General features: G+C 58.9%; 94 protein-coding genes, 3 tRNA genes and 2 riboswitches. Of the genes, 54 read left to right on the top strand and 43 right to left on the bottom strand.

Translation table 11 applies throughout. The features are described from left to right. Positions 1–131: 131 nt before the first annotated feature. Both VNV36_RS05645 and VNV36_RS05640 read left to right on the top strand, forming a co-directional pair. A complete protein-coding gene (locus VNV36_RS05645) occupies positions 132–4,151 on the top strand; it encodes an NEL-type E3 ubiquitin ligase domain-containing protein (RefSeq protein ID WP_325716899.1) in 4,020 nt (1,339 codons plus the stop codon). A gap of 242 nt (positions 4,152–4,393) precedes the next feature. Then, entirely contained in the window at positions 4,394–6,700 is a 2,307-nt protein-coding gene (locus tag VNV36_RS05640; protein ID WP_325716898.1) for a fatty acid cis/trans isomerase, read from the top strand. An 83-nt stretch (positions 6,701–6,783) separates the two neighbouring features. On the opposite strand, the gene VNV36_RS05635 is transcribed toward VNV36_RS05640, so the two are convergent. Continuing rightward, positions 6,784–11,184, bottom strand: a complete 4,401-nt coding sequence (locus tag VNV36_RS05635) for an SET domain-containing protein (protein WP_325716897.1) — start codon at positions 11,182–11,184, stop codon at positions 6,784–6,786. A 333-nt stretch (positions 11,185–11,517) separates the two neighbouring features. On the opposite strand from VNV36_RS05635, the gene nfuA reads away from it, so the two are divergent. Further along, positions 11,518–12,102 (top strand): Fe-S biogenesis protein NfuA, encoded by a 585-nt coding sequence (nfuA, locus tag VNV36_RS05630; RefSeq protein ID WP_003225494.1) that lies wholly within the window; start codon positions 11,518–11,520, stop codon positions 12,100–12,102. Positions 12,103–12,244: 142 nt separating this feature from the next. Here the strand turns inward: nfuA and cobM are convergent, their stop codons facing one another. From cobM to VNV36_RS05610, 4 genes are all read right to left on the bottom strand, one after another. Then, a complete protein-coding gene (gene cobM / locus VNV36_RS05625; protein ID WP_325716896.1) occupies positions 12,245–12,991 on the bottom strand; it encodes a precorrin-4 C(11)-methyltransferase in 747 nt (248 codons plus the stop codon). A 78-nt stretch (positions 12,992–13,069) separates the two neighbouring features. After that, positions 13,070–13,483: a cobalamin biosynthesis protein gene (locus VNV36_RS05620; RefSeq protein WP_325716895.1), complete on the bottom strand. Its 414-nt coding sequence runs from the start codon at positions 13,481–13,483 to the stop codon at positions 13,070–13,072. Beyond that, the gene (locus tag VNV36_RS05615) at positions 13,480–14,181 is read right to left on the bottom strand and encodes a CbtA family protein (RefSeq protein ID WP_325716894.1); all 702 of its coding nucleotides are present in this window, start codon (positions 14,179–14,181) and stop codon (positions 13,480–13,482) included. The genes VNV36_RS05620 and VNV36_RS05615 overlap by 4 nt, the downstream gene beginning before the upstream one ends. Positions 14,182–14,192: 11 nt before the next feature. Next, entirely contained in the window at positions 14,193–14,390 is a 198-nt protein-coding gene (locus VNV36_RS05610; RefSeq protein ID WP_325716893.1) for a CbtB domain-containing protein, read from the bottom strand. A 125-nt stretch (positions 14,391–14,515) separates the two neighbouring features. Next, positions 14,516–14,735, bottom strand: a riboswitch (cobalamin riboswitch). An 886-nt stretch (positions 14,736–15,621) separates the two neighbouring features. After that, a riboswitch (cobalamin riboswitch) is annotated at positions 15,622–15,832 on the top strand. Positions 15,833–15,931: 99 nt separating this feature from the next. Between VNV36_RS05610 and cobW the strand changes: the two genes are divergently transcribed. The 5 genes from cobW to VNV36_RS05585 all read left to right on the top strand — a co-directional run bounded on the left by cobW (position 15,932) and on the right by VNV36_RS05585 (position 24,495). After that, positions 15,932–17,002, top strand: coding sequence for a cobalamin biosynthesis protein CobW (gene cobW / locus VNV36_RS05605; RefSeq protein ID WP_325716892.1), 1,071 nt, complete (start codon positions 15,932–15,934; stop codon positions 17,000–17,002). Between the two features lie 3 nt (positions 17,003–17,005). Next, complete coding sequence (cobN, locus tag VNV36_RS05600) at positions 17,006–20,854, top strand: cobaltochelatase subunit CobN (protein ID WP_325716891.1); 3,849 nt, start codon at positions 17,006–17,008, stop codon at positions 20,852–20,854. 48 nt (positions 20,855–20,902) lie between these two features. Next, entirely contained in the window at positions 20,903–21,913 is a 1,011-nt protein-coding gene (locus VNV36_RS05595; RefSeq protein ID WP_325716890.1) for a magnesium chelatase ATPase subunit I, read from the top strand. Then, complete coding sequence (locus VNV36_RS05590; protein WP_325716889.1) at positions 21,829–22,578, top strand: vWA domain-containing protein; 750 nt, start codon at positions 21,829–21,831, stop codon at positions 22,576–22,578. The genes VNV36_RS05595 and VNV36_RS05590 overlap by 85 nt, the downstream gene beginning before the upstream one ends. Before the next feature lie 357 nt (positions 22,579–22,935). Continuing rightward, positions 22,936–24,495 (top strand): TerC family protein, encoded by a 1,560-nt coding sequence (locus VNV36_RS05585; protein WP_325716888.1) that lies wholly within the window; start codon positions 22,936–22,938, stop codon positions 24,493–24,495. Positions 24,496–24,610: 115 nt separating this feature from the next. On the opposite strand, the gene VNV36_RS05580 is transcribed toward VNV36_RS05585, so the two are convergent. Then, positions 24,611–25,063, bottom strand: a complete 453-nt coding sequence (locus VNV36_RS05580; protein WP_325716887.1) for a thioredoxin family protein — start codon at positions 25,061–25,063, stop codon at positions 24,611–24,613. Between the two features lie 337 nt (positions 25,064–25,400). On the opposite strand from VNV36_RS05580, the gene VNV36_RS05575 reads away from it, so the two are divergent. The 8 genes from VNV36_RS05575 (at position 25,401) to kdgK (ending at position 32,051) form a co-directional block, all read left to right on the top strand. Beyond that, positions 25,401–26,249 carry a transporter substrate-binding protein gene (locus tag VNV36_RS05575; RefSeq protein ID WP_325716886.1) on the top strand — a complete coding sequence of 283 codons (849 nt, stop codon included), beginning with the start codon at positions 25,401–25,403 and terminating at the stop codon, positions 26,247–26,249. 51 nt (positions 26,250–26,300) lie between these two features. Further along, positions 26,301–26,963 carry an amino acid ABC transporter permease gene (locus VNV36_RS05570; protein WP_325716885.1) on the top strand — a complete coding sequence of 221 codons (663 nt, stop codon included), beginning with the start codon at positions 26,301–26,303 and terminating at the stop codon, positions 26,961–26,963. Positions 26,964–26,972: 9 nt separating this feature from the next. Further along, the gene (locus tag VNV36_RS05565) at positions 26,973–27,635 is read left to right on the top strand and encodes an amino acid ABC transporter permease (RefSeq protein ID WP_325716884.1); all 663 of its coding nucleotides are present in this window, start codon (positions 26,973–26,975) and stop codon (positions 27,633–27,635) included. Then, positions 27,632–28,423 (top strand): amino acid ABC transporter ATP-binding protein, encoded by a 792-nt coding sequence (locus VNV36_RS05560; RefSeq protein WP_325716883.1) that lies wholly within the window; start codon positions 27,632–27,634, stop codon positions 28,421–28,423. The genes VNV36_RS05565 and VNV36_RS05560 overlap by 4 nt, the downstream gene beginning before the upstream one ends. A gap of 31 nt (positions 28,424–28,454) precedes the next feature. Further along, the gene (locus VNV36_RS05555; RefSeq protein WP_325716882.1) at positions 28,455–28,844 is read left to right on the top strand and encodes a RidA family protein; all 390 of its coding nucleotides are present in this window, start codon (positions 28,455–28,457) and stop codon (positions 28,842–28,844) included. A 129-nt stretch (positions 28,845–28,973) separates the two neighbouring features. Next, positions 28,974–29,738 (top strand): IclR family transcriptional regulator, encoded by a 765-nt coding sequence (locus tag VNV36_RS05550; protein WP_325716901.1) that lies wholly within the window; start codon positions 28,974–28,976, stop codon positions 29,736–29,738. 41 nt (positions 29,739–29,779) lie between these two features. Continuing rightward, positions 29,780–30,994 carry an amino acid deaminase gene (locus tag VNV36_RS05545; protein ID WP_325716881.1) on the top strand — a complete coding sequence of 405 codons (1,215 nt, stop codon included), beginning with the start codon at positions 29,780–29,782 and terminating at the stop codon, positions 30,992–30,994. 133 nt (positions 30,995–31,127) lie between these two features. Next, complete coding sequence (kdgK, locus tag VNV36_RS05540) at positions 31,128–32,051, top strand: 2-dehydro-3-deoxygluconokinase (RefSeq protein ID WP_325716880.1); 924 nt, start codon at positions 31,128–31,130, stop codon at positions 32,049–32,051. A gap of 116 nt (positions 32,052–32,167) precedes the next feature. Here the strand turns inward: kdgK and VNV36_RS05535 are convergent, their stop codons facing one another. Together VNV36_RS05535 and VNV36_RS05530 are read right to left on the bottom strand one after the other, a co-directional pair. Continuing rightward, positions 32,168–32,443, bottom strand: a complete 276-nt coding sequence (locus VNV36_RS05535) for a peptidylprolyl isomerase (RefSeq protein ID WP_007912322.1) — start codon at positions 32,441–32,443, stop codon at positions 32,168–32,170. Positions 32,444–32,495: 52 nt separating this feature from the next. Beyond that, positions 32,496–35,033, bottom strand: a complete 2,538-nt coding sequence (locus VNV36_RS05530) for a PAS domain-containing hybrid sensor histidine kinase/response regulator (protein WP_325716879.1) — start codon at positions 35,031–35,033, stop codon at positions 32,496–32,498. Between the two features lie 110 nt (positions 35,034–35,143). Here VNV36_RS05530 and VNV36_RS05525 point away from each other — a divergent pair, with 110 nt between their 5' ends. Beyond that, positions 35,144–36,250, top strand: a complete 1,107-nt coding sequence (locus VNV36_RS05525) for a PilT/PilU family type 4a pilus ATPase (protein WP_325716878.1) — start codon at positions 35,144–35,146, stop codon at positions 36,248–36,250. A 6-nt stretch (positions 36,251–36,256) separates the two neighbouring features. Here VNV36_RS05525 and VNV36_RS05520 read toward each other — a convergent pair whose 3' ends face one another. From VNV36_RS05520 to VNV36_RS05475, 10 genes are all read right to left on the bottom strand, one after another. Continuing rightward, positions 36,257–38,212 carry an acetoacetate--CoA ligase gene (locus VNV36_RS05520; RefSeq protein ID WP_325716877.1) on the bottom strand — a complete coding sequence of 652 codons (1,956 nt, stop codon included), beginning with the start codon at positions 38,210–38,212 and terminating at the stop codon, positions 36,257–36,259. A gap of 137 nt (positions 38,213–38,349) precedes the next feature. Continuing rightward, positions 38,350–39,123 carry a 3-hydroxybutyrate dehydrogenase gene (gene hbdH, locus VNV36_RS05515; RefSeq protein ID WP_325716876.1) on the bottom strand — a complete coding sequence of 258 codons (774 nt, stop codon included), beginning with the start codon at positions 39,121–39,123 and terminating at the stop codon, positions 38,350–38,352. Positions 39,124–39,130: 7 nt separating this feature from the next. Continuing rightward, positions 39,131–40,522 (bottom strand): GntP family permease, encoded by a 1,392-nt coding sequence (locus tag VNV36_RS05510; RefSeq protein WP_325716875.1) that lies wholly within the window; start codon positions 40,520–40,522, stop codon positions 39,131–39,133. A 282-nt stretch (positions 40,523–40,804) separates the two neighbouring features. Continuing rightward, the gene (locus VNV36_RS05505) at positions 40,805–42,211 is read right to left on the bottom strand and encodes a sigma-54 interaction domain-containing protein (RefSeq protein WP_325716874.1); all 1,407 of its coding nucleotides are present in this window, start codon (positions 42,209–42,211) and stop codon (positions 40,805–40,807) included. Positions 42,212–42,338: 127 nt separating this feature from the next. Then, positions 42,339–43,913: an ABC transporter ATP-binding protein gene (locus VNV36_RS05500; RefSeq protein ID WP_325716873.1), complete on the bottom strand. Its 1,575-nt coding sequence runs from the start codon at positions 43,911–43,913 to the stop codon at positions 42,339–42,341. 9 nt (positions 43,914–43,922) lie between these two features. Further along, entirely contained in the window at positions 43,923–44,945 is a 1,023-nt protein-coding gene (locus tag VNV36_RS05495) for an ABC transporter permease (protein WP_325716872.1), read from the bottom strand. Next, complete coding sequence (locus VNV36_RS05490) at positions 44,945–46,006, bottom strand: microcin C ABC transporter permease YejB (protein WP_325716871.1); 1,062 nt, start codon at positions 46,004–46,006, stop codon at positions 44,945–44,947. The genes VNV36_RS05495 and VNV36_RS05490 overlap by 1 nt, the downstream gene beginning before the upstream one ends. After that, positions 46,006–47,874, bottom strand: coding sequence for an extracellular solute-binding protein (locus VNV36_RS05485; protein ID WP_325716870.1), 1,869 nt, complete (start codon positions 47,872–47,874; stop codon positions 46,006–46,008). The genes VNV36_RS05490 and VNV36_RS05485 overlap by 1 nt, the downstream gene beginning before the upstream one ends. Positions 47,875–48,004: 130 nt before the next feature. Further along, positions 48,005–48,286: a peptidylprolyl isomerase gene (locus VNV36_RS05480; protein WP_310659059.1), complete on the bottom strand. Its 282-nt coding sequence runs from the start codon at positions 48,284–48,286 to the stop codon at positions 48,005–48,007. Positions 48,287–48,381: 95 nt separating this feature from the next. Beyond that, complete coding sequence (locus VNV36_RS05475) at positions 48,382–49,251, bottom strand: esterase/lipase family protein (protein WP_325716900.1); 870 nt, start codon at positions 49,249–49,251, stop codon at positions 48,382–48,384. Positions 49,252–49,585: 334 nt separating this feature from the next. On the opposite strand from VNV36_RS05475, the gene VNV36_RS05470 reads away from it, so the two are divergent. After that, on the top strand, positions 49,586–50,665 hold the full coding sequence (locus VNV36_RS05470) for a hypothetical protein (RefSeq protein ID WP_325716869.1): 1,080 nt from the start codon (positions 49,586–49,588) through the stop codon (positions 50,663–50,665). A 53-nt stretch (positions 50,666–50,718) separates the two neighbouring features. Here VNV36_RS05470 and VNV36_RS05465 read toward each other — a convergent pair whose 3' ends face one another. Next, entirely contained in the window at positions 50,719–51,792 is a 1,074-nt protein-coding gene (locus VNV36_RS05465) for a 3-deoxy-7-phosphoheptulonate synthase (protein WP_325716868.1), read from the bottom strand. 610 nt (positions 51,793–52,402) lie between these two features. Here VNV36_RS05465 and VNV36_RS05460 point away from each other — a divergent pair. The 6 genes from VNV36_RS05460 to VNV36_RS05435 all read left to right on the top strand — a co-directional run bounded on the left by VNV36_RS05460 (position 52,403) and on the right by VNV36_RS05435 (position 56,289). Further along, entirely contained in the window at positions 52,403–52,846 is a 444-nt protein-coding gene (locus VNV36_RS05460) for a GNAT family N-acetyltransferase (protein WP_325716867.1), read from the top strand. 126 nt (positions 52,847–52,972) lie between these two features. Then, entirely contained in the window at positions 52,973–53,614 is a 642-nt protein-coding gene (gene gacA, locus VNV36_RS05455; RefSeq protein WP_024012761.1) for a response regulator transcription factor GacA, read from the top strand. A 2-nt stretch (positions 53,615–53,616) separates the two neighbouring features. Beyond that, positions 53,617–55,440 (top strand): excinuclease ABC subunit UvrC, encoded by a 1,824-nt coding sequence (uvrC, locus tag VNV36_RS05450; protein ID WP_325716866.1) that lies wholly within the window; start codon positions 53,617–53,619, stop codon positions 55,438–55,440. A gap of 32 nt (positions 55,441–55,472) precedes the next feature. Continuing rightward, positions 55,473–56,033, top strand: a complete 561-nt coding sequence (gene pgsA / locus VNV36_RS05445; protein WP_325716865.1) for a CDP-diacylglycerol--glycerol-3-phosphate 3-phosphatidyltransferase — start codon at positions 55,473–55,475, stop codon at positions 56,031–56,033. Positions 56,034–56,093: 60 nt separating this feature from the next. Further along, positions 56,094–56,169: transfer RNA gene (locus tag VNV36_RS05440), tRNA-Gly, on the top strand. 46 nt (positions 56,170–56,215) lie between these two features. Continuing rightward, positions 56,216–56,289 (top strand) — tRNA-Cys (locus VNV36_RS05435). A 77-nt stretch (positions 56,290–56,366) separates the two neighbouring features. On the opposite strand, the gene VNV36_RS05430 is transcribed toward VNV36_RS05435, so the two are convergent. Beyond that, a complete protein-coding gene (locus tag VNV36_RS05430; protein ID WP_414705496.1) occupies positions 56,367–56,900 on the bottom strand; it encodes a GAF domain-containing protein in 534 nt (177 codons plus the stop codon). Positions 56,901–57,248: 348 nt separating this feature from the next. On the opposite strand from VNV36_RS05430, the gene VNV36_RS05425 reads away from it, so the two are divergent. Beyond that, a tRNA-Leu gene (locus VNV36_RS05425) sits at positions 57,249–57,335 on the top strand. An 83-nt stretch (positions 57,336–57,418) separates the two neighbouring features. Here VNV36_RS05425 and VNV36_RS05420 read toward each other — a convergent pair. The 22 genes from VNV36_RS05420 to VNV36_RS05315 all read right to left on the bottom strand — a co-directional run bounded on the left by VNV36_RS05420 (position 57,419) and on the right by VNV36_RS05315 (position 71,271). Then, positions 57,419–58,450, bottom strand: a complete 1,032-nt coding sequence (locus VNV36_RS05420; protein ID WP_325716863.1) for a tyrosine-type recombinase/integrase — start codon at positions 58,448–58,450, stop codon at positions 57,419–57,421. After that, positions 58,451–58,666, bottom strand: coding sequence for a DUF4224 domain-containing protein (locus VNV36_RS05415; RefSeq protein ID WP_325716862.1), 216 nt, complete (start codon positions 58,664–58,666; stop codon positions 58,451–58,453). 797 nt (positions 58,667–59,463) lie between these two features. Beyond that, positions 59,464–59,874, bottom strand: coding sequence for a phage protein NinX family protein (locus VNV36_RS05410; RefSeq protein ID WP_325716861.1), 411 nt, complete (start codon positions 59,872–59,874; stop codon positions 59,464–59,466). Between the two features lie 124 nt (positions 59,875–59,998). After that, entirely contained in the window at positions 59,999–60,721 is a 723-nt protein-coding gene (locus VNV36_RS05405; RefSeq protein WP_325716860.1) for a hypothetical protein, read from the bottom strand. Next, positions 60,718–60,867 carry a hypothetical protein gene (locus VNV36_RS05400; protein ID WP_325716859.1) on the bottom strand — a complete coding sequence of 50 codons (150 nt, stop codon included), beginning with the start codon at positions 60,865–60,867 and terminating at the stop codon, positions 60,718–60,720. The genes VNV36_RS05405 and VNV36_RS05400 overlap by 4 nt, the downstream gene beginning before the upstream one ends. Continuing rightward, positions 60,864–61,133 carry a hypothetical protein gene (locus VNV36_RS05395; protein WP_325716858.1) on the bottom strand — a complete coding sequence of 90 codons (270 nt, stop codon included), beginning with the start codon at positions 61,131–61,133 and terminating at the stop codon, positions 60,864–60,866. Before VNV36_RS05395 ends, VNV36_RS05400 begins: the two co-directional genes overlap by 4 nt. Positions 61,134–61,239: 106 nt before the next feature. Then, on the bottom strand, positions 61,240–61,476 hold the full coding sequence (locus VNV36_RS05390; RefSeq protein WP_325716857.1) for a hypothetical protein: 237 nt from the start codon (positions 61,474–61,476) through the stop codon (positions 61,240–61,242). Next, positions 61,466–62,179, bottom strand: a complete 714-nt coding sequence (locus VNV36_RS05385; protein ID WP_325716856.1) for an HNH endonuclease signature motif containing protein — start codon at positions 62,177–62,179, stop codon at positions 61,466–61,468. Before VNV36_RS05385 ends, VNV36_RS05390 begins: the two co-directional genes overlap by 11 nt. Positions 62,180–62,181: 2 nt before the next feature. Then, positions 62,182–62,787 (bottom strand): 3'-5' exonuclease, encoded by a 606-nt coding sequence (locus VNV36_RS05380; protein ID WP_325716855.1) that lies wholly within the window; start codon positions 62,785–62,787, stop codon positions 62,182–62,184. 62 nt (positions 62,788–62,849) lie between these two features. Further along, positions 62,850–64,604 (bottom strand): AAA family ATPase, encoded by a 1,755-nt coding sequence (locus VNV36_RS05375; RefSeq protein WP_325716854.1) that lies wholly within the window; start codon positions 64,602–64,604, stop codon positions 62,850–62,852. A 6-nt stretch (positions 64,605–64,610) separates the two neighbouring features. Continuing rightward, the gene (locus VNV36_RS05370; RefSeq protein WP_325716853.1) at positions 64,611–65,360 is read right to left on the bottom strand and encodes a cell division protein FtsK; all 750 of its coding nucleotides are present in this window, start codon (positions 65,358–65,360) and stop codon (positions 64,611–64,613) included. Positions 65,361–65,371: 11 nt separating this feature from the next. Then, positions 65,372–65,572, bottom strand: coding sequence for a hypothetical protein (locus VNV36_RS05365; RefSeq protein WP_325716852.1), 201 nt, complete (start codon positions 65,570–65,572; stop codon positions 65,372–65,374). A 5-nt stretch (positions 65,573–65,577) separates the two neighbouring features. Then, the gene (locus VNV36_RS05360; RefSeq protein WP_325716851.1) at positions 65,578–66,531 is read right to left on the bottom strand and encodes a recombinase family protein; all 954 of its coding nucleotides are present in this window, start codon (positions 66,529–66,531) and stop codon (positions 65,578–65,580) included. After that, positions 66,528–66,734, bottom strand: a complete 207-nt coding sequence (locus VNV36_RS05355; RefSeq protein WP_325716850.1) for a hypothetical protein — start codon at positions 66,732–66,734, stop codon at positions 66,528–66,530. The genes VNV36_RS05360 and VNV36_RS05355 overlap by 4 nt, the downstream gene beginning before the upstream one ends. A gap of 18 nt (positions 66,735–66,752) precedes the next feature. Further along, the gene (locus VNV36_RS05350) at positions 66,753–67,556 is read right to left on the bottom strand and encodes a PD-(D/E)XK nuclease family protein (protein ID WP_325716849.1); all 804 of its coding nucleotides are present in this window, start codon (positions 67,554–67,556) and stop codon (positions 66,753–66,755) included. Next, positions 67,553–68,071 carry a zinc-finger-containing protein gene (locus VNV36_RS05345; RefSeq protein WP_325716848.1) on the bottom strand — a complete coding sequence of 173 codons (519 nt, stop codon included), beginning with the start codon at positions 68,069–68,071 and terminating at the stop codon, positions 67,553–67,555. The genes VNV36_RS05350 and VNV36_RS05345 overlap by 4 nt, the downstream gene beginning before the upstream one ends. 88 nt (positions 68,072–68,159) lie before the next feature. After that, complete coding sequence (locus tag VNV36_RS05340; RefSeq protein WP_325716847.1) at positions 68,160–68,315, bottom strand: hypothetical protein; 156 nt, start codon at positions 68,313–68,315, stop codon at positions 68,160–68,162. Next, positions 68,312–68,551, bottom strand: coding sequence for a hypothetical protein (locus VNV36_RS05335; RefSeq protein WP_325716846.1), 240 nt, complete (start codon positions 68,549–68,551; stop codon positions 68,312–68,314). Before VNV36_RS05335 ends, VNV36_RS05340 begins: the two co-directional genes overlap by 4 nt. 405 nt (positions 68,552–68,956) lie before the next feature. Continuing rightward, positions 68,957–69,142 (bottom strand): carbon storage regulator CsrA, encoded by a 186-nt coding sequence (gene csrA, locus VNV36_RS05330; RefSeq protein ID WP_325716845.1) that lies wholly within the window; start codon positions 69,140–69,142, stop codon positions 68,957–68,959. 386 nt (positions 69,143–69,528) lie between these two features. Then, a complete protein-coding gene (locus VNV36_RS05325) occupies positions 69,529–69,807 on the bottom strand; it encodes a hypothetical protein (protein ID WP_325716844.1) in 279 nt (92 codons plus the stop codon). A 64-nt stretch (positions 69,808–69,871) separates the two neighbouring features. Further along, the gene (locus VNV36_RS05320; RefSeq protein ID WP_325716843.1) at positions 69,872–70,243 is read right to left on the bottom strand and encodes a hypothetical protein; all 372 of its coding nucleotides are present in this window, start codon (positions 70,241–70,243) and stop codon (positions 69,872–69,874) included. 272 nt (positions 70,244–70,515) lie between these two features. Next, the gene (locus tag VNV36_RS05315) at positions 70,516–71,271 is read right to left on the bottom strand and encodes a S24 family peptidase (RefSeq protein ID WP_325716842.1); all 756 of its coding nucleotides are present in this window, start codon (positions 71,269–71,271) and stop codon (positions 70,516–70,518) included. Between the two features lie 363 nt (positions 71,272–71,634). On the opposite strand from VNV36_RS05315, the gene VNV36_RS05310 reads away from it, so the two are divergent. Both VNV36_RS05310 and VNV36_RS05305 read left to right on the top strand, forming a co-directional pair. Continuing rightward, positions 71,635–72,201, top strand: coding sequence for a toxin YdaT family protein (locus VNV36_RS05310; protein WP_325716841.1), 567 nt, complete (start codon positions 71,635–71,637; stop codon positions 72,199–72,201). After that, complete coding sequence (locus VNV36_RS05305) at positions 72,198–72,620, top strand: hypothetical protein (RefSeq protein WP_325716840.1); 423 nt, start codon at positions 72,198–72,200, stop codon at positions 72,618–72,620. Before VNV36_RS05310 ends, VNV36_RS05305 begins: the two co-directional genes overlap by 4 nt. Before the next feature lie 219 nt (positions 72,621–72,839). Here the strand turns inward: VNV36_RS05305 and VNV36_RS05300 are convergent, their stop codons facing one another. Next, positions 72,840–73,142 carry a hypothetical protein gene (locus VNV36_RS05300; protein WP_325716839.1) on the bottom strand — a complete coding sequence of 101 codons (303 nt, stop codon included), beginning with the start codon at positions 73,140–73,142 and terminating at the stop codon, positions 72,840–72,842. 22 nt (positions 73,143–73,164) lie between these two features. Here VNV36_RS05300 and VNV36_RS05295 point away from each other — a divergent pair, with 22 nt between their 5' ends. From VNV36_RS05295 to VNV36_RS05165, 27 genes are all read left to right on the top strand, one after another. Further along, the gene (locus VNV36_RS05295) at positions 73,165–74,109 is read left to right on the top strand and encodes a DnaT-like ssDNA-binding domain-containing protein (RefSeq protein ID WP_325716838.1); all 945 of its coding nucleotides are present in this window, start codon (positions 73,165–73,167) and stop codon (positions 74,107–74,109) included. Next, positions 74,102–74,677, top strand: coding sequence for a hypothetical protein (locus VNV36_RS05290; RefSeq protein ID WP_325716837.1), 576 nt, complete (start codon positions 74,102–74,104; stop codon positions 74,675–74,677). The genes VNV36_RS05295 and VNV36_RS05290 overlap by 8 nt, the downstream gene beginning before the upstream one ends. Then, positions 74,670–75,113 carry a RusA family crossover junction endodeoxyribonuclease gene (locus tag VNV36_RS05285; protein ID WP_325716836.1) on the top strand — a complete coding sequence of 148 codons (444 nt, stop codon included), beginning with the start codon at positions 74,670–74,672 and terminating at the stop codon, positions 75,111–75,113. The genes VNV36_RS05290 and VNV36_RS05285 overlap by 8 nt, the downstream gene beginning before the upstream one ends. Positions 75,114–75,381: 268 nt before the next feature. Next, on the top strand, positions 75,382–75,843 hold the full coding sequence (locus VNV36_RS05280) for a terminase small subunit (protein WP_325716835.1): 462 nt from the start codon (positions 75,382–75,384) through the stop codon (positions 75,841–75,843). Continuing rightward, a complete protein-coding gene (gene terL, locus VNV36_RS05275; RefSeq protein ID WP_325716834.1) occupies positions 75,840–77,297 on the top strand; it encodes a phage terminase large subunit in 1,458 nt (485 codons plus the stop codon). The genes VNV36_RS05280 and terL overlap by 4 nt, the downstream gene beginning before the upstream one ends. A 78-nt stretch (positions 77,298–77,375) precedes the next feature. Continuing rightward, on the top strand, positions 77,376–78,908 hold the full coding sequence (locus VNV36_RS05270) for an anti-CBASS protein Acb1 family protein (RefSeq protein ID WP_325716833.1): 1,533 nt from the start codon (positions 77,376–77,378) through the stop codon (positions 78,906–78,908). Next, a complete protein-coding gene (locus VNV36_RS05265) occupies positions 78,883–79,701 on the top strand; it encodes a phage head morphogenesis protein (RefSeq protein ID WP_325716832.1) in 819 nt (272 codons plus the stop codon). Before VNV36_RS05270 ends, VNV36_RS05265 begins: the two co-directional genes overlap by 26 nt. Positions 79,702–79,779: 78 nt before the next feature. Further along, positions 79,780–81,000 (top strand): DUF2213 domain-containing protein, encoded by a 1,221-nt coding sequence (locus VNV36_RS05260; protein ID WP_325716831.1) that lies wholly within the window; start codon positions 79,780–79,782, stop codon positions 80,998–81,000. A gap of 10 nt (positions 81,001–81,010) precedes the next feature. Continuing rightward, positions 81,011–81,481 carry a structural cement protein Gp24 gene (locus tag VNV36_RS05255; RefSeq protein ID WP_325716830.1) on the top strand — a complete coding sequence of 157 codons (471 nt, stop codon included), beginning with the start codon at positions 81,011–81,013 and terminating at the stop codon, positions 81,479–81,481. 10 nt (positions 81,482–81,491) lie between these two features. After that, on the top strand, positions 81,492–82,499 hold the full coding sequence (locus tag VNV36_RS05250) for a major capsid family protein (RefSeq protein WP_325716829.1): 1,008 nt from the start codon (positions 81,492–81,494) through the stop codon (positions 82,497–82,499). A gap of 3 nt (positions 82,500–82,502) precedes the next feature. Next, on the top strand, positions 82,503–82,856 hold the full coding sequence (locus VNV36_RS05245) for a hypothetical protein (protein WP_325716828.1): 354 nt from the start codon (positions 82,503–82,505) through the stop codon (positions 82,854–82,856). Then, positions 82,853–83,230, top strand: a complete 378-nt coding sequence (locus tag VNV36_RS05240; protein WP_325716827.1) for a DUF4054 domain-containing protein — start codon at positions 82,853–82,855, stop codon at positions 83,228–83,230. Before VNV36_RS05245 ends, VNV36_RS05240 begins: the two co-directional genes overlap by 4 nt. Then, positions 83,227–83,676: a hypothetical protein gene (locus tag VNV36_RS05235; RefSeq protein WP_325716826.1), complete on the top strand. Its 450-nt coding sequence runs from the start codon at positions 83,227–83,229 to the stop codon at positions 83,674–83,676. The genes VNV36_RS05240 and VNV36_RS05235 overlap by 4 nt, the downstream gene beginning before the upstream one ends. Next, the gene (locus VNV36_RS05230; protein ID WP_325716825.1) at positions 83,663–84,058 is read left to right on the top strand and encodes a hypothetical protein; all 396 of its coding nucleotides are present in this window, start codon (positions 83,663–83,665) and stop codon (positions 84,056–84,058) included. The genes VNV36_RS05235 and VNV36_RS05230 overlap by 14 nt, the downstream gene beginning before the upstream one ends. Further along, complete coding sequence (locus tag VNV36_RS05225; RefSeq protein WP_325716824.1) at positions 84,055–84,555, top strand: phage neck terminator protein; 501 nt, start codon at positions 84,055–84,057, stop codon at positions 84,553–84,555. The genes VNV36_RS05230 and VNV36_RS05225 overlap by 4 nt, the downstream gene beginning before the upstream one ends. Further along, positions 84,552–86,174: a DUF3383 domain-containing protein gene (locus VNV36_RS05220; RefSeq protein ID WP_325716823.1), complete on the top strand. Its 1,623-nt coding sequence runs from the start codon at positions 84,552–84,554 to the stop codon at positions 86,172–86,174. The genes VNV36_RS05225 and VNV36_RS05220 overlap by 4 nt, the downstream gene beginning before the upstream one ends. Before the next feature lie 12 nt (positions 86,175–86,186). Continuing rightward, on the top strand, positions 86,187–86,630 hold the full coding sequence (locus tag VNV36_RS05215; protein WP_325716822.1) for a phage tail fiber protein: 444 nt from the start codon (positions 86,187–86,189) through the stop codon (positions 86,628–86,630). A gap of 2 nt (positions 86,631–86,632) precedes the next feature. Then, complete coding sequence (locus VNV36_RS05210) at positions 86,633–87,088, top strand: hypothetical protein (protein WP_325716821.1); 456 nt, start codon at positions 86,633–86,635, stop codon at positions 87,086–87,088. A gap of 139 nt (positions 87,089–87,227) precedes the next feature. Then, entirely contained in the window at positions 87,228–88,805 is a 1,578-nt protein-coding gene (locus VNV36_RS05205; protein WP_325716820.1) for a phage tail tape measure protein, read from the top strand. Then, positions 88,802–89,329 (top strand): phage baseplate protein, encoded by a 528-nt coding sequence (locus VNV36_RS05200; RefSeq protein WP_325716819.1) that lies wholly within the window; start codon positions 88,802–88,804, stop codon positions 89,327–89,329. The genes VNV36_RS05205 and VNV36_RS05200 overlap by 4 nt, the downstream gene beginning before the upstream one ends. After that, positions 89,326–89,625 (top strand): phage baseplate plug family protein, encoded by a 300-nt coding sequence (locus tag VNV36_RS05195; RefSeq protein ID WP_325716818.1) that lies wholly within the window; start codon positions 89,326–89,328, stop codon positions 89,623–89,625. Before VNV36_RS05200 ends, VNV36_RS05195 begins: the two co-directional genes overlap by 4 nt. After that, positions 89,622–90,524, top strand: coding sequence for a baseplate hub protein (locus VNV36_RS05190; RefSeq protein ID WP_325716817.1), 903 nt, complete (start codon positions 89,622–89,624; stop codon positions 90,522–90,524). The genes VNV36_RS05195 and VNV36_RS05190 overlap by 4 nt, the downstream gene beginning before the upstream one ends. Next, positions 90,521–91,147, top strand: a complete 627-nt coding sequence (locus tag VNV36_RS05185; protein ID WP_325716816.1) for a hypothetical protein — start codon at positions 90,521–90,523, stop codon at positions 91,145–91,147. The genes VNV36_RS05190 and VNV36_RS05185 overlap by 4 nt, the downstream gene beginning before the upstream one ends. Further along, positions 91,144–91,488 (top strand): contractile injection system sheath initiator, encoded by a 345-nt coding sequence (locus tag VNV36_RS05180; RefSeq protein WP_325716815.1) that lies wholly within the window; start codon positions 91,144–91,146, stop codon positions 91,486–91,488. Before VNV36_RS05185 ends, VNV36_RS05180 begins: the two co-directional genes overlap by 4 nt. Continuing rightward, positions 91,475–92,641 carry a baseplate J/gp47 family protein gene (locus tag VNV36_RS05175; RefSeq protein ID WP_325716814.1) on the top strand — a complete coding sequence of 389 codons (1,167 nt, stop codon included), beginning with the start codon at positions 91,475–91,477 and terminating at the stop codon, positions 92,639–92,641. The genes VNV36_RS05180 and VNV36_RS05175 overlap by 14 nt, the downstream gene beginning before the upstream one ends. Next, on the top strand, positions 92,638–93,204 hold the full coding sequence (locus VNV36_RS05170; protein ID WP_325716813.1) for a baseplate wedge 1 family protein: 567 nt from the start codon (positions 92,638–92,640) through the stop codon (positions 93,202–93,204). The genes VNV36_RS05175 and VNV36_RS05170 overlap by 4 nt, the downstream gene beginning before the upstream one ends. 12 nt (positions 93,205–93,216) lie before the next feature. Beyond that, a partial coding sequence (locus VNV36_RS05165) for a tail fiber protein (protein WP_325716812.1) occupies positions 93,217–94,398 on the top strand: 1,182 nt, incomplete at its 3' end.

The following is a 94,398-nucleotide window of genomic DNA, read 5'->3' as shown; positions in this document are numbered from 1 at the left end:
TGGAACCGTCAGCCAAATGGTTCAAGCCGCCTGTGCGAATCAACGAGAGGATGGTCGGTTACTCCGCCAGTGGCAGAGGCCGGGGGCCCAACCCCAACCTGACCGCACGCTTGCTCGATGTCTACCCGAGCATGACCGAAGAGCAGGCTAACGGGTTTATTCTCAAGCAGTGGCGGGAAGGCAAGAGTGACAGACAGATCCTCGAGTTCATCGAGGCCCGTCGGCAAGAATGGCAGCAACTCGAAGCGACACTGACCCAATGGCACGGCCCATCGACAGCGGCGCCCTGGGAGCAGACCGGGACCGATCACAAGATGCGCACCATACTTGCGCTCAAAGCCTGCTGGCACAGTGCACCGCTGGCCGCTGAAATGCCGGCCCTCGGCAAGCTCTACATTGTCACCTACGACCCCTTGCCTGCGCTGGCCATGGACTTTTCCCATGTGCGTGAGCTGTCGATTGGCGGCAATGGCATGACCGACGCCAATGCCGACGCTTTCCTGTCGGGCTTTGCCAACGTCGAAACGCTCTCGCTGGGCGCGCGAGGCACTTTCCTCAATGGCTACACGATGCACGAGCAGGTACTGACCACCCTGCCTTCGGCTGTGAGCCGGATGGCGTCGCTGAAAAGCCTGACGTTCAGAACGGTCGTCCCGAGGCTGGCCAGCGATTTTGCCACCCGGTTGCGGGGGTTGACCTCTGTCGAATCACTCCATCTCGATCTGCCCGGGCACACCGCCAGCGGGCCAAACGTCGATCTGACGCCGCTCAGGCAACTGAAAAGCCTCAGGATCGATGCGCTGGGCCTGTCGCAGTGGCCCCCTTCGGTGCAGGAGCTGCCTGCGCTGGAGCGTCTGGATCTCTCGCATACTTCTGTCGCCGCCATTCCCCAGGCGCTCTATACCGGACATGAAAAATTATGGGCAGGGTTGTCGATGGACTGGTCGAAGTTTTCCCTTGAGGACTTCAAGCCTGCCTATGAGTACGTTAAAAACTATATCGGGCCTTGGGGGCACCTGATTGAGATGAATACGATGGTGCGTCGTTACTGCGCGGGCGAACTGCAGTTTCTGGCCGGGGAGATGGGGCTGCACAGCCCGCTGCTGGAGCGCATAACGACGCTGTGGGAGACCTCCGATACCCGGCTCAAGGCCGTGGAGGCGTTACGGCTCGAGCACCATGGGATCTTCCGCCAGTTTTATCAACCGGTGACGTCGATTGGCTTGAGAACCGCTACGCCACTGCCGCGCTGGCTACAGCAACCCAACGTCAGGGTGCTGCGTGCGCTTGAAAAAAACTGGCGCGCCGCCGTGCACGAGCGGTATCGCCTGAGCACCGATATACAGCCTTTGCCAGAGGGGGGCTGGAATCCCCGACCTGACCAGGATGCCAGCGTTTTCGAACTGCTCCACTCCGTCACGGCTCACGGTGACAAATATGTCAGCGAGTTGCCGACATTGCCTGCCGGAACGTTTTCCCATGTGCGAAGCGTGGATCTCTCTCTGCTGAAAGTGCCGGTCGAGCAAGTCCGCGGTTTTCTGCAGGCGTTTACCGGCACGCGGGAGCTGGCAATCGTAGACTCCGGCCTGACTGAGGTGCCGATTGCACCGGGCGACCTCGAACAGTTGACAGATCTGAACCTGAATCACAATGAAATCGAGAGCACACCCACGGTTCAGCGCCAGCTCAATGGCTTGAAAAAGCTTGAACGCCTTTCCATGGCGCGCAATAAGCTGACCGCTCTCGACGTCTCTTCGATGACCGGGTTACAGACACTGGATCTGTATGCAAACCAACTGACCGCCTGGCCGACAGGTGTCGAAAATCTGCCTGAGCTGAAGGAACTCGACCTTCGCAGAAACAATATCGATTCGCTGCCCGATGCCGTGCTGGCGAACGACGCTCTGCTGCTCAAGACCCGTCTGGCAGGCAACCGGTTCTCACCGGCAGGCGAGACAGCCCTGAAGGTGGCGCGCCAACGTATCGAAGCGGCCAGGGGGTTGCCTGAGGGTGCGTTGGAACTGTACGACACTGAATCTTCAGCGCAATACATGGATTTACTTGTCTCATCGCATAAGACGGCGCTTTCTCGCATTGACGAACTTCTGCTGCCAATACGCCGCCGCGCCTCGACGGTCGAGGAGGCTGCGGATCTGCCTGGCCGGGTACAGGAAATCAATCCGCTGCTATCCAGTGAGCAAGCAGGAGAATGTGTAGCACGATTGCGCAAAGACGGGCTGAGCGATGCGCAGATCGACGCGCGCATCAGCGAATGGCAGGCCAGCGACGAGTTGCTGACACGCCAGTTGAACGGCTGGGTATTCAGATTCAGGGAGGAGGTCGAGGCCAGGTTTGCGCAAAGCAGAAGTGTCGCCGCGAGGAAAATCCGTGATTGCTGGCTCGACGGGCTGACGGCCCACACCGACGACGCCGGGCAGACGCTGGATTTCACCGGGTTGCAAACCGTTGACTTACCGGTATTGCCTGAAGTGTTTCCCCGCGTGCGCACGCTGAAACTGACAGGTGCAGGTGTTTCGCAACAACACTTCAACGAGTTCTGCACAGCGTTCCCTGAGTTGACCACGCTGGTGCTCAACGGCAGCAGGATGAACGAGCTGCCGGAAGTGGTCAGCCGTCTGAACCGGCTCGAGCGACTCGAGTTCAGCGGCAGCAGTCTCTCATCGGCGCAAACCGTGTATGAGCGAGCAGGCATGGATCGTCTGCGCTGGCTCGATCTCAGTCACGGCTCGCTGACAGAGTTCAATGCCGCTGGCTTCAGCCGTCTGGAAACCTTGAATCTGGCCGGTAATGGTCTGGATTTCTGGCCTGGAGGCGTGCTTGATCTGGCGCATTTGCAAACCCTGGATGTGTCGGACAATGACATCAGGTTTTTCCCGGACAGGCTGCTGGACGGAACCCATGAAAGGCTGGTGGCGGGCACGGACTTGTCGGGTAACGAACTGGCCCTCAACTCACTGGAACAGCTCAGGGACCACAGCACGGCGAACGCAGGCCGTGACGTGATGGGCTACTCGCAGGCGGATCTGCAGCGTGAAATCGACGAACTCGAAAGCGAAAGCGACTCCGACCCGGATTCCGATTCGAATTCCGGTTCCGACAGCGATGACAGTGATGACCCGGATGGCGATGGCGGCGCAGCGCGCGTTGATCAGCATGCAGGTGTCGAGGCGCCAGAGGTGATTGACGATCCATCGAAAGACACCAGTGCGCTGGCGATGGAAACCTGGCTCGAGCATGCTGCGCCGGATGAGCGTGCGACCCGGCAGGCGCTGTGGCAGCAACTGGCCGAAGAGGCCAACCATGAGCCGTTCTTTCATTTGCTGGCAACACTGCCCGCTACCCTCGAATTCAAGGTGTCGGGAGCCGATCTGACCAATCGGGTGTGGCAAGTCATCCAGGCCGCCAGCGAAAATACCGAGCTACGCGAGGTGCTGTTTCTCAATGCCCAGACCCACGGAACCTGCCCCGATGGGCGGATTTTATCGTTCAGCGAACTGGAAACGCGGGTGTATGTGTATAACGCGCTGCGCGACATCCCGCGAAACCGCCTGGAGCAGCGCGGCAGAGCCTTGCTCGATCTGACCCGGCGCCTGTTTCGTCTGGAGCGGGTCGACCGCCTGGCGGAAGCCGCGGCGAAAAACAAGGACCGTGCCGAGGTTCGCCTGGAATACCGGATCGGCATGATTGACGACTGGCCGGACGGCCTGAAGCTGCCTGCGCAACCGAAACATATGCTGTACGGCTCGAAGATTCGTGGGCAGCGGTTGATTAACGCGCGTAACTCGGTGCTCGCCGATGAAGCATCGGATCTGTTTCTGGAGGACCTGATTGCCCGCGACTACTGGGTTCGCTACCTGGAGGATCGCTACAGCGAGGTGTTCGACGAGCTTCAGCTCAATGCCACGAAGCGACAGGAAGAGGTCGAGGATATGCGTCCTGACGGAGATGACGCTGTGGCGCTCAAGCTCTATGTCGATGCGATGAGCGCCCTGGAGGTCGAACTGGCGGAAGCCCGCATCGAGAAACTCAAGGCCCTGACTCGTGAAGAGCTTGAGAAGCTTGCGCCGCCGGGTGAAGGTGAGCCGCAACCAGGCCCGTCAAAACCCGGACCTTCGTCGCACCGCAATTGAGTGAGTGAGCGGACCTGAGAGCAGCGCGCTCTCAGGTCTGTGGCCGGGCTCAGCTGCCGTCACCCGGATTCGGCGTCAGCCAGCGCTCGGCCTCGCTGCACGCTTGAGATTGAAGGGCGGACGCTGCGCGCAAACCTGTGCGCTTTTAGAGCGCACAGGACTTGCGCATGAATATCGCTCATGTTGGTACAGGCGTCATAACGGTAGAATTGCAGCCTTTTTTCACATTCGGGACCCGCAGCATGCCGTATCGCGTCATCAGTCTTTTGTTGCTGGTCCTGAGCGGGGGCGCTGCGGCGCAAGATCCTGCAATCTCGTCTTCCATTTCTCCCTTCATTTCCTACAGCCGCGACATTCAGCCGATCTTCACCGAGAAGTGCGTGGCTTGCCATGCGTGTTACGACTCCGCCTGCCAGCTGAATCTGGGCAGCGGCGAAGGCGCCGCCCGTGGTGCGAGCAAGATGCCGGTGTATGACGGCGAACGCACCCGGGCCGCGCCGACCACGCGGCTGTTCTACGATGCCTTCGGCAAACGCGCCTGGCAGCAGAAAGATTTCTACTCGGTGCTCGACGCCCAGGGCAGTCAGGCCGCGCTGATGGCGCGCATGCTCGAGCTTGGCCACAAGACACCGCTGACGCCGAACGCGAAACTGCCGCAAGACATCGTGCTGGGGCTCAATCGCAACAATCTGTGCGCGATGCCCGGCGAGTTCGACGCGTATGCCGGTGCTCACCCGAAAGAGGGCATGCCGCTGGCCGTCACCGGGCTGACCGATCAGCAGTATCAGACCTTGCAGCGCTGGCTGGCGTCCGGCGCGCCGATTGACGAGCAGGGCCTGGCGCCGAGTGCCAAAGAGACGATGCAGATCGTGCAGTGGGAAAACCTGCTCAATGCCCCCGGTGCGCGGCAAAGCCTGGTCGGGCGCTGGTTGTTCGAACACTGGTATCTGGCGCACATCTATTTCAAGGATGGCGAACCGGGGCATTACTTCCAGTGGGTACGTTCGCGTACGCCGACGGGGCAGCCGATCGATCTGATCGCCACCCGCCGTCCGAATGACGACCCGGGCACGCAGGTGTATTACCGCCTGTGGCCGGTGCAAGGGGTGATCGTGCACAAGACGCACATTACCTACCCGCTGAGCGCGGCAAAAATGGCCCGGGTCAAAAGCCTGTTCTACAACGGCAACTGGCAGGTCAACGCATTGCCGGGTTACGGACCGCAGAGCCGGGCCAATCCGTTTGCCACCTTCGAGGCGATTCCGGCGCAGGCGCGCTATCAGTTCATGCTCGATAACGCCGAATACTTCGTCCGCACCTTTATTCGCGGGCCGGTGTGCCGTGGGCAGATTGCGACCGACGTGATTCGCGACAACTTCTGGGCGCTGTTCCAGGCGCCCGAGCATGACCTCTATATTACCGACCCTAACTATCGCGGCCAGGCCACGCCGTTACTGGCGATGCCGGGGCAGAACGACGATGTCGGCAGCGTGCTGAGCCTGTGGCGCAACTACCGCGACAAGCGCAACGAATACGAAGCGCTGCGTCGCGACAGCTACGCCGACCTGCCGGCGCCGGGCTGGTCGACCCTGTGGGCCGGCAACGACAACGCGTTGCTGAGCATTTTCCGCCACTTTGACAGCGCTGCGGTGACCAAGGGCCTGATCGGCGAAGTGCCGCAAACGATGTGGCTGTTCGACTATCCGTTGCTCGAACGCACCTATTACCAGCTCGCGGTCAATTTCGATGTGTTCGGCAACGTCTCCCATCAGGCACAGACCCGCTTGTATTTCGACCTGATCCGCAACGGCGCCGAACAGAACTTCCTGCGCCTGATGCCCGCCGACTCCCGCGAGGGTTACCTCAACGATTGGTATCAGAACAGCGGCCAATTCAAAATGTGGCTCGACTATGAGGCCATAGACGACGACAAACCGACCGCGCTGAAACTCGACGAACAAGACCCGAAACGCGATTTCGCCCGGCAATTGCTGACGCGTTATGGTGATCTGAACGCGCGGCCGGACCCGATCAATCGCTGCGACGGCGCCTATTGCTCGCGTCCGAATATCGATCCGGCGCTGCAGAATGCCGAGCAGGCCTTGAGTCGCCTGGCATCGCGGCCGGCAGCAGGGCTGAGGGTGATCGATCAAATGCCCGAAGCGACCCTGCTGCGCGTCGAAACCGCCAGTGGCCAGCGCGAGGTCTACAGCCTGCTGCGCAACCGCGCGCACAGCAACGTGGCGTTCTTGCTCGGTGAATCGCTGCGCTATCAGCCGGGGCTCGACACTTTGACGATATATCCGGGTGTACTCACCAGTTACCCGAATTTCATGTTCAACGTTCCTGCCCAACAGGTTCCGGCGTTCGTCGATGCCATGGAGCAGGCCAGGGACGCCAACCGGTTCGAGAAGATCGTCGATCGCTGGGGGATTCGCCGCAGCCATCCGCAGTTCTGGCGCTATTTCCATGACTTGAGCCAGTACATCCATGAAACCGAACCGGTGGAAGAGGGTGTGCTGGACATGAATCGGTACGAGAATCTTTGACCGCTGTCCCGGAAGGCGTGGCGTGAGTTGGTTCAGCGGGTGTCAGTGGTGGTGTGGAACGGGTCCGACACCACCCTGACTGATCAAACGGGCATGTATTTCCAGTAATCGCCCCCGTAATCGAGAAACAGCTCGGTACCTTTCGGGATCTTCTCCCAAGCGACCAAAAACACCATGTATTTGCCGACACAGATCGAGCCCACGTTCTCGATACCGAGGTTGGGCTTACCGGGTACGTTGACGGCATTGATCATGCTCAACAGGTTACTGTTGCCATGGCCGCTGAGCGTGGCGTTTTTCGTGGCGGTTGCATACAGAAAGGTGCCGACTTTTTCACTGGATTTATCGAGTATTTCCGCCTGCAGGGATTTCTTCGTGCGGTGCAGCTTTCCTGTGTAGGGCCCCAGCACTTCATAAGGTTCGATATCGACTTTGGCGAACACCGACAACCCCCGTGCCGGGCCGTCGGTCGGCTTTCTGAGCTCGAAGAGTCGAGTCAACCTGTCGTGATGTCGGCCTTCTTCAGCGATCCATTCGTGGATGTCCTCGGTGACTCTGCGCGTCATCTCCTTGAGTCGGGCGCCCTGAAAATCCGAGAAGATCCGGTTGGTTTCGGTGATCGTGATTTTGTCGATATCACCTTCCAGCTTGCGCGTCAGACTGATCCTGACATCCGTCGGGTCCTGCAGAATCGGAGCGTTGTTATTGATGTTATGCCCGAGTGCAGGTGTCAAAGCCGTGGGCGCAGCATTGTCTGCAACGGCATCATCCAGTCGAGCACGTTTGGAACTGCCCGCCGTGGGCTGCGATGCTGGACTTGTACCGCTGGGCCCGGCTGGCTCTGGCAGCTGTCCGGGACCGGACTTTCTCGCTGTACCCACGGGAAGTGATTTGCGCGCCAGCATGACCTCTGAATCGGGCGCGGCGAGCAACCGCAGGCATTCCGGGACAGCGCTTCGCAATTCACCCTTGTCGTTGACAAAGGTTGACCAGAGCACAGGGTCGAGATTGTTGTCATCAACGAACGTGTTCATGGTGCTCGCAGACCCGGTTGCGGTGTAACGCGACCGCCATTGTTCGAGATGCTCGGCTGTCAAAGGACTGAAAGCCTGGTTGTTGGCATACCTCTCCAATACTTTGCCCGGCGCTCTGAGGGTGCCATCGGTGTTGACGTGGGCGATGAAATCCGCTGGATCGAGGTTGTGCTCTGCCGCGAAGCCTTCGCGGGTCAACCTGTTGCGGTCGTCTTGCGACATCCTGCGCCAGTCCTGCAGATTTTCGTTGTTAATGGCTGTGCGTGCGGTGTCGGCCCGATCCAGCATTTGTTGACCAAGCGGCTTGAGCTGTCCTTGTGTGTGGACAAATTGTCGGAATGCCGCTGGATCCAGAGCGTGTTTTTTTGCAAACGCTTTGATGGATATATCCAGCATGAGCTCGCTGAATTGCGACCATTGCGTCAAATGCAGAGGCGTTACCACATTCGGGTCATGGGGAGCGCCGCCCTTCATCCTGATTTCATTGGTGTACCAGTGACCGGGTTTTACCGATGACAAGTTGATCGACAGGTCACGGTTGGTTTTCGGGTCGACCAGCACCACCGAGAAACTGTTTTCACCCGTCTCGGCTGTTTCCCTGATAAATCCGTACGAGTTCTCGCGTATCTGGTAGACCGAAACAGTGCCGCGCTCATCGATATTGCAGATGAACTTCTGGTTATAGTCCGGACGGAAGAATATTCCGCGCGAGTCTGCTTTCAGTCCTTGAATCCAGTGTGGCTCCACCGCGTATTGACGTATGAGCGGGCTGCTGTTGCTGATCACGGTAACGGGTTCCCGGTAACGCGGGCCGAACGCCTGGTTGGAGGCAGCATCGATCAGGCGAAAGTCAGGCGCGTCAACGCTGCCTACGTTTCGCATGGGAATGTTGGGTATGCCCTCGACCGTGCACAACCGGTCATTGGCCTGGCGTGGCACCCAGTCTGCCGGGTCGACCGCCAGCAGGTGACGGGCCGCCACGGTTCCGTCGCGCAAATGTGCAACCCCCATCCGAACCTGTCGCGAAGCCGCGTTGCCAAGCTTGAGCAGAGCAAAGCGGCCGAGGCGCAGGACTGATATCACCGCGTCGAGCGGATTAAGCTCGTGCAGCGTCGAGATCGCCAGGGTTCGTGTCAGGCTGGCCAGTTTTGGCAAAGCGAGACGCAGTCCGGCCTTGCCGGCGTTCGACACCAGACGCGTGCAGCCGGCAATGTATTTTCCAAAGGGCAGGCCGAAGGACACTACGTCTGTAAAAAGGCCCAGACCACCGGATTCGATGCGGCGGGGATCACCTGATGCCAGGTCTTCGATAGAGCCCCAGAACGGGACGAACATTTTTCCCCAGAACGAGATGTCCTCAATAAAGTCTCGACCTGTGTCGATACTTCGCGTGGCTTTGCGGGTCTGTTCGAGCAAGGCTGACTCGTCTTTGAAAAACAGCTCCCTGGCAATCATCGCAGCCAGCTTCTCGGCGCGCGCAGAGGTCAGGTTATTGGCAGCGAAGGACAGGGTTCGCGCCGCTACCCCCGGGGAGCGTTGTTCAATCGGGACCGCCTCAAACCTGTCTCCGACCTGTTCCACGATCAGAGTGGCCTGCTGGTTTGCGCGGGGTTTCGAGCCATCGCGATAAGCATCCCAGTCGAACGCCAGTTCCGTGCCTTTTCTGAAAGCGGCGCGGGTACTGCGACTGCTGCTGCCGATTTTCTCGACCCTGACCTCGCCATCCACCGGCAGCGACTTGATATCTTTGCGCCAGCGCACGACACCCGCGCGGGGGAAAACTTCAATATATCGGGCATCGGCTGGATAAGCCGGATTGACCATTCGCAGAATAAAACCCGCGCGTGCGCGAACCGCGTCGGTGTCGGTTTTGGTCTCTTGTCCGACCTGCGTGTCGTTCAATGGCTGGCGCAAGGAATAAACAGTTACCTCGTCCCGCTCAAGATCGCCGCCGCATGCCGGCAGGAATTGCGCCAGCAGCGCTTTGATCAAGGTCTTGTAGGCGGCCCGTGGCGTGCTCAGCCAGGCATGAAACGCCTCGTCGAACATCGAGTCGGATTCGTATCGAAAGCGACTGGGCGGGATAAGCGCCAGATTTGCCGTCGCAGTGGCCACCTCTTGCTCATGTTGTTCCAGCGTGCTCAGTGCCAGTTGCATTTCGCCGGTCGAATACCCGGTGTGACGTGTAGCGAACAATCCCATTGCTGCTGCCCACTCCAGTGCCGCGCGGACTTTGGCGGCAACGACCAGTCGCTGTTGCTCGGCATCGTCTGCGTATGCCTGATAATGCTCCGCCGGCAGATTGAGCAACTGTTCAAATGTCTTGTGCCGGGATGAGCCGGGCGCGATGGATTCGGCGAGGATGAACCCGCTCTTGAAATTGACCCAGGCGCTGGAAGTGCCGTAGGGAAGGTCGTCGGGAATATCCTGAACCCACGCCTCACAGGCAACGTTGCTTTTCATGATGGCGACGGCCAGCAATGCGCCAGACCGGTTTACGGAAAGTGATCTTTGAAAGTGTCGGATCAACGAGTCGCGTATGGAGCAATAGCGGCTGCCAGGCTCGATGAGAATCTGCAATTCGTTTTGATAATCGGCGTGGGGACCCGGTTTTATACTGAGCCAGAGCGCTCGCCACAGTAATTTGCTTAATACGCCAGGCGGGAAACTCTGGTTATCTTGTGTGCCGTACCAATTGAGTGCTACAGCAAAACGTCGCGCCAGTTGCTGGTTCTGCACAGATTGCAAAATGGTTTCCAGTAATGCGATCGGTACGTTGCCGGCAAACGATTCGAACTTGGCGTTGAATGTTGCAGGTACCACATTGGCCAGCAGAGACCGGGACGTTTCAGCCTCGATCTGGCGGATAACTTGCTGGATCGTTTCGTCACCCCGGCCGCCGAGCAGATGCTCAAGGTCACTGACGTGCCCGTCGTGGCCGAGCAGCCACAAAGCGCGTTGATCAACCAGATTGTCCAGCAGGCGCTGCCAGTCAGCGTGGCTGGCCGGACGCGAGGGGACAAGCGTGTAGTAGGCGAGGACCAGGTCCAGCCGCACAGAGCCGTCACTTTTGACGCCGTTGCCGACCTTGCGGTAGATATCCAGCAGGACATCGGCATCCATGTACCAATAGGTGGGAATATTTCTTAACGTCACCGAGTGCCCGGCAATGTTGAAAACTTCCGCAGGGGAGGGTATCGGGGCTTTGGTTGAACTTGCCTGGAAAGATATAAAGTCCTGGAGGAAGTCAGCGCCCAGTGGCGATTGGTCGACCGTGGCCGGCTGCGAAAGATATGTTATGAAGTCTTCATCCTGCTCAAGTTTCTTCAATACACGGAATGCTTCCTTGCACTCGCGACCCAGGGCTGAATCGGCGGGTGGGTGAAAGTAAAGCTGACTCGCATCGGTGTCGAAGTTCTCGTCAATCAGCCCATGCAGGTAGCTGATCATGTGATTGAGGTGCTGCAGGCTTCGCGGCGGTGTTCGGGTGTAAAAGTTTGATAACGAGGTCGTCATTTCAAGGCCTTTGAATTATTGCGTGTCGCAACTAGTCGAAAGCATTGAATATAGGGAGCGGAAACAGCCGCTCAGGCATACATATATATAGGACGGTTTGCGCTTTGGTATCCGTTTGTTAGCAGGAGCAAACGCTGAGGAAGCGGGGCGTCCTCGTGATGAACCTGGCACCTGGCAGGCGCAGCGTGCTTTTTCCGACAAAAATACTGGGACTTTGTCCCGCGCGCCGATTGGCGTAAACTGCGCCCAAGCCTGCGAGGAGTTTCCATGACCGCTATTACCATTACTGACGCCGCCCATGATTACCTGGCCGATCTGCTTTCCAAGCAGAACACCCCAGGCATCGGCATTCGCGTCTTCATCACCCAGCCTGGCACCCAGTACGCCGAAACCTGCATTGCCTACTGCAAGCCGGGCGAAGAAAAACCCGAGGATACGGCGTTGGGGCTGAAAAGCTTCACCGCGTACATCGACTCGTTCAGCGAGGCCTTTCTCGATGACGCCGTTGTCGACTACGCCACCGACCGCATGGGCGGCCAGTTGACCATCAAGGCGCCCAACGCCAAAGTGCCGATGGTCAACGCCGACAGCCCGGTCAACGAGCGCATCAATTACTACCTGCAAACCGAAATCAACCCGGGGCTGGCCAGCCACGGTGGTCAGGTCAGCCTGATCGATGTGGTGGAGGACGGCATCGCCGTGTTGCAGTTCGGTGGCGGCTGCCAGGGCTGCGGTCAGGCCGACGTCACCTTGAAGGAAGGTATCGAGCGCACGTTGCTCGAGCGCATTCCGGAGCTCAAGGGCGTTCGCGACGTGACCGACCACACGCAGAAAGAAAACGCTTACTACTAAGGCGTTCGCTGCAGCAATGAAAAACGGCACCCGTGAGTGCCGTTTTTTATGGGCGACGCCTTCAAAGATCGCAGCCTTCGGCAGCTCCTACAGGTGTACGCATCCCTATGTAGGAGCTGCCGAAGGCTGCGATCTTTTGATCTTATGGGCGATACAAATGCGCATGTCCCGCACGGTACAGCGACGACTCACTAAAGTGATCGCTGCCCAACACGCGTCCCACCAGAATCAACGCCGTACGTCGAAACCCCTTGGCCTCGACCTTCCCGGCAATGTCGGCCAGTGTCCCCACCACCCAATCCTGATCCGGCCACGTTGCCCGGTGAATCACCGCAATCGGGCAGTCCGCGCCGTAATGCGGCAGCAGTTCAACCACTATCCTGTCCAGATGATTGACCCCCAGATGAATCGCCATGGTCGCGCCATGCTGCGCCAGACTGGCCAGTTCTTCACCGACCGGCATCGCGGTCTTGTCGGCATAACGGGTCAGAATCACGCTTTGCGAGATGTCCGGCAGGGTCAATTCGGCACCGAGCAGCGCAGCGCACGCCGCTGTGGCAGTTACCCCCGGAATGATCTCAAAAGCAATGTTCAGCTCACGCAAATAACGGATCTGCTCGCCGATTGCGCCGTACAGACTTGGATCCCCCGAATGCACGCGCGCCACATCCTGGCCTTTGGCATGGGCGGTTTTGATCAAATCGATGATCTGCTCCAGGTGCAGTTCCGCGCTGTTGACGACTGTTTCGGCGCGATGACCGTCCAGCACCGCGGCCGGGACCAGTGACCCTGCGTAGATAATCACCGGGCAGGTACGGATCAGCCGCTGGCCTTTGACGGTGATGAGTTCCGGGTCGCCGGGGCCGGCGCCGATGAAGTAGACAGTCATCGTTGAATCCTTGGGAAAAGGCGCCGTAGTGCTTCAGATGAAGCGCGCTCATGATCGATGGCGGCGATTATCGGGAATTTACGCGGCGCCGGCCAATGCCAGCGTGGCCTGGGCATATTTCTGTCGGCAGATCAGCAGTTTTGCCGGGGCTTGAAGCAATTGCTCGGCCAGCGCCAGCGCGGCGCTTTCGGCGACGCCGTAGCAGCCGGTACGCTCAAAGGCGATTTGCGAATGATGGCTGAGGCGAGCCTGGTAACCGGCAAGTTCGGCGCTGCTGAAATACTGCAGGGGCAGATTCAATTGTGTGGCGAGTTCGAGCAGGCCTGGTTCGTCGCGCTTTACATCAATGCTGGCCAGCGCCCTGACCGCACCAGGTTCGATACGATGCGCCTGCAACGCCTGATCGAGTAACGCGCGCAGCGTGCTGGCCGGGCAGCCGCGCTGGCAGCCGAGGCCGACCACGAAGGTCGGCGCTGCGCGGTCACCGGTCATGCCGGATATTGCCCGGGGTTTTTACGGCGGAACAGCCATGCGCTGATCAGGCCCAAGGCCAGCCAAAAAGCGATATTGGTCAACTGCGAAGCGATTTTGAACTGGGTTGCCAGTGCTTCTGGCGCGAGCATGGAGTGCACTTGCGGTTGCGGCGCGCCAATCACATGGGGCACGGCGAGGATGGCCACCCCGAGAATCTTCATCAGCCAGTGACGACTGAAAGCGATCAGTGCCAGACCGACAGCGGTTGAAGCCGCGGTGCCGATCCACCACACCTGCCGCGAGGCCAGATCGGCCGCCGCTGTGCCCGGCAATTCAGGCGGCAGGCCCAGGGTCGGCGCGAGGACGAACGTGGCATAACCGGCCAGGCCCCAGAGCAGACCTTGCGTGGTCTTCGTCGGCGCACGCAGGGTATAGAGCCCGGCGAGCATCAGGGCGAAACCGACCGCCACCACTAGATTGCCGCCGGTGGTCGCGACCACGCGCTGCCAGCCATCTTCCGGCTCCCAGGCTTCGGCGTCATGGCTGTGGGCGACGGTGCCGACGGAGTGTTCGTGGACTTCGGCAACCGGTTCGGCTTTCTCGAAGGTTTCGGCCTGCAGAATCAGGGGCGATACCCAGAAACTCTGCAGCAACGTCAGGAGCAGGGCGGCGAGCAGGCCGGTGAAACCTGCGGTTTGCGCAATACGCTTGATCATCTCGGCAGGCCTCAGTGGCACGGGAACGCGGCGCTGTGGCGAGTATCGTGGGCGGCATTGTGCACCGCTTCGATGTGCGAGAAACCGGCGAACCAGACCAGGCTGGCACCGAGGATCGCGGCGCAGAGGGCGGCAGCCAGGCGTTGGCTCAGGGTGGTGGTGCTGGAGATGTGGTCAGTATTGCTGACGGTATTGCTGATGATCGACATAGCGCTTCCCTCTGAAATGTCAGCGGGTGAATAGAGCGCATGAAAATCCCTGCGAGCCCGGACACGCAGGGATTTCGAACAGCGCCCGCCCACCGCGGGTTTGTTTGTGGTCAGCGACGCGTTGAACGCGCTGGATATTGCGGGCCGGTCTCCGGGCTCGCGAGGGATTGGCGCAGTGCCGATCGACAAGCGTCACCTTCCCATGCCGGGGCACAGTGGCTTTGACGCTTCGCTCGCTTACCGTTGCGGGGGCAGCACCGGACTGACATGGCTTTTGAGTAAAGCACATGATTCACCGGTTTCCCGTTTCACCCTGTGAAGGGCACCCGTAACAAGGTGTGCAGGAGAACATGGGTTTGGGTTTTTAGTCAATTTCCGGGAGTTTTTGGTGCTGCGAGGGGGGCATTTCTTTTGGTGTTTTTGTGTGTATATCCGTTGCTGCGGTAACGGCGGCTTAGGGTTCCGCCCTTACGGCGGGTCACCTTTTCCAAACGCCGAAAAGGTAACCGAAAAGGCTTGCTCCTGCGTTCGGCCCTCGCAGGCTCGGGTTCCTTCGCTGCGGGATCGATCCGGGCGCAGCGTCTCCGGTTTGCTTCGCTGCACCTCCTCCCGCTGTGTCTGGCTGCGCCAGACGGTCGCTGCGCTCCCACGCCCGGATCAATCCCTCCACTCAGCCTTCCGACGTCGCCCCTTGGATCAAGATCAAAAGCACTCGAGCTTACGCTCATTGTTGAGTGGGGCGTCTTCGCCGCGAGCAGCTGCGCTGCCTTGCGTTTCTGTGGGAGCGAGCTTGCTCGCGAAGACGGACTGATAGCCCACCTGTTTTTTGAGGGTGTATCCAATCCAACTGTAGGAGCTGCCGAAGGCTGCGATCTTTTGATCTGGCTTTTGCTTTTGCTCTGGCTCTTGATCTTTTGCCCCTTCGGCAGGCTTCGTTACGGGATCGATCCGGGTGTGGGAGCGCAGCGACCGTACGACGCAGTCGTACACAGCGAGTGTAGGTGCAGCGAAGCAAACCGGAGACGCTGCGCCCGGATCGATCCCGTAACGAAGGAACCCCGAGCCCCAGCGAGCGGGCCGTACGCCGGGGCAAAGCCTTTTGGGTTACCTTTTCGGCGTTTGGAAAAGGTGACTCGCTGTAAGAGCGAAACCATAAGAAGCCGTTACCGCAGCAACGGATATGCCCCCCAAACTCAGACGCAACGCCCATTGACCCAAAACCCACCCATGCGTAGCCTTGCGCTTTCGAGGTTCTTCGGCACTTGCCGAAGCTAAGAAGGGAACGCGGTCAAAGCCGCGGCTGCCCCCGCAACTGTGAACGGTGAGTTCGTTGCCACGCCACTGCCAGCTCAGCCCATGAGCCAGCGGGAAGGCGCAGCGAACGCCAGGCCCCGCGCCTGAACGCCGTCAGCCAGGAGACCTGCCTCGTCACAGATTCTCACTACAACCGGGCGGGGTGATCCGGTGGCGAATGCTTCCGGCGTGCACGCGCGCTGCCGGTTCTCGTCCCGTATGCCCGCCGCTTGCCAAAGGGCATTCCGATGAAAACACTGGCCAAACTCCCCGTCACCATCGTCACCGGTTTCCTCGGTTCGGGCAAAACCACGCTGCTGCGGCACATGCTCGACAACGCACAGGGTCGGCGGATCGCGGTGATCGTCAACGAGTTTGGCGAGCTGGGCATCGACGGCGAAATCCTCAAGCAATGCACCATTGGCTGCACCGAAGAAGAAGCCAGCGGCCGCGTTTATGAACTGGCCAACGGCTGCCTGTGCTGTACGGTTCAGGAAGAGTTCTTCCCGGTGATGCGCGAACTGGTCGCCCGTCGCGGCGACCTCGATCACATCCTCATCGAAACTTCCGGCCTAGCGCTGCCCAAGCCGTTAGTACAAGCCTTTCAATGGCCGGAGATCCGCAGCGCCTGCACTGTCGATGCGGTGATCACCGTGGTCGACAGCCCGGCCGTGGCCGCCGGCACATTCGCCGCGTTCCCGGATCAGGTCGATGCGCAGCGCAAACTCGATCCGAACCTCGACCATGAATCGCCGCTGCACGAGCTGTTTGCCGATCAACTGGCGAGCGCCGACCTGGTGATCCTCAACAAGGCCGATCAGACCAGCCCGGAAGATCTCGCCCGCGTACGCGCTGAAGTCGCCGAAGAACTGCCGCCAGCGGTGAAAATCATCGAAGCCAGCAACGGCCGCCTGCCGCTGGACGTGCTGATCGGCCTCGGTGCCGGTTCCGAGGAACACATCGACAGCCGCCACAGCCATCACGATCACCACCACGACGGTGATGACGATCACGATGACCACGATCACGACGCGTTCGATTCGATCTCCATCGAACTGCCCCAAGCCGATGAAAGCCTGCTGCTCGACGCGTTGACGCAAATGGTGGTGCAGCACGGCATCCTGCGGGTCAAAGGTTTCGCAGCCATCCCGAACAAACCGATGCGCCTGCTGATTCAGGGCGTGGGCACGCGTTTCGACAAGCACTTCGACCGGCAGTGGGGCGCTGAAGAAGCCCGCGTTACGCGTCTGGTGCTGATCGGTCAGCAACTCGATGCCGCGCAGCTTGAAGCGCAATTGCGCGCAGCGCTCAGCGTTTAAGCCATGCACCTGCTCAGGACCCAGCCCGGCGGTTTCGTCTCCGACGACAACATCGCTGATCTCGGACAAACCCCCGCCGAGCTGGTGATCCTGTGCAGCGGCGATTCCAGCCTGGCGCTGCTTGCCGAGGCTGCGCAGCAACTGCCGGATGATTATCCGAGCCTGCGCCTGGCCAATCCGATGCAGGTACAGAATCACGCCTCGGTTGATCTGTATGTCGACGAGGTCCTGCGCCACGCCAAAGTGATTCTGATTTCGCTGCACGGCGGCATCGCCTATTGGCGCTACGGGGTCGAGCGACTGGTCGAATTGGCCGCACGCGGCGTGGAGCTGATTCTGGTGCCCGGTGATGACCGCCCGGATCCCGAACTCAGTGACTTGAGTACGGTCGGCGCCGAGGCACGTGATCGGCTCTGGCAGTTCTTGCGTCAGGGCGGCATGGGCAATGCGCTGGATTTCTTCCGCTGCCTGGGCCATCAATGTTTCGGCCGCGACTACCCATGGAACGAACCGCAAACCCTGCCGCGTACAGCGATTTATCACCCGGAAAAAACCAGCGCCGTTCTCAGTGATTGGCAAGCCGACTGGCTACCCGATCAACCGGTGGCGGCGCTGTTGTTTTATCGCTCGCATCTGCAGGCGGCCAACACCGCGTTCATCGATGTGTTCTGCCAGCGCTTGCAGGCAGCCGGGCTCAACCCGTTGCCCATCGCCGTCGCCAGCCTGAAAGAGCCCGGCTGCCTTGCGGTGGTGGAGGACTGGCTGGATGAAGTCGAGGCGGGGGTCATTCTCAACACCACCGGTTTTGCCCAGTCCAGCCCTGAAGCGCCGCATCTGCGCCCGTTTCGCCGCAATATTGCGGTGATTCAGGCGATCTGCGCGCAGGACAACGAGCCGGGCTGGCGCGACAGCGAGCAGGGCCTTGGGCCGCGCGATCTGGCGATGCACATAGCCTTGCCGGAACTCGACGGGCGCATCATCAGCCGGCCGATCAGTTTCAAGGATCTGGCCTGGCGCAGCGAGCGCAGTCAGTCCGATGTGGTCTGCTATCGCGCCCAGCCGGAGCGCATGGATTTTGTCGCCGAACTGGCACGCCGCTGGATCGACCTGGCGCGGGTGCCCAATGCGGAAAAACGCATTGCGCTGATTCTCGCCAATTACCCGACCCGCGACGGCCGCATCGGCAACGGCGTCGGCCTCGACACGCCGGCGGCTGCCCTGAATATCCTGCGTGCGCTGCAGGCCGAGGGTTATCCGCTCACGGCTGAGCTGCCCGAGAGCGGCACCGAGCTGATTCAGCAGCTGCTGGGGGGTGTCAGCAATGACCTCGACAGCCTTGACCTGCGCCCCTGTCAGCAGAGCCTGGCGATGGACGATTACCTCGCCATGTTCAATGCGCTGCCGCAGACGAATCGCGCTGCGGTAACTGAACGCTGGGGACCGCCGCAGAACGATCCGATGTGCCGCGACGGACGTCTGATGATTGCCGGTCTGCGTTTCGGTCTGACCTTCGTCGGCATTCAACCGGCACGCGGTTATCAGGTAGATCCCAGCGCGGTGTATCACGACCCGGATCTGGTCCCGCCGCACGGCTACCTGGCGTTCTATTTCTGGTTGCGCAATACCTACGGTGCCCACGGTGTGATCCACGTTGGCAAGCACGGCAACCTCGAATGGCTGCCGGGCAAAGGCGTCGGGCTTTCGCAGCACTGCTGGCCGGATGCGCTGCTCGGGCCGCTGCCGAACATCTATCCATTTATCGTCAACGACCCGGGCGAGGGCGCTCAGGCGAAACGGCGCACGCAAGCGGTGATCATCGATCACCTGATGCCACCGCTGACCCGCGCCGAAACCTACGGGCCGCTGCGTAATCTGGAGTTGCTCGCCGACGAGTATTACGAGGCGCAACTGCTCGATCCGCGCCGTGCCCGTGAACTTCAGCGCGACATTCTGCAACTGGTGCGTGACACGCAGATCGATCGCGAACTGCAATTGGATGCTGCACTGGACAGCGACGCCGATGCGGCGATCTGGCTGCCGCGTCTGGACACCTATTTGTGCGATTTGAAGGAGTCGCAGATTCGCGACGGGCTGCATGTTTTTGGCGAGTCACCGGGCGGACGCTTGCGCATTGATACGCTGCTGGCATTGCTGCGTATTCCGCGTGGTGACGGCAAGGGTGCGCAGTCGAGTTTGTTGCGGGCGCTGGCCAAGGCGTTCGAATTGGGCTTCGATCCGCTCGATTGTGGGTTGGCCGACCCGTGGAACGGCCCGCGCCCGACCGCGTTGCAGGCCGTCAGCGATGAGCTCTGGCGTAACGCCGGCGACACCCGCGAACGCCTTGAATTGTTTGCCACAGACCTGATTGCCCAAACATTGCGTGACCCCTGTGGGAGCGAGCCTGCTCGCGAAAAAGATGGGTCAGGTCAATCATCGTTGGATGACACTCCGCGTTCGCGAGCAGGCTCGCTCCCACAGGGGCCAGGGTGGGCTGAGGTTTCTTCGATACTCGACAATCTGCGCGAAGTCGTCGCCCCACGCCTCGACGCCTGCGGCCCCGCGGAAATGCGTGGTCTGCTTGATGCGCTGAGCGGTCGCTTCGTCCCCGCCGGCCCCAGTGGCGCGCCGAGCCGCGGCCGCCTCGACGTGCTGCCCACCGGCCGCAACTTTTATTCGGTCGACGTGCGCAACCTGCCCACCACCACCGCGTGGCGCATCGGTTTCCAGTCCGCCACGCTGATTCTCGAACGACACTTGCAGGATCACGGCGACCATCTGCGCCATCTCGGTTTGTCGGTATGGGGCACTGCAACCATGCGCACCGGCGGCGATGACATCGCTCAGGCCATGGCGTTGATGGGTGTGCGTCCGGTCTGGGCCACCGGCAGTCAGCGCGTGGACGATTTCGAGATTCTGCCGCTGAGCCTGCTCGATCGCCCACGGGTTGATGTGACGCTACGCGTCTCGGGGTTTTTCCGTGATGCGTTTGCCAACCTGATCCGCTTGTTCGACGCCGCTGTGCAAGCGGTGGCCGCGCTGGATGAACCGGACGACTTGAACCCGCTGGCCGCCAGAGTGCGCGCCGAGCGCGAAGCCCTGGTACAAACAGGCGTGGATGAGGACACTGCGCGGCGCCAGGCCGGATGGCGGATCTTCGGCGCCAAACCCGGGGCTTACGGCGCCGGGGTTCAGGGCGCTATCGACGGGCGTTTGTGGCAGACCCGCGAAGACCTTGCCGAGGTTTACTTGAACTGGGGCGCTTACGCGTACGGCGGCGCCGACGAAGGCACCGCCGCACGCGAGCAGTTCAGCCAGCGCCTGAGTCAGGTGCAAGCGGTGTTGCAGAACCAGGACAATCGCGAGCATGACTTGCTCGATTCCAACGATTACTACCAATTCCAGGGCGGTATGCTCGCGGCGGTGGAAAGCCTGCGCGGCCAGGCAGCGGCCAGTTATCACGGCGATCACAGCCAGCCGGATCTGCCGAAGATCCGCACTTTGAAGGAAGAACTGAACCGCGTGGTTCGCTCGCGGGCGGCGAATCCGAAGTGGATCGACGGGGTCAAACGTCACGGCTATAAAGGGGCGTTCGAACTCGCGGCGACCGTGGATAACCTGTTTGCCTTCGATGCGACAACGCAGTTGATCGATGACCATCAGTATGCGTTGCTGGCGGACGCCTATTTGCTGGATCCGGCGACTCGCGAGTTTGTCCGTGAGCATAATCCGCATGCGCTACGGGATATGACTGAACGGATGCTGGAAGCACAGCAGCGCGGGATGTGGCAGGAGCCGGGGGCGTATAAAGAGGCGCTGGAGAATTTGCTGTTGGACATAGAAGAAGATAACTGACACACCGCTATCCTGTAGGCCTTCGCCGACCATGAACGAGTACCCAAAATGACCGACACCCCGCATTTCCCGCTCTCCGCCGTGGTCGGCGCCGATGACCTGAAATTGGCTCTGTGCCTGACCGCCATCGACCCGAAAATCGGTGGCGTGCTGATCGAAGGCCCGCGCGGCATGGCCAAGTCCACACTGGCCCGGGGTCTGGCGGATCTGCTTGCCAGCGGCCAGTTCGTCACTTTGCCGCTGGGCGCTACCGAAGAGCGGCTGGTCGGCACACTCGATCTCGACGCTGCACTGAGCAACGGCCGCGCGCAGTTTTCCCCGGGGGTACTGGCCAAGGCTGACGGTGGCGTGCTCTACGTCGATGAAGTCAATTTGTTGCCTGATCACCTTGTGGATCTGCTGCTCGATGTTGCCGCCAGCGGCACCAACCTGATCGAGCGCGACGGCATTTCCCACCGGCACTCGGCGAAGTTTGTACTGATCGGCACGATGAACCCGGAAGAGGGCGAGCTGCGTCCACAGTTGCTCGACCGCTTCGGTCTCAACGTTGCGCTCAACGGCCACACCGCGCCGGCCGAACGCGGGCAGATCATTCGCCGGCGACTGGATTTCGACAGCGATCCGCAAGCGTTCTGCGCGCAATGGGAAAGCGCGCAACACGCCTTGCGTTCGCGCTGCGAAAGCGCCCGTAAACTGCTCGCAGAAATCCCTCTGGACGATGCCGCATTGGCGCTGATCACCGAGCGTTGTTTCGCCGCTGGCGTCGATGGCTTGCGCGCCGATCTGGTGTGGTTGCGCGCTGCTCGCGCCCATGCGGCGTGGCGCGGTGCAGATGCGATTGCCGAGGCGGACATCGACGCGGTGGCCGAGTTTGCCTTGCGCCATCGGCGGCGCGAGCAACCTGCGCCCAGCGCCGCACCGCCTGCACAATCTCCATCAGGCGCAGAAAGCACGCCCAGCGAAGGGCAGGGCCAATGGGGCGAGATGCCAGCAAGGGCGCAAGCCACCGGTGCCCGCCGCGAAGTACCGAGCTGGCCAGCGCTGGGAAAAAAGCCCTAGGCATTCGCCCCCGATCCGACGCGGGGGCGAATGCCAGACCCCGCGCCGGACGACTCGACCACGGGTTCCAAGGCCAGCGACAGGCGGCCGGCAGCGGCTCGGTAAACTGGCCAGGCACATTGCTTGACGGGCGCCCGCAGTGTCGCGCCGATCTGCTGTTTCAGCAACGCACCCGTGCGCCTCTTGAGGTCTGGCTGGTTATCGTCGACGCATCGGCCTCGACCCGTCGCCATCAGGCCTTGAGCGACGCCAAGGGCTTGCTCGCGCAATTGTTCGACGATGCCTATCGCCAGCGCGCGCGCCTGGCATTGCTCACCGCCAGTGGCATGGCGCCGAAATGGCAGGTGCAAGGCTTGAAGGCCTCCAGCGGCCTGCGTGTCTGGCTCGACGGTCTGGGCGCCGGTGGCGGTACACCGTTGTTGGCGGCATTGGCGCAGGCGCAGCAATGGCTGACCGTGCGACGCAAGCGCTTTCCCGAGGAGCTGCAGCGCTGCCTGATCGTAACCGACGGTCGCTTGAAGGATCTGGCGGGATTACCTGTGCTGGGGTGCCCGGGATTGCTGATCGATATCGAACGTGGGCCGATTCGACTGGGGCGGGCGAAGGAACTGGCAACCGCGCTGCAAGCGCAGTATCAGCATATCGATGAGTTGGGCATACGCTGAAATTTGCCTCCCCGCTCAGGCCCTGTGGGAGCGAGCCTGCTCGCGAAGGCTTCTTCGGCAACGCTGAAAACTTCTGATCAGGTTCATTCATACAGATTTTGAAATGATTTGCCGCTGTGGAACGGACTGGTCCAACCTGTACGCTCCAAGGCCATTTTTCATTTCGGACTTACATGAACACCCTCTCGGAGCCTCCCAGTCAGCTTTCTCCAGCGTGCCTTTGCGCGGTCTTGATCCATTCGCAGCATCCCGTCTTCCGACTTCCGACCATGGTTGATAACGCGGCTCTTGAGCCTTCGCGTTGCGCATTGCCGTGCCCGGCTGCCTGAATTCACTGAATAGAGATCGAGACGTTTTATGGAATGGTTAGCGGATCCCACGGCCTGGCTAGGCCTGTTGACTCTGATCGTGCTGGAAATGGTACTGGGTATCGACAACCTGGTGTTCATCGCCATTCTCGCGGACAAGCTGCCGCCGCATCAGCGCGATCGCGCACGCATCATCGGTTTGTCGCTGGCGCTGATCATGCGTCTGGGCCTGCTGGCGAGTATTTCCTGGCTGGTCACACTCACGCAGCCGTTGTTCGAAGTGTTCGACAAGAGCTTCTCCGGCCGCGACCTGATCATGCTGTTTGGTGGTGTGTTCCTGTTGTTCAAGGCGACCATGGAATTGCATGAGCGTCTTGAAGGCCACGTCGGCGAGCGTTCGGCCAACACCGCCTACGCGCTGTTCTGGCCCATCGTGGCGCAGATTGTCGTGCTCGACGCCGTGTTCTCCCTCGATGCAGTGATTACCGCTGTGGGCATGGTCGATGAACTGGCGGTGATGATGATCGCCGTGATCATTTCCATCGGCCTGATGATCGTCGCCAGCAAGCCATTGACCCGTTTCGTCAACGCGCACCCGACTGTCATCATGCTGTGTCTGGGCTTTCTGATGATGATCGGTTTTGCCCTGACCGCCGAAGGATTGGGCTTCCACATTCCGAAAGGTTACCTGTACGCCGCCATCGGTTTCTCGATCCTCATTGAAGTGTTCAACCAGATCGCCCGGGCACGGCGCAAGCGCTCGATGCAGGGCTTGCGTCCGATGCGTGAGCGCACTGCCCATGCGGTAATGCGTTTGCTCGGCGGGCGCAAACTGGCGGCGGAGGAGGTGGGTGAAGAGATCTCTGATCTGCTCGACAACGGTGAAGCGCCGGTTGCCGGACTGTTCGACCGCCGTGAGCGGGTGATGATCAGCGGCGTGCTGCAACTGGCGGAGCGGCCGATTCGCAATCTGATGACGGTGCGAGCCGACGTCGACCTGATCGACCTTGCCGATGATGCCGAGACCATCCGCACAACGTTGATGCATTCGTCGTATTCGCGGCTGCCGTTGATACGTGATGGTGCGGTCGATGAGCCGCTGGGCTTCGTGCACAAGAAGGAACTGCTCAAGGAATATCTGGCCGGCAACGAGCCAGATCTTGAGCACCTGGCACGCAAGACGATCAATCTGCTTGACAGTTACTCGATCCTCAATGCCCTGGAGCAGATGCGTGCGGCGTCGACGCACATCGCTTTCGTGGTCAACGAATTTGGCGATTTTGTCGGCGTGTTGACCATGACCGATATCCTCGAATCGATCGCCGGAGAACTGCCCGATGCCAGTGAAATAGAAGGGCCGGACGTGGTCGAAGAGCACGGCGGGTTCCTGGTCAGCGGCGCGCTGCCCCTGGCCCGCGTGCGCCAGCGCACCGGCTTCGGCGCCGAGCCGACCGAGGACTATCAGACCATGGCCGGGCTGGTGATGAGCCTGCTGGATCGTTTGCCGATGACCGGGGATCGACTGGAATACGAGGGCTGGCAATTGACCGTCAAAGCGGTTGAGGAACGGCGGGTGACGCGGGTGCTGCTGGAGCGTGCTGCCGCGTAATACTTGAGCTCTCTACAGGCGGTGCCGGCCTCTTCGCGAGCAAGCTCGCTCCCACATTGGAACGCGTTTCAAATGTGGGAGCGAGCTTGCTCGCGAATGCGATTTGGCAGGCACTTCACATCCCTGGTGAAGCTCGTTCAGAACATCTCCCTGGGCATGCACGTGGGACGGTACGCAAGGTACGAAGTTTCTGACGCAACCAAGGCAGATCATGCGTTCGTTTGCGCGCGGCAACGGGCGCTTTGGTCTTGCCGATGTGCACGGCGAAATCCCGTGCAAGGGTTTCCTCAGTTCCAATGCCTTTGAGTTTTTTTATCAGCCTGCCGCCCTTGTAGAAGAGCACCGTCGGCGTGCCGGTGACGTCGGGATGGCGCGGCGATTGACTGGTATCGAGCATGTAGATGTTCGCGCGCAGCCGGTAAGGCTCGGCAACCTGCCGAAAAATCGGCCCGGCCCATTCGCAGGCGGGGCAATGTTCGTTAGCGAAATACAGAATGACCGGCCGCCAGGTTTTCAGGGCTTTGCGATAAGTGGAAGGTAAAGATGCGAGAGGGATGTCAGCGCTCATCATGATTTCCTTTTCAACTGATGCATTAGCTACTCACGCTAAACCAGCCTTGCGCTCACGACCACTGTCAGAGTTGACAGGTGCAACCCGGCTATTTTTGTGCACTTCGCCCGAAAATGTGGCGCAATTTCCCTCCTGCGTGTAGCCAACGGTAGCAGCCTGTAAAACGTGAGCGGTGGCAGCGCTCTCATCTTTTTTTGCATCCATCTGATTTCAAAACCATTTCATGCCACTACAGACGCCCTTGTCAGGCTATGGCACACTTTCTGCTGTCTATTCCGTAGTAACAAACCGTGTTCCGGTATAGCGGAATAAACACCATCCTGGAGTGCTTGCCATGCATCGCCGTCGTTCGTTGTTCAAAGCGTGTGTTTTAGTTCTTGCGGCTTCTTCTTCATTCATGGGCCTGGCCCTGGCAGCCGACAGCAAACTCGACAGTGTGCTGGCCCGGGGCAAATTGATCGTGGGTACGGGCAGCACCAATGCGCCGTGGCACTTTCAGGGTGCGGACGGCAAGTTGCAGGGTTTTGATATCGACATCGCCAGGATGGTGGCCAAGGGGTTGTTCAACGACCCGAGCAAAGTCGAATTCGTGGTGCAGTCGTCCGATGCGCGCATTCCCAACCTGTTGACCGACAAGGTCGACATGAGCTGCCAGTTCATTACCGTGACTGCCAGCCGCGCTCAGCAAGTCGCGTTCACCTTGCCTTACTATCGCGAAGGGGTCGGTCTGCTGTTACCGAACAACAGCAAGTACAAGGAAATCGAAGACCTGCAAGCGGCGGGTGACGACGTCACCGTAGCGGTGCTGCAGAACGTATATGCTGAAGAGCTGGTGCATCAGGCACTGCCCAAAGCCAAGGTCGATCAATACGACAGCGTCGATCTGATGTACCAGGCGGTGAACTCCGGTCGTGCCGATGCCGCCGCCACTGACCAGTCCTCGGTCAAATACCTGATGGTGCAGAACCCTGGCCGCTATCGCAGCCCGTCTTACGCCTGGAGCCCGCAGACCTACGCCTGCGCGGTCAAACGCGGCGATCAGGACTGGCTGAACTTCGTCAACACCGCGCTGCATGAAGCCATGACCGGCGTTGAATTCCCGGCCTACGCCGCATCGTTCAAACAATGGTTCGGCGTCGACCTGCCGTCGCCCGCTATCGGTTTCCCTGTCGAATTCAAATGATCCCGTGAGAGTGGGGCGAGTCACATCGCCCCGCTCAAGGTACTGCTGACCATGAACTATCAGTTGAACTTTGCTGCCGTGTGGCGCGATTTCGACACCTTGCTGGCGGGGCTCGGTCTGGGCTTGCAGCTGGCGCTGGTGTCGATTGCCATCGGCTGCGTGATCGGCCTGCTGATGGCGTTTGCCTTGCTGTCAAAGCATCGTGCCTTGCGGGTGCTGGCCTCGGTGTATGTCACGGTGGTGCGCAACACGCCGATCCTGGTGTTGATTCTGTTGATCTACTTTGCGCTGCCGAGCCTCGGAATTCGTCTGGACAAAATACCTTCGTTCATCATCACCCTGTCGCTGTATGCCGGCGCGTACCTGACCGAAGTGTTCCGTGGCGGTTTGCTCAGCATTCCCAAGGGCCAGCGCGAAGCGGGGCTGGCGATCGGGCTGGGTGAGTGGCAGGTCAAGGCTTATGTCACCGTGCCAGTGATGCTGCGCAACGTGTTGCCGGCGCTGTCGAACAACTTCATTTCGCTGTTCAAGGACACCTCGCTGGCCGCTGCGATTGCGGTACCGGAGCTGACGTATTACGCGCGCAAGATCAACGTCGAAAGCTACCGGGTGATCGAAACCTGGCTGGTGACCACGGCGTTGTATGTCGCGGCCTGTTACCTCATTGCCATGCTGCTGCGTTTGCTTGAGCAGCGTCTGGCGATCCGCCGATAGGAGGCTGCGATGTACGAATCTCCCAGTTGGTTGCACGAATTGTGGATCGCTCGCGAGCCGCTCTGGCAGGGTTTTCTGACCAGCGTGCAGGTTTCGGCGTTGGCCATTGTGCTGGGCACGCTGCTCGGGGTGGTCGCCGGCCTGATCCTTACTTACGGCAAATTCTGGATGCGCGCACCGTTTCGTTTTTACGTCGACCTGATTCGCGGCACACCGGTGTTTGTACTGGTACTGGCCTGCTTCTACATGGCGCCGGCGCTCGGTTGGCAGATCAGCGCCTTTCAGGCTGGCGCTCTGGGTCTGACGCTGTTTTGCGGGTCGCACGTCGCCGAAATCGTCCGCGGCGCGTTGCAAGCCTTGCCGCGCGGGCAAATGGAGGCGGGCAGGGCCATCGGCCTGACGTTCTACCAAGCCCTCGGCTACGTGTTATTGCCCCAGGCGCTGCGGCAGATTTTGCCGACCTGGGTCAACTCGTCCACCGAAATCGTCAAGGCCTCGACCTTGCTCTCGGTAATCGGTGTGGCCGAATTGCTCCTCAGCACGCAACAGATCATCGCCCGGAACTTCATGACCCTGGAGTTCTACCTGTTCGCCGGTTTTCTGTTCTTCGTCATCAACTACGGCATCGAGTTACTCGGCCGGCACATTGAAAAGCGGGTGGCCTTGCCATGACTCAAGTTCAAGTTTCCCCACAGAATCAGGCGCTGCTGGATATCCGAGGCCTGCATAAACAGTACGGCGCGGTCGAGGTGCTCAAGGGTGTCGATCTGACCATGCAGCGCGGCAACGTGGTGACGTTGATCGGCTCCAGCGGCTCGGGCAAAACCACACTGCTGCGTTGCGTGAACATGCTCGAAGAGTTTCAGGGCGGGCAGATCCTGCTTGACGGCGAATCCATCGGTTACGACGAGGTCAATGGCAAACGCGTGCGTCATGCGGAAAAAGTCATCGCCCGCCATCGCGCGATGACCGGCATGGCGTTTCAGCAATTCAACTTGTTCCCGCATTTGACCGCGTTGCAGAACGTCACTCTGGGGCTGCTCAAGGTGAAGAAAATGCACAAGGACGCAGCCGTGGCGCTGGCGGAAAAATGGCTGGAACGCGTTGGCTTGCTGGAGCGGCGCAATCACTTTCCCGGCCAGTTGTCCGGCGGACAACAACAACGTGTCGCCATCGCTCGGGCCATCGCCATGAATCCGAGCCTGATGCTGTTCGACGAAGTCACTTCAGCGCTTGATCCGGAACTGGTGGGCGAGGTGCTCAACGTGATCAAGGGCCTGGCCGAGGACGGCATGACCATGTTGCTGGTCACCCATGAAATGCGTTTTGCCTTCGAGGTCTCGGACAAGATCGTTTTCATGAATCAAGGGCGGATCGAAGAGCAGGGGCCTCCCAGGGAACTGTTCGAACGCCCGCAATCGCCGCGTCTGGCTGAGTTTCTAAAGAGCACGCGGTTTTGAATCTGCACTTTTGCAATCAGGAGAAACACCCATGAGCATTACGCGTTACGGTACCGGCAGCACCGCCGCCGGCGGCCAGCCTCGTCCATTCGCCCGCGCCGTTGAAGCCGATGGCTGGCTGCACGTATCCGGCCAGGTACCGGCGGTGGATGGCGAGATCATCGTCGGCGGCATCGTCGAGCAGACGCACCAGACCATGAAGAATCTGATCGCGATTCTCGAAGAGGCCGGCTATGGCCTGGAAGACGTGGTGCGTGTCGGGGTGTGGCTGGATGATCCTCGTGATTTCAGCAGTTTCAACAAGGTCTTCGCCGAATATTTCAAACCCGAACACGCCCCGGCGCGGGCGTGTGTGCAGGCGAGCATGATGGTCGACTGCAAGGTTGAGATCGACTGCATTGCGTACAGGAAAAAGGCCTGAAACACCGCGGCTCTTGTAGGAGCTGCCGAAGGCTGCGATCTTTTGGCGTTTTTGGATGCGCTAGAAAGGCAAGATCAAAAGATCGCAGCCTGCGGCAGCTCCTACAGGGAATATCGAGTGAGTAATGAAATGACCGAAGACACCATCAAGCGCCGGGCACGCGGTCTGGACCGGGCGTTCGATATCCTCGATTTTCTCAAGGAAATCGGCCAGCCCCTGCGCCCCAACGACATCGCCAATGGCATCGGCGGTCCGAAATCCACGGTCTACGAACTCGTCGCCTCACTGCTGGAGCGACGCATTCTGGAACCGGTAGGCAAGGACGGCCATGTCTATCTGGGGCGTCAGTTGTACTTCCTCGGTCAGGCGCATCTGCGTCATTTCGACCTCAGTCGCGAGGCCGATCACGCCTTGCAGGAGATCGTCAGCCAGACCCGCGAAACCGCGCAGATGTGCCTGCTCAACGGGCGCAAATACACGGTGGCATTGATGAAGGAGGGCGAGCGCCATTTCCGTATTTCCTCCGACATCGGCGAAAACGCACCGATTCCGTGGACGGCTTCCGGTCGGCTGCTGTTGGCGCACCTGAGCGATCAACAAATCGTCGACCTGATCGACGAAGACGACTTCATCCTGCCCGACGGCGAGCGCCTGCCACTGGAGCGCTTTCTTGCGGAGATCCGTCAGGCCGGTATCGACGGCTTCTTCTCGTTCGACAGCGTCGCCGACACCTTCACCCATTGCTTTGCCGCGCCGGTCAAAGACCCGCGAGGAGTGGCCATTTGTACCTTGTGCATCGTCGCCCCGCGCGCCGACGCAAAGAACAATTACAACGACTATCGCCGAGTATTGATCGAGAGCGCCAACAGCCTCGCTCGGCGTATCAACGAATAGACGCGTGCCTGCCGCCGCGATTGAATGCGAGGAGTTTGACCATGACCACTGCCATCGATACTGCCGGGGAAAAGGGCGACGCCAACATCGGCGCGCAACTGACGCGTGACGTCAGCCTGCCGGCGCTGGTGCTGCACCGCAAAGCGCTGGAGCACAACATCCACTGGATGCAGAGGTTTGTCAGTGACAGCGGCGCGGAGCTGGCGCCCCACGGCAAAACCAGCATGACTCCAGCGCTGTTCAAGCGTCAGCTCGACGCGGGCGCGTGGGGCATCACTCTCGCCAGCGCGACCCAGACCCGCGCCGCTTACGCTCACGGCGTGCGCCGGGTGCTTATGGCCAACCAATTGGTCGGCACGCCGAACATGGCGATGATTGCCGATCTGCTCGCCGATCCCTCGTTCGATTTCTACTGCATGGTCGATCACCAGGACAACGTCGCCGACCTCGGGGCCTACTTCGCTTCGCGCGGGGTCAGGCTCAACGTGATGATCGAATACGGCGTGGTCGGTGGCCGTTGCGGGTGCCGCAGCGAGCAGGAAGTCATTGAGCTGGCCAGGGCGATCGATGCGCAACCGGCGCTGGCCCTGACCGGCATTGAAGGTTATGAAGGGGTGATTCACGGCGATCATGCGGTCAGCGGCATCCGCGAGTTCGCTGCGTCGCTGGTGCGTCTGGCGGTGCAGCTGCAGGACAGCGGCGCTTTCGCTATCGCCAAACCGATCATCACCGCGTCCGGCTCGGCCTGGTATGACCTGATTGCCGAATCCTTCGAAACACAAAACGCTGCTGCACGCTTCCTCAGCGTGTTGCGCCCGGGCAGTTACGTGGCGCACGACCATGGCATCTATAAAGAGGCGCAATGCTGCGTGCTCGACCGGCGCAGTGATCTGCATGAAGGCCTGCGTCCGGCGCTGGAAGTCTGGGCGCATGTGCAGTCGCTGCCGGAACCGGGTTTTGCGGTGATTGCTCTGGGCAAGCGTGATGTGGCGTTCGATGCCGGGTTGCCGGTGCCGTTGCTGCGCTACAAAGCGGGTGGGGTGCCGGCGGCGGGCGATGATGTCGGCGCGTGCAAAGTCACGGCGGTGATGGATCAGCACGCGTTCATGACGGTCGCGCCGGGCGTTGAGTTGCGCGTGGGCGACATCATTTCCTTTGGTACTTCGCATCCGTGCCTGACCTTTGACAAATGGCGGGTGGGATTGCTGGTGGATGAGCAACTGGCGGTTATCGAAACCATGGAAACCTGTTTCTAGGGCTTGAGACCGAGTCGCGGCGGCTATTCGCGAGCAGGCTCGCTCCCGCAAGGGCAACGCATTGCGTTGTGGGAGCGAGCCTGCTCGCGAGACGCCTGCGCAGCCACCACCGAACCAGCAGAGATAACACCCGATGAACATCATCCCCAACCTCCCACGCATCGCGCTGATCGGCGAATGCATGATCGAACTCCAGCAACGCGCCGACGGCAGCCTGCAGCAGAGTTTCGGTGGCGATACCCTGAACACGGCGGTGTATCTGTCCCGTGCGATGGCCGACAAAGCGCAAGTTGACTACGTCACCGCCCTGGGCGATGACAGCTTCAGCGACGCCATGTGCCAGATCTGGCGCAGCGAGGGCATCGGCCTCGACCTGGTGCAACGCTTGCCCGGTCGCCTACCCGGTTTGTACTGCATCCAGACCGACGCCAACGGCGAACGTCGTTTTCTGTACTGGCGCAACGAAGCGGCGGTGCGTGATTGCTTTACGACGCGTGCGGCCGAGCCGATCCTTGCCGCCTTGCCCGATTACGACGTGCTGTATTTCAGCGGCATCACCCTCGCCGTACTCGGCATGCAAGGTCGTGCCCGACTGATCAAGACCCTGAGCGAAGCGCGGCAGCGTGATGCGCACATTGTCTTTGACAACAACTACCGCCCGCGCCTGTGGGCGTCGGTGGAAGAGGCGCGGGGGGCGTATCGCAGTGTGTTGCCTTATGTCGATCTGGCGTTACTGACTGTGGATGACGAACAGGCGCTGTTCGGTTTTGCCGACTGCGCCGAGGTATTTGCCGCGTACGCGCGATTCGGCACGCCGGAAGTGGTACTCAAGCGGGGCGCCGAAGCCTGTCTGATTCGCTGCGAAGGTGAGGCGTTTGAAGTGCCGGCGCAGAAGGTTGAAAAGGTAGTCGACACCACAGCGGCAGGGGATTCGTTCAGTGCGGCCTATCTGGCCAGGCGATTGCTCGGAGGCAGCCCGACGGAGGCTGCGGAGGCAGGACACCGGCTGGCGAGCCAAGTGATTCAGGTCCCTGGCGCGCTGATTCCCAAAGCCTGAAATGCAATCCTGGCAGGAGCTGGCGAAGGCTGCGATCTTTTGACCTTGCCCCTGAAAAAATCAAGATCAAAAGATCGCAGCCTCGTTGCACTCGTCAGCTCCTACAGGGTCAGCGATCAATCCCGGTAAAACACCTGCACCAGGTGATAACCAAACTTGCTCTTGATCGGCCCGTGCACGGTCCGCAGCGGCTTCTTGAAAATCACCGCATCAATCGCGCCGACCATCTGCCCCGGTCGCACTTCACCCAGATCGCCGCCGCGCTTGCCGGACGGGCAGGTCGAGAATTTCTTCGCCAGCACATCGAACGCTTCGCCCTTGGCGATGCGCTGTTTGAGTTGTTCGGCCTCTTCGGCGGTTTTCACCAGAATGTGGCGGGCTTGGGCTTTCATCGTGCGATACCTGATAACGGGGTGACGGCGGGGCGCGCGATTATGCCTCAAGTCACGGGGTCGGGTGGATCAACTTGCGGATCTTGCTCGCCAGCACTTCAAGGACAAAGGGCTTGGCGACCATGTCCATGCCGTCTTCAAGGAAACCCTGACGTTCGGCGGCGATCTGTGCGTAACCGGTCATGAACAACACTTTCAGGCCCGCGCGATGCTGGCGAGCGATTTCTGCCAACTGACGACCATTCATGCCCGGCAACCCGACATCGGTGATGAGCAGATCGACACGCTGGGCGGATTCGAGCAGGGGCAGGGCAGTCTTGGCGTTTTCCGCTTCGAAGGTGTTGTAGCCCAGCTCCTTGAGCAGGTCGAGCACCAGCATGCGCACCGCCGGATCATCCTCGACCACGATCGCCGTTTCGCCAGAAGCTGAAGCGGCAATCAGTTCACCCGCGCCGACAGCCGAGGGTTCGGGGGCAAGCGTCAGCAAACGCGGCAAGTACAGACGCACGCAAGTGCCTTGCCCCGGAACACTGTCGAGGCTGACGTGGCCGCCGGACTGCTGGGCGAAACCGTAAATCATCGACAAGCCCAGCCCGGTGCCCTGGCCAATCGGTTTGGTGGTGAAGAACGGATCGAAAGCCTTGGAGCGAATCGAGGCGGTCATCCCGGTGCCGTTGTCGCTCACTGCAAGCATCACATATTCTCCGGCTTTGACCGGCTCCAGAATGGTGATGTCACTGCTGTCGAGGTAGACGTTGGCGGTCTGGATCAGCAAGACGCCGCCCTCCGGCATCGCATCGCGAGCGTTGATCACCAGATTGAGCAAGGCGTTTTCCAACTGGCTGACATCCGTGCTCACCGGCCACAGGTCGTCCGGCAAGCGCAGTTGCAGGTCGATCGGATCACCTTTGGTGCGGCGGATCAGATCCTCCAGCGAACGCACCAATTCATTGACGTTAAGTTGCTTGCGATCCAGCGACTGGCGCCGCGAAAACGCAAGCAAACGGTGGGTCAGCGCCGCCGCGCGATTGGCCGAGGACACCGCCGCTTCGGCAAAGCGCCCGATTTCATCAGCACGGCCGTTGGCGATATAACGCTGCATCAGATCGAGGCTGCCGATAATGCCCGTGAGCATGTTGTTGAAGTCGTGGGCGATGCCGCCGGTGAGCTGGCCGACCGCTTCCATCTTCTGCGCGTGGCGCAGGGCGTCTTCGGCGCGCTCGCGTTCGAACATTTCGTTCTGCAACCGCTGGTTGGCCTGGGCCAGCTGTTCGGTGCGGGCGCTGACACGTTCTTCCAGGGTTTCGTTGAGATTGCGCAAGGCTTCTTCGGTTTTCTTGCGTTCGGTTTCATCGATCACAAAGATGTAGAAACCGTTGACCGCGCCGTCCGCGCCATGACGCGGCAGATAGTTCATCAGCGCATGGCGCGTGCTGCCGTCGCGGTGCGGCGTGTAAAGACTGAACGAGCAGGAACGCCCGGCCAGCGCTTCGGCAATGTATGGAGCGCGCAGGAAGTACGCTTCTTCGCCAATGACTTCGCGAATCGTGCGCCCATACAACTCCTGCGGCGTCAGGCCGTACCAGTCCAGATAGGCCGCGTTGTTCAAGCGGAAACGTTGTTCGGCGTCGACGTAGCTGATCAGAATCGGCATGGCGTTGATGATCAACTGCAATTCGGTCTGGCTCTGACGCAACGCCTGTTCAGTGTGTTTGCGCTCGGTCAGATCCAGCGCCGCGCCAAGAAAGCGCACGGGACGGCCGTGATGATCCTTGTAGCAACGCCCGCGCGCAAATACCCAGCGCAGCGTGCCATCGGCTTGCAGCAAGCGATATTCCTCGGTGTATTCAGTGCCGTGGGTGATGCAGTGCTTGATGCCGCGCGCGACCATGGCGCGATCTTCCGGATGGACACCGTGCAGGTAATCGCTGATCGGCAACTGCGCAGCCTTGGCCGGGTCGACACCGTGCAGTTCGGCGAAATGCGCATCGGCGATGAAACGGTCTTCGCCAATGTCCCAGTCCCAGGTGCCGACCGCGTCGGTCGCGGCGAGGGCCAGTTGCAAGCGTTCCTCGGACTGGCGTTGGGCTTTGAGGCTTTCCTCGGAGCGACGCTGCAATTCCACGGCGACGCGCCGGCGTTCATTGGTTTCGATGGCCGTGACCAGTATGCCGGCCACTTGCGCGGTTTCATCGCGAATCGGGCTGTAGGTCAGATCGAGCCAGAAATCGATTTCTTTGCCGTCGCGTTGCACGGTGAACCGTCGCTCGCTGAAGCTGCGCACTTGCCCTTGCAACACTGCCTGGTAAATCGGCTCGGAAAAATCACGCACTTCGGGCCAGACCTCATGCGTAGCCCGGCCGAAAGCTTCGGGGTGTTTGCTGCCGGCGAGCACGGCAAAACCATCGTTGTAGATCTGCGTCAGCTGCGGCCCCCATAACAACAGCATCGGCATCGGCGAGTGAATCACGATGTCCACCGCCGTGCGCAGGCTCTGCGGCCAGCCAGCGGCAGCGCCAAGCGGGCTTTGGCTCCAGTCGGTGCGGGCAATCAGAGCCTGAGTGTTATCGGTGGTGGGTACAGCGTTCATACTTCAATCCTGAGCGTGGTTCAGTGAGACGGCGTCTATCATTGTTGCAGTAGCCCGCGCCAAGCGTAGGCCATATCTGCTCACTCAATGCTTCGCGGGTGCTTTCAGCCATGGAAATCGATGCACTGTTGTCAATGTTGTCGCAAAAAAACGGCTCGGATCTGTTCCTCTCCACGGGTGCGCCACCCAGCGTACGCATCGAGGGCGTGTTGACGGCGCTGAGCGAGCGGCCGTTCAAGAGCGGCGAAATAGCCGCCATCGCCACCTCCCTGATGGACGCCGAGCAGCGGCGGGAGTTCGACCGGGATCTGGAAATGAACCTGGCAATCTCCCGAACGGGTGTCGGCCGCTTTCGTGTGAACGTTTTCAAGCAGCGTAACGATGTGTCGATCGTCATTCGTAACGTCAAACTCGACATTCCGCGCTTCGAGGATCTCAAATTGCCAGCCGTGCTCCGGGAAACGATCATGCTCAAGCAGGGCCTGATTCTGTTCGTCGGTGCGACAGGCTCGGGTAAATCGACTTCTCTTGCGGCTTTGATCGACCATCGAAATCGTCATAGCGCCGGGCATATCATCACCATTGAAGATCCCATCGAATACATCCATCGACACCGCCTGTCGATCATCAATCAGCGTGAAGTCGGGGTCGACACCCGCAGCTTCCAGGCGGCATTGAAAAACACCCTGCGTCAGGCACCGGATGTCGTGCTGATTGGCGAAATCCGTGACCGGGAAACCATGGATCATGCTCTGACATTCGCCGACACCGGGCATTTGGTGCTGGCAACCTTGCACGCGCATAACGCTAACCAGGCGCTGGACCGGATCATCAACCTGTTTCCCGAGGAGCGCAGGCCGCAATTGTTGCATGCATTGGGCAATTACCTGAAAGCCTGTGTATCCCAGCGGTTGGTGCGCACGCGCGACGGTCAGCGGCGCGCGGCTGTCGAAGTGATGTTGGGAACACCGACGATTGGCGACCTGATTCGACGTAACGAATTGGGTGAGCTCAAGGGCATCATGGAAAAGTCCGCCGAGTCGGGCATGCAGACATTCGACGGCGCACTGCATGCTCTTGTCGTAGAGGGTGTGCTCAGTGAGGATGAAGCGCTTAAACACGCCGATTCGGTCAACAATTTGCGCTTGCGACTAAAGCTGCAGTCCGAGGGAGGGCCAGCAGGCCCCGCTACCGGTGAGTGGGGCTTGATGGATTGAGCTCACTCAATCGCGTAATTCGACGCGGTCGCGAAATTGCTCCAATGCTTGAGGATTGGCCAGCGCATCGGTGTTCTTGACCTCTTGACCATGCACCACATTGCGCACGGCGAGTTCAACCACTTTGCCGCTGATGGTGCGCGGGATGTCGTTCACCGCGACGATCTTTTGCGGGACATGCCGTGGCGTGGTATTGGCGCGGATCACGTCACGGATCCGCTGCTCGAGTCCGGCGTCCAGGTCGACGCCTTCGCGCAGGCGTACAAACAGTACGACCCGCACATCTCCCTGCCATTGCTGGCCGATGGCGACGCAGTCCAGCACCTCGGTGATCTTGTCGACCTGGCGATAAATCTCTGCCGTGCCAATGCGCACGCCGCCCGGGTTCAATACGGCATCAGAGCGACCATGGATGATCATCGCGCCATGGGGCAATTGTTCTGCGTAGTCTCGCTGCGCCCAGACGCCGGGGAACAGGCTGAAATAGGACTGGCGCAGTTTCACGCCATCCGCGTCGTTCCACAAGCCAATCGGCATGGCTGGAAAATGCCGAGTGCACACCAGCTCGCCTTTTTCGCCAATCACCGGATGGCCTGCGTCGTTCCACACCTCAACGGCCATGCCCAGGCTTTTGCCCATGATTTCCCCGCGCCGTACCGGCGACAGCGGATTACCGTTGACGAAGCAGGAGACGATGTCAGTGCCGCCGGACATTGAGGCCAGGCACACATTCGCTTTGAAGTCCCGATAAACAAAATCATAGCTCTGCGGCGACAGCGCCGAGCCCGTGCACAGCAGGGTTTGCAGGCTGCTCAAATCGTGACTTTCGTGGGGCCGGGCGCCGCTGCTTTCCAGGGTTGCGAGGAACTTCGGACTGGTGCCGAACACGCTGATGCATTCGTCGTCGATCAGGTCGAGCAGGCGCTGATTGTCCGGGTAGAACGGCGAACCGTCGTAAAGCACCACGGCACTGCCCACCGCCAGCGCCGAGACCAGCCAGTTCCACATCATCCAGCCGCAGGTCGTGTAGTAAAACAAGCGATCACCGGGGCCGAGATCGCAGTGCAAACCGTGTTCCTTGACGTGTTGCAGCAGCACGCCGCCGGCACTGTGAACAATGCATTTCGGCACGCCGGTGGTACCACTGGAGTACAACACGTAGAGCGGATGATTGAACGGTACCGGGGTGAAAACCGGTTCGCCGCCGGGTTGATAAAAATCCTCCCACAGCGTGATCTCGGCGTTGCTTGCGTAGTTCTCGATACTTGCCTGCGGGCGGGCATACGGCACGATGATCAACTGTTGCAGCGTCGGCAGTTGCGCGAGGATTTCGTTGACCTTGGTGGTTTGGTCGAGGGTTTTTCCGGCGTATTGATAACCGGCGCAGGCGATCAGTACTTTCGGTTCGATCTGACCGAAGCGATCGATCACCCCGTGGGTGCCGAAGTCTGGCGACGAGCACGACCAGATCGCGCCGAGGCTGGTGGTGGCCAGCATCGCTACCAATGTCTGCCAGGTGTTGGGCAGGCAGGCAGCCACGCGATCGCCCTGACCAACGCCTGCCGCTCGCAGACTGGCCTGGAAACCGCCGACGTGTTCGGCCAGTTCGGCCCAGGTCAGTTGCGCTCGCTGGCCGTTCTCCGCCACGGCAACGACTGCCACCGCGTCGTCGCGACGGCGCAGCAGATGTTCGGCGAAGTTCAGCGTCGCCCCCGGAAACCACTCGGCGCTGGGCATTTCTGTCCCTTCGCGCAACACAGCGTCGGGCCGGGTGTGAAATCGGATGTCGAAGAAATCGACGATCGCCTGCCAGAAGTCCGGGCGCTGCTCGATACTCCATTGGTGCAGGGCAGGGTAGTCGCCGAGTTGCAGCGAATGCCGCTGATTGATCTCGCGCCGGAAAGCGTCCATGCGCGAACGGGCGATACGCTGGGCGTCGGGTTGCCAGAGGATGTCGGACATGGGTTGCCTCTTTTTATCTGATTACACATACCCCTGTGGGAGCGAGCCTGCTCGCGAAGGCGGTATATCGGACGACATCAATCGCGTATGTCAGTCCGCTTTCGCGAGCAGGCTCGCTCCCACCGGTAACGGGCGGGTCATTGAGCGAGCCACCCACCATCAATATTCCACGCCGCGCCGCGCACTTGACTGCCGGCTTCGCTGCACAAAAACAACACCAGCTCACCCAGATGCTCCGGGGTGACGAACTCCAGCGACGGCTGTTTCTCTGCCAGCAGATCATGCTGCGCCTGCTGCGCATCGATGCCTTTGGCGGCGCGATCATCGATCTGCTTCTGCACCAATGGCGTGAGCACCCAACCCGGGCAGATCGCGTTGCAAGTGACGTTGCTGGTCGCGGTTTCGAGCCCGACCACTTTGGTCAGGCCGATCACGCCGTGCTTGGCAGCGACGTAGGCAGCCTTGCCGGTGGAGCCGACCTGGCCATGCACCGAGGCAATATTGATAATGCGTCCCCAGTTTTTCTGGCGCATGCCCGGCAGGCTCAGGCGAGTGCTGTGAAACACCGATGACAGATTGATTGCGATGATCGAGTCCCAGCGCTCCACCGGAAACTCTTCAACGGCTGCAACGTGCTGGATCCCGGCGTTATTGACCAGAATGTCGACGCCGCCGAATTCGCGCTCGGCGTAAGCGATCATGTCGGCAATCTGCGCCGGATCGCTGACATCGGCGGGATGATGGCCGACCTTGCCGCCGAACCGAGCGACCTCGGCGATCACCTTCGAAGCGTCGCCGAAGCCATTGAGAATCAGGTTGGCGCCAGCCTTGGCCAGGCTCAGCGCGATGCCCAGGCCGATGCCGCTGGTAGAGCCGGTTACCAGTGCGGTTTTGCCGGAAAGAGTGGTCATGAATACCTCACACAATGCCAGTGGCGTAGAAAGTGCCGATCACCACGAAAACCGCCAGGGTCTTGATCAGCGTAATACAGAAAATATCTTTGTAGGCTTCGCGATGGGTCAGCCCGGTCACCGCCAACAGCGTGATCACCGCGCCGTTGTGCGGCAGGGTGTCCATGCCGCCGCTGGCCATCGCTGCCACGCGGTGCAGCACTTCCAGCGGAATGTTCGCCGCGTGCGCTGCGCTGATGAACTGTTCGGACATGGCCGCCAACGCGATGCTCATGCCGCCCGAAGCCGAACCGGTGATGCCGGCCAGCAACGTCACGGTGATCGCTTCGTTGACCAGCGGATTGGGGATTTGCTTGAGCCAGTCGGCCAGCACCAGAAAACCGGGCAGCGAGGCGATGACCGCACCGAAGCCGTATTCGGACGCGGTATTCATCGCCGCCAGCAATGCGCCGCTGACCGCGCTTTTGCTGCCCTCGGCGAGCTTGCTGCGGATCGCCTGAAAGCCGAACGCCAACACCATCAGAATGCCGACCAGCAGCGCAGCCTGTACCGCCCAGATGGCGGTAAGTTTGGCGATTTCGGTGGTTACTGGTGCGGCCATGCCCGGCAGCGCGAGGCTGTGGGTCTTGCCGTACCACTGCGGAATCCAATGAGTGAACAACAGATTCATGATGCCCACCGCCAGCAGTGGCGACAGCGCGATCCATGGGTTTGGCAGCTTCAGATCCTCAGCGGTTTCCGGCTCGTTGCGCAACTCGGTGCCGTAACCTTCACCGGCACGCTGCGCTTTGTTGCGCTGACGCTGAAGGAACAGCATGCCGGCGCAGAACACGAATATCGTGCCGATCACCCCCAGCCAGGGCGCCGCCCAGGCGGTGGTATTGAAAAACGTGCTGGGGATGATGTTCTGGATTTGCGGCGTGCCAGGCAAGGCATCCATGGTGAAGGAAAATGCACCGAGGGCGATGGTCGCCGGGATCAAGCGCTTGGGGATGTTGCTCTGGCGGAACATCTCGGCGGCGAACGGGTACACCGCAAACACCACCACGAACAACGACACGCCGCCGTAAGTGAGCAGGGCGCAGACCAATACGATCACCAGCATCGCCTGTCGGGTGCCAAGCAGGCGAATCGCGGCGGCGACAATCGAACGTGAGAAACCCGACAGTTCGATCAACTTGCCGAACACCGCGCCCAACAGGAATACGGGAAAGTACAGTTTGATGAAGCCGACCATTTTGTCCATGAACACCCCGGTAAACGCGGGCGCCACGGCGGACGGGTCGGTAAGCAGGACCGCGCCGAGGGCGGCGATCGGTGCGAAAAGGATAACGCTGTAGCCACGGTAGGCGGCCAGCATCAGCAGCGTCAGGGCTGCCAGGGCAATGATCACACTCATGGTGTGTCTCTCCGGAATTGTTATTTTTGTGGGGGTGGAACTGTGGAGAGGGCTATAGCGATTACCGTGCCAAATCCTCTAACCGACTGATATCTATGGGTTTATTTCGTAAACGATAAAGCGCGTGAGCGGATTTGTCTCTTTTATGAGACGGAAAAGATCGCAGCCTTCGGCAGCTCCTACACGGAAAGACGTATTCCCCCGTAGGAGCTGCCGAAGGCTGCGATCTTTTGCTCTTAAAAAACTATCTACAAAAGGAGATCAATATCTCGATATGGAGACTCAGGCAATCCCCAAGGCCACCATTTTTTTATACAGCGTCGACCGTCCCAGCCCCAGCCGAGCCGCTGCCTCCGGTACGTTTCCCTGACATTGCGCCAGAGTTGATTCGATCAATTGCCGATCAAACCGCGCCCGCGCCTGGGCAAATGTTTCGCCGACCGGGGCCTGCGTATCTGGATCAGACGTCCGCTCAACCGGTGTAAACGAGCCTATTGCCGCGCGGATGTCCTGCTCGCTCAACATCAGGTCATCACTAAGCAGCGCCGCCCGTTCCAGCACATTGCGCAGCTCGCGAATATTGCCCGGCCAGGCATGCTGCCCCAGCAGCGCCAGTGCATCGCGATGAAGTTCATGCTGGCTGCGCAGTTCTTCAAGGATCGCCTCGCTGAGTGCCGGCAGATCATCGAGACGTTCGCGCAACGGCGGCACGTTGATTGGCAGTACATTGAGTCGGTAATAAAGATCGGCGCGAAACTCACCGCGTTTGATCGCCGCCTGCAGATCCGTCGACGTTGCGGCAATCACCCGCACATCGCTCTGGATCACTTCATTGGAGCCAACCGGTTCAAACTCTTTTTCCTGCAACACCCGCAGCAATTTGCTTTGCAGCGGCAACGGCATGTCGCCGATTTCATCGAGAAACAATGTGCCGCCCTGAGCTATTTGCAACTTGCCGGTGCGTCCCTTGCGATCGGCTCCGGTAAAGGCACCCGGCGCCGTGCCGAAAAATTCGGCTTCCAGCAGCGTCTCGGGAATCGCCGCGCTATTGATGCTGACAAAGGCCTTGTGCGCCCGGGGCGATGCGCTGTGAATGGCCTGCGCAAGCAATTCCTTGCCCGTGCCGGTTTCGCCGAGCAACAACACCGGTGAGTCGGCGCTGGCGCTGCGCCGGGCGCGCCGTTTGACTTCGAGGCTGGCGGCGCTGGTGCCGATGAAGTGGGCGAAGTTGTACTTGGTCTGCCGCGCCCGCAGCAGCGAGCGGGTAGAGGCGAGTTCTTCCTGCATGCTCAGATAGCGCTTGAGCATCGGCGACAGTGTGCGCAATTCGTCGAACAGGGCGAAGCCGATAGCGCCGATTACGCTGCCGGCATCGTCGTGGATCGGCAGGCGCATGACCACCAGCGGTTCTTTCGGTGTGTCTTGCATGTCGAGCAGAATGGGCCGGCCGGTGCGTACCACTTCACGCAGCAGGCTGCCGGGGATCACGCTTTCACAGGGTTTGCCGATGGCGCCTTCGGCAGATGCCAGGCCGAAACGCCGGGCATAGCGCTCGTTCATCCAGACGATATTGGCGTCACGATCGACAATCACCGTGCCCTCACTCGACTGCTCGATGATTTCGAACAGCGAGCGGATCGCCAGAGTGCGGACTTTTTGATAGTCCTTGAGGCTTTCGGTGGTGTTCATGGAGGCTGATCCTGATGTGTTTGCCAGTGCCGGCCCATTCGCGAGCAGGCTCGCTCCCACAATGGTATCCACTACTCTTGTGGGAGCGAGCCTGCTCGCGAAGGCCGCGTCGCAGTTCCGATTATGCCTACCCCGGATGCGCCGCCGCCAACAGCTCTTTGGTGTAGGGATGCTGCGGGTTATCGAACACGTCGTGACTGGCGCCACGCTCGACTACCTTGCCGTCCTTGATCACGATCATGTCGTGGGCGAGGGCACGAACCACGGCCAGGTCGTGGCTGATGAACAGATAAGTCAAAGCGTGTTTTTCCTGCAGGTCCCGCAGCAGGGCGACCACCTGTTTCTGCACCGTACGGTCGAGGGCCGAAGTCGGTTCATCGAGCAGAATCAGCGCGGGTTTCAGCACCAACGCGCGTGCGATGGCGATACGTTGACGCTGGCCACCGGAGAACTCATGCGGGTAGCGATGGCGGCTTTCGGGATCGAGCCCGACTTCCTTGAGGACGCGAATCACTTGTTCATCGCATTCATTCGCCGTTGATTCGCTGTGCACCTCCAGACCTTCGCTGATGATCTGCGCCACCGACATGCGCGGGCTGAGGCTGCCGAACGGGTCCTGGAACACCACCTGCATCTGTCGGCGCCATGGCCGCAGTTGCTTCTGATCGAGGCCGTCCAGCGCTTCGCCCTGGAAGCGGATACTGCCTTTGGAATCGAGCAACCGCAGAATCGCCTGGCCCAGAGTCGATTTGCCTGAACCGGACTCGCCAACAATGCCCAGCGTTTTGCCGCGCTGAATATTCAAACTGATGCCATCGACCGCGCGCAGATACTGCTTGCGTCGAAACAAGCCGCCGCCAACCTGGAAGTCCACGCACAGGTCAGCTACTTCCAGGACATTCTCGCGTTCATCGCGTGGCAGCGCCTCACCCTCGGGTTCAGCGTTCAACAGCACGCAGCTGTAAGGGTGCTTCGGTGCGGTAAACAGGGTTTCGCACGGTGCCTGTTCGACGATCTCGCCGGCCTTCATCACGCAGACGCGCTGGGCGATGCTGCGCACCAGATTGAGGTCGTGGCTGATCAGCAGCAACGACATGCCCAACCGCTGTTGCAGGGATTTGAGCAGCACGAGGATCTTGCGCTGCACAGTGACGTCCAGCGCCGTGGTTGGCTCGTCAGCGATCAACAACTCCGGTTCGCAGGCCAGGGCCATGGCGATCATCACCCGTTGTCGTTGCCCGCCGGAGAGTTGATGCGGATAGGCCTTCAGGCGCTCCCTGGGTTTTTGAATGCCGACCAGACCGAGCAGTTCGAGAATTCGCTGCTGCGCATCTTTGCCGCCCAGGCCGCGATGCAGCAACAGGGTCTCGCCGATCTGCTTTTCGATAGTGTGCAATGGATTGAGCGACGTCATCGGCTCCTGAAAAATCATCGCGATGCGATTGCCGCGCAGTTCGCGCAAGACTTTCGGATCGGCGCCGACCAGTTCTTGGCCGCGGTAGCGGATGCTGCCTTGGGTTCGCGCCTCACTGTCGGGCAGCAGTTGCAGGATCGAGTGCGCAGTCACTGACTTGCCCGAGCCCGACTCGCCGACCAGGGCCAGGCATTCACCGGGGCGGATGTCCAGGCACAGATCACGCACCACGGTCTGGCCATGGAAGGCGACATTGAGGTTGCGGATTTCAATCAGGTTTTCAGTCATGGTCACGCTTCAGGATCGTGGGTCGAAGGCGTCACGTAACGCTTCGCCGATGAACACCAACAAGGAAAGGATCAGCGCCAGGGTAAAGAACGCGGTCAGACCCAGCCATGGCGCCTGCAGGTTCTGTTTGCCCTGACCGATCAATTCGCCCAGCGAGGCGCTGCCGGCCGGCATGCCGAAGCCGAGGAAATCCAGCGCGGTCAGCGTCGAAATCGCCCCGGTCAGAATGAATGGCAGATAGCTCAACGTAGCGTTCATCGCATTGGGCAGGATGTGCCGGAAAATCACCTTGCGATCAGTCAGGCCCAGGGCGCGTGCAGCCTTGACGTATTCCAGATTGCGCCCGCGCAGGAACTCGGCACGCACCACGTCCACCAGGGCCAGCCAGGAAAACAGCGCCATGATCCCCAGCAACCACCAGAAATTCGGTTCGACGAAACCGGAGAGGATGATCAGCAGATACAGCACCGGCAACCCCGACCAGACCTCGAGCAAACGTTGCCCGAGCAGATCGACCCAGCCCCCGTAATACCCCTGCAATGCGCCAGCGGCGATGCCGATCAGTGCGCTGACCAAGGTCAGCATCAGGGCAAACAGTATCGACACCCGAGCGCCAAAGATGACCCGGGCGAGCACATCGCGCGCCTGATCGTCGGTGCCCAGCCAGTTGACCGACGTCGGTGGGCTTGGCGCCGGTTTGTTCAGGTCATAGTTCGGCGTGTCATCGCTGAAAGGAATCGGCGGGAACAACAACCAGCCGCCGTCCTTGCGAATCAGGTTTTGCACGTATTCGCTGCGGTAATCGGCCTGGAACGGTAGTTGGCCGCCAAACTCCTGTTCGGTGTGGCGCTTGAACACCGGGAAGTACCACTGGCCCTGATAGCTGACCATCAATGGCTTGTCGTTGGCGATCAGTTCGCCACCCAGCGTCAGGATGAACAGACCGATGAACAACCACAGCGACCACCAGCCGCGACGGTTTTTCTTGAAGCGTTCGAAACGCCGACGCCCCAGAGGCGAGAGCTTGAACATCAGGCATTCCTCGCGGCGAAGTCGATACGCGGGTCGACCAGGGTGTAGCAGAGGTCGCCGATCAGTTTTATCAGCAGGCCGAATAGAGTGAAGATGAACAGCGAGCCGAACACCACGGGATAGTCCCGTGAAACCGCCGCTTCGTAGCTCATCCGTCCAAGGCCATCGAGGGAGAAAATCACTTCGATCAGCAGCGACCCGGCAAAGAACACGCTGATGAACGCCTGAGGAATCCCGGAGACCACCAGCAACATGGCGTTGCGAAACACATGTCCATACAGCACGCGGCGTTCGCTTAAACCTTTGGCTCGCGCTGTGACCACGTACTGTCGAGTGATTTCATTGAGGAACGAGTTTTTCGTCAGGATCGTCAGGGTGGCGAACCCGCCAATCACCAATGCAGTGACCGGCAGCACCAGATGCCAGAAGTAATCGGCGATCTTGCCCAGTGTCGACAGCGACTCGAAGTTGTCCGAAACCAGCCCGCGTACCGGAAACCAGTTCAGCGAAGTGCCGCCGGCAAACACCACGATCAGGAACATCGCAAACAGGAAGGCCGGCATGGCGTAGCCGATAATGATGGCGGTGCTGCTCCAGATATCGAAATGACTACCGTGGTGCACGGCCTTGCGGATGCCCAGTGGAATCGACACCAGATAGGTGATCAGCGTTGCCCACAACCCCAGTGAAATGGTCACCGGCATCTTTTCCAGAATCAGCTCGGTCACCGTTGCGCCGCGAAAGAAGCTCTTGCCGAAGTCCAGTTGCGCGTAATTCTTGAGCATCAGCCACAGGCGTTCGTGGGCAGGCTTGTCGAAGCCGTACTGTTTTTCGATGTCCTTGATCAGCTGCGGGTCGAGGCCACGGCTGGCGCGCGAGGCGTTGCCGGACGTCTCGCTGGCGCCACCGCCGACGCTGGCGCCGCCAATCCCCTGCAAGTGGGCGATGGCTTGTTCAACCGGTCCGCCGGGCGCCGCCTGGATGATCACAAAATTGACCAGCAGGATAATCACCAGCGTCGGAATGATCAGCAGCAGGCGCCGCAGTATGTAACCCCACATCAGTGCGGCCCTCCGGGTCTGCCGCGACTGATTTTCTCAGCGGTCATTTGTTGATTGGTCAGCGGCGTCCGGCTGATTTCCCACCAGCTCTCGATGGCTTCATCATTGCTCGCTTGCACCGTGGGAATGCCGAAGCGGTTCCACCAGACAGTCGAGGTCCCCGGCGGGTAGTAATTGGGGATCCAGTAGTAATTCCATTGCAGCACCCGGTCCAGTGCATGAGCGTAATGCAGCATGTCCGATTGGGTCGAAGCGCGGATCAGGCCGTTGATCAAGGTGTCGACCGCCGGGTTTTTCAACACCATGTAATTGTTCGCGCCCGGATCGTTGGCCGCCGCCGAGCCGAAATAATTGAGCAATTCGCCACCAGGGGAGGTGGTGACGGGGTAGCCGGTGACGATCATGTCGTAGTCGCGGCTCATCAGGCGATTGACGTATTGCGAGGAATCGATGCGGCGGATGATGAGCTCGATGCCGATCTGTTTCAGCGTGCGCTTGTAGGGCAGCAACAGCCGATCCATACCGTTCTGGCTGACCAGAAAGGTAAAGCTCAGCGGCTCGCCGGCGCTGTTGACCAGTTGATCGCCGTCCGGCTTCCAGCCAGCCTGTTCGAGCAGCTCAAGGGCTTGCAGCTGTTTGTCGCGGATGATCCCGCTGCCGTCGGTTTTCGGTGCTTCGAAGACTTTGCTGAACACCTCTTCGGGAATCTGATCGCGCAGCGGCTCGAGAATCTTCAGTTCTTGCGCGTCGGGCAACTGCCGGGCTGCCAGATCGGTGTTGGAAAAATAGCTCTGTTGGCGGATATAAACGTTGCGCATCATCTGCCGGTTGCTCCATTCGAAGTCCCACAACATCGCCAGTGCCTGACGCACGCGACGGTCCTGGAACATCGGTTTTTGCAGATTGAACACGAAGCCCTGAGCCGATTGCGGCGCTTCGGTGGCCAGGTGGGCTTTCTGCAGTCGGCCATCGCTGAGGGCAGGGCTGTCGTAGCCGATCGAATAGCCCGTCGCGGAAAACTCGCGGTTGTAGTCATAAGCGCCGCCGCGCAGAACCTGGCGAGCGACGTCGGTGTCGCCGAAGTACTCGATGCTGAAATGATCGAAGTTATACAGCCCGCGGCTGACCGGCAGGTCTTTCCCCCACCAGTCGGCATTGCGCTCGAACGTGATGCTGCGTCCGGAATCGACCTTGCCGACCCGATACGGCCCACTGCCCAACGGCGGCTCATAGCCGCCGCCACCGGCGAAATCGCGGCTCTTCCACCAGTGTTGCGGAAACACTGGCAGGGTCGCGATATCCAGCGGCAGGGTACGGTTTTCGCTACTTTTGAAATCGAAACGCACGGTCAGCGGCGCCTCGATTTCCACGCCTTTGACGTCGGCGAACTGAGTGCGATAACGCAGGCTGCCCTGGGTCATCAACAGGTTGTAGGTGTAGCGCACGTCTTCGGCGGTGATCGGCCTGCCATCGGCAAAGCGGGCCTTGGGATCGATGAAGAACCGCAACGACAGGCCGTCGTCCGAGCGTTCCATCTTCTGCGCGACCAGACCATAAACGGTGTAAGGCTCGTCCAGCGAGCGCTGGGCCAACGGCGAATACAGCAGGCCGTCGATCTGCGTTACGCCGATGCCTTTGTCTATATATGGCAGCAAATGGTCGAAGTGCCCGATTTCGATCGCCGAACGGCGCATTGTCCCCCCTTTCGGCGCTTGCGGGTTGGTGTAGTCGAAGTGACTGAAACCGGCGGGATATTTGGGCGGCTCGCCGTAAACGGTCAGGGCGTGCTGCGGGGCAGCGTTGACACCGGCGGCACCCGTGAGCAGGGCGAGGGCGGTGAGCATCAATGTGGGAAAAACCAGTCGCATCGTCAGCCTTGGAGCAGGAAATCGATAAGCGCAAGTTGTACGCGAGAGGCGCACCAGTCGCCAGCCGTATATGTAACTGAAACACAACGGCCCACCAGAAGGCGGGCCGTTGTCAGCAATCGGACGACAATCAGTCCTGACGGCTGGTGACTTCCAGCAGGTGATAACCGAACTGGGTCTTCACCGGGCCTTGTACGACGTTGATTGGCGCGCTGAACACCACGGTATCGAATTCCTTGACCATCTGGCCAGGACCGAACGAACCCAGATCGCCACCCTGGCGGCTGGACGGGCAGGTGGAGTTGGCCTTGGCGACTTCGGCGAAATCAGCGCCGGCTTCGATCTGGGCCTTGAGTTCGTTGCACTTCTCTTCGCTGGAAACCAGGATGTGGCGGGCAGTGGCTTTAGCCATGAGTCATTCTCCGATCTGTATCGATAAAAGGTGGAGCCTACCGGAATCAGTGAGCGAATTCTCGGCAAAGTTCCATCGTGGGTCTCGAATCCGGTTTACAAGTCTGCCGCTCGCAGGCGTATCGCGTGCTCGACGTACAGTCCGATCGGATCAGGTGAAAGTGTGTTGGCGCCCGCCGGTCGTCGCAGGCTGGCCAGATGATCCATTGGATAATCTGAGCGGATCACCTGGCCAAGATGGGTGCTGTAGCGTCCAACGAAACCGTCATTCTGCTGCGCTTCGGTGGTGAAATATTGCGACAGTGCACGGCATATCTCTTGAACCGGATCCGCACCCGGAAGCGCGGATTGCGGGACGACGCCGCTCCAGGAGTAGTAACGCACGCCATTGACTTGCTCGGGGCCGTGGCCGCCCCAGGTTTGCGGCAGTCCCTGCGGGAATTTGTCATTGAAATGTCCGACGCCGACCGTGGTCAGCGCGTTGAGTGCAGCTAACGCATTCTGCGGTAACGCCACGCTGCCGCTGAGCAGTGACAGGAAATCGGCAAATTGTGTCGCTACGTTCTGTGCGACAACCTCCGGGAGCTTGCCCGGAATCAGCGCCTTGCGCAGGAAGTCGGCAAGCTCCGAGCCATGGTTCGGGCCACTGACGGAGGTGACGGAAGCGACCAGGTCTGGTGCAAGCGCCGCCGCGTACCGTGCAGCGAGTGCGCCCTGGCTGTGTCCGATAAGGTTGACTTTCTTTGCGCCCGTGCCTCGCAGCACGCACGCGATTTGTGACAGCAGTTGCTCGCCCCTTGTTTCATTGTTGTGGATAGCGCAAAGGTGTGGAACAAACAATCGACATCCGGCCGCTTTCAGGGCGGATTTGACGTCATGGAACAGCTCGAAATGACCGATACGCTCGAATCCGAACAGACCGTGGATCAACAGGATGGGATACCGAGTAGTAGCATTCCGTTGCATGTTCTTACCTTTTTCGTAGAAGTTCATCGGGAAAACACCGAGCCACTCTAAAACACTCATCTTGTTGAAGAAGTACGAAGAGGCTTCACGTTTCGCTTGAAAATGGACTACGGGGCGTAAGAAATTTCGGATAGCTGTGAGATCCGAATCGGAAGTTAACCGGGTCGTTCGGCGTCATACGCCCACCGAGATACCGCTTGCCTACCTTGAGTGTGGCGTTTACCACGTCGCCGCGGCGTCTTGGGCTGACATCCAAAATCTTTGAAGAAGTCCTCAATGTGGGGATCAGTGTCGTCATCCGGGACGGCACGTCATCCAGGGAGTGGGGACGAAAATGAATAGCCATGAAGTCGAGTTTTGCTGGCGGCTGCGCCAGCCGGTCATTGCTCAAGTGTCTGCGGGATCGTTGGCCGCGCCGACGATCGACGGGCTTGAGGGCAGAGTGCTGGAGCCTGCGCTGACCAGGGCCGTTGTCAGGATCGCGCCCTATGCCAACATGACCTGCGGCGATCAGTTGGTGCTGTACTGGGAAGGACTGGATATCGAAGGCTTTGCCTATCAATACGAGCAGGTACGATTTATCAGCCAGTCCCAGGTTGGTCAGGAAGTCATCTTCGCCATCAAGGGCATGCATGTCGCCGCGCTGGACGGAGGTTCGCTACAGGTTTTCTGGACACTTCAGAGTGCGCTCGCACCGAGTCCCGTGGAGTCTTTTCGCCTGCAACTGACTGTTGGTGATGTCCGCACCGAACTGTTGCCACCACAGATAGAAAGCTCGGTGAACGGAGCGCTTGACCCATCGCGGGTAGCCGAAGGCACGCTGGTGACTTTGCAACCTTACGCGCGAATGTCGGCGGGTGACCGGGTCATGTTGTCGTGGCGCGGAAATACCTCGCCGGAGACTTTCAACGACCTGTTGAAGGTGGAGGCCTATGCCGTCGCGCAAAGCCTGTCATTCTGGGTGCCGGGCAATTGCATCGAAGCGCATCGCGGTGGTGAAGTGATTGTCGAGTACCGTGTCGAACAACCCTGTGGGGCGAGTCGGGCGTCAGAGCCTGCGAAGGTTTTCATCGGGCCGACGGTGCGTGCGCAACTGGCTGCGCCGGATGTCGTTGAGGCGGATGAAGACGTGCTGTCAGTGAGGGACTCGGTCAATGGTGTGTCCATTCTCATCGAAGGTGCGCACGTGCAGGAGGATGAGCTGATCTATCTCAAGTGTGACGGCGAGTTTTTCAGCCACCGCGATGATCTTGAAGTTACTCGGGACACCGCCGGGCAACCAGTGAGTTTTGTTGTTCCTCACCGGTTCTGGCGTGAGCATCACGGCACAACGGTCGAAGTTGCCTACACTATCGAGCGTCTGGACGACGTCAGTCAGCATTCCGCGGTGAGGCGAATCAGCGTAGAGGCTTGAGCCGGGGAAGGGCGGCCCTCCGCGCTTTTTATGCGCGGGAGGGCGACTTGCGATCAGCGGGCAGCTTGTGCGAGACGCCGTGCCGCTTCTGTCAGCAGTTGCGCGGTCGCGTTGAAGCCGAGGCAGCCATCGGTAATCGATACGCCATAGCGCAGAGAGTTGCTCAGCGGCTGGCAGCCTTCGAACAGGTGTGATTCGAGCATCATGCCGATCAGTGAATGGTTGCCGCGCAGGCGTTGTTCAAGAACGTCGTTGAACACTGAGGGCTGGCGCAATGGATCCTTGCCGCTATTGGCGTGGCTGCAATCGACCATGATCCGGCTCGGGATCTTTACACGGTTGAGGTCGGTAGTGATTTTGGCCACGCTCGTTTCGCTGTAGTTCGGTCCTTGATGGCCGCCGCGCAGGACCAGATGGGTGTCAGGGTTGCCAGCTGTTTGCACGATGGCCGGATGCCCTTGGCTGTCCACGCCGAAATGCCGATGTGGATGGGCAGCCGAGCGCATGGCGTCGACAGCAATGGCGGCACTGCCGTCGGTACCGTTTTTGAAGCCCACCGGCATGCCAAGGCCGCTGGCCATTTCTCGGTGAATTTGCGACTCGGTGGTACGCGCGCCAATGGCGACCCAGCTCAGCAGGTCATCAAAATAGTGGGCGGCCATGGGTTGCAGCAGTTCGGTAGCCACTGGAAGACCGAGCTGGATCATTTCCAGCATAAGTTCGCGGGAAAGTGTGAGGCCCGTAGCCATGTCGTCAGTGCCGTCCAGATGCGGATCGTAGGCCAGCCCTTTCCAGCCGACCGTTGTACGCGGTTTTTCAACATAGGCGCGCATCACCAGGAGCATTTCACCGCTGACATCCCGGGCCAGTCGGGAAAGTTTGCTGGCGTATTCGATCGCCGATTGCGGGTCGTGGATAGAACAGGGGCCGACGATGACCAGCAGGCGTCGGTCTTCGCCGTTGAGGATGGCGCGTACCGCTTGACGATGGGCGTTGACTTGCTGATTCAGGGCGGCGCTGAGCGGTAATTGCTGTTTGAGCTGCAACGAGCTGGGCAGACGCAGGGTCAGCGCTTCATTGGCAGAATCGAGAGTGGACAGCGGCAAAGCGGAAACGGAGGAGTTCATATTCGGTTTTCCTGGGCGGGATAGCGGGAATTTCCCGCTCACACGGCCCTACTGGGGTGTTCGACAATGGGCCGTATTGGCGGTGAGTATGTGGTTGCCACCTATGGGTGACCGATCGGAGGCGGCAGGCTGTCCCGAGCGGAGGCTGGTAAATCGCCAGGCGCTGAAGGTGTCGTAACGGTAATAAGTGGCGTAGTTCATTGTGTGTTCCTCAAAGTGTCTGGATGTCGCTGAAAAATTCGGCGCTGAAAAAACAAAACCCCCGGTCGGGAAGCCGACCGGGGGTTGAGAAATCTCTGGCAGGCGACCCGTTATCATGGGCGCCGTTTGGGTATCAGGCGCGCCAGTGGCTAAACCAATACCCAAAATAAAAATTGTCTGGAGCACAAACGTCGTTCACCCGGACAGCCGCCACCGAGCGCGGAGCGCTGGCGATGCAGGACTGTAAAGAGGCGTTCAACATGGTTTTTCTCCGTAGAATGCGCCGAGCTTACTCGACGCTGATACGCGTCAGCAATCAGAAAATGCTATTGCCTGCCGAACAAAATGGCTATCACTGGAAAACTGTTCAGGGTGAATACACTTTTGCATTTATGGGAGGAGGCGGGTAATGAGCGACCGAATCCGACGTGCCGATGGTGATGATCGTGTTTTTGCACGCGATCTGACTCGGCGGAACATGCTGCGATATTACATTGACCACGACCTGTTATGGCAGGACGAGGCGTTCGACGCAGGCTGGCAGTATCGTGACAACTGGCTGATCCTGCGGGATGAAACGCCGATCGGTTTTTTCAGTCTGAGCCAGGATGCGCGAGCGATGTATATACGCGAATTGCAGATCGATCAGGCCTGGCAAGGGCAGGGCGCCGGTTCCTGGGCAATCGATCAGGTTATCCGGATGACTCGTCAGACGCGACGCCCCTCCCTGCGGCTGACAGTGTTCGACAACAACCCGGCGCAAATACTGTACGCACGCAAAGGACTGCGCATTGTTGGCAGGGACGAGTGTTTCCTGAGGATGCAGCTCGATTTGAGTACAGCTGTGCTCTGAAAGCCACAGCCGGCAAGCCTTCAATGATGTATTGAAACTTTTTAAATGCGGCTTGCCGCTAGGTCTGTCTGGCACTTTTTGCTAAGGTGTCGGCATCCCAATAAGACCATATCGCGAGGTGTCTGCTTGATTAGGGTGCTAGTGGTCGACGACCATGATCTCGTTCGTACAGGCATTACACGGATGCTGGCCGATATCGACGGCCTGCAGGTGGTGGGTCAGGCCGAGTCAGGCGAAGAGTCCTTGATCAAGGCCCGTGAGTTGAAGCCTGACGTAGTGCTTATGGACGTCAAGATGCCCGGTATCGGCGGGCTCGAAGCCACGCGGAAACTGCTGCGCAGCCACCCGGACATCAAGGTGGTTGCCGTCACCGTGTGCGAGGAAGACCCTTTCCCGACGCGCCTGCTGCAGGCTGGCGCCGCCGGTTATCTGACCAAGGGGGCAGGCTTGCCGGAAATGGTTCAGGCCATTCGCCTGGTTTTTGCCGGGCAGCGCTACATCAGCCCGCAGATCGCCCAGCAGTTGGCAATCAAATCATTCCAGCCAACCAACGACTCGCCTTTCGATGCATTGTCCGAGCGTGAAATTCAGATCGCATTGATGATCGTCGGTTGCCAGAAGGTGCAGATCATCTCCGACAAATTGTGCCTGTCGCCGAAAACCGTGAACACCTACCGCTACCGTATTTTCGAGAAGCTTTCGATCAGCAGCGACGTTGAGTTGACACTCCTCGCGGTGCGGCATGGCATGGTGGACGCCAGCGCCTGATCATGACCGAAATCTTTGATTCCAGCGCTTTCCTGTCCACGGTCAGCGGTCGCCCCGGCGTTTATCGCATGTTCGACAGTGAGGCACGCCTGCTGTATGTAGGCAAAGCCAAAAACCTGAAGAAGCGTCTGGCAAGCTATTTCCGCAAAACCGGGCTGGCACCGAAAACGGCGGCCCTGGTCGGGCGAATCGCCCAGGTCGAGACGACCATCACCGCCAACGAAACCGAAGCGCTGTTGCTGGAACAGACGCTGATCAAGGAATGGCGGCCGCCGTACAACATCCTCCTGCGTGACGATAAGTCCTATCCCTACGTTTTTTTGTCGGATGGGCAGTTTCCGCGCCTGAGCATTCATCGCGGGGCGAAAAAGGCCAAGGGCAAATATTTCGGACCTTACCCAAGTGCCGGCGCCATTCGCGAAAGCCTGAGTATTCTGCAAAAGACCTTCTTCGTCCGTCAGTGCGAAGACAGTTACTACAAGAACCGGACTCGTCCCTGTCTGCAATACCAGATCAAACGCTGCAAGGCGCCTTGCGTGGGCTTTGTCGAGCCTGATGTCTACGCCGAAGATGTGCGTCACTCGGTGATGTTTCTCGAGGGCCGTAGCCACGCGCTGACCAACGAACTATCCACCGCGATGGAAGAAGCGGCGATCAATCTCGAGTTCGAACGTGCCGCCGAGTTGCGCGACCAGATTGCCTTGCTGCGTCGGGTACAGGACCAGCAAAGCATGGAAGGCGGAACTGGCGATATCGACGTGATTGCTGCATTCGTTAACCCCGGCGGCGCCTGCGTTCACTTGATCAGCGTGCGCGGCGGTCGAGTGCTGGGCAGCAAGAACTTTTTTCCGCAGGTCGGGATCGAGGAAGACGTCAGCGAAGTCATGGCGGCGTTTCTCGGCCAGTATTACATCAGCAGTCCCGAACGCGATTTGCCGGGCGAACTGATCGTCAACGTAGTGCACGAGGACTTCCCAGCGCTGATCGAAGGCATTCACACCCTGCGCGGGCGTGAGTTGGCCATCAGTCACAGGGTGCGCGGGACGCGGGCGCGCTGGCAGCAGTTGGCCGTGACCAACGCCGAGCAGGCGCTGGGCGCACGCCTGGCCAATCGTCAACACACTGCAGCACGATTCGACGCGCTGGCCGAAGTGCTGAATCTGGATGAGCCGCCGCAACGTCTGGAATGCTATGACATCAGTCACTCCAGTGGGGAAGCGACGGTGGCGTCCTGCGTCGTGTTCGGGCCCGAGGGCGCGATCAAGTCCGATTACCGTCGCTACAACATCGAAGGCGTGACGGCGGGTGATGATTACGCGGCGATGCACCAGGCGTTGACCCGGCGCTTCAGCAAACTCAAGGACGGCGAGGGCAAGTTGCCGGACATCCTGCTGGTGGACGGTGGCAAGGGTCAGTTGTCGATGGCTCGTGATGTACTCAACGAACTGGCGGTACCGGATCTGATCCTTTTGGGCGTCGCTAAAGGTGCTACGCGCAAGGCCGGATTCGAAACGTTGTATCTGAATGATGCTGCCCACGAGTTCACGTTGCGCGGCGATTCCCCGGCGCTGCACCTTATCCAGCAGATCCGCGATGAGGCACACCGCTTCGCGATTACGGGGCATCGCGCCCGTCGCGGCAAGACCCGCCGAACCTCTACGCTGGAAGGTGTCGCAGGGGTAGGGCCGACGCGTCGCCGCGACCTGTTGAAACATTTTGGTGGATTGCAGGAGCTGTCTCGTGCAAGCATCGAAGAGATTGCCAAAGCCCCGGGGATCAGTAAAAAGCTCGCTGAGTCGATTTATGCGAACCTGCATAGCGAGTAGAATGCCCCTTCACCTCGTAGCCAGTTGTGCCGATGAATATCCCTAATCTGATTACCGTTCTACGCGTTCTGCTGATCCCGATCTTCATTTTGCTGTTCTATCTGCCTTACCAATGGAGTTACATGGCCTCCGCCTCGGTGTTTGCCTTCGCCGCCGCGACCGACTGGCTGGATGGCTATCTGGCACGCCGACTGGAGCAAAGTACCCCGTTCGGTGCATTCCTCGATCCGGTGGCCGACAAGCTGATGGTTGCCGTCGCTTTGGTCTTGCTGGTGCAGGAACACGGTAATCTTTGGCTTACTCTGCCAGCGGCGGTGATCATCGGTCGCGAAATCGTCGTTTCGGCATTGCGCGAGTGGATGGCCGAACTCGGCGCGCGGGCACAGGTGGCCGTTTCGAATCTGGGCAAATGGAAAACCGCTGCGCAGATGCTTGCACTGGTGATTCTGCTGGCCCATCCAAAGGCTTTCAGTTTCTGGGTCGTGCTTGGTTATACGCTGCTGATGGTGTCGGCAGGGCTGACATTGTGGTCGATGGTTCAATACCTTCGCGCCGCCTGGCCACATCTGAAGACCGATGTCGAAAAGAAATAAAACTTTTTTGAATCAAGGGGTTGACGGGGCTTCTTAATTCTATAGAATGCGCCACACCAAGCGGGAATAGCTCAGTTGGTAGAGCACGACCTTGCCAAGGTCGGGGTCGCGAGTTCGAGTCTCGTTTCCCGCTCCAATTTGTACAGTGTTTGTTGTTGTGCTACTGACAGCGAATACTTTGAGGCCGAGTAGCAAAATGGTTATGCAGTGGATTGCAAATCCACCTACGCCGGTTCGATTCCGACCTCGGCCTCCATCATTAAAAACCTCGTAGATCAATGATCTACGGGGTTTTTTATTGTCTCTGGAAAAGTGCGTGCATCGTGAACAAGGTCACTCTGCAAGGTAACCACCCGTTTTGATATGGCTAGTGCCTTCCACGGTCAGATTCGAAAAGAAGATGCAGCCGATGAGCCGTGCGAATAGCGTCAATGTGTCGGCGAGGTCAGGGTTATCGAAAAGCACAGCTCTCGAATCCAGCGCACACAGCGCCCCCCAGAGTCTTCCATCAGGCAGGAAAACTGGCGCCCCTGCGTAGCTTTCAATTGAATACTGTTTTACGACCGGGCGGGTACAAAGTCTGCCGTCCTTACTGATTTGCGGCAGAAAAAGCACTTGAGGGTCTCTGCGAAACTCACTGCACAGCGTAGTTTCAAGTTCCAGCGTGTCGCCTACGTTGATTCCCAGTTCGATCGGATCATACGCCGAGCAGACAATCCACTCCGTTTCGGTAAATTTTGCGATGCCGGCGAAGCGCGTACCGGTCAAACGGGTGACGAGCTGCAAAATATTGGTCGTCGCTTCGATCTCGGCGATAGCCGAACGCTCCTCTGGGCTCAAAGCTGCTTTGAGAACTGTGTCACTCATTTGCATCGGTTGAATCTCCTGATGACTTGTACATCCCTGAGCTGAGCGCTCTGCTGATCTACTATAGCGTCAGCACCGGTACGGCGGGAACTTGGTGGAGCGTGCTGCTTATGTTTATTGTGGATCCCGGCATCACTTTTTAGCGTAGACATCCCTGCGAGTTCCAACGCAGCTTCAAGCAAACTCCGTAGCTTCATGATTTACCGGGCTTTTTGGTTTTGGTCCGCCGCAAGATTTAGTCGTTAAATAGACCACTGCGAACTTGCTTCACCGGGACGTCATGTATATATTCCCCGCTCGGCTTTTCCAAGTAGTCATCGAAGCTGAGCAAAGCAACACCGCGCTACCGCCCGAATGGCGAAACTGGTAGACGCATGGGACTTAAAATCCCCCGCTCGTAAGGGCGTGCCGGTTCGATTCCGGCTTCGGGCACCATATAAAACAAGGGCTTGCATGAATTTCTTCATGCAAGCCCTTTGTTCTTTTTTCCGCAATAATTTTTTCGTTTCCGCAATCGGTCATTTTGTAGGGGTCACCTTCAGACCTTTTCGTTGCCGGATGTACTGCTCTGTCATGCCTACCGTTGTGTGCCCGAGCTGGTCGCGTGCCTGCAAAATGTTGCCGGTCGATTCCTCCTTGTCCGTCGCTGCTTTTGCCCGCAAGTCCCGCATTTGAAAGTCAGCCTTCGGAATGCCAGCCGCTTCCCGAGCATCATCAAACCGTTTTCGTAACATGCTCTTGGTCATTGCCTGGCCATCCTCCATTACCACCAATCGCGTCGATCTGATTCGGTGGCCAACCTTGCGCAACATGATTCTGTCAATCACTGTTTTCAGTTCGCCCATTATTTCAATACGCCGCTTCGCGCCAGTCTTTCCCTGTTGAACCGCAAGTTTTCCGTCGCGGATATCCCGCTCGTCCATTTTCAATGTGTCCGCGATTCGCTGCCCGGTCAGATAGAACAAGTCCAGCGCATCCCTGAGCGGTTGATCGGCGCACTTGTAGGCGCTGGCAAAAAGATCATCTTCGACATAGATATCGCGACCTGTCTCCTTGTGCCCTTTAACGCCAGCACACGGATTTGCGAGCGATGTATAACCGCTTGCGCGCGCGAAGTTCCAGATAGAACTAAGTAACGCTTTCTCTCGGTTCGCCCGAACCGGCGCAGTTTTACCACGGTGTCGTAGATATTGATTTACGTGCTGAGGCTCGATCGCTTCAAGGGGAGCAGGCGGGTCATTGAAGAACAACAAAAGGTTTTTCAGCTCCCGTTCATTGTCCTTTTGTGTGGCGTGCGCCTTCGTTGGCACCACTTCGAGCATGTAGCGTTCAGCTACATAAGCAAAGGTAATAACCGTTTGCGCGATGGCCTGGGAGACACGACTTTTTTCGAGCTTTGCATATTCAAGAATTGCCAACCCGTAGTCCGTGCCCAGGGGGATTTCTTTGCGGGGCTTCCCGCCAGTGTCATAAAGGTAATAAATAGTCTGGCCACGCTTTCTCTCGCGTAGCCGGGGAATGCTCCCCGGCTTAGTTGGTTTGCGTCCCATTTAACTCACCAGGCGTGGTTGCCACGTGGGTTTCTCGGTCGCAGCCGCGCCGACAGACTCCCCTGTCAACGCCGAGGCGATGACGCACGGCCAGCCGCTGCGCTTGATCGTGTGGCGGATTCCATTACGTTTGAGGATGATTATCTGGCCAGCTTTAGTCTTGGCCCCGGTCAGGGTGCACACTTCTTCGTGGCTCAAGAACTGAACGTTGCTCATGGGTATACCTCGCCATGCCGGTGGAGGCTGACTGTTGATTGCCGCCCTATGGCGGCAGAAAGTTGGAAAGGTCTGGTTAATCGCTGCTGTAACTGGAACCGCTGTCACTAGAACTTGACGAGCTGTAATCACTGGAGCTTGAAGAGCTTGAGCTGTAGTCGCTGGAGCTCGAGGAGCTGCAGCCGCTGCCGGAGTAGTGACTGCTTGCAGGGACGCTATGACTACTTGGCTCGCAGTGACTTTGAGGGCGGGGCGGTTCGGATGAGTCGACCTGGTTGAGAGGGTTAAGCGGGCTGATGGGACTCAACGGATTTAGCGGATTGAGGGGGTCCGCTGCAGGCTCGCTCCTGGTGGGCGCAGGCGAGGCCGAAGCAGACTCTACAACGCGTGTGTCTTTGGGCTTGGATTGGCTTTCGACCCACTTAATGAGTTCTGCCTCATCGTCAGGACGAACCTTAAGTTCAATCCATCGAAGACCTCGTATGATTCCGAGGATCTCGGTCGGACACATTCCTCCGCGCTCGGCAAGTCGTTGCAGTGACTGGCTGTGATTGCGTACAGCCTGAGGTTCGAAAGGTTTGAGTAGATCCATCGGGATGGATTTGATCTTGACGCCACGCATGACGGGCATGTTTTCAATAGACATAGTGATTCCTTGTTCGCCGTTCATCGGCAGGTCAAACAGAGATTTATGGGGGGAAGGGGGCTGATGTATCGTGAGCGCTGCTCGTCCGGTGCTGACGCATACATCCGGCAGGTGGACAGTGTCAGTGCCGGGCGAGCCCCCTAGCGCTGCCTCAAGCGGCGCATGTGCCAGGGGCTGTCTGAATAAGTTCGGCTGGAACACTGACCACATCGCCCAGCTTTGCGCTCACTATGGCTCGGCAGACGGCCACCAACGGCTGATCTGCACCTTGGGCGAAATCATTGCCGCGAATATTCACCCATGCCACCCAGACATCGTCGGAATGCTGGGGGCTGTGCAGATTGACGTGATGCTTCTTGATTAGCGGCCCCCCGCAGTGCCAGCAAGCCGAGGGAGCGTAACCATTTTCAGCGTTACCGATGGGTATTGCCAATGACCCGAACAGCGCGAATCTTTTCTCGCTAAATGTGCGGTTCGGGATACCTTCCGCCTCTGCTACGGCCCAATCAAGCGATGGTCCGATCAGGTTTTCGATCTTCACTTCGATCATTTCTTCAGGCATGACTTCGTCCTTACCGCCATAGCGGATGACTTTGAAAAGGAGGGGTGTTGTTGTATCGTCTGCGCCGTTCGTCCGGCACTGATCTTCTATCGACGTGAGCTGTGGGTCAGGGTCGGGCGGACACCTAGCATCTTTGGATGTTGTTGATACGCTTCTTTTCGTCGAGACAGGCTTCGCCCTGTTGCGTGATCTCCCATAGTGCCGGACTGCGTTGAACACGACTCAACAGTCCAAGTTGCGTCAACAAATCCAACCAGTGTCGACCAATGTCTACGCCGCCAGCTTCGAAGTCACTAGCGCATTCTTCGAAGCGTCGTAGCTTGCTGATGACTTTTTCGGCGAATGGATGCATCACCGCTACCGGCGCCGTCGGCGCTGCATCAAGCATCAATACCCATGCGCTGATTGCCCTGCCGCGCGCCAGATGCTTATCACTGGCCTCATCGTCTACGGCTCTCAGCATTTCCGCCGTAGGACTGACCGGCACCAGCTTCCAGCCTTCAGGCTCCACCGCTACCGGCGCGGGCGGCGAGGTGTAGAGCGGTTCGACTGTGAGCGCCAAATAGTAATCTCGCTCGTCGCCTTTAAAAGTTCCGTTCGCGGCTAGCGCTTTGCGTTCAAGCAGCACAGCGCTATGCGCCACCGTGGTCGGCTCCCAAGGCTTTTCGTTCTCCCAGGATGCATGGCCCTCTTTGTAACGATACGCAACCGGCTCTTGGCGCTCGACGACTGGAGCGGCGAGAAGGGCGCGCAGCTCTTTGCGGGCCTCCACCGACACTCTCAAATTAATCCCGAAAGCGCGCTCAATTAGGTCGCGCGGCACGCTGACCATTTCGTTACGGCTCATGCCCGCATACTCCAGTTGATCCCGCTCGCGACCTGCTCATCGAAAACCTTCGCGAGATGAATGAGGCGGCAGAAGATCGCCGCAACAATGCATGCCAGTACAAACCAGCCGGCAATGATTTTCAGGAATAGCAGAAGCCAGATCATAGTCGAACCCTCTCTTCACTCTGGCGGGGCACCGGTGAGCTCGCTGGCCTCGATTCCAGCTCTTCTTCGTTAATCTCGCAATGGTGCTCCAGCAAGTTGTCAGGAATGCAGCTGATGCCGTTTCCGCCGCTGCCTCTGATCATCCAGCAGGTGACGCCGAATTCGTCGTCGTGGAAGCGTTCGGCCGCGCCGGGAAGATCATCGGCGCGGACGGCGCCGGCCACGACCATAAGCACAACCATGAGCCCGAAAAGGATCTTTTTCATATCATGCTCCAGATGAGAGCGCCGACTCCCAGCACTGCCAGAACAACGGCCATATAGATCACCGGCTTTGCCGCGTCTTCAAGTTTTTGATCAGGTGGCTCGTGTTTCATTGCACACCTACCGCATGCGGCAATTCCCGCGCAGACTCGATGAAGCCAGTGGACTTCACGTCTCCGTCCATTGCGTTGATGAACATCACTTCTACCTTAGCTGAGTCGACCAAGACCTTACCTACCTCGGCGATAGCCTTGGCTCTATCAATGTCCATCGGCTTGTCAGGGTCCTGGAGGGCCTCCAAAGTCGCGAACAAGTGATTACGTAGGTCTGTCATCTTATTTTTCATGGGATGCCTCGTTGATGGCGCGCCTTAGCTTGTTGAGTTGGCGGATAGTGTCTTTCAATTCGGGCGGGTACCTATGGAAGGTGTTGCGGCGCATGTTCTCCGCGCGGCTCAACAGTTCCAAGTTTTCGAGCGTAATGTCCTGTGTATTCCTATTGCGGAAGACAACAATGTGGCCTGGAGGGATCTCACCGTAAGCTTCTTCCCAGATCAGCGAGTGGACTGACTTCCACCTGCGATGGGCAGGGCCGTCATCACGAACTTTACGCTGGCGAATGCCGTCATCGGTCACTCGTTCGGTGCCGACCGGTACGTTGTTGTGGGGCATTGTGCCCGGGGCAAATCGGGTCTCTACTGACCTTCCACCACAGTCGAAGCTAATTCCCTTATTCCAAGGTCGTTGCCCCTTCTTGAAGCGGAATGCCTCCCCGGCTTTGCTCTCTCGGCGCAAACGACAGGCGTGCTCACTGGCAAGATAGGCCGCGCTGCGCTTCAGGCCTAGGCTTGCAGCCTTTCCATAGATGGCATAATCGGGCCGCCCGAAAGTGGCGATCAGCTCTGCCATGGGGGTATCGCCGTACAGTTCGGCGAGGCGATGTTCATCGCTTGTCGTCCAGAATTTTCGGGTCGGTGCTTTCTTTGCGCTTGCACCAGGTGAAAAGATCTCTCTGGCCCTCGCAAGAGCCCGTTCGGCGATCGGGTTCATGGTTAGGCTGCTTGAGTCGGTGGGTTCATGGCGAAATACACGCGGGCGCAAGCCTCGGTATCGGGGCGGGCGCGGTGACCTCCGACAAGCTCCTCACCGGTGAAGTGCAGAAGCGCTTCGGCGACAGTCGGAGTCTTGAACGCGTTTTTGAAGTTGGTTGCCTTCATCGCCTCGGTGGGAGGCAGTTGGCACTCAGGCTTGGCCTTGGTAGCCGTGCAGTAACCGGGTGTTTGTTTGAAGATGTCGGCGACCGCTTTGCTTCGGTACCGAGCCATGGCAATGCGCATGATCCGATCATCGAAGTTGATGTTGTGGGCGATGCGCAGGTCGGCGCGTTCGTGAATCGCCAAGAAGCCGTCCAACGCTTCCGCCTCTGGGATCCCCAAGTCCATGGCCATCTCATGAGTGATGCCGTGGATTGCAGTAACGTCGGCAGGAATAACCCAGCCATCAGGCCGTACCAGGGCTTCGAAGGAGTCGACCAGAACGCCGTCATCGCTGTAGAGCAGGGCGCAGATATCGACCAGGTGAGGCTGGCGCGGATCGTCGCTTGGATCACGCCAGAGTGGGAGGCTGGTGGTTTCGGTGTCGTAGGGCATGAGCAGCATAGTGATTTCCTTGAGGAAAAAAGAAGGCGCCCGGAGGCGCCTGAGGTATTGGGAGTGAGGGGTTAACTGGCTTGCTGCAGGTGTTGGTCGCCGATGGCAACGCCGCCTTCGATCCAGACCGCATTGATTTCAGGTGGCAGCTTCGCGGGCTTAGCCTTGAGGGTGCCGCACACGATGGCGCTGTGAACGGTGCCGGCGTTTGCCATGGTCACCAGCATGCCGAGCAGCTCCCCGCGCCCAGGCAGATCTAGCACGTCGAAACGATCGAGGATTACGAACTTCAGGCCGGAATGCTGAGCGATGGCCAGCGCTAATAATGCGTCGACACGCCAGCGCTCAGACTCCGACAACAGCGTGTAGAGGCGCCCGCCGGCGGTGATGTCCATGTCGGCGCCGATCTCTACCCTTGGCCAACCCGAAAGGCTCGAGCTTTCGGCCAGGCTATCGTTGATTGGCTTGATGGCGCCGATCAGGATTTCGCTCGGAATGCCGTCCGGCGCGAGCAGGTTCGCGATTTCGGTCCATGCCTTCACGTCGACGTGATGCGCAGCCGCATCAGTTGCCTTCTGCTCAGCGCTCGCGATCAGATCGAGCCGATCGGACATCGCGTCAACCTTTGCCTTGGCGGTGTCCCGGGCCTTGCGTTGAACCTGAATCGCAGCTTCGACACGCTCGATCATGGCGTCAGTGACATCCTCGCCGGCGGACTTCACCAGGGCATCAAGGTCGCGCCCGGCCTGCTCGGATTCGTGCACGGCCTTCTGGTCGTTGACCTGGGTGCGAGCGAGCAGATTGTAGGATTCATTTGCGGTTTTCAGATCTGCCTGAGCCGTGGCCAGTTTGGCGGCGTCGGCGGTCTTGCCCTTGAACAGTTCAACAACCTTTCCGATGATTTTGAGCTTTACACCGCACTCGGGGCATTCGCATGGGCTTTCACCCGAGAACGCCTGAACCCTTTGTTCGGCATCGCTGACCTTTGCCTTCCATCCTTCCAGATCGGTATTGGTGGTTTCGAGCTTCTTCTTGCGACGGTTTAGCTCGAGGTAGACCTTTTCGAGTTCTACCTTGCGGGCCGCGGAGTTGTCACGGGCTTCGCGCTTGGCATTCAGGCCGCCCAGGTGCTGAGTGCCTTTCTCGATTTCGGTAGCAGCTTTGGCCAGGTCGGCCTGAGCCTGCGCCAGATCGTCCTGGGTGACTTCCGGCGCATCATCCGGCAGCGGCTGAATGGTGACCATCCAGCCTTCGGCCTTCTCGCTGCCGTATACCTCGCCAGTGACTGCTTTCCAGGCACCGCGGCATTCGCTGGTGTAGGTCTTGGCCTGCTCCTGAGCGGATGCAAAACCGCTCAGCAACATCGGTTTGATCAACTCGACTTTGGCGGCATCGGCACCCTTGGCCAGCAGCTTGTCGACCACCACCTGAGGCTTGCTGCTGGACTTGGTCAGCGCGAATAGCATCTTGCGCCGATCGACTTCCTTGAGGCTGGCGAATAGGGAAGGCGTGAGCACGTAGGGCAGGTATTCGTCACCGACCGCCAGCGTGTGGTCTCCTTTGCCGGCGGGTAGGGTGTAGCTGCTGGCCACGTCGTCATGACTGACGATGATCTGCGCTTTCTTCTGCCCCTCGGTGACCAGCTGCTTATAGTCCTGTTTCTGCGCAACCCGCGCCTTACCACCCAGCGCCAGGTTGATCGCTTCCTGAAGGCTGGACTTGCCGGCGCCGTTCGCGCCAGCGACCAGAGTGATGGGGGCGGCAAGCTCCAGATTGGCCGATTTGAGCCCTTGGAAGTTTTCGACGAAAAGGTGATTCAGGCGCATGGCTTTTTACTCCAGGTTCAAATCAAGGTCGGTCAGCGCCTTGATCACCTTGTAGGTGTTTTCGAGTGGGTTGATCGATTCGTCATGCAGCTCAATCACGCCTTCTTCCAGCATCAGCAGGATCAAGCGTGTGGCCGTAGCACTGTCTACGGCAAAGCGGGATTGCAACTTGTCAACGTCAACGGTAGTGAAATGAAGGACGACAGAGCGGCAGATATCGCCGAGTGTCAGGCCGGCGAATTTTTCGACACCCAGGCTCAGAAATTCGCCATCGATCGGCTCGTTCTCGTCTGGTGCGTCACCGCCCCAATTGGCGTTTTCCATGCTGCCATCGCCGCCGTTGAGATCCATGGCGCTCTGATCAGGATCGGCCTTGGTGGATTTCATGTTGCCCATGTGCTCGTCGGCGCTGGCGATGATCAGCAGGCAATCCTTCTCGACGGAGTCCTGCAGCTCATGTCGCCCCTCTGAAGTTGGGCTGATGACGAATACTGCTTTGATCTTGCTCTTGGTGGTGATCTGCTCGAGCTTGCCCACTACGGTGACCCGTTCAGAGCTGGCAATCATGTGGGTGGCCAGCGTCACAGCGGCGTGCACACGAGAGGACAGCCGCTCGATGATGTCCTCCTGTTTATGTTCGGTCAGCTTCTGCCAGCAGTCGGGCATGATGCGAATTTCTTGCACCAGTCCAGCGAGCAGCTTTTCGCCTATGGTGTTAGCCGTCATTTGCAGAAATTCAGGGTTTACGTCATTCATTGAGGGAGTTCCTAGTAATTGGCAATGCGCTCGAGGATTGCCTGTTGGTTTTCACTGAGGTGGGTATGCGCGCCGTACCGTTGAAAGTTGGCGCGTAGGTCGCTGAGGAACTGATCCTCCCACTCACCATTGGCGTGCAGTTCGGCCACTGCCAGGAGCACGCTGAACTCTTCGACGCGATCGAATATTTCGAGGATTGATCTGGCAGGCATGGCGATTACTCGAGCTGCAGGCCGGTGGTGTCGGCTGGCTCGGTAACTGTTTCGGGGGTGTCTGTTAGGTTTTCTGGCTGATCTGCTAGGTTTTCGGCCGTTTGTGTTAGGTTTTCTGGCGAATCTGTTGAATCACCGTCGCCCTGGTCGTCATCATCATTGATGATTGCCGGCGCCTCCGGCTCTTTGTTGCGCAGGTCGTTGACGTCCACTGTGTAGTTGCCGGCGCCGTCCGGAGTGGCGTCGATAAAGTCGTGAACCTCTTCTTGCGTTTGCAGGCCCATGAGCAGCTCTGGCGCATACAGTCGACCGAACAGGCTAGCTGCGCGATATCGCAGCATGATTTCCGGCATCGTTTGCCACTTACTGCCGTTCTTCGTCAGCCAGCCTTCATCGATGGCCATCTGCATCGATACCATCGGCCCATCCAAGCGATCGCCGGTTTCCTTCTCGATCACCCAGGCTCGACAGGTTCGATGCTGAATGGTGGTTTCCCGTTTTTCGTCCGTCTTTTTGTCGTTCTTCCAGACGGCAGCGGTGTACTTCACTACTTCAACTTCACCCGGTTCGCTTAGATCGAAGCGCAGTGGACTGAAGCGGCCGCAACTGTTGATCGCGGCGATAATGAACTGGCTTGACCAGCTCGGCCGGCCTTCGATCACGTACAGGTTCTGCATCACCATTAGCGGATCTGCGCCCATCCGCTGCGCCATGTTCAGCGCTACAACGCAGTTCGGCAGGCCAGCCGGGTTGGCCACGTGGCCAGTGACCTTGCCGTACTTCTTGATTTCGGTGAACGCCCGATACTGCGCCGGTACCAGGGTCGAGGCACACAACGCCTTAGCCACACGCTGGATCTGGTCAAAACCGGAGCCGGTGAGCAGCGACATCGGCGCGTCGTTCTTAGGCGCTGCAACTGCGCTCGTTTGCATCTTCGCCAGGGTAGTGGGCTCGCTCATGATTTCACCTTGCGGGAGGCCAGGTATTCGGCCTCGGTTGCGATAGATATAAGACGTTTATCGGCCTCGTTCTTTGGGCTTTCGTAGCACTTCACCTGGGCGGTGTAGAACCTCTCTCGATCCCAGACTCGGTGGTGGCTGATCACTGGTGCACGCTTGCCGTTTGGATCGGTCAGGCGTAGATAAAGGTCGGAACCTTGCATCGCTCGATTCATGGTTGATTACTCGTGGTAAGGGCAGGATGACCAGCGCGGGCAGTACTTCGCGCTGCAGAGAAAACTCTGTGGGTTTGGCGGGAACAGGCCGGTGCGGAACATCTCGGCGCCGATCTGAATCAGCCCTGGGAAATCGTCGGTACCGACCATCATTTGCTTGGCGCCGCGAATCTCCCCGACACCAAGCTCGGGCTTGCCTTTGGTCTTGAGCCCGATGATGTGTGCCGGGGCGGTGCAAGGCTCGCCGGTGGTGTGCTCCTCGAGGATCTCGTAAGTCCCGATCTGGGCAGCATGACCTTTGGTCTTGGCCACCCCGTCGACGACAGCGGCGCCGCCAGTCTTCACGTCGGCAATGCCCTTGCCGTTGCTCGTCTTGCAGATCCGTGCCCGGTCGAGCTGGCCGGTCAGCTTGACGATCACGCCGCCACCGCAATCGATCTCCAAGGGCGTCGCGGTCCGCTCGACGGCGACATATTCATAGCGCGGGCTCACTTCGTTGCAGTACCTGGTGTGCAAGGGCAGGGCGATGCGCTCGGCCTCGGCCAGCGTCAGCTTGTCGGACTTCCAATCGACATCCCGCTCGGGATTGCGCAGCGTGTGAATAAGCAGCTCGGCGGTGTCGAAGGCCGTGAGGTTGCTGCCATTCATGCGGGAGACATCGAACGCCGCGGTGCTGGCGTGGATCGATGTTCCCAGGTGCGCGCGCGGACTACTTGGTGAGTAGTGGCCAAGCAGCTGGACCCATTCGAATTTGAAGGCGCAGTCGAACAACGAGCCCCACGAAGAGGCGCGGACGGTGATCACGCTCATGATGCACCCCTAGCTTTTGCAAATGCCGTCGACATCGATGTCGACCAGGTCGCCTCAATTGAAAATCGCTCAGCGATCGCACAGGCCTCGAGCTCGAACCATCCGAAGTGGCATTGTTCAACGAAGATCCCCATCTGGGCGGCCAGCCACTGATAAGCCCCCGTCCGGCTCAGCCCCATTCGTTTCATGTGGGCGTGAAATGCTGCCTTGCTCTTGTTCCGAGCCGCCCTCAACTGCGCATTGGCCAAGGTGCCCAATGGCACGTCGGTGTCCGGATGCAGACCGACGTATGAACCGCAGTCACTGCACAGATAGGCAAAGGGCCAGTCACCATAGCTGCGACCGTGGTAGATAGCGGAGTTGCAAACCAGGTGCACTGCGCCGGCACAGTAGCGGCAGTCGGTCGGCGCCGGCAGTGGGTTTTTCACGCGCTTCAGTGCTCGGCGGCTGATGTGTGGGAGCGGTGCAGGCGCAACAAGGCGCTCGGCGCTGTTCGCCCGAGGGTCAATTTGCATGGTGGAATCCTATTGAGTAACGAGGCCCGCGATTGCCGGGGCCAAAAAGACAATGCCGAGGAACAGCAAACCGGTGAGAGTTCGGCGTCTACGCTGGTTTCTGGTCATTGACCGTCCTCGCTTTGAGCATGCCGCGCGGTGTGTCATCAATCCGGATTGGATTTGGTAAATCAGTGACCAAAGAAAAGCCCTGCGATTGCAGGGCTTGAATGATGCCGCGCCGGTTACGGGCGATGATGGTCATGGCAGAAACCTCGGTCCGGGATTGTCGATCCAGCGCGCGTCGATCTGGGTAATGCGCTCGCAGTACTGGCGGAATTCAGTCCCGCTGATTGCGCGCAGCGAATGGCAGACAGACACGACGGTGTAAGCCGAACTGGAATACACCAGGTGCATATACTCACTGGCGCCGTCCAGCACCTGGATAGCGCTTTCAATCATCTCAGTAGCTGTTTGGTGCTTCTCTGTTTCCGTAGTCATGGGATGGATTCCCTGTGTGAATGCATAGGTCGCCACCCTGGCCGGAAGAGACTTCCGAAAGGTTCATCCAGCAAGGTGGCGGCGTATGAAAACGATGGGAGGAGGGAAGTGCCAGGTCACGCCCGAACGATGTAAACCTGCAAGTAGCCGTGAGGAGACTTACAAGGACGATAGCCGTTCTGGGCGCCCCGGCTGCTGGCGATGATGGTCGCGCTCTACACAGCTTGCGCGTCATGGATATCCCTAAGGCCCGCCATGCTCGGGTGGTGATACTTTCGCATCGGTGAGCCCTCAAGCGATGGCACACGAACCATCCAACAAGACTGTCGTTGTGCTTAAGAGCTCACCGATGCGCTCTCGGGGAGAGAATCGGGCAGTTAGCGACAAGCTGTCTTGTGGCGTTGGTTATTCTTTTGGAGGTTTCGACAGGCCCGCTTTAATGCGCTGCGTTACCTCTTCTCGGTGCACTGCAATTTCCTTCGGAGCCGCAATTCCGATCCTTACAGTTTGTCCGTTTACACCCAAAACGGTGACTGTGATTTCGTCACCGATGGTCAAGCGCTCATCTACGCGCCGGGTCAGTATCAGCATGCTCCATTCTCCTTGCTTTTGTGGTTTTCCCAATGCCACCTGGTGAGAAGTGGCATCAGTGAAACGCCCCGATAAGCCTTGTACAGGAAGGGAAAGGTGCCCGGATCTTTAGCCACGCCGGGCCGTGGTATCGTCGCGGGTTCCTACACCAGCGAGAGAAATACATGATCAATAATCACAGTGGCTCTAAGTGTCCAGACTGTGGGGGTGCTGTTCCTGAAGTCATGAACACTATCACTGCCGATATTCGAACTAGGCGTTTTGAAATTGCCTATTGCGAGCCTTGTGGCTTTCCACTGAGAGTCGTTGAAATGCAGGTTCCAGGATTCCAGAGACAGGTTAGTACAGGCCTGCGTTCTAGTTGATGGAAAGCGCCGCGTATGACATTAGCAACGGCAAACGCGGCGCGAATCGATATAGGCCTCTACCAATTCGCCCTCACCATTTAGGTATGCAACTGTGGCATCAAGGCGAATTGCAGCCCGGACCGGCGTATAGAAGCCATGGGTCGTATTGTCGTCTTCAACTAAACCGCTGATGATCATTAATCCCTCGATGGGCTGATTCGCCAGTCCATCTTTCCACTTCACGTGATCGCCTATTTCAAGTGGCGCATGCTTCTGAAGCAGCAGTGCTGCCAGCTGTATCAATCGTTCGCTACTCATCATGTGTCTCCGTTGATTCCCGTCTGGCCCTGTCGCCAAGGCCTATTTGTGTCTCGCGAAATCGTCATGGCAGGCGAGCTGCCAATGCCAAGCGTTGATGGAGGCGGGCGCGGTGGTTATGGAACCACTGAATCATCTCGGCCTTGGCCGGGGCCCATCCAGCGCCTTCCCGGCACTCAGCCATAAAACCCATGATGTTGGTTGCTACGCCGCGAGCCCGACGAGCCTTGAACTGCTCCATGGTTTCGCCTTCAGCGCGCAGTTGGTTTTGATTGCGCATTTGAATACCCTCCGGTTGTTTTCCCAATGCACCCGTCACCAGGTGCATCAGTGAAAAATCTCCGGTATTGCTGGCCGCTGTTACACGCCACCTGCGGATTGGGCGATTATTTGTTCGGGAGCCCTTGAGGCTCGACAGCCAGTCGCGGTTCGTCACCCACTGGCACTCTTGTGATCCAGGACTCTCTATGCTTCGAGTCACGCGGCGAGGCTACCGCTGTACCGTTTTGCCTTGAGGGCAGGGCCATGGCTTGCTGCGGCCTTTGGAGCTAAAGAGCGTTTCGGGTTGCCCCTTCGCGGCGGTGTGTTGCTGCGATGGGTAATATTACCCATAGGTTAAAAACATGGTCAACACCCTCAGGTAATAAAATTATCCCGGACGAAAAAAAACCCGCACAAGGCGGGTTTTTGGGGGCGGGTGACGGGCGGTTACATTGCGAATCCTACAAACACCGTGCGCCCCAGAATGCTATTGGGGTCATCAAGGTCGATTTCTTCTTTCTCATATTCCGGATTCGCGGGTTTGACGTAGGTTCGGCCCCCGTGAGGGGTGAGTGCGCCCATAATAGGGTCTTGGCCCTTGACGGAAGCAAGGACAATCTGCCCTGGAGATGCCACTGAATCGGGATCGATCACGGCTATCCAATCACGATGAATTGGACGCTCAGCTCGGGGGCCAGCCATTGAATCATTCGGCATCCGTATAGCGAAGGCGCGCACTCCTACCGAAATTGGGCAAGGTATAAACGCCTCAATCGCAATATTCGACATCTTGTAACCTCCCGAGACCCACTCAATGGCCTTGCTCAGCGAGATTAGCGGGACACTGTATATGTGTCCAGTTTCGGCAGGAGGGGAAATTGTCCTATCCATAGCGAGGTTTTGTCCTTGCGATGATGGCAAATTGACTTCTGCTGACCTGTCTAGCGCTGGCCTTTCACCAGAGGAAGCTAGTCCTTCCCCCTCCGGTTTGTCCAGAGCTAAAGGAAGCAATCCAAGACGATTTTCTAAATCGCGTGCGAATTCCTCACCGATATTTTTTCGATGCTTTTCATTGTCCGTCAGGCAGCGTGAGATGTAGCTGTGCGCTCGATCAACAGCCTCGGCCAAGCCAGCCATCCGACCATTGAATTTCTTTTTTACGAGCGCGCGCAGGTTCGCGCGGCGAATTTCATAAATATCCATTAACGAATGATCTCAGTTCGCTACCTACAGGTAAATAACCTAAGGGTGTTGCCATGTTGTTACCTCGGGGTTATATTTCGAATACTTTTACTCGAGAGCTCCCCATGAGGACCAAAAACACAGAGCTGCTGGCATGGCTGAAAACAGCTAATGACTCGGAAGTGGCGAAAACAGGGACCAGTCGTGCCTATCTAAAAATGATCGCATATGGCTACAAAACTGCTTCCGCAGAAATCGCTGTTAGAACCGAGACGTCTACAGGCGGACTAGTTACTCGCCAAGTGTTACGTCCGGACGATTGGCATGAGATCTGGCCCGAGCTAAAAGGCCACCAGAATCCTTGCCTCGACGAGGCCTTAAGTCATGCGAGCTGACCCACAGACACTGATAGCGTCACTACTCGGCGCAGTGAATCAGTGGTGCCGCCGGGAAGGGCTGAGCCGAGAAACGGTATCGCAGCTGATCGTCGAAGCCCATGAGCGAATCGACGGCCCGACGACCACCGGAATCAAATTCGAATCCGATCGGGACACCTACAGGCGCATGGCCACGAACTCCGAGCGGATTTTTCGTTGGCTGAATGACGCCACCAAGGAAACGAATTTACTCCCGGCCAATTTCATCCCGTCGATCCTTGCGGCGCTGCCCGACGACCTGAAGATCCAGGTGCTTGGCGAGCTGCTGGTCCCGCTTGGCGTGTCCGTCAGCTTGATCGCCAACGAGCCCTCAGATGGCGGCGTGTTTCAACACGTCCAGGCAGTTATGAAAGAGGGCGGGGAAGCGCAGCAGGCGTTGGTTTACCTGCTGGACGACACGAATCAAGACCGTTTGAAAATCGCTCATCGCGAGGTGTGCGATTTGCTGGGAGCTGGTGGTCGGGCGCTGTGCCTGATCGAACAGAAGATGATTGAAGAGAGCAAGACATCATGAGCGAAAAAAGACATACGCACGAACAAGAGCTGGATACGCTGCACGTCGTGCTAACCCAAGCTCTACCAGCCGCCGCAAGGGACGGTCGCGACGATCTGCCAGCCTTGGCCATTCAATGCGCCCAAGCTGTCAGGGCAGGCTACGTCGAGCTGCCTAAGCCAGCAACCGCCCAGTTCTCAATCGACCTGGGGTCGCTACTTTCGAAGGTCGAAAAAACAGTCGAACAGCTACCTTCTGAGAAGATTCCTCAGTTTATCGACGATGTTGAGCGCTTGCTCTCTACCGCTGAAGCGACGTTCGTCACCGCTGAAGACAACTCCGCAGCCGGTGCAAGTGGTGGTCGCGTCTACCGCTTCGATGTCGTTGGGATCGATGAGTTGTGTGCTGCCGCGCTTGCGCAGCAGGGCCCGACATCATGAGTTGCGCACAAGCGAAACCCACTCTTTGCCCTGCATGCACTCCACCAGGAGTGATGCGAAACGTGGATCGAGCCGGCCTTCTGTTGAAGTCCTTGGAGTCATTGACGGAGCGAGACTCGACCGCTTGGGCAGAGTCAGTACTGAGTGAAGAATCCTACCCTTTGCTGGCGCTCAGAGCTGCCAGAAAGGATTTCCTGACAGCATTGATCCTGCTCGGCTTTATTCCTTCATGTCCAGCAGTCGAGCATCTGCCACTTTCGGATCGCCGACTAGGACGAGTATCTCCTGCCGGTACAGCTTCGAATCATCATTCGACTCTCGAAACACCTGATGACGAACCATCAGCACTTGATACGTCTTGTGGATGCCCTTGTCCGGGTAGGACTCAACAAGGTCAATTAGCTCGCCAATGCGGGGCACGATGGGCGCCTCGGTAAACCGTAGCAGTACGTCAGAGACCTTCATATCACTAGGTCTTTTCGCGTCATCTGCAAGGTATTGGAAGTGCATTGCGTAAGACATGTCCGGCCTCCTAGGCCTTTGTTTGTGGAAATTCAACGTTACCACGGATGCGCCGGACACCTTTTTCAGCCTCTCTCCGCAGAGTGTTTTCGCTCGTGTGGAGATAGGTAATCAATGGCTGGGTGGTGCGTCCGCCCTGGTGGTAATCAAGATGGCCAATCCATGGTTCCGGTTGTATTCAGAGTTTGCGACCGACCCAAAAGTCCAGATGCTCAGCGAAGCAGACCAGCGACGTTACATCATGCTGTTATGCCTGCGTTGCAGTAACGAGGATGTAACGTTACATGAAACAGAGATAGCGTTTCAGTTGCGTATCAGTGAAACGGAATGGGCTCAAACCAAGGCCGTTTTGATCGCGAAAAAACTCATCACTGAAGACGGAAAACCGACCGCTTGGGATAAGCGTCAGTTTGCCTCTGACTCAAGTAATTCAAGGGTTAAGGCGCACAGAGAGCGTAAGAAACGGGAGCGTAACGTTACAGTAACGCCACCAGATACAGATACAGATACAGATATACCACCACCAACACGCGAGACCGATTTCGACTCGCGAACGAAATTCGCCATGTTCGAGCACTGGCAGCCCGACGAAAAATCGTTCGCAGCAGTGCTGGCCAGGAACTGCTTGGCCAACCAGGTCTTCGATCAAGACCAATTCCTCGAATTCAAATCCTTCTGGATTGCATCCCCCGACGACCACCGCACACAGGCGAAGTGGGAGCACGCGCTTGCCCAACACCTGAAGCGCGGTATGCGCAACGAACAAGCAAACGGGAGAAACGCCAATGCTACCCAGCAACCCGCATCGCGAAATGCCCAAGACCATCAAGGCGAAGGTGCCGCAGGTCGCAACCAAAGACCTGCTCGAACGGGCTCCCTCTCTGCTCCAGACCGTGTGCGAGCCGCCATTGCCGAGCGAGATGCTGCCGCAGGTGCTACTCGACAAGCTATGGATCAAAATGGCTGAGTTCTACGGGCACCGCTGGACGTCGAGCTTTGGCGTGATCGCAGACTCAGAACACACCTGGGCGAAAGTGCTTTCCGGTGTCACTGGCGAACAGCTCGCCAACGGCCTGCACGCACTTGTCGAGCGCGCTGCTGAGTTCGACTGGCCACCGCCAGCAAACGTGTTCCTGTCGCTGTGCCAACAGGCCAAGGGCCTACCAGGCACGCAGCAGGCTTGGGATGAAGCCCGCGCCGGCAAGTACAGCCACAAGGCCGTCAAGGTCGCAGCCGAGGCAACCAGCCTGTTCGACCTACATTCGGCGCTCGACGGTGACAAGGCCCTGTTCCAACGCTTCGAACGCAACTACGCCATCGTGAGGCGTCGTGCTCAGCTCGGCCAGCCGCTGGATGGCCGTATCCCCCACGGCATCGGCACAGACGCAGCGCGGCCGCGTGAACAGATCCAGCTCGAGCACTCGAACAAGCAAGCCGACCAGATCGTCGCCATCCTCGAGATCCCAACAGATCCGAAAGCCTGTCGCGCCATGCTGTTGGCCAAACTCAACATCCAGAGAGACGACCATGCCTGATCACAAGCCCGTTTCGTTCGTGGTACCAGGTGAGCCAGTGGGCAAGGGCAGGCCCAAGGTCAGCACCATCGGGGGCCATGCGCGCATGTACACGCCGACCAAGACTGCGAACTACGAGGGCAAGATCGCAATGGTCGCGCAACAAGCTATGACCGGGCGCGAGCTGATCGCAGGCCCGGTGCTGATGGAGCTGCGTATTCTGCTGCCCGTGGCTGCATCCTGGTCGAAGAAGAAAACCGCCGAAGCGCTGGCGGGCGAGGTGATGCCCACCAAGAAGCCCGACGCGGATAACGTCCTCAAAGCGATCTGCGACGGCATCAACGGCATCGTGTTCAAGGATGATGTCCAGGTGGTCAACGTCTCCATGTCCAAGCGCTTCAGTGAAACTCCGGGCGTCCTCGTGCGCGTCGTTCCACTACAGGGAAAATCGTCATGATGGAATCAATTTGGGATGCGCTGTTGGGAGTGGGTCCAGTCGTCGCGTTTTTCGTGGGATGGCGCCTCGGCGTTTCAAACGCGAAAGAGCACGGCTTGCTGTGGCGAGGTCGAGCAGAAGAAACCAACACCCAGCGGTTGCAGTTGCTCACCAGGCTAGGCGTGTGCACAGAGTGCGAGGGGCTCGGGAAAATACACATGGTCCACGGGAATTACTTCCAGACGTGCCGGACATGCAAGGGTAAGGATTCGCGAGGGTGAGCAGGAACATGCGTAAAAAACTTACACCCAAGCAGGAGGCGTTTTGCCTCGCTTACATCGAGACCGGCAACGCCAGCGAGGCCTACAGGCGCGCCTACGCGTGTTCCAAGATGAAGCCCGAAACGGTTAACAACAAAGCGCACGCGATGCTCAAAAAGGGCGAGATTGGGGCGAGGTTGGACGAATTGCGCGCGCCCGCCGTTGAGCGGGCCCAGGTGTCACTAGAAACCCACCTGAACGACTTGAAGCGCCTGCGCGACGTGTCGGCTAAGAAAGGGAAATATGGTCCAGCGATACAGGCTGAGATTGCTAGGGGCAAGGCGTCCGGCCTGTATATCGAACGCAAGGAACACACCGGCAAGGACGGCGGACCTATCCAGGTCGCGGACGCCGACGTCGAGCTAACTCGCGAGCAGCTGATCGAGCTGGCCAAGGAGCGGGGCTTGCCCACGTCCATTTTCGACGTATGAACGATATCGAACTGCTGGAACTGCTGGCCATCGCCGAGGCCCGCGAATCGTTTTGGGCCTTCAGGCGCTACATGGACCCGAAACTCAAGATAGGGTGGTGGCAGCGTGAGGTTGCGAACGTCCTGCAGAATTTTTTCGATGAACTCATGGCCGGTGAGCGCCCCATGTACGTCATCGAGGCGCCGCCGCAGCATGGCAAGAGCTTTCAGATACTCGACTTCATCGCGTGGCTATCCGGCAGGCATCCCGAGTATCGAACGATCTACACCAGCTTTTCTGAGCGCCTTGGCATCCGTGCGAACTTGCGCATGCAGCGCATCATGGACAGCCCGAAATACCTGAAAGTTTTCCCTGGCACGAAGCTCAGTAAATCCCGAACTGTTACTAATGACGGCCAGTCGCTTCGCAACCGCGAAATTCTGGAATACGTTGGGGAGGAGGGTTACTTTCGGAACACGACTGTGCGGGGCGCTATCACGGGCGAAGGGCTCGACCTGGGAGTCATCGATGACCCGATCAAGGGCAGGGCAGAGGCCAGTAGCAAGACCGTGCGTGATGCCGCGTGGGACTGGTTGACCGACGACTTCTTCACTCGATTTTCCGAACATGCCGGCCTGCTGGCCATCCTCACGCGCTGGCACGTCGACGACCCAATCGGGCGCTTGATCGAGAGCTCGCCACAGGTAAAACGGTTCTCCTATCGAGCGCTGGCCATCGCGGACGAACCGAATCGTAAAGAGGGCGAGGCACTGTTTCCCGAGCATAAATCGCGGGACTTCCTCCTAGCTCGTAAGGCCGTAATGGCGTCCGCCAACTGGGAGGCGCTGTATCAGCAAAATCCGCAGATCCTCGGCGGCGAGCTGATCCATAGCAACCAGCTCAAGCGGTACAAGATCACTCCACAAATCATCTACCGCAAGATCTTTGCGGACACCGCGCAGAAGACCGCCGAACACAATGACTACAGCGTGTTCCAGTGCTGGGGTATGGGTGACGATGGGCGTATCTACCTGCTCGATCAGATCCGGGGCAAGTGGGAGGCTCCAGACCTGGAAACGAAGGCCGTGGAGTTCTGGAATAAGCATAAAGCGGTTCAAGGCCAAGGGCGCCTGCGTAGTTTGGGTGTTGAAGACGCCGCAAGCGGTACCGGCCTGATTCAGAACGTGAGACGGAAAGCCAAAGCGCCGATCGTGGCCATCGACCGTGGCACCCAGCAAAACAAGCTATCCCGCGTCATGGATGTGCTCGGCTATATCGAAGCGGGGTTCGTGTGCATACCTGAAGACGCGCCGTGGGTGAGTGACTTCACCGAGGAGTGCGATGCCTTCACGGCGAACGACTCGCACGACCACGACGACCAGGTCGACCCGATGGTTGACGCAATCAACGACATGTTAGGAGGGACGAAACAAGGTATTCAGGTTTCGGACGAGGCCGCGAATGCGTTCGGATAGTTTACGGCTATCTGGTTGGACTGCTTAATGCGCTAGGGCTATGATTGGTTTTCGATAGTCAAACTCTATTAGGTCGTCATGCCTCGTCGAAAAAACAAAAAGAAGCGCCCGTATGTCCCCAAGGTCGTGACCGCGCCAGCACAGGCCGCTGAGCCCAAGGTCATGCGGGTCAACGACGCCTACACGGGCGCGTTCGGCGGTCTCGGTGTGCCATTGCCGGCCGTACGCCCGTGGGCGCCCCCGATGAACCTCTGTGAAGGCATGGCGACAGGCAAAGCGGCGCGCCTGGCCATGGACAAAGCGCTGGATGCTTCCGGGTATTACAACAACATTCAAGCCAGCATCCTCAACGTCGATGGTGCGCAGGGCATCACCTTTATTGGCTATCCGGCGCTGGCCATGCTTCAGCAAAACCCGCTGATGCGCCTGATCGTCGACACCATGAGCGACGAGTCCACGCGTAAGTGGGTGACGCTCAAGGGCATCGACGAAAAGGTCAATGATGACGACATCAAGCGCGTGCAGGGCTACTGCGAAAAATGGGCGCTGCGCAAGCTGTTCAAAGATGCGTCTGAGATGGTCGGCTTCCAAGGCGGCTGTCTGCTCTACATGGACATGGGGGTGGAGGACGCCGAGCTGGTCACGCCACTGGTGATCAGCGACAAGACCATCGGTCAGGGGAAGTTCAAGGGCTTTCGGATGATCGAGCCGATGCAGGTTTACCCGGGCGTGTACGAAGCGGCTGACCCGCTCAAGGGGAATTACTTCAAACCCGAAACGTGGATCGTCCTGGGCAAGGAGGTACACGTCAGCCGCTTCCTGTACTTCGCCAACAACGTGCCGAGCACCATCCTGCGTCCGGCCTACAACTTCTTCGGTATTCCGCTCGCGCAGTTGGTGCTCAAGTATGTGGCCAACTTCGAAAGCGCCCGCGACTCGTCGGCGGAGATCATCCACAACTTTTCGCTACTCGGCGTTAAAACTGACATGAGCCAAGTGCTGAACAATGGTTCTCCTGCAGACCTAGTTAACCGGGCCAAGATCCTGCTTGGAGCCAAACGCAATCAAGGCATGGCGTTTATCGACAAGGAAACTGAGGAGTTTTTCCAGATCGAAACCGCACTCGGCGGACTGAAGGATCTGGTGGCGCAGCAGCTCGAACTGCTGGCGCTGCTTCCGGGCATTCCGGTGACAAAGCTGTTCGGCACCGCGCCCACCGGCATGAACGCCACCGGTGAAAGCGACATGCGCAACTTCTACGACAAGGTGCGCACCTGGCAGGAATCGTTGTATTTCGACAACTTCGTCAAGGCCCGGCACATGATCGAACTGACCGAATCGGGCAGGATCACCCAGGGCATCACCGAGGTGTGGGAGCCGCTGAAGGAACCCGATCCTACCGAGCTGGCGACGATCCAAAAGACCAACGCCGAGCGCGATGCCATCTATCTGGATCAAGGCGTCATCCTGCAGGAGGAGGTGCGCGAACGGCTGTCCAGTGATGAGGACAGCGGTTACAACGGACTGGAGGTGGCCGTTGAGCTGCCGGACGAAGAGGGCGCCGAGGCAGAGCAGGAGCCGACCGATGTCGAGCCAGCCCCGGTCGTATAAGGGCATCAAGCCACCCTCGGGCGGCATCGTCGTGCGTCCGCCGGCGCCAAACGCGGGCCTGCGTGCCAAGTACGCGGCGAAGATGAAGAAGCTCAACGAGCGCATGACGGCTAGCGTGCAGTGGTGGATCAGCTCGACCTATCGCGCACGGGAAAGCGAAGTCGTCGGCGATGCCAGTCCGGCGGCGGAGGCGATGAAGGAAATTGCCCGGCTCGCTCGCCAATGGGGTTATGAGTACGGGCAGCAGGCGGCCTCGATCGCCAAGTGGTTCGTTTCCACGGCGGACACTACAACCACCAGCAGCCTGTTCAGCTCCCTGCGCCAGGCGGTGCCGACGGTCAAACCCAAGATGACCCGGCGCACCCAGAACATCCTCACGGCCATGACCACGGAAAACGTCGGCCTGATCAAGTCGATCCCATCCAAGTACTTCGAGCAAATCGAAGGCGCGGTGATGCGCGCGATGGCCAACGGACGCGATCTCGAAACCCTGAAGAAAGAGATTCTGGCGCTCGGTGAGTCGACCGATAAGCGTGCCGAGTTCATCGCTCGCGACCAGGTCAACAAGGCGACGTCGGTGATCAATCGAGCCCGCCAGCGTGACCTGGGCATCACCAAGGCAGTGTGGATGCACATGCGCGGCGGCAAGCATCCACGACATAGCCACGTGGAGGCCGACGGCAAGGAGTTCGAGCTGGCCAAGGGTATGTACTTGGATGGCAAGTGGATTCAACCTGGGGAGGAGCCTAATTGCGGGTGTCAGGCGGGGCCGGTTCTGCCTGAGTTCGGATAGCTTTGCACTATCGATATTGCGCTAATCTATTTTGAAATCTATTATGACTGCCTAATAGTCTAACTCTATTGATTGGTCATGATTGCCACCGACTCGGCACGCCGAACAGACGAAAACGGATACCTGCACGTTGAGGCCTCGGCCCTGACGAAGGCCGCGGTGAATCCGTATTACGGCCACGAGATCCCCGGTTTTGAATCGCTGGGCCTTGAGCCGGAACGCATCTATCAGGTGCTGCGTCCGGCCGAGGAACTGGAAAAGGCGGGGGCCACGTTCAACGGCCTGCCGATCCTGATTCGCCACGAGGAAGACAGTGCCTTCGATCCGCAGAAGGCTCTCCGCGTCGGTACCACGGGCACCAGCACTGTCTGGGACGTCCCTTATATCCGCAACACCATCGTCTTCCACGACGCCACAGCCATCGCTCTGATCGATTCGAAAGAGCAGAAGGAATTGAGCGCGGGGTATCGCTACGACCCGGTTATCGAGTCGGGCGAGTTCGAAGGCCAGCCCTACGAACTGAAGATGACCAACATTCGGGGCAACCACATTGCCCTGGTCAAGTCAGGCCGCGCCGGCCCTGACGTCGTGGTGGCCGATGGGTCACCGTTTTTGAGAGGCATCGTTATGACCGTAAAAAAAACCGGGCTGGCGCAAGCAATTGCCAAGGTCCTGAAGGGTAAGGGCCTGCTGGCCAAGGATGAGGCTGCCGCAGCTGAAGTGATCAAGGACGCCATGGATGCCGAGGACGCCGAGCCTACGACCGACACCGAGCCCGCCAAGGATCCGGCCACCGATCAGGAACCGGACGCTGACCTGGGCGCGCGCATCGCCAAGCTCGAAGCGCTGGTGAACAAGATCGCCGGCGCCGAGGAAGCGGAGGCCGCTGTTATCACCGGCGACGCAGACGAAGCCACGGACGCAGCCGATCCGGCACAAAAGAAACCACTCGCCGGAGATCAGGCGTTGAAAAAACCCAAGCCTGTCGTCATGGACGCCGCCCGGATCACCGCCGACGTGACCGCCAAGATCACCAAACAATTTCGTGACAAGGAAGAGGCGGCCGCGGCTGTCATGCCATTGGTTGGCCGCGTGACCACTACGACCTTCGACAGTGCCGGCGATATCTACGCCTTCGCGCTGAAGGAGAAGGGTTACGACCCGACCACATTCCCCGCCGAGGCGCATGCCGGCATGTGCGCAGTGCTTGCCAACACTCGCGGCCCAAGCCTTGCCGTCGACTCCAAACCATCGGGCGTGCTCGATGGTGTCGACCTTGATCGCTACCAACAACTCTGAGGCCGCTGCCATGCCATTTCAAAACACAGTACATGGGTCACTGAACGAAGGTCTGCCAGGTGCGTCCGCCAGTGACAACCCGTTTTCCAGCATCGTGAAGAAGGCCATCAACGGCTGTGCGCCGGGTCTGTTCCTGTGGGGCAGCGGCAACGGTCAGACCTTTTCGCCGGCGGGCAGCGGTAAGCCTGATGGCTTCTGTATCCGCACCCATACCGGCCTGATCACCGGCTTTCTCCAAGAGGCTCAGGAAATTATTCCGGAGGGCTTCAATGCGACCGCTGCCGCCAACGGTGACTGGTATGCACGCTCCACGACCACGGCGTTGGTAAAGCAGAAAGTGTTCGCCAACACCACCACGGGCACGATCTCGACAGCCGCCGCCAACTCCACCGTTGCCGGCCACGTAGAAACCGACTTCGTCGTCACCTTCGTTGCAGCGCCTGGCACCGCCGGCAGCGCAATCATCATTTCCAAATACTGAGGCCCGGCAAATGAGCCAGCTCGAATTTATGCGACTTGCCTCGATCGGCATTTCGAATTTTCCACAGCAGTGGATGACGCCTGAGGCGAAGACACGGATCGCCCAGGATGCCGCCATGGTCACCACACCGAACAACGGTGTGCCGGCCTGGATGACGCAGTACACCTCACCGACCTTGATCAAGGTGCTGACGGCCAAGCGCGCCGCCGAAGAGATTTTCGACCCGGTGCGTTACGGCTCCTACGGCACGACAGTTGCGTCGTTCCCGATCGTGGAGAGCACCGGCAAGATCGCCCCCTACAGCGACCAGGGGCGCGAAGGTTCGGCAAGCTTCAACGCCAACTGGCCCCAGCGGGAGGCGTACTACTTCCAGACCATCGTTGAATGGGGCGATCTGGAAATGGCCACCATGTCGGCGGCCAAGATCAATGCAGCCGTGCAGAAGCAGGAAGCGGCGGCACAGACCATCAAGATCGCGCACAACGACATCTGGTTCAACGGCGTTGCTAACTTGGCCAACTACGGCATCTTGAACGACCCGTCGTTGAACGCGGCATTGACCCCGGCCACCAGCGCCGGCGGAGATCTGGAGTGGTTCGATAAGGACACTATCGAAATCTACAACGACATTCTCGCGCTCTACACCGAGCTCAACCGCACGATGGGCGGCCTGCTGGATATGGACGTCGAGCTTGAGCTGACCATGAGCAACCTGGTGCGGCCAACGCTGAACAAGGCAACCAGCTTCAACGTGTCGGTGTTGACCATGCTCAAGGAAGGCTTCCCCAACCTGAAGATCATTACTGCGCCGCAGATGAGCACCGCCGCCGGCGAGATGGTGATGATGATCGCGCCGAACGTCGAGGGCCAGAAGACCGGCGACCTCGGCTATGTCGAGCTCATGCGCGCCCACGGCGTTGTCCGTGAGCTGTCCAGCCTCAAGGAGAAGTACTCGGCCGCGACCTTCGGCTCGGTGATGTATCGCTCCGCTGCCGTTTCCTCAATGCTCGGAGTCTGACCCATGAAAATTTATTCGAAACTTCCCCGTGGTGTGGTGTTTGTTGTCGGTGGGCGAAACATCACCATCAATGGCAGCAACACACCGGGTTGTCTGCTGCCGGATCATGGCGTGACCTCGATCCCGGACGATTACTGGGAGGAGCTGAAGAAGGTCTACGGCAAGCACAAGGCCATTCGTGACGAGCACATTTTCGCGGCGAAAGACCTGGACGACGCCGAGGCGATCGCCGAAGAGCGTGAAGAGGAAAAGACCGGCCTCGAGCAGCTCAACCCGAACGACCTGAAGGACGTGAAAACCTCGGACGACAAAACGCCCGAAATCGCCGCCGTGTCGAAAAAGGCTGAAGGCAAGTGATCGTCTCCTTTGATCCGATGAAGTTCCGGGAGACGTTTCCGGACGCGTTCCCGGTGGCCGTGTATTCGGATGCGTATCTGCAGTCGTGCTTCAACCGGGCATGCGTGCAGATCTCCAACGCCGAAGGCTCGGTCATTCCATTCGATCAAAGGGAACCGATTCTCTACCTGGCCACCGCGCACGTGGCGATCTTGGGTAAACGCGACGCCACTCTGACGGGGCAGATCACCTCAGCCGGACAAGGCTCAGAAAACGTATCCGTGGCGGTCGCTCAGGCGCCATTCAACAAGGCCTGGTGGTTCCTCACTGCGTACGGCCAAGAGTGCTGGATGGCGTGCAAGCCCTACACCTCATTCGTCTGGGTGTCGCCATGAGCAGGGCCCAAATTATTGGTGGCGAAAAGCTGCAGAAAGCACTGAAGGAGCTCATGGCCACCAAGGCTGCGCATGTGCGTGCGGGCGTGCTCGAGGGCGCTACCTATCCGGATGGTACCAAGGTGGCCACCGTCGCAGCAGATAACGAGTTCGGCAGCCCTACGAATCCTCCGCGATCGTATATGCGTCGTACTGTCGTCGAGCGGTCGGGTGTGTGGAAAGACGGCTTCGCCAAGCTGATGCAGAGCAATACCCCCGAGGTCGCGCTGGAAATACTCGGCAAGCAGATGGTCAAGGACATTCAACAGACCATCAAGGCGATCGGCGCCGAGGGTGGTAACTCCAAGGAAACGATCGAGCGCAAAGGCTTCGACAAACCGCTGACTGACAGCGGTCACCTGGGACGCAGCATCGATTCGGAGGTCGTGCCCGGTGAATCTGAATAAGGTGGTCAGCGGCGTCTTGGGCTCCGTCACGCCACGGGAGGATATTGCCCTGTTCCGTTGCACCGGTCAGGCGAACGTGAAGGGGAGGCTAACGCCGACCTATGCGCCGTTCGTTGAGCTGCTGGCCAAGGTGCAATCGGTCAGCGATGAGGCATTAAAGCTGATCGATCGCGTCGGCGACAACAGCAAGCTTCTGCACTTCTACCTGGATGGCGACTGGCGCGGCGTGTTCCGTCCGGACGGTACCGGCGGCGACATGATCTATGCGCGCCAGCAGTGGTGGCTGATCAACGCGGTACCGGAGGATTTCTCGCACGCCGGCTGGGTGTGCGTGCGCGGCGTTCTGCAGATGACCGGACCGGCCGGGGTGACCTACCCATGATCGATGTTCTCGGCGCCATGTATGACCTGGTCCAAAAGTTCGCCAGCACGCCGGCGGACAACATCCTGCGCGCCTGGCCAGATCGCGCCGCTCTGCCACTGCAAAGCTACGCGGTAATGACCTTGATTAACGTAGCGCGCCGAGGAACCAACTCGACTGACTTCACGTTTGACCCGGCCACCGAAGAAGACGGCGAGCTTACCGAAAGCGTTCTGCGCGAAACCATGGTGCAGCTTGATTTCGTTGGCGAAGACGCTGCCGACAACGCCGACAAGTTCGAGATGCTCAGCCGGTCCTCAATTTTCTGCGACTTCCTCGAGCCCTACGGCATTTCGCCTTTGTTCGCCGACACCCCGCGCGAGATGACCAAGCCTGATGGTACCGATCAATACGCCGTGCGCTACGTCGTCACGCTGACCATTTCCTATTGGGATGAAACCAGCGTCCCCGTGCCGTGGTTCGACGATGCAACCCTTACAACTGAGGTAATCCAATGAGCATTCCTGCTGATGCAATTGTCCAGGTCAACCCGGGCCTGCTGGTGCCGGGCGGCACGGATCTTGAACTGAACGGGCTGTTTGCCTATGACACGCCTCAGATCCCACCAGGTGGTGTTGTGGCCTTCGCTTCGTTGAATGATGCGAAAGCCTACTTTCTGCCTGACACCGAGATCCTTAAGCCCATCGGTATCTACTTTCGCGGCTACAACAACAGCCCGATCAAGCCTCGCCTGCTCTACGTGGCGCGTTGGGTATCGAAAGCGCGAAGCCCCTACGTCGTCGGCGCAGAGCACGACACCCTGGATGAGCTGAAAGCCATCACCAATGGCACCCTCACATTGATGATGGGCGAGTGGGAAGACACTCTCACAGGCCTGGATTTTTCGGCTGCCACGTCATTCTCGGCGGTGGCGGCGATTGTTCAGACAGCGATGCTGGCAAGTGGTAACAACTCGGCGGTTTGGAACCAATCCATCTGCACCTATGACGGCGTGTTCAGCCGTTTCATTATCGGGTCTGGCTACAACCCGCAATCCAAGGATCAGCTTATCTTTCCGCCCACCGGAGACGCGGCGACAGCCATGGGGCTGGATGTTGGCACGGCATACGATGGCTTGCGTGCACAACCACCAGGCGAATGCATGGATGCCATCAAAAAGGTGACGACCAACTGGGTGACGTTCACCTCTGGCAAGGCTGATTCGATCCCGACAGAAGACGAACAGCTGGCGTTCGCCCAGTGGTCCAATGACCAAGGCGTTCGGTATCTGTATGCGCTGTACGAAGACAATCCAAACCTGATTGAGCAGCTCACCACCACCATCGGGCAGCAGATCGAATCGTCAGGCAGCACCGACGATATCGGGTATCAGATCCAGGACCTGGACTTGCCAGGTGCTGAAGAGAATCCACAACCGGCCGAGCTGAGCAGCACCGACAACATCGGGCAGAAGATCCAAGACCTAGGCTTGTCGGGCGTCGCGGGCGAGTACGGCGAGATCGAATACGCCGCCTTCCTCATGGGCGTGGCTGCCTCGATCGACTACAACCGACCCGACGGCGCCATCACCACCGCCTTCAAGGCGCAGGATGGTATCCCCTTTAACGTCACCGATGAGGCCGTGGCGAACAAGCTGACGGAAAACGGTTTCAACTACTACGGCAACTGGGCCACGGCCAACGATCAATTCAAGTTCCACTACCCGGGCCAGATGTTCGGGCGTTACCTGTGGGTGGATACCTACCTCAACGCCATCTGGCTGAACAACGCGCTGCAGGTGTCGCTGATGAGCGGCCTCTCGAGCGTCGGGCGCTCCCCGCACAACGCTCGTGGATACGCGATGGTGCGGGCGTGGATGCTCGATCCGATTCAGCGCGCCTTAAGTGCAGGTGTCATCGATACCGGCATTGTCCTGGACGAATCGCAGAAGGCCGAGATTGCCGCGCAAGCCGGTATGGACATCTCCGCGCAACTGCAAACCAGCGGTTACTTCATCCAGATTCTCGATCCCGGTCCCGTGCCTCGCAAAGAGCGCAAGAGCCCAATCATCAACTTTTGGTACACCTACGGCGGCTCTATTCAGCAGCTCGTCCTGGCGTCCCGCGCAATCGTTTAAGGAGCCCAAGACATGGCACAGAGAAAGGGCACGATTACCTCGGCGAACTCCACGGGAATCATCACCGTCGATGAGCTGTTTCCCAGTGGCTTCCTGCTTGAGAACTACGCCACGGACGCGGCCATTGCGATGGACGAAGAGACCGTCGCCGAAACCCGCATGGGCGTGGACGGCAAGATGGTGGCCGGTTACGTCCCCTCCATCAAGGTGCTGACGCTATCGCTTGAGGCCGTCAGCGCTGCCGCTAAATCACTCGACCTGGTCAATGCCAGGAGCCGCCAGAACCTGGCGGTTTACTACCTCTCGTTGTCCTTTTCGGTACCGAGTCTGCGCCAGACCTGGACCTTTCAGGATGGCGTGCTCAAAAGCCTCAAAACCGTGCCGGACGTCAAGAAAGTTCTCGACATCCGCACCTTCAAATTCGACTTCGAATCACTCGACATACAGGACTGGTAATCATGGCTCGCAAAGTAATCACCATTAGCGTTAACGACGGCGGCGAAGAAAAGAGCTTTCGCCTCACGCAGATGCCGGCGACCAAACTGGAAGCGTGGATCGCCCGAGCGCTGCTGCTGGTCGGGCATACCGATATTGACCCGGCTGCATTTGCAGGTGGGGAAGAGGCCGCTGCCGCCGCTGGTATCAAGGCGCTGTCCGGCGTGAGCTACGAGCAGGCCAAGCCGCTCTATGACGAGCTACTGGGGTGCTGCGAAGTCATGATCGGTGACCACTTCGAAGCCCTCAGCATTTCGAATGCCGACGTGCATATCGAAGACGTCAAAACCCTGTTCAAGCTGCGCATGGAGGCGGCCAAGCTGAACTTCAGTTTTTTCGACTTCGGCGCGCTGTCGAAATCGATGAGCCAGAAGATGACGGCCGCCGGTATCTCAGCTACGCCAATGTCTCCGGCCTGATCGGCGTAATCACCAGCAACAAGCACGCAACCCTGCGCGAGCTCGAGGAGTACTACTCCTATGAGGATGCGCTGAACATGGTCGAGATCATCCGCATCAACAATGCGAATGAGCGGATCGCGATGAAGAAGGACTGAGCATGGCCACCGTTATTGACTCGCTGATCGTTCTGTTTGGCCTCGATCCGTCCGGTGTGGAGAAAGGCGCGCAGGAGGCGACAGGTACGCTGGAAACCCTGAAGTCCAATGCGCTCAGCATCTTTGCCACCATCGGCGGCGTGGCGTTGTTCACCGGGATGATCAAGTCCAGTTTTGACGCCGCTATCGCGGCGGGAGAACTGGCTGCCACGCTCGGCGAAGATGTCGAGCAGATCAACGCCATGGGCCAGGCGGTCGCCGCGCAGGGTGGTACGGTTGAAGGCTTCAATGATTCGCTGGGCAACCTTAACGCGGCGGTCGGTGAGATGGCGGCGGGCTTCGGTGGGCCAGGCAAAGACGCCTTCGAGAAGTTCGGCATCAGCATGCGCGATGCCAATGGCGACATGCGCAAGTCATCGGATGTGCTTCTGGATCTGTCCGACCATCTGAGCAAGATGTCTATCGGCGAGGCTGTCGCCATTGGCGAAACGATGCAAATTGATCCAGCTACGATCAAGATGATTCATCAAGGGCGAGAAGCCACTGAGGGCTTCATTAAGGCGCAAAAAGAAAAGGGGGTAATGAGCGCCGAAGAAATCGACCAGGCCAAAAAGCTTCAAGAAAGCATGCGTAAAACCAAGGCTGAAATCGAGCGCGCGACCGTTCCGATATTGACCATGATTATGCCGGCGCTGTCCATGCTCGCCGAGGTTGTGGCTGTGGTCGCTACCGCTGTCGGGAAGGGATTCAAAGTTATAGGGGACTTTGTCGAAGAGCACAGTACGGTCATTGTCGTTGCACTCGGTGTTGCAGGAACTGCATTCGCGGTCATCTACAGGGGCGCGATCTTGAAGGCCGCGGCCGCAATGACCATTCTTGGGATAAAGACGCTGATCGCTACATGGCCAATCATATTGATGGTGGCGGCGATTGCTTTGATTTCCGCCGCCATTGGTTTGCTCGTTGAAGACTTCATGGTGTGGATGGATGGAGGAGAGTCGGCATTTGGTGGGGTGTACGGGGCAGTTGCTGGTTTTTGGGCGAAAATAAAACCTATATTTGATGCGATTGGCGATTTGTTTGGCGCACTTTGGGATCTTGGTGTTGCTGCAGCACAAATAGTATTCGATAAGATCGCTTCGATTTGGAATGCTCTCTGGGAGCCTATGAAGGCCCCGGCACAAGAATTGTTCAATTGGATTAGCGAAAAGCTAAATGTATTTTTAAGGATGTTTGACAAGGTTAAGGAAGTAGCAGGAAAAGTAAAAGGGTGGTTTGGCGACGCGGGTGAGGAGGCTACAGGCTTCATCGAAGGGCTAACAAAGAAAGTTAAAGCCAAGACAGAAGACGTGAAAGCTGCTGCTACAGGCGCTGCCGCCAAGGACGCAATATCGCCAGCCGCCGCAGCTGCCGGAGCTGGCGCCGGGAATAAAACCGTAACGGTTTCCCAGTCGGTTAACGGCGTCACTATCAATACGCAGGCCACCGATGGAAAGGGGGTTGCTGCGGCTTTCAACGGTGCGACCAGCGATGACTTGAAAGGCATCGTTACCGCGGTTGATTCGGGGAATTTTCAATGACCTACGAAATCACCGACGCCGCCAGTAATAAGCCCATCGCCCCCATCAGTTCATTCCTCGGGATGAGCTACAAGTTCGAGTCGAAAGACACTCGCTATCCGGTTGAGAAGGGCGGCTTCTTTTCCGCTAACAAGGTCATCTCGCCCTGGTCGATCCCGGTACAGGTGGCGATCACCGGAACGCCTGAGCGTTTGCGCAGCATCCTTTTCGTATTGCAACGATATGCCTCCGGTACCGAACTGGTGAACGTCACCACGCCGTTTTACACCTACCTCGACGGCAACATCGAAACACTCAACTACACGCTCAAAGAAAACGGCGCCGTCGGCCTATTAGAAATCGAGTTGGGCTTGGTCGAAATACGCCAGATTGAAGCGCGCTACACCAGCGTTTCAGTGCCCCCGATCAGCGCAGGAAAAGCCAAGAACAAATCGGATGCGTCGACCGAGGAAAAGGGCAAGCAACAGCCCCGGGAAAGCGCTCTCGATAAGACAACTGACTGGGTCAAGGGGAAACTGTCGTGATCGAAGTTCCCTTGTCCCCAGTGCCAGGCCAAAACCTGCAGATCATCCTGGACGACCAGAACGTCACCCTGGCCCTGCGCCAGAAAGACGCGCGCATGTACATGGATGTCGACGTGGGCACGACCCGCGTGATCAGCGGCGCCATTTGCAACAACAGAACCAACGTCAAGCAATTCAAAACCATGCCCTTCAAAGGCGGGCTGTTCTTCGTCGACACCCAAGGCAATGAACCGCCCCAATACCACGGCCTTGATACGCGCTGGGTGTTGGTTTACCTGTTCGAGGATGAGCTATGACCAGCTTCACGCAGAAGCAAATAGAAGTTCGCTTCACGCTCGGCGCGGGTCAGTTCGCGGCGGGCGGTAACACCAAGATCGTCAACGGTCTGGCGACTCGCTGCAAGATCAGCAAGCCAGGCTTGCCGGATAAAAACGGCGCCTCGGTGACAATCTACGGCCTGCTGCCGGATGACATGGCCAGGCTGACGACACTCAACTTCCGCCCGCTCCAGGTGCAGAAGAACCTGATCCAGATTCTGGCAGGCGAGGTCGGCGGCTCAATGTCGATCGCCTTCGCCGGCGAGATCACCAGCGCCTTTGCCGACTACAACGCCGCGCCCGATATCGCGTTCGTGGTCGAGGCATTGGCCGGCTATTACCCGAGCGTGACGCCGGCGGCGCCGATGTCGATCCGTGGCTCGGTGTCGATCGAGGAGATCGTCAGCGGCATCGCCAAGGACATCGGCTATCAGTTCGAGAACTTCGGCGTTACCGCCTCGCTGCTCAATCCGATCCTGAATGGTTCGCCCATCGAGAAAGCGCGCACCGCCTGCCGCAATGCCGGCGTGCAGTTGTTCATCGATGACAACCGCCTGCGCATTGCGCCTGCGGATGGGTTTGTGGGTAGCAGTCGGCCGGTACCGCTGAGCGCCGAAACCGGGCTGATCGGCTATCCCACCTTCGGCTCGGACGGCATCAAGCTCAAGGCGTACTACCAGCCAGAGCTGGAGCTGGGCGGTCTGATCCATGTGCAATCCATCGTCCCGATGGCGTCCGGCGACTGGATCATCACCAAGCTGTCGCACCAGATCGAGGCCAACGTTCCTGGCTCTGACAATGCCTGGATATCTGAATTCGAGGCCTCGCATGACGGCAAGACCAAGAAGGACAAAAAGAAGGACAAGGAAAAATCATGAGCGAGCCAGTCAAGGGCGCGCGCAAACTCAGCAGCGCCAATTCTCCCGTCAATGCCATCAGCTTTCTGGTGGAGCGAATGCTGGCCGGCACGCTCAACACCTGCACGCTGGTGCGCGTGGATGAGGTCGACCCGGACCCCGACAACCCGAGGGTGGCGGTCACGCCACTGGTGCCGCAGATCGATGGCGATGGCAACACGCTGGCGCCTCAGTCGATCTACGACGTGCCGTATTCGCGCGTCCAGGGCGGTGTCGCCGCACTGATCATCGATCCGGTACCGGGCGATATCGGCATTGCCCTGTTTGCCCAGCGCGATATCACCACGGTCAAGCTGACCAAGAGCGCTGGCCAGCCTGGCAGCCTTCGCACCTTCGATCAAGGAGACGCGCTGTATGTGGGCTGGGTGCTGAACAAAACGCCGACCGTGTTCCTGGAGCTGACGCAGGACGGCAAGGTCAAGCTGGTGGCGCCGGCGGGCGTGGACATCGAGGGCGACTTGCGAGTGTCCGGCAAGATTGATGCGGCAGGCGATGTGGTCGGTGCCGGGATCTCGCTAAGCGGCCACGATCACCTATCCGCGTCCCCGGGCGACCCGACGAGCCCGCCGAGGTCTGCGCCATGAAAACCCTATTGCTTTCGCCCGAATGGGATCTGCAGCTTGATGCATCCGGCCAATTCGCCACCGTGTCCGGTCCGTTGGCCGTGGCGCAGTCGGTGGCCAACGCCATTCGGCTGTTCACCGAGGACGCCTATTTCAACCAGACCGATGGCGTTCCGCACTTCGACATCACCCTGGGTCATCGGCCCAGTCCGGACGTCGTCAAAGAGCGTTTGATCCGTACCGCGCTGGCGGTAAATAAAGTGGACTCGGCGACCATGACGTCGTTTGCCGTAGTCAACCGGGTGGCCACCGGCACCATGGACATTGAGACCCTTGGGGAGATCGTGAATGTTGCATTTTGATCCCGCGACCGGGCTCTACGCCGACGACACTGCGGTCATTCGCGCGGAGACCGAAGCGCTTTGGAAAGAGGCGCTTGGCCAAGACGCGGACACATCCCCGGGCTCACCGATCGGCCAGCTGATCGACGCACAAACCGCCTTTGTCGCCGACAAGGACCGGCAGGTCCTCTATATGTCCAACCAGTTCAACCCAGCGGCCAACGAAGGCATCTGGCAGGACGCCATCGGCCAGATCTATTTTCAGGATCGCCTGGGTGCGGCGCCGACCCTGGTCGAATGCGTGTGCACCGGACTGGCGGGAACAATAGTGTCCGGAACCGCGCAGGCAGATACCGGCATGCGTCTGGTGACGGTCGCCCCGGTGGAGATTCCTGCCGGCGGCAGTGCGCTGGTGTCCTTCCGCACGGTAGAGGAAGGCCCGATTGTCATCCCGAAAAACAGCGTCACCACCATCATTACCACCGTGCCTGGCTGGGACACCGTGGACAACCCGGCCGCCGGCGTAGAAGGGCGCCTGGTCGAAAGCCCGCAAGAGTTCGAGGCACGGCGCAAGGCGAGCGTAGCCAACAATTCGCAGGGGCGGGCGGTGGCCATCAATGGCGCGATCGCAGCGGTCACCGGGGTGATTGATTCGGTGGTGCTGGAGAACTACAAGACCACCCCCATCACCGAACATGGCGTCACCATCCCGGCGCACACATTCTTTATTGCTGTCGCGGGTGGTGCCGGCGCCGATATCGCCAAGGCCATCTACCAGAAGAAAGACGGCGGCGCCGCCACGAAGGGCAACACCCCCGTCACGCACGTCGACCCGGATTATCCGCTGGCCGGTTACACCTACAACTATGAGATTCCGGCGAACCTGAATATCACGGTGACAGCGACGATCAAGGTCACCGAGTCCACGCCGAGCGATATCGCCGCCAAGATCACACAGGCGGTGACCGACAATTTCTATGGGCGCGGTACCGACGATCGGGTGCGGATGGCGTCGACACTGTACGCCTCGCGCTTTTACACGCCCGTTATTTCTGCCGGCGTTCAGGACCTGGTATCTGTCACCCTTAATACGGGCGCTGGCCAGGTCAACAGCATCGTGATCAATGCCGACCGCCTGCCCAACCTGGCCAACGTCGTGACGGTGTTCGCATGATCCAGGCCGAAGAGACGATCCAGTCCCAGTACTCCTCGAGCCCGCGTCTGATCAAGCTGGTTCAAGGGATGGCCAAGCAGCTCAACCCTGAAAAGGACATCGAGCTGTTTTTCAAGAAAGTGGTCGACATCAGCCAAGCAGAAGGCTGGGGGCTGGACAACTGGGGGCGGATTCTAGGCCTCGGGCGGATCGTTGAGATCTCGGCGGTCAACAGTCTCGGGTTCACCGGCAGTGGCCTGCAACCCTTCAACCAGGCCGCCTTCGATTCCGGCGGACTGACGCGCAACTACGAGCTGCTGGATGGGGCGTATCGCAAGTTCCTCATGCTCAAGGCCGCTTCCAACATCAGCAACGCCACGATCCCGACCATCAATCGTTTCATGTCGCTGGTGTTCCAGGATCGAGGGGATGTCTATGTCCTGGAAACCGGCCCCATGCAGATCCAGTACACCTTTAAATTCATTCTGGAGCCTTGGGAGCGGACGATCATGAATCTTGACTGGATGATCCCGCGCCCCGGCTGCGTTTCCTATACGTGGGTTGAACAACCCATCGTTCCATAGAGGTCTAGACACATGGATCAGCCCGATCTGATTTTAAAACCCTTGGCCGAGGATTCGTCCACCAAGGTCCTGCCTCCCTTGACGGCAGCCGCTGCCGGGTTTGGGCGGATGTCGCAAGAAAGCGGCTTTCCGCCCGAGACGCAAGAGCCGCTGGAAACCGGCGGCAAGGCGCCTCAGCGTGATGATTTCAATGGCGCGTTCAACCTGCTATCCCAACACACTGTTTTCCAGCAGGCAGGCGGGCGTTACAAATTCAACGCAGCGTTGTCGTACGACATTGGCCACCGAATCGTGCTCGATGACGGCATGACAGAGGTGATGTCGATCGTCGACGACAATACCAATAATCCGAATGCTGGGCTCGGCGCCGGTTGGCGTGAGGTTGGGGTCATACCGCCTGCGTCGGAATCCGTCGCCGGCATCGCTGAAATAGCGACGACTGTAGAGGTGAACGCAGGGCTTGATGATTCGAAAATCGTAAGTCCTCTGAAGTTGGCGCAGCGTCTTGGATCAAAGCTAACCACGAATATTTTTCTTTCCGATACGACGAATATCAACGGTATCGGCGCGTACGGCCAGGAAGGGGTTTATTACCAAACAGCGAACGTACATGCACTTCCCTCACTGGGCTATCCCGTCGCAGAGGCTGGAACATTGTTGGCAACGCCCAGCGCTTATGGGCTTCAGCAGGAGTACACCACTTTTACTGGTCGTAAGTTCCTTCGGGGCTTGACCACTACCTTCAACGGCTCCGGCCCCTGGTCTGCATGGGTGGAGTTTTTGGCGGGCGGCTCTTCTGGTAATCCGATGGCAGCCGTCCCCGTCGGTATCCCAACCTACTGGCCGACTCTTTCCGTGCCTGCTGGGTGCATGCAGATGGCAGGGCAAGCCTTCAGCGCCACGACTTACCCGATATTGGCCCAACGGTATCCGTCTCTGGCACTCCCGGATATGCGTGGGATATTTATTCGCGGATTGGATGCGGGTCGAGGCGTAGATCCTAACCGGCAAATTTTGAGCGGACAGGGCGCTCAAACCAACAATCTCGACCAAGTGAATTCCGACCGAGTTCCCGTTGATGCATCCTATGAAACCATCACCATTCCCCAAGACGGATCATTTTCCCGGCACGTGTACACGGGCGGCATTTCCGGTACCGAGATGTCCTCGGCATTCAAATTAAGGGGCGTAGAA

It is taken from the genome of Pseudomonas sp., assembly GCF_035554175.1.
Classification (GTDB): Bacteria; Pseudomonadota; Gammaproteobacteria; order Pseudomonadales; family Pseudomonadaceae; genus Aquipseudomonas.
Note: the sequence above shows the minus strand (reverse complement) of the source record. Positions and strands in the feature narration are given on the sequence as shown.

Bases quoted from the DNA above. Each gene is read 5' to 3' on its own strand.
- VNV36_RS05645 (WP_325716899.1), top strand. From the start codon at position 132: ATGACCGAAGAGCAGGCTAACGGGTTTATTCTCAAGCAGTGGCGGGAA.
- VNV36_RS05640 (WP_325716898.1), top strand. From the start codon at position 4,394: ATGCCGTATCGCGTCATCAGTCTTTTGTTGCTGGTCCTGAGCGGGGGC.
- VNV36_RS05635 (WP_325716897.1), bottom strand. From the start codon at position 11,184: ATGATCAGCTACCTGCATGGGCTGATTGACGAGAACTTCGACACCGAT.
- nfuA (WP_003225494.1), top strand. From the start codon at position 11,518: ATGACCGCTATTACCATTACTGACGCCGCCCATGATTACCTGGCCGAT.
- cobM (WP_325716896.1), bottom strand. From the start codon at position 12,991: ATGACTGTCTACTTCATCGGCGCCGGCCCCGGCGACCCGGAACTCATC.
- VNV36_RS05620 (WP_325716895.1), bottom strand. From the start codon at position 13,483: ATGACCGGTGACCGCGCAGCGCCGACCTTCGTGGTCGGCCTCGGCTGC.
- VNV36_RS05615 (WP_325716894.1), bottom strand. From the start codon at position 14,181: ATGATCAAGCGTATTGCGCAAACCGCAGGTTTCACCGGCCTGCTCGCC.
- VNV36_RS05610 (WP_325716893.1), bottom strand. From the start codon at position 14,390: ATGTCGATCATCAGCAATACCGTCAGCAATACTGACCACATCTCCAGC.
- cobW (WP_325716892.1), top strand. From the start codon at position 15,932: ATGAAAACACTGGCCAAACTCCCCGTCACCATCGTCACCGGTTTCCTC.
- cobN (WP_325716891.1), top strand. From the start codon at position 17,006: ATGCACCTGCTCAGGACCCAGCCCGGCGGTTTCGTCTCCGACGACAAC.
- VNV36_RS05595 (WP_325716890.1), top strand. From the start codon at position 20,903: ATGACCGACACCCCGCATTTCCCGCTCTCCGCCGTGGTCGGCGCCGAT.
- VNV36_RS05590 (WP_325716889.1), top strand. From the start codon at position 21,829: ATGGGGCGAGATGCCAGCAAGGGCGCAAGCCACCGGTGCCCGCCGCGA.
- VNV36_RS05585 (WP_325716888.1), top strand. From the start codon at position 22,936: ATGGAATGGTTAGCGGATCCCACGGCCTGGCTAGGCCTGTTGACTCTG.
- VNV36_RS05580 (WP_325716887.1), bottom strand. From the start codon at position 25,063: ATGAGCGCTGACATCCCTCTCGCATCTTTACCTTCCACTTATCGCAAA.
- VNV36_RS05575 (WP_325716886.1), top strand. From the start codon at position 25,401: ATGCATCGCCGTCGTTCGTTGTTCAAAGCGTGTGTTTTAGTTCTTGCG.
- VNV36_RS05570 (WP_325716885.1), top strand. From the start codon at position 26,301: ATGAACTATCAGTTGAACTTTGCTGCCGTGTGGCGCGATTTCGACACC.
- VNV36_RS05565 (WP_325716884.1), top strand. From the start codon at position 26,973: ATGTACGAATCTCCCAGTTGGTTGCACGAATTGTGGATCGCTCGCGAG.
- VNV36_RS05560 (WP_325716883.1), top strand. From the start codon at position 27,632: ATGACTCAAGTTCAAGTTTCCCCACAGAATCAGGCGCTGCTGGATATC.
- VNV36_RS05555 (WP_325716882.1), top strand. From the start codon at position 28,455: ATGAGCATTACGCGTTACGGTACCGGCAGCACCGCCGCCGGCGGCCAG.
- VNV36_RS05550 (WP_325716901.1), top strand. From the start codon at position 28,974: ATGACCGAAGACACCATCAAGCGCCGGGCACGCGGTCTGGACCGGGCG.
- VNV36_RS05545 (WP_325716881.1), top strand. From the start codon at position 29,780: ATGACCACTGCCATCGATACTGCCGGGGAAAAGGGCGACGCCAACATC.
- kdgK (WP_325716880.1), top strand. From the start codon at position 31,128: ATGAACATCATCCCCAACCTCCCACGCATCGCGCTGATCGGCGAATGC.
- VNV36_RS05535 (WP_007912322.1), bottom strand. From the start codon at position 32,443: ATGAAAGCCCAAGCCCGCCACATTCTGGTGAAAACCGCCGAAGAGGCC.
- VNV36_RS05530 (WP_325716879.1), bottom strand. From the start codon at position 35,033: ATGAACGCTGTACCCACCACCGATAACACTCAGGCTCTGATTGCCCGC.
- VNV36_RS05525 (WP_325716878.1), top strand. From the start codon at position 35,144: ATGGAAATCGATGCACTGTTGTCAATGTTGTCGCAAAAAAACGGCTCG.
- VNV36_RS05520 (WP_325716877.1), bottom strand. From the start codon at position 38,212: ATGTCCGACATCCTCTGGCAACCCGACGCCCAGCGTATCGCCCGTTCG.
- hbdH (WP_325716876.1), bottom strand. From the start codon at position 39,123: ATGACCACTCTTTCCGGCAAAACCGCACTGGTAACCGGCTCTACCAGC.
- VNV36_RS05510 (WP_325716875.1), bottom strand. From the start codon at position 40,522: ATGAGTGTGATCATTGCCCTGGCAGCCCTGACGCTGCTGATGCTGGCC.
- VNV36_RS05505 (WP_325716874.1), bottom strand. From the start codon at position 42,211: ATGAACACCACCGAAAGCCTCAAGGACTATCAAAAAGTCCGCACTCTG.
- VNV36_RS05500 (WP_325716873.1), bottom strand. From the start codon at position 43,913: ATGACTGAAAACCTGATTGAAATCCGCAACCTCAATGTCGCCTTCCAT.
- VNV36_RS05495 (WP_325716872.1), bottom strand. From the start codon at position 44,945: ATGTTCAAGCTCTCGCCTCTGGGGCGTCGGCGTTTCGAACGCTTCAAG.
- VNV36_RS05490 (WP_325716871.1), bottom strand. From the start codon at position 46,006: ATGTGGGGTTACATACTGCGGCGCCTGCTGCTGATCATTCCGACGCTG.
- VNV36_RS05485 (WP_325716870.1), bottom strand. From the start codon at position 47,874: ATGCGACTGGTTTTTCCCACATTGATGCTCACCGCCCTCGCCCTGCTC.
- VNV36_RS05480 (WP_310659059.1), bottom strand. From the start codon at position 48,286: ATGGCTAAAGCCACTGCCCGCCACATCCTGGTTTCCAGCGAAGAGAAG.
- VNV36_RS05475 (WP_325716900.1), bottom strand. From the start codon at position 49,251: ATGCAACGGAATGCTACTACTCGGTATCCCATCCTGTTGATCCACGGT.
- VNV36_RS05470 (WP_325716869.1), top strand. From the start codon at position 49,586: ATGAATAGCCATGAAGTCGAGTTTTGCTGGCGGCTGCGCCAGCCGGTC.
- VNV36_RS05465 (WP_325716868.1), bottom strand. From the start codon at position 51,792: ATGAACTCCTCCGTTTCCGCTTTGCCGCTGTCCACTCTCGATTCTGCC.
- VNV36_RS05460 (WP_325716867.1), top strand. From the start codon at position 52,403: ATGAGCGACCGAATCCGACGTGCCGATGGTGATGATCGTGTTTTTGCA.
- uvrC (WP_325716866.1), top strand. From the start codon at position 53,617: ATGACCGAAATCTTTGATTCCAGCGCTTTCCTGTCCACGGTCAGCGGT.
- pgsA (WP_325716865.1), top strand. From the start codon at position 55,473: ATGAATATCCCTAATCTGATTACCGTTCTACGCGTTCTGCTGATCCCG.
- VNV36_RS05430 (WP_414705496.1), bottom strand. From the start codon at position 56,900: ATGAGTGACACAGTTCTCAAAGCAGCTTTGAGCCCAGAGGAGCGTTCG.
- VNV36_RS05420 (WP_325716863.1), bottom strand. From the start codon at position 58,450: ATGGGACGCAAACCAACTAAGCCGGGGAGCATTCCCCGGCTACGCGAG.
- VNV36_RS05415 (WP_325716862.1), bottom strand. From the start codon at position 58,666: ATGAGCAACGTTCAGTTCTTGAGCCACGAAGAAGTGTGCACCCTGACC.
- VNV36_RS05410 (WP_325716861.1), bottom strand. From the start codon at position 59,874: ATGCCTGAAGAAATGATCGAAGTGAAGATCGAAAACCTGATCGGACCA.
- VNV36_RS05405 (WP_325716860.1), bottom strand. From the start codon at position 60,721: ATGAGCCGTAACGAAATGGTCAGCGTGCCGCGCGACCTAATTGAGCGC.
- VNV36_RS05400 (WP_325716859.1), bottom strand. From the start codon at position 60,867: ATGATCTGGCTTCTGCTATTCCTGAAAATCATTGCCGGCTGGTTTGTA.
- VNV36_RS05395 (WP_325716858.1), bottom strand. From the start codon at position 61,133: ATGAAAAAGATCCTTTTCGGGCTCATGGTTGTGCTTATGGTCGTGGCC.
- VNV36_RS05390 (WP_325716857.1), bottom strand. From the start codon at position 61,476: ATGAAAAATAAGATGACAGACCTACGTAATCACTTGTTCGCGACTTTG.
- VNV36_RS05385 (WP_325716856.1), bottom strand. From the start codon at position 62,179: ATGAACCCGATCGCCGAACGGGCTCTTGCGAGGGCCAGAGAGATCTTT.
- VNV36_RS05380 (WP_325716855.1), bottom strand. From the start codon at position 62,787: ATGCTGCTCATGCCCTACGACACCGAAACCACCAGCCTCCCACTCTGG.
- VNV36_RS05375 (WP_325716854.1), bottom strand. From the start codon at position 64,604: ATGCGCCTGAATCACCTTTTCGTCGAAAACTTCCAAGGGCTCAAATCG.
- VNV36_RS05370 (WP_325716853.1), bottom strand. From the start codon at position 65,360: ATGAATGACGTAAACCCTGAATTTCTGCAAATGACGGCTAACACCATA.
- VNV36_RS05365 (WP_325716852.1), bottom strand. From the start codon at position 65,572: ATGCCTGCCAGATCAATCCTCGAAATATTCGATCGCGTCGAAGAGTTC.
- VNV36_RS05360 (WP_325716851.1), bottom strand. From the start codon at position 66,531: ATGAGCGAGCCCACTACCCTGGCGAAGATGCAAACGAGCGCAGTTGCA.
- VNV36_RS05355 (WP_325716850.1), bottom strand. From the start codon at position 66,734: ATGCAAGGTTCCGACCTTTATCTACGCCTGACCGATCCAAACGGCAAG.
- VNV36_RS05350 (WP_325716849.1), bottom strand. From the start codon at position 67,556: ATGAGCGTGATCACCGTCCGCGCCTCTTCGTGGGGCTCGTTGTTCGAC.
- VNV36_RS05345 (WP_325716848.1), bottom strand. From the start codon at position 68,071: ATGCAAATTGACCCTCGGGCGAACAGCGCCGAGCGCCTTGTTGCGCCT.
- VNV36_RS05340 (WP_325716847.1), bottom strand. From the start codon at position 68,315: ATGACCATCATCGCCCGTAACCGGCGCGGCATCATTCAAGCCCTGCAA.
- VNV36_RS05335 (WP_325716846.1), bottom strand. From the start codon at position 68,551: ATGACTACGGAAACAGAGAAGCACCAAACAGCTACTGAGATGATTGAA.
- csrA (WP_325716845.1), bottom strand. From the start codon at position 69,142: ATGCTGATACTGACCCGGCGCGTAGATGAGCGCTTGACCATCGGTGAC.
- VNV36_RS05325 (WP_325716844.1), bottom strand. From the start codon at position 69,807: ATGAGTAGCGAACGATTGATACAGCTGGCAGCACTGCTGCTTCAGAAG.
- VNV36_RS05315 (WP_325716842.1), bottom strand. From the start codon at position 71,271: ATGGATATTTATGAAATTCGCCGCGCGAACCTGCGCGCGCTCGTAAAA.
- VNV36_RS05310 (WP_325716841.1), top strand. From the start codon at position 71,635: ATGCGAGCTGACCCACAGACACTGATAGCGTCACTACTCGGCGCAGTG.
- VNV36_RS05305 (WP_325716840.1), top strand. From the start codon at position 72,198: ATGAGCGAAAAAAGACATACGCACGAACAAGAGCTGGATACGCTGCAC.
- VNV36_RS05300 (WP_325716839.1), bottom strand. From the start codon at position 73,142: ATGTCTTACGCAATGCACTTCCAATACCTTGCAGATGACGCGAAAAGA.
- VNV36_RS05290 (WP_325716837.1), top strand. From the start codon at position 74,102: ATGGCTGAGTTCTACGGGCACCGCTGGACGTCGAGCTTTGGCGTGATC.
- VNV36_RS05285 (WP_325716836.1), top strand. From the start codon at position 74,670: ATGCCTGATCACAAGCCCGTTTCGTTCGTGGTACCAGGTGAGCCAGTG.
- VNV36_RS05280 (WP_325716835.1), top strand. From the start codon at position 75,382: ATGCGTAAAAAACTTACACCCAAGCAGGAGGCGTTTTGCCTCGCTTAC.
- terL (WP_325716834.1), top strand. From the start codon at position 75,840: ATGAACGATATCGAACTGCTGGAACTGCTGGCCATCGCCGAGGCCCGC.
- VNV36_RS05270 (WP_325716833.1), top strand. From the start codon at position 77,376: ATGCCTCGTCGAAAAAACAAAAAGAAGCGCCCGTATGTCCCCAAGGTC.
- VNV36_RS05265 (WP_325716832.1), top strand. From the start codon at position 78,883: ATGTCGAGCCAGCCCCGGTCGTATAAGGGCATCAAGCCACCCTCGGGC.
- VNV36_RS05260 (WP_325716831.1), top strand. From the start codon at position 79,780: ATGATTGCCACCGACTCGGCACGCCGAACAGACGAAAACGGATACCTG.
- VNV36_RS05255 (WP_325716830.1), top strand. From the start codon at position 81,011: ATGCCATTTCAAAACACAGTACATGGGTCACTGAACGAAGGTCTGCCA.
- VNV36_RS05250 (WP_325716829.1), top strand. From the start codon at position 81,492: ATGAGCCAGCTCGAATTTATGCGACTTGCCTCGATCGGCATTTCGAAT.
- VNV36_RS05245 (WP_325716828.1), top strand. From the start codon at position 82,503: ATGAAAATTTATTCGAAACTTCCCCGTGGTGTGGTGTTTGTTGTCGGT.
- VNV36_RS05235 (WP_325716826.1), top strand. From the start codon at position 83,227: ATGAGCAGGGCCCAAATTATTGGTGGCGAAAAGCTGCAGAAAGCACTG.
- VNV36_RS05225 (WP_325716824.1), top strand. From the start codon at position 84,055: ATGATCGATGTTCTCGGCGCCATGTATGACCTGGTCCAAAAGTTCGCC.
- VNV36_RS05220 (WP_325716823.1), top strand. From the start codon at position 84,552: ATGAGCATTCCTGCTGATGCAATTGTCCAGGTCAACCCGGGCCTGCTG.
- VNV36_RS05215 (WP_325716822.1), top strand. From the start codon at position 86,187: ATGGCACAGAGAAAGGGCACGATTACCTCGGCGAACTCCACGGGAATC.
- VNV36_RS05210 (WP_325716821.1), top strand. From the start codon at position 86,633: ATGGCTCGCAAAGTAATCACCATTAGCGTTAACGACGGCGGCGAAGAA.
- VNV36_RS05205 (WP_325716820.1), top strand. From the start codon at position 87,228: ATGGCCACCGTTATTGACTCGCTGATCGTTCTGTTTGGCCTCGATCCG.
- VNV36_RS05200 (WP_325716819.1), top strand. From the start codon at position 88,802: ATGACCTACGAAATCACCGACGCCGCCAGTAATAAGCCCATCGCCCCC.
- VNV36_RS05190 (WP_325716817.1), top strand. From the start codon at position 89,622: ATGACCAGCTTCACGCAGAAGCAAATAGAAGTTCGCTTCACGCTCGGC.
- VNV36_RS05185 (WP_325716816.1), top strand. From the start codon at position 90,521: ATGAGCGAGCCAGTCAAGGGCGCGCGCAAACTCAGCAGCGCCAATTCT.
- VNV36_RS05180 (WP_325716815.1), top strand. From the start codon at position 91,144: ATGAAAACCCTATTGCTTTCGCCCGAATGGGATCTGCAGCTTGATGCA.
- VNV36_RS05175 (WP_325716814.1), top strand. From the start codon at position 91,475: ATGTTGCATTTTGATCCCGCGACCGGGCTCTACGCCGACGACACTGCG.
- VNV36_RS05170 (WP_325716813.1), top strand. From the start codon at position 92,638: ATGATCCAGGCCGAAGAGACGATCCAGTCCCAGTACTCCTCGAGCCCG.